Consider the following 115,343-nt stretch of genomic DNA (forward strand, 5'->3'; position numbering starts at 1 on the left):
CCAATGCTGGGTTTCTGATATTACCTATGTCAAAACAGGTGAGGGCTTCTTGTATTTAGCCGTGGTCATCGACCTGTTCGTGCGCAATGTAGTGGGCTGGTCGATGAGTGTGCGGATTAACGAAGAGCTGGTAATGAACGCGCTAAGCGCAGCCTATTGGCGCAGGAAACCCCAAAGTACAGTGATGTTTCACTCAGATCAAGGATCGCAATATACGAGTGCGAATTTTCGTAGCCTGTTAAAAGATTTAAATTTTGAGCCAAGTATGAGTAGGCGAGGTAATTGTTGGGATAATGCTGTCGCTGAAAGTTTTTTCAGTAACTTGAAAAAAGAATGCGTACCGAAAAAAGGATTTAAGACAAGAGACGAAGCTAGGCAGATAATATTCCATTATATTGAAATGTTTTATAATCCAATACGGCGTCACACACACAATGACAGGTGCTCACCAGCAAACGCTGAAGCAGCGTATTTTCAAAACCTAGAAACTGTCTAGAAAAGTCAGGCCGTACCATAGTATTACTGGTGGTAAACTCAGTATGAATTAGTCAGTTTTATTGTTTTTTTCTGACTGTTTTTTTAGCCGAGGATTTGGGAAGAATTTAATAGGTTGAGGAGGGACATCTTCTTTCTTTTTATCCTCAGGAGTGACTCGGGTGGGTATTTCTACTTGGTCAGGCTTGATGATAAGGATATCAGAATATCCACAGGCCACACATTCTCGTCGTTGTTGGCCTTCTTGCTCGAATACAACGATTCGATCCATTTCTGCACAGCGCGGACAAACCGCGCCAGCAATAAAACGTTTCTTGATATTATGCGACATCAGCAATAATCCCACTGTGTCTGAGTAATGGTGTTATGTCGGGCTCTCTGCCTCTGAAGCGTTTGAAGAGGTCCATGGGTTCTTCTGAACCACCACGTTCTAAAATAGATTCAAGGAAACATTTACCTGTTTCTTTATTGAAAATCCCTTCTTCTTCAAAACGCGAAAAAGCATCCGCAGATAAAACTTCTGCCCATTTGTAACTGTAGTAACCTGCCGCGTAGCCACCTGCAAAAATATGACTAAATCCATGTTGAAAGCGGTTAAATGTTGGGGCTGGTACAACCGCCACTTCTTCTCTTACTTGGTCTAACACCTGTTGTATATTGATATTGGGTGTGTAGTCTTTATGTAAGAGAAAATCAAAAAGTGAAAACTCTAATTGACGAACCATAAACATCGCTGACTGAAAGTTTTTCGCAGCCAACATACGCTCTAACATGTCTTGAGGTAAGGTTTCACCCGTTTGATAGTGACCTGATATTATTTGTAGTGCTTCTGGCTCCCAACACCAGTTCTCTAAAAACTGACTGGGAAGTTCCACTGCATCCCAGGCGACGCCATTGATTCCTGACACGTCAGAGTAATCAATTTTGGTCAGCATATGATGCAGCCCATGGCCAAACTCATGGAATAGTGTCGTTACTTCGTCATGAGTTAACAGTGATGGTTTGTCGCCAACAGGAGGGGTAAAGTTGCAGACCAGATAAGCCACAGGTAACTGAAGGTGTTCTGCCTGTTTAATGCGGACACGGCATTCATCCATCCAAGCGCCACCGCGCTTATTAGCACGGGCAAACAGGTCTAAATAAAATTGTCCTATTAAGGTTTGCCCACGTTTAATTTGATAAAAACGGACATCGGGATGCCAGGTATCAACGTCGGAGGTTATTTCAATGGAAATATCAAACAGTTGTTGTACAACACTGAACATACCATTGATGACTTTTTCTACAGGAAAGTAGGGGCGTAATAATTCTTGGTTTATTTCATAACGCTCATGTTTAAGTTGCTCAGCATAGTAAGCAACATCCCATGCTGCCAGCTGTTCAATTTTATCAAGTGAGTGCGCAAAGTGTTGTAACTCAGAGAATTCACGCTGTGCCTGAGGTCGACTCCGCTTGGCAAGATCATGAAGAAATGAAGTCACTTGCTCAGTTGATTCTGCCATCTTAGTGGCAAGTGAATACTCAGCGTAGTTTTTAAAGCCTAGTAACTCTGCTAATTCCTGACGAAGCGATAAAATTTCGTTCATCAGTGGACTGTTATCAAACTCGCCAGCATTAGGACCTTGATCAGATGCTCTAGTACTGTATGCAGTGTACATTTCCTGTCGTAATGTACGGTCTTTAGCGTAAGTCATTACTGGCAAATATGAGGGGAAGTCAAGCGTTAACAGGTACCCTGTTTCCCCTTTAGCTTCAGCCAATGCAGCAGCTTGTTCTAATGCGCTATCTGGCAGACCTGCCAGCGCTTCTTTATCTTTAAGTAATTTGCTCCATGCTTGTGTAGCATCCAAGACATTTTCGGCGTATTTGCTAGTAAGCTCTGACATTCGTTGACGAATTTCACCATACCGCTGCTTTTTTTCACCTTCTAAATCGACACCTGATAAATGAAAGTCACGCAAGGCATTTTTTATGACTTTTTTTTGGGCTTTATCCAGCGATGAGTATTCAGGAGAGTCAGCAATATCTTTATAGGCAGTATAAAGCTTCTTATGTTGTCCTAGCCAAGTGCCATATTCGGATAGTTTGGGCAGGCAGGCATTGTACGCTTGTCTTAGTTCATCACTGTTCAAAACGGAGTTTAAGTGACTAACGGGTGACCAGGCTTTGGATAATTTATTGCCCATGATTTCCAGCGGTTCAACCAGGTTTTCCCAGGTAAAGTGGCTGACTTCTGCAAGTGTTGTGTCGATATGGCTTTTACATTCCTCAATAAGCAGGCTGATAGCTGGCTCGACATGCTCAGGCTTAATTAAGGAAAAGGGCGGAAGTTCATAATCAGTTAAAAGGGGGTTGTTTGGTGATGTCATAAAAAAATCGATCCTTTGGAATTCCATACCCATCTTTGTGGATATAGTTAGGTAGCATCACAATATGCCAAGTTGGAGATTATTATAGACTGCTTGCGAAGCTTTCTGTTGTATTTAGAGATTGGGGTGAAACAGCCGTTTTTCAAGAATATCAGGTATTAAAGGGCATCGCTAAACGGGAAGCTGTTAACAGGCCTCAGTCATTGAGAGGTTGACAGAAGGTATTCTATTGCAAGTGTATTGATTGTTGAAAAGGTTGTAGGTTGCTAAAATATCGGTTTTGTTCACAGTTAAAAATATCATGAACTGTGGGCAAGAGTGCTCCCATCCTGATTTTAGTGGAACCTGCAATATGAGTTATTCACCATTACGTTCATTTCAAGATAAATCCCCTGTTGTTGCTGATAGTGCTTATGTTGATCCAGCTGCTGTAGTGATTGGGGATGTGGTCATTGGTGAAGATTGCTCTATATGGCCTGCGACTGTGATTCGGGGGGATATGAACTGGATTCGTATCGGAGATCGAACCAGTATTCAAGATGGTTCTGTGTTACATATAACCCATGCCAGTTCATACAACCCAGAGGGGTATCCTTTGCAGATTGGTAACGAGGTAACGGTTGGGCATAAAGCCATCTTGCATGGCTGTACCATTGATGATCAGGTATTGATTGGCATGGGTGCAACCATTATGGATGGCGCACATGTCTGTTCTCATGTAGTTGTTGGTGCTGGTAGTGTTGTTCCTCCTGGTAAAAGATTAAACAGTGGATACTTATATGTAGGCACACCTGCACGCCCTGTAAGAGAGCTGACTGACATGGAAATGGAATACTTTCGTTACAGTGCAGATAATTATGTAAAATTAAAAAATCAATATTTATCATCGTAAATTTATATTGCCAGAATGGCGTTAGCTTCAAGTGAATACAATATCAAGCGCGCAGGTATCAGCTAAGTTTAATTCATATCCTCCTGACATCCGGCAGAAGTTGCTTTATTTGCGTAGTTTGATCTTTGAGGCGGCCAATGAGTTAGATGTTAGTATCACTATTGAAGAAAGTCTTAAATGGGGTGAGCCAAGTTACTTGGTAAAAGGTGGTAGCACGATTCGAATTGATTGGAAGGAAAAAAATCCAGATTACTGTGTTGTATATTTTAATTGTAAAACAACATTGATAAGTACTTTTAAGGTTCTTTATCAGGATATATTTCATTTTGAAGGGAACCGAGCCATTATGTTTAACATCAAAGACTCGGTTCCCATTGCCCCATTAAAACACTGTATTTCAATGGCCTTAAGGTATCATCGTATAAAGCATTTACCAATGCTGGGTGGCTAAACACAGGTGGCTATACCCTTCACGAATGATTTCTAGGTTTTGTTATCTTCACTCCTCACCCCAATCAGCTATTAATATAAGCTCATGGGTAATATAGGCTCATGGGACTTCGTCACTCGATGGCAGCACCTAAAAACCATTCGTATTGGGTATATATTACACGGCATTCTCTTTTATAAGTGAATCAATTATTTTCAAAAGGTGTACTTTTAAAAGAGGCTTAGGTAAAAAACCTTGAGCGCCTACAGCATGAACATTGTTAGTGTAATCAAGTGTAACACGGTTGGAATGGATAATAATTTTTGCTGTTGAGCCTTCTGACCTTAGGTTTGTAACCGTATCAAAACCATCTAAACTCTCTTCACCGAGATCTATATCCATGATAATAATATGGAACTTGTTTTGTTTATCAAGTGCTACAGATTCTTGGCATGAGGAAGCAAAACATAGCTCAATTTTATTCGCCAGCAATGTGTTTTCAGAAAAGTGTTTACGAATTATATTTCTGTAAAGAGGTTCATCATCTGTTACTAGGATTTTTATTTTACGTTCTATTGGTGAGTTAATGATGCTTTGTTCAAGGGTATATTCTTCGCCACTATTGTCTAGGGGGTGTTTGTAAGTGCTGGAGTTATGTCGGGTTTGCCTTATTTTATTGGCAGATACGGGTAAGCAGTGCTTAATATCAAGCTCATGGTTTTCACCAATAGGAAGTGTGAAAATAAACTCTGTGCCAATATTGGGGGTTGAAAGGCAAAGAATATTACCACCATGATCTTCCACAATTTTTTTAGCGATGGCTAACCCCAAACCTGTTCCCCCTTTCTTGCCTTTAGTAAAAAAAGCATCAAATAGACGGTATCGGTCTTCTTCCGATATGTAACTGTTATTATTGCCAATCGTTATTTTTATAAATTTATGGGTTTGCTCAGAGTGAAACCAAAGCTTTCCTTCATTATTCATTGCTTGAATTGCATTACCAATGATATTTGAAAATAACCGGTGCACTTTTAACGTATCAATTTTTAACTTACTTGTATGATTGAGTTGATAATAAATTTGTATATTTGCGTGTTCGTTATACCTTAAGTTTTCAATAAGTGCATTTTCAATAAGTGCTCTTAAGCTAGACTCCTCAGTGGTTAAACTTGAGTCTGCACCAACTTCCATTACATCTTGAATCATGCCATTAACCGAAGCTATAGCTCTCCTGATATCAGGTATAGCTTTGTTTGCTATTGTTTTTGCCTGCCAGGGATCTTCAAGAGTATCAATTATATCCAGTGTGCCTTGCAGCATTGAAAATGGTTTACGAATATCATGAGCTAATATTTGGCTGGTTCTTGCGACAGCCTTGTATTGTGCTGCTTTAACAACTTCTTTTTGATACTCAAGCATTCGGCGTATTAATATTTCACTTCCTTCGTAAAGTATACTGACTTCTTTGATAATTTTCCTAAACCAGCTGTTTGGTAAGTTGGGTATTATCGATTGATCTGAAAGCGTAGATAGATCAGAGTGGGTAAATACGGCAGAAAGTTTATTAATAGGATTAAAAGATAAACAGGAAACAACGATTAGGAAAAAAGTACTAATGGTAATGCTGAAAAATAAAGAATTTCGAATAGTGCTGGTATACTCGTCATAAATGTCTTTAACAATATCGCTTGAAAAAGCTACTGAAATAGTTGCAGCTATAGTTTCAGAGGATGGTGTACTTTCATTGAAGAAAATTCTGCTGGTGATTGTCATGCTGTTCGATTGAAGGCTTTTGCTTAGGTTGCAGAGCTGCCTTCCATCTGTTGATAATATATTGATTTTGGTAATAGATTCGTCATAAAGTAAAAAGGAGTGACATTTTTGATTTACCCCTTCTTCATTCCCAGATAGCACATCATTTCTAATATTGTTGGCGAAAAAATCTAATGCATTTTTATTTCTGGTTTTAAGAGTTGACTCTACTGCCGTCTCTAAACGGGGTTGCCCCCAGTTTAGAAATAGTAAAAAAGAAGTAATATTGACAAGCGATACCATTATAGAGATAAAAATATAAAATGGTATCTTCTTACTTTTGTTCTTCGGTTTATTTGTCATGTGATATTTTCCAGATTTCAGCAACAAATCTGAATTCACTATTGGGTAGTTTTATATCCTTGGCATGAATAATAGGTACGTAAAATCTAAATAGAGGAATTGAACCCCAGCTTTCTTCATATTTTGAAATAACAGAGTCATAGGCTTCTGTTCGCTCTTGGCTTGAGTTGAAGGGTCTTTTACTATCGATTTCATCAGATATCCATTTAGTGCTATAAACACCATAACGTAAGGGGGACTCTTCAGAGATTGAGTTTAAGAAGCCCTCTGGATCAGAGAAGCCTGCCATAAATCGACCACCGATAATATCGTAATCTGGGTTTTTAAGGTAATGCATGAGCTCTTGGTCGTTACATAACACCAAATCAATACTTAAACCTATGCTTTCAAGCTCATTTTTTAGAGAGGATACAAACTCACTGGAAAAAGCTCTTTTCATTAATACAATTTTGATACGTTTTCCTGTAATCTGGCTACCCCATTTTTTTAACAGTTGAGTTTTATCGATGGAAGTATATTGGTGAGAATTGTAATAGTTATAGGAAAGAACACCCTTTGGAAGAAAATAGGGGCTAAACTTGGTGAGCATATTACTGTGTTTTTTAGCTTCACCTTGAATAAAACGCCCAAAATCTTCACGAAATGCTTTGTTTGTAAAGAGAGTTTGCGTCGTATTGTAATACATGTGTGACGTAGCTAAACTATTAATTTTACTGATTCTTAGCCCATTACTTAAGTTTTCATCCAAAACATCACTCACTGAAAAACCTAGCATAAGTTGAATTTTGTTACTTTTTAGTAAAGAGTAAGTTTGCTGAAAACTGCTACTGTGTAATACTAAAATTTTATTTTTTTCCTTGCTGTCTCTGTGGGTTAGCTCCCAGCCACTCAAATTTGTTTCTTTATCTGTGTAGGGGGCTGGAATCATTGGACCTGAAAACACTAATTTGTCATTTACAGTTTTGTACACTGAAAAATTACCCATCGCCAGAACCTTTAAAAATGGCGGGAATGGGTTTTCCAGGTTAACTTGTAATGTATTTTTATCGATTATTTTTAAGTTGCTTAAGATGTTATTATTAAATAGTGGCGCATCGCCAAATGCTTCTTTTAGATAGCGTTTTACAATTGACTTTGTGTTTGGGTAAAAATGTTGAGATATACTCAGGGCGACATCTTTGGCAGTTAGAGGTGTTCCATCATGAAAGGTTGCGTTTTTATCCAGGTAAAAGGTATATTTTTTACCATCTTCTATATGCCATCTTGTTGCAAGGTCACCTTGAAAACGACCTTTCTCATCGATACGAATGAGCGATTGGCTAATCGCTTGAACAATAAGTAAATGTTCGACCAACCAGCAGTGAGTTGGGTTAAGAGACTGGGGAAGCTGATAAAAAACCATTTTCATGGGGGAGTACATACCTTGTGTATTTGTAGAGCCTTCAGGGTAATAGTTTGTGGAGGCATAGCTTTTTACGGCAAGCAAACATATTATTATGAATCGTCCAATATTCATTTTTATAAAGAAATATAATGGTCATCAAGGTTGTGTGCTTTAGCTATTACTGTACTTTAGCTGAGGGGCACAAATTATGGGTAATGGTTTATTTATGTGTATTTCGTTTACCTGGGGATGCAGGTATCCTTACAGATTGATTTTCAAGGAAGGGCTGTTGAAAGTTACCTGTTAACTTGCTGCTAGGGATATAGCCTAAGCATATGATCTGATAATGTCCCTGAAAACCAGTCATCTTGGATTGATATAAATACTATTGTAAGTAGCCATACGCCAATAGTAATGTACTAGCTAAAAACAATTTGCTAATAGACGTAGACATGCATATCAGGTAATAAAAGTGAAGCTAAAAACTTTACACGACTATATTTTGTTTTTTATACTGTGTCAATTAAAGTCAGTTGTCGTAGAAAATCTTTTGCTATGTCTATCTGTAAATTGGCAAGAATGCTGATAATAGGGTTGTGTGTTATGAGTCAAGGATGTATTAAGCATGGTAGTGAAAGCAGTCATGAAACGAGTCAAAGCAGCAAACCCTTGTTTAACCATCCTGAGCTGTTTACCCACTCCAGATCAGTTGCTCAAAATAAGACTTTACGTAATGTAAATCAGCCAATTCATCCAGAGTCTATCCCCACTGACCTTGTGGGTAAAATGAAGCGTATCTTGGAAGAGTCTGGTGGTATAGGTATAGCGGCACCCCAAATAGGTATCAATCAACAGGCCATCATTATCGTTAGAACAGATAAGCCTGATAACCCAGTACAGGCGTATTTTAATCCCAGGTTGACTTGGGTAAGTGAAACATTAAGTAAAGACTATGAGGGCTGCTTATCTGTTCCCGATGGTGTAGGGCTGGTTGAAAGGCCATCAGAAATTACAGTTCGCTATCTTGATGAGACAGGCGAAGCACAAGAAGAGACGCTTTCAGGCATCATAGCCAGGGTTTTTCAGCATGAGATTGATCACCTGAATGGTATATTATTTATTGATAAGAAATTAGACCAACCTTTATTATCAGTAGAGGAATATATGAAAATGAAGGCAGAGAAAAAGTAATACGATTATTGATGTACAATAATTGTTAGGTAGTTTTTACGTAGTTGGCTTGGTATTTTTTACAAGGATATGAGTAGGGAAGTCCTTGCCAACAGTTTCTTTTATCCAAGGTGTTTCTTGAATCTCCGAAGCAAGGCTGCCTGTGGATAAATACAGTGCTGTGTACCCTTGACAGTGCAAGGCACTTGCAATCTCAAACCCGTCCTTTGTGCTGTTTGGTAGCTGTATGTCGATAAAAATAGGAGTTGATTTATCAACATTTGGCAGCATCTCTTCTAACGCCTGGTATGTGTTGAGAAACAAGCCGTGTAAACCATACTTTTCAGCCTTTACTTCCCATAACGTCCTTATAATGAACTCATCTTCAATCTGAATAAAGTCTGGATTTGTCTTTTGATCATTATGCTTAGAAGACACATGTTGGCTTTCTGCCTTAGACTGACTCTGTGCTATTTCATCCTGTGTAGGGCTTGTAGTTTTGCCCGAAGCTTCACTCAAGTCATATTTACCATCTTTTGACTTTAGATTGCTCTGCATACGACGAGCTGTTGGAAGCTTAAAAAGTTGCCGCATGCTTGCTAAAAACTTTTGTATATTATCTGAACTAAACATAACATGGGTTGTTTAAACATGGGTGGTATTTTAAATTTGATTTTGCCTTATTTGGAGAAGTATTACTATCTATTCGTGCCAAACAGTATTTGTGAAAAAACAACTGACAGGTTCATCACAAGCATTGCTTATGTTTGTATCTATATGTAACTCTTATGACGTTATTAGGCCATTTGTTCAAAACTTATCACGAGTCCCTTAAAAAAGAGCTTCCTATGGATCAACAGCTGAAAAAGATATCAAAATATTTGAGTTTTTTATTACGCCATAAGCCTGACTCAATCGGTCTTAAGCTAGATAACCAAGGTTGGGCTTCAATTGATGAGTTAATTGAACTTACAACAGATATTAAATTGAGTCGAGAGATTATAGAAATTGTAGTCGAGACAAATGATAAGCAGCGTTTTAGTATTAGTGATACAGGCACTAAAATCAAAGCGAATCAAGGCCACTCAATAACTATAGACTTAAACTTAGCGCCAACTGAACCGCCTGCTCATTTGTACCATGGTACCGCTTCTCGTTTTTTAGAAAGTATTTTGGAAAAAGGGATTACGAAGCAACAGCGACATCATGTGCATTTAACTGAATCGCTAGCGGTCGCTAAGGCTGTAGGTAGCCGGTATGGTAAGCCTGTTATTTTGTGCATTGATAGTCAGGCTATGGTTAAAGATGGATTTGACTTTTTTAAAACGACAAATAATGTATGGTTAGTTGATGAAGTGCTTCCTGCTTATTTAAAAATTAGTGAATAGGTCTAGACTGTAAATTATAAAGCTATGGGTTTGCTCCGAACTGTCTAGTGAAGGACAAAATACTCATCATTTTTCGCATCTTTTATTTAAAATACTGACATAACCTAAATACCAACTGAGTGACAGCAAGTAAATTAGTAATTATAAATGCTTAGCCTGGTGACCCTTAATATACAAATTTGCTATATACCCTTGTTTTATCCTGCTTACTGACCTTGTGTTGAAACTTTTCCTGCTTGAGTGTGATATTAGTGATTATTAATATACTGTTTTATTGAGTGCCAATTTGCGCTTTTGGGAATCAAGGTTTAACTTTTATAAAAAAAGCAGTCTCTAAAGAGTAAGGTGGCTTAAAATATTATCAGCTCATTGCTGGACACGAATGTTGCTTTTAAGAATCATTTGTTGGCTTTGACTTGTATTGAAAGACGTGATTCTTAACAGGCTTTAATTAATCCTTCAGTCAAATAAGTAAGCTAAGGGGGAAGTCCATGACACCTTCTTTTGATTTCTTTATTAAGGGAGCAGGAAAGGAAGCGATCAACCAGCTGATTGATGAACATTACTTGAAGTTATCACAAGATAAGAGGGAGCTTATTTCATTTGCAGTAGAACATAAGAGTGAAGATGAATTCATGGGTGAGGAAGACTCATGGGCCAGTATGATTAAGGACGATTATGGTTTTTTACCTGATATCCAGATTATTTTTTATCCAAAAGTGGACAAGCTAGATGAAGCTGCCATTATCGCCGTATATCTCATCAAGCAAATACTTAACCATTTTGAGGGAGATGCAGTCCTAATTCATGACTTTGATGCTGATATGCTAATTAGACGCAATGGCGAAATTAACCTTACATCAAAAGATGAGTGCTGGTCTGAGTCACTGTTAAATGCGCTTACGCAAGATACAAGAGCTGCCTGATAAATACCCTCACTCGTTTAAAATACAAGTACATTAGCAATAGGCTGATGCCAGTTGATTAAAACTAATAAGGTGCCCAGTAAAGATAGGGGGATAAAGATTATCCCTCGTTTAATGGGTAGTATGCATATCAATGAGCCAACGGTTGCACACTTGATCATGTAGGTTACAAGGTTTGTCATAATATCTGGAGTGAGCTCAATCCAGATCCCTTGGCTTTGTGCTGCTTTGGCTAATAACAAGAACGTACCCAGTACCATTACAAACAGGCAGCAACTGATAGCAAGTATCAAGCGTTGAAGTGCCCCAGAAATATAAGCGGACAGCCCTACCTTTAGTTTGTTAACTGTTCCAGCGTTTATTCTGCCAAGTTTAACTGCACTTTCATTACTTTCTTGGGTGAGATCTGCTTTGGTGAGACCTGGCTTGGTGATGTCTAGTTTTACGTCACAGGGCTTCACTAAATTTATTTTCATGATGCTTGTTGTCCATTAACTGGTTGAGTCCCTGCTTAAAAATACCAGCTAATTTCTGCTCTTAAATAGTCCTCCTGTTGTAAAAATGAAAGTTTGTGACTAGGATCCTGATTTAATGTGTTAAGCCAGTCCCAGCCACTTTGTGGCATATGTTGTTGGTGAGAAAACCAACGGCTTTCTATGGTAAGTAGCATGTTTGGGGCAAGCCTGTGCTCAACTTCCAGGCTCCAGTTTTTGCTGTTTTCATCAATAATCACCCCGAGTAAAGCCTGTGTGCTGGCAAAGTTATTCATGGTCCAGCGGGTACCCAAGAACCAGCCATCATGCACCCGATCAATGGGAGCATCATCACCTCTATCGTCAAATAGCCATTCTACTAACAGCCCCATATCAATACCGGTATTAAAGGCATTCACAGCAGTGTACTCAAAGCCAGTAGTGACAGCAGTATTGCGATCCCACGGGCCAATGCCAGAGTCACTCAGTAGCTCCAGTTTGAATGCCCAGTTTTGCCAGAGATATTGAACCTCCAGCCCCGTTAAGTCGGTAATATCGTAGACGGGTTGAAGCTCAGGCGAATAGTAAGCATGTTTGTCATTGTGAGAGAGCGAAGATAGTGTGGGTTGTGGTGTTTCCAAAGCAAACCAGGGATCACGGCTGGTGCCATGAAAATGAAAGAGGGCAAGATCAAGCTGGTCAACGGTATGTTGCCAACGCAAAGCCCAGTCAATGTGTTTTTGACCCGCGCCGGATTGATATCGTGCATCACCTATTTTAACTGGCATACGTAAACGGCCTTTTCGGCCAGGATAGGTTCTTTCCCGAAAGCCTGGCAGCATATAACCATTGATAGCCCCAGTAGTATAAAAGTAAGCCAGATTCAGCATAGGCTGGCCCAGCTTGTCTTCACCATCAATGTTTTCAATTAAATCCGTTTGATTTAACACCGCTAACAGGTGTCTGCTTTCAGTCACCCCCCAAAACTGTTGAAGCACCCCAGCTCGGAGCAGCCACTGGTCTGCGGACTGCGACTGATTCGAAGGTTGCCAAAGGTTTGAGGGTTGCCAAATATTTGAAGGTTGATAATCCCAGCTTAGTTCTCGGATATCCCAATGTGTACGCTTCTTATCCACAGCATCATAACGTGCGAAAAGATCAAGGCGGAGAGGGCTGGTGCTCTCAGTAAAGGTATGTTGTGCTTTCAACTGCCAGCGGAGTGAGATATTTGAGTTTTTCTGTTCGGGATAACCTGTATCGGGAAAATAGCTTAGCTCAACACCTAACTCTGGATCCCACAGTGTATTTTGCTCATAAGCAGATACTTCTGAGGTTAGGCAAGCTACAGAGCAAAGTATTATTAAAAATACACGTAATAGCTGGGTGCTGACGATACTGCGACTCAACATCTTATAATGCTCAATGGGGTTGATTACGCAGTTGGTACTGGCTGAATTGGGCAGTGGTTAGACCATTTTTAAAGTGATAGCCACTGTACTCTAGAATCGTTTTTTTTCCTGTTTGGTGATTTTCCATGATGCTGCGCAGAGGGCGCCAGTAAGCATTGGCATACTGCTGGTAGTCTTCAAAAAAAAGGGTTTTCAGCAGCGAGTGTTTTCGATCATAAAAATCAATACGCCAAATGCGGTAGGCTTGTTTATCCAGCCAGACATGCTGTTTACTGTAGCCGGAATGAGCATCTTTTGGCGTACGTTCCAAAAGCCAGGCTGGCTTGCCTTCAATTTGAGCGCTCTTTAGTAGTCGATAGCTATAGTCATCCACCTCCTGACGAATCATATCTTCATAGGCAAACTCGCTCCCCACAAAAGGCCCTGAACGGTCGTGAGCAGTAATGCGTTTTACCCGGCGTAATGCAGGCAAGTAGAGCCATTGGTCATCACTGGCTTGAGGATGAGCATGAGTGAGTAGCGCTGTTCCCTTTTGGTCACGAGGAGAAAGAAACAGCGTTAAGCTACGATCACCATCTTTAGTCATTTCCAGTGTGCTGACGGCTAATGATCGCTCTGCCCTCCGGCCCATGGCATCCAGCAGTATCATTTTCACATTCACTTGCATATCGCTATAACCAAGGTCCTGCATATCTGCAAGTCTGGCAATTTCGTAACCACGTTGTTTAGCTTCAGTCAAAGCTTGTGTTGCTTGTTCTGAGGTGGCCGTTGCTGCTAGTGCACTAATGGAGACCGTTAAACTACTGGCTAACACCGTGAGGCTTAATGTAAGCCAATAAATAGCTTGTTGATAAGAGGCTTTACGAATGAGATGCATGCTCTACTTCCTTGATAACTGAAGGTTGCGTTATTCGTTGATCCAGCAGGAACAGCAGTGGAGGTAGCAATAACAGATCAATGATCAGGGCAAAGATAATTGTGATGGCGGTTAATAAACCCAGTTGCGCATTGGGGGTGTAATGGCTGGCAGCCAGTACAGCAAAGCTGGCTGCCAGTACGATGCTGGTCGTCACAATTGCCACTCCACTGCTTGCCAGTGTGGTGCTGAGTGCAGCTGCAGGACTGAGACCTTGCTGTCGTCTAGCATGAAGATAGCGGTGTAATAAGTGAACCGTATCATCAACGACTAGCCCTAATGTGAGGCTGGCGACTACCGAGATGCTTAGCCCAACCTGCCCAGATAACCAGCCCCATAAACCAAATGCCATAGTAATTGGCAGCAGGTTAGTGAGCATACCCAAGCTGCCAACCTTCAGAGAGCGAAGTGCAGCGATAATGATGAAAGATATCAAGAAGAGAGCCACTAAGGTGCCGTAATACATGGCTGGGATATTATTGAGGGCAATGTGGGCAAACATCATGTCGATACCAATGCCTTGGGTATCTGAAGGTAAGTTTTGTTGTGCTTTTACGATGCTAGGGGCTTGTTCTGCAAGCCAGCGCTGTACTCGTTGATCAAAAGCCAGAATAGCAGCGGAGTCTGTTAGCCAAAGCCGAACGGTCATCCGGGTTGCATCATGATTGAAACTGATTCGGTTATTCAGATCATGCCCATAAGGTAAGGACAGCTCGTAAAGCAGCTGATATTGAGCAATTAGCTCAGCTTTTTCGGGAATGTGGTACATAGCAGGATTATCGCCATGCAGAGCTTGGTTCAGACGCTTAATGATGTCGCTATAGGTCTCAACGTGTGCCACTTCGGGCTGCTGTCTAAGCCAGTGACTGAAACTGGCTAGAGATTGTAGATAACTGGGCTGAAAGATGCCCTCTGCTTTCGCTGCGGGCAAAATGTAGTCGATACGATGGAGACCTGTTAGGTGCTGGTCGATAGCTTCAGCGTTTTGCCGAAACTCAAAACTGTTATCGAAGAAAGCAATGAAGGTCTCATTAATCTTATTTTGGCTTATACCCACGATGAGCAAGAGTGAGAATAAAAGGCTTGCCGCTAAAAAAAAGTAGGGGTGCTGGGTCAGCTTTTCTGCCAGATAAGGCATAAAGCGACTAACAACCGATTGCTTTGGCGAAACGGGAATAGGTTTGATCAGCAACCAGGCAGGCAGCATCACTAGGGCTAATAAAAGAGCAGCACCAACCCCTATCGCGACGACATTACCTAAGTCATGAAAGGCAGGAGAAGAGCTGAAATTCATCCCTAAAAAGCCAATTATCGTGGTGACACTGGTTAAGATGACTGGTCGGCTGGTGAGGCGTAATGTTTCGATGATAGCAGCTGAATGACTGAGTGATTGCCGGCGGTGATACATAAAGCCGTTTAGTAAGTGAATACAGTCGGCAACAGCAATAATCATAATCATGCTGGGGGCAAATGCTGTTACAGGAGAAATAACAGGGTTAAACCAGCCCTTGATACCAAACGCTATGGTTACAGAGAGTGTGACTATACTGAGCACCAGCAGCATTGCCCGTGTACTACGCAGCAATATCACAAGAATAATAATGAGTACCCCATAGCTTAGCGGGATAAGCGTCAATAGATCCTGCTCAGTGGCAACAGCAAAAACCTCATCCGCAAAAACTGAACCACTGGCAAAGAAGTGCAGCTGAGGGTAGCGCTGCTCGAAATCTGCTAATAACTTACGAATGAACGAAGTAACCTGGCGGGTCTCAGCAATGGGGTTATCGGGTAAGTGCAAGCCAACACTGACGGCAGCCATGGTTTTGTCATTACTGAGTAGGAGCTGATTAACTGCAGGTTCTTGCTGGAGACGCTGCAGGGCAGTTTCTATTTCTGTGGCAGAAAGTGAGGATGGGTTGTCCAGTAATGGTGCAACCCTAATATCATCCCCTTGCGCTTGAATAAACTTGTAGTTGGTGACAGAAGTGACACGTTGTGAAAAGGGAATTTGCCAGGCAGACTCGGTTAACTGATGGAGTGCTTGTAAGGCTTCAGCGGTGACTGCATTGGCTTTGGGGTCTTTATGCTGAATAACCAGATAGGCATTTTGGGTTTTACCATACTGACTTTCTAAGTTTTTTAGAGCCAAACGGTATGGGTCATCGTCAGCGTAGTAAACTTGATAGTCAATTGAGATCCATAGTTTGGATAATCCACTGCAGGTGATTGCAACTAAAAGTAGGCAGAGACAGAACGCTGTTTTGGGGTAGCCTACAAGCCAGCGAATAAGCATATTCTGTAGCATGTCACTTTCCCCTTAAAACTGGCTGCTTTTGAGCTGTTTGTGATACAGCCAACGCTTAATGGCCAGTGCTGTAAGAGGTCCTGCAACAAGAATTATGACGCAGGTGCTAAGGGGATAGCCAAGCATTAAGCCACAGAACAAGCTGATACCAATGGTTGAGTCCAGTTGATCAAGGGCAATAAATAATCCACGATACGCACTGTTTTGGTCGGCAGCACCACCAGGCGGAATGTTACAGCGCCGCTTTAGCCAGGAGTTAGGAAGTTCTGCCAGGGTATAAGCCAGGCCAAGGCCACAGCCAACCAAAGCAAAAGTAAGGCTATTCCAAGGTGGGTTAAGGCCAAGCAACGCCCAGAGTAGGTAGCTTAGCCAGGCTGCTAGTCCGGTATAGGCAGACATAAGTAGCACACCCCGCCAGGTTTTATTAGCCCCAAACCATTTAGCATGAATAGGCTGGGTAAGACTTGGCAGGTGTTGCTGTTTTACACTCCACATATGGCCAACACCCCCTACTATCACTGGTAGTATGAGCTGCAGCGGCCATAACAGCAGAGCTGAAAGCGTCAGCTGTTGTTGATAAGTGGTTAGGGTTTGGTGCTGGTAAATATCCAGCAGCAGCAGAATCAGTGCACTTCCCCCTAATACCGCCAGCATCAGCTTTGGACTGCTGAACTTATGAAAGGTAAAGCGGCTGACCATCGCCAGTGACATGGCCAGGAGTAATAGGGTGAGTAAGTCGAATAAAAGACCCTGGCCACACCAGAGGTACAGAGGGTAAACCACTAACAGTAACAGTACGCTCCAAAAAACCGGTAAACCCAGATAAGCCAGTGACTGTTCGGTATTTTTCACATTGCCTATTTCATTGAAAACGGCGAGGCGAACAATACCCGCAGCAATGAAAGTGATGAGCGCTATGACTTGAAGTGGTTCAGTAAACCCCAGCAGATAGAGGAACAGCATTGGGGCAACTAGGTAGTCTAATGTATCAACAAAGCCATCAAGGTAGCGGCCAAATGGTCGTTCTGTTTTAAAGTGGCGAGCAAGCAGACCATCAAAGGCATCACACAACATAGCCAAACACATACAGCTTAGTGCAAGGGCGAAGTGTCCGGATAGCATGAAACCAATACTCAAACTGATCCAGACCACACCGGATAAGGTTAGCCAGTCAACGATATTGAGACGAACCAGGAAAAAAGAATGAGGGCTATCCATGTGTATAACTCCCTTAGCTACACTAGCTCAGTTGTTGGCGTAAGAGTTGGCGGTCTACTTTGCTATGATGCCGACGATCAAATGGCAGTTGGTTCATCCAGCTGAGTCTGGGTAGTGGCACCTCAAGCTGGTGGCAGATGCGTTGAACTTCGTCAGCAATGTGTTGCCGATTGGCTTTGGCCGAGGCAACTAAAGCTAGGGTAGCTTTGCCTCGGCAAGCAACCAGTATGCCGTTAATAACCCCTGGCAGCATTTCCACGCGACACTCAAGTGGGTAGGGGTAAATTGTCATGTCGGCCAGCTCGATGATGTCTTTGATACGGCCGGTTAGCCACAGCCGGCCACGGCCATCGAAATAACCTGTATCACCGGTACGATGCCAAACTTGACCATCAGCTGTCGGAACTTTGAGTGATTGAGTTAGTTCTTCGTTATCCACATATTGCTTAATGACATGAGGCCCTTTAACCAGTACTTCACCAATAACTCCAGGTGGTAGTTTTCGCGCTAATAGCGTTCCCTCATCCAGCCCTTTTGCAGAATCCATGGTGGGGACAATAAGCACTTCAGCAACGGAAGCAGGTTTACCCACCAGATAACCATTGGGGGAGCTTTCATTAATCACTTCATCGATAGAGACACTGGTGATAGGCTCAGCTTCAGTTGCCCCATAAATCACTTCAATGCGCGCGTTAGGAAAGGCCAACTTCATTTGTCGACAGAGCCTGACAGAAACACTACAGCCGCCAATCGCAATGTAATTAATCTCAGTCCAGGTTTGCTCTTTGGCGAGTAAGTGTCGTGTCAGTATCTCGACCAGCCTAGGAAAGCCAATGATCCGTGTGACATTTTGCTGCTTTGCCTTTTGCATTAGTTGCTGCAGTTGATTTGGTGTGAGCCGGTTACCGTTGAGGTTCACAAATAACGTGCTGACACCACTACTGAGAAAGTGCAAAGCCATTACTGGCAGCTGAGTCATAACAGTGGTACCAGGCTGGTCACGCCACAATCGTTGTAAGGCTTGATGTTGGGTTATCAGGCTTTGATGGGTACGGGCAGCACCTTTAGGTAAGCCTGTACTGCCAGAGGTGTAGGTGATAAGTGCATTATCATTATCTGAACAGTCGAGGAATGGGTTGGTATGGGCTTGCTGGGCAGTTTGTTGAGGGCTTGTTTGTAGCAGCTCTTCAATACTCACTGCAGGGATTTGCCAAAGTGTAGGCATTAGCCAACGCCAGCGAAGTAAACGGCGTTCTCCTACTATGGCTCGACAGTGGCTTTTTCGCAGGGTTTGTCCAATACGTTTACTGCCCATTTTAGGGTCAACAAATACGGCAATGAGACCCAGGCTGAGCAATGCGATTAATAGTGCATAAAGGTTGATGCTGGGTCTGAGTAAAACAACCACTCGGTCTTTTGGTTTAAACCCATACTGGGTAAGGGCTTGCTGGAGCTGTTGAACGTGTTGATTAAGCTGTCCATAGCTGATGGCTTTATTACTTTTCTTGGTTTCGTCCAGCTTATTCAACAACAGTAAAGCAGTTTGCTCTGGGTACATCGCCATCACTTGCAATGGTAGCTGTGCAGCATTTGTTATCTTGTTGTGAGCGATAGTGGGTACTGCTGACATAGCCTTACTCCTTGGTCGTCATGCAGGGGATATCTGATAGGGGTTAAGTGGCTTACAGAACAAACCATATTGATGGGTTTCGCAGTCTGGTCCATCACACAGCAAGCTGGCAAGTTTTGCTGAGTCATTGTCATCTCTGATAAGCGCTGCTCCCATACCCTGGTAGCGCTGTCGGATGGCATGAGCAGCGGTCAGGCATAGCCAGGCAGCAATACCTCGGTGCTGATGACTTGGTAAAACGCCTGTGGTTTTAATCAAACATGTAGGTTTTTTCAGCAGTGGGGTGTGCTGATAGTAATTCAGTTGTTGTTGAGTGAGTGGCTGTCTGTCTGGGTGCTGGTGTTGATAGCCCTGACTCAGAATGGGACCATAATCGGGAGTGCATACTACAAAACCAACTACGTCTCCTCTTTTTTTATCTGTCGCTAACCAAGATGAATAGGGACATAGCCGATTGGCCAAGGGTTGTAAAATATGGGATTTAAACAGCTGTGGGTTTATTGAGGTATAGGCTAGGTTATGGGAGAAAGTATGCTCAACTAATGGGTATAGCTTATCCTGTAGCAGGTGTAAGCACTCACTATCAAGTGGACTAAGCTGAAAACCTGGTGTTAAGCGCTGATCGAGTTTGCTTCGTAGCTGCTCATTTCGCTGAGCATTAAACTCAAGCTGATGGGTAAACTTACTGTGGTAAGTGGTGTGAGGTCTAAAACCAAGCTGTGTGAGCAAGGATGGGTAATAATCAGGGTTCCAAGGTTCACTCGGAAAATAAGTAGTATCGAAATGAGACAAGCGCAGTCGATACCGGCCAAAGGTAGAGAAGTTGATAGGACCTAAAAGCTGCGTAGCACCTTGCGCTTTAGCCCAGGTTTCTAGCTGCTCAAATAGTGCCTGATTAGCATTAAGCTGCTCTGTAGTTTCCCAAAAACCAAAGTAAGCTGTTGGCTTTCCATCGATAACTTGTTGTGGGTGATAGAAGCCTGCCAAACGGCTTGCATTGGGTAGGACGCCAAGCCAAGCCTGTCCCGCCTGAAAAAAAGGGTTCTGAGTAGAAAATAGCTGTTGTATATAGTCTTGTTGCTCAGGAATCCAGTTCGAATCCTTTTGGTAGATATGGCAAGGCAGACTAAGGAAGGCCTCTGGAAGAGGTTGATCTGCTGACCAAGGTTCCGCGTGGAGTGTCTGCCCTGGCATCACAAAAGTAGGGCTATCCGTTAAGCTGAAAGGTGGTACCTGGCTATTAGAGGTGGAAGTTAACGCTTCTGTTGTAGTGTTGATCATGCTGACATCTCCTCTAGCACGTCCTTGGTTTTACTGTCCCGCTGTTTTGTATCCTGAGAGGTTGGGCTGAGTTCAGCATCTGTTTGCTTGGTAGCTTGAGGGTTTTCCTGAAGTTGGATGCTACCCGTTGTGCCATTCATCGTGACCCACTGACCTGTTTCAAGCTGCTGGGTAAGGCCTGGAATATTAACAATGGCAGGTATCCCCAGCTCTCGGGCAACAACCGCAGAGTGAGATAATGTCGAGCCACGTTCGACTAATATGCCTGCTGCAGTCGGGAACAGTGGTGCCCAGCCTGGGTCAGTGCGAACAGTACAGAGGATATGACCTTGCAAATCCAAGTCATCATCTGGGCTGAATATTTTTTTGATTGGAGCAGTAACCTCTCCAGGGTAGCAACCAATACCGTTTAATTCCTGGGCTTCTGAAGTTGTTTTGTTGTTATGAGTCGATAAACAGTCAGAAGTGGCTGCTGGCTTAAATGCGTTATGCAGGTAAACCGGTCCAATCGTTTGAAAATGGTGAGGCAGGTCCTGCTGCTGGTATTGGCTATATTCGGCTTTTCGTGTCGAAACAAGGGACTGCCACTCAGTTTGTACAGCCGTTCCTTGCATGTATTGTTCTAACTCAGTGACGGTCAGATAAAAAATATCTTCAGGCTCTGCAAGCACACCATAAAAGGCAAGCTGCTGGCCAACTTCCCGGTAAATATCGCGTATTAAACCTATGGCTCGGGTTCTTGCAAGACGCATACTTTCTCGATTTTTTACGGCTTTTCGCCATAACTTTAATAGTTTCCAAATGCGGTGATAATGACAGCGGTATTTTCCTAAAGGCAGTAACATGAGCTGTTGACGGACTGTAGCTTCCGCCTGGGTGCGCAGATCGCGTTCAGTTTTACCTAAGGTGGATAAACTAAGGTTAGGGTGAGCGATGTAGTTTTTTAGCAGTGCCACCAGGAAGCGAGGGTCTTGGCGAAGAGTGGTTGACTCTAGTTTAAGCTCTCCCATGCACCGGTCACCAAATGCTTCAATATAGTTTTGGCAGCGTTGATAAAACTCAGGGTAACGGTACTGAATCGCAGGCATCACCTCATCATTTGCTAATCCGCTAAGCAGTCGAGCTAGTCCTGGTTTGTTACGGATATAATCACATAACTTCATGAGGTGCTTGGTGGGCTCCGTGCTGGCCAGTGTTTCACCAGCAAGCAAATTATTTTGCAGAGCCTCAGCATTGTCGATTCCCAGCGCTTGTAGCTGACGATGCAAGCGGCCGTTAGTCATCATTACCATAAAGTCATTGATAATAGGTGTTTGCCAGTTATCTAGCAGTTGACGTTGTAACCACTCTGCTTGTGCCATCAGCTCAGCAATAGACTGGGTGTGCAGTTGAGCACGATTAACTTGCTGATAAATACTTTCAAAATGAGACTCAAAATTCCTGACCCGTCGATCCATGGTCATAAAGCCCCAGCATAACCGGCTTAAGGCATGAAGACTGTCTGGTAAGCGGACGAGGCGTTGTCGCCAGTTGTCTGGCTGGCCTTCAATAAAATCCACAGGGTCTTGCAGGCCCATCATCCGCTCCATGTCGGATTTATTGGTTTTAAAGCCTGGCAGAATCTGTAGGGCGGCATACCAATGGTTAATATTGTAATAAACCCGGCCTTGTATCAGTCCCAGCATATGACTTAGTGCAGGCTGTAGGGCTTGCAGTTTGCGTTTTGATACGCCTAATAACTGAAAGGTTTGCTGATAAACAGTGTGATAGGCTCTTAATGCGAAGGTAAAAGTGAGTGGTAGCGTGATACCACAATAGCTTTCCTGAATATTGGAGTTATCCCAAACTTGCCGCTGACCAATGGGGTTTTCTGGTGCAGGCAGGGATGTGACTGGTCTTGTTTGCAGCCAATAAAGCTGATCGTTGACAAAGGTCCACTCTAAGTCTTGCGGACGACCCAGTTGACGAGCAATCTGAAACCCCTGCTGCTTAATGCGCTGAATTTGTTGAGAAGACAGGCAAGGCTTTGTTTGTAAGGTTTCAGCAACAGGCAGGCGCTCGGTACCCTGGCCTGAATTTTCAGCATAGACAATTTGAAACTGTTTTTGATGAATCTGAGGCTTAACCTCTTCACTGAATAAATCGACGGTAAATTCATCACAGTCCGCAGTACCTGCAACTACGCCTTCAGCTAAGCCATAACAAGCAGATATCAGTCCGTGCTTACGACTACCGTTTATTGGGTGAGCTGTAAAGAAAACACCAGAACACTCACCCTCTACCATGGTTTGTACGATGACAGCCAGTGTGGTTTGCGAAAGTGCTCGTTGGTGTTGCTGGCGATAGCGGACGGCTCTCTCCCCAAAGCCACTGGCCATGACCTTAATAACGGCTTGTGCAATATCAGGGTAGCTTTCCAGACAAATATAAGAGTCCAGCTGCCCTGCGAAAGATAAGGTGGTCGAATCTTCATCCGCAGCAGAAGAGCGAACCGCTAATCGGCCTTTGGGTAACTCAGCTAAAGCATGCTTGAGTTTTGCCGCAAGATGAGGTGCTAGATTGGATGCTGATAGCTGCTGGCATAGATAGGCGCATTGTTTACGTTGCTCTGCAGGAGAGAGTTGATCAAGCGTGCGAACCTTATCAGTGAGCTGGCAATAGGCTAGCTGTTGTTCAAAGGATGCGGTGGTTAATACTATCCAGGGTGGTACTTGATATTGATGGCGAGTCATCCAGGCCAGGTTATAAGCTTTACCCCCCAGAAAGCATTTATTAGCACTACATGCTGTTTGAGCATCCATCACCAGTTGATCATAGGCTGTGTCAGTCAACATGATGCTGCCCCCCAAGTTGAGTGGTAGTGGACTCCAGGGCATTGATCATGGCTAAGGTTGTTGCTGTCAGGCGGGCCATGAATGGGTAATCTTGCAGGGTATTTGCCAGCCAGTAATGAGCAAGGCGGTTAACAGTAAAGTCCAATAGGCTGTAGTGAAAGCCCATATGCCACTGAGTTTTGTCCAAAGAAGTGTTTGCTGCTTTTGCTAATTGCTGTCGGTGGTACTCGCTGAATTTGGATAAATAAGCGGGGGTTACTTGCTCAGGTTTTAAAGTAAATGCTAATAGCTCAACGCAGTCACGTTGCGGTAAATGCCAGGTGGCTAACTCCCAGTCCCAGGCGCATAGCTTTAGCTGGTTACTGGTTTGGCGAAACGCCAAATTACGCGGGTTAAAGTCGCCATGGATAAGCGTTTTTGGTTGTCGGTCCAGAATACCCCACCACATAGGCAGGTTTTCCAGAATAAGCTGCAGTTGTTGCTGGTCTTGTTCAGAAAACCATTCAGGAAACTCGCTAAGACCATGGTTTTGCAGCAAACGCCATAGGGGCTGAAGCTGTACCATTGTTGTCTGGTTCATTGAGCAGATATTGAACTGATCAAAAACCTGTCGCTCTTGCCCCAAAAACAAGCTATGAAACTCAGCTATGCCTGTGATTGCTGCCATAATATGCGACTCATGCCAGCCTGCCAGATCATCAACCGTATTCATCAGTGTTAATGAATCCAGCCACTCCAGTGCTAATAAGAAAATTTCTCGTGACTGGTTTTGGTACTGGCCAAAGCACTGGGGAGCAATACTTGTAAAACGAGAGTCGTTCAGCTGATAAAGCTGCATCTCCCGTTGATGGCAGCCTTTGAAAAAAGTTGTGCCGCCAGCACGTTTGATTTCTTCTGCTAAGCGTGGGTCACAGAACTGAGCGAGGGTGCGCAGTGTATGAATCGCCTCTTCATCAGTAGGCTTAATTTTTAACATAACCTGGAGTGGTTGATGCTGGTGCTGGAAGTACAGCTTGGCAGGTAATAAGCCCAGAAACTTGGTGGTATGTTCTGCCGTTAACCGGCAAACGATACTTTCTGCATGACAGGGAGCTTCGCTAATTTCTATATGCTCCAGAGTGTTAAAGCGTTCTCCCATGTGTTCTTGAAAAAATGCAGGCGTTAGCTCTTCTTTACGTAAAAATTTTATTGGGCGGTTTCTACCTAAACGGTCGTGGGCTGCAGCAAATTGACCGCTGGCAATGGCTGATAGGGTGGATAAATCCAGTGATAAACAAAAGCCTGCGATAATTTCTGCAAAGCGGGCTGAACGATGGCTTCCAGCACAGTTCAGTAATGCAAGACACTCTTGCTGCTGAGGAAGACCTGTACCACCTCCGACAGTACCTACCACTAAACCGGGTAGTAATAGACAGGCATAGATTCCTTGTTCCGTTTGTTCAATATGAAAATGAGCCAGACTAGACTCATGAACGCACGCTATATCTTGCCCTGTTGCAGTAAAAATAGCGGCAATGATATTGGCTACGTTGGCATTAACGCCTGGAATACCTGCTTGAATACTGCCTGTGATACCTGCTTGATAAGCTGAAACTAATTCTTTGGCAGAAACTTTTAATATTTGCTGTAAGATATTTTCTGGAATATGGGCTTCAGCAATAACACGGGTACCGCGTCCAGATAAAAAGCTTTGATAAGATGTTTTTTTATCACTGGCCAAATTGGCTTCAATAAAAAACTGTTCGATTGTATGGCGTTGTTGATATTCTTGCAAAATCCATTGACATGCATGCCAAGTACAACTGGTTGTCATATTTTGCCCAGAGGCGTCACCAGTTTGGTAAATAAAATTTAAATGAATCATACGCCCGAGAATTAAAGGTTTTAGTTCTATTAATTCAGCATGTCGAGAGCGTTGTCGTGTTTTTTCCTTAATGGTAATAAAGTGTTTTCTTAGCCATTCTGAAAAATGTAAGGCACTTGCCAGACAGTCAAACTTAAAAAAAGGTGTACGGATCATTCGTTGTGACAATACTGCAGTATTCACACCGCCACTTTTAGATAGTGCGGTAGCACCGCGAGTTGCGGAGGCAACAAGAGCGCCTTCTGTGGTTGCTAGTGGAGTGTAAATAGTGCCGGTTACATGCTGTCCATTAAATAAAAGTGGGCCTGCAAGCCCTATGGGAACTTCTACAGAGCCAACAAAATTTTCAATATTAAATCGTAATTGATCAGCTCTTAAGGAGGTTTTGTCTACACCACTAAGTAACTGCCCCGATTTTTCTCTCAGGAAATCTAAACGAGTTTGTCTTGCTTCTTCACTGTAACGACCACGAGCAGGAATTCGTTCTAATGAATCAGTACCTGATAGCGATAAAGCTTCGTCTGTCGTTTTTGGTATTACAATTTTGGGGGCAGTCATACATCCTTTCCTGCTATTTATACCCTGTTTCAAGAAATTATTTTTTTGACAAAAAGCTATATGGTTTTGGTGTAACTTAATGCGCTTGTAATTGTAGATTATGCATGATTATACCCTTCACGAATGATTTCTAGGTTTTGTTATCTTCAATCCTCACCCCAATCACCTATTAATATAGGCTCATGGGGTTTCATCACTCGATGGACGCCCCTAAAAACCCTTCGTTTTGGGTATATGTCAGCATCTCATGGTTTCGCATAGTACTATTACAAAGCTTATTTAATGTATATAGCTTGTTGTATAGTTAATTGCTGAGGTTACCTGTTAATATATTATTAAGTTAACCAATCAGGCTTGAAATTATAATCATCCATAAAGTACAGAGGATATGAATACCTACGGTAGCTTCATTGTATCGACGTGCTTGAATACTAGGTGAGTTTAAAAAGCGAGTAAGAAACCATAAGCTTAGTAACAAGGTGCTAGTAATAATAGTATAAAGCCACCAACTGCTTGTTAAGAAATAATAAATTAACAGCATAGCAAAGAGGCTGACTGAAAATACGCAACAGACAACCAGGGTGAGCGCGCGTGGTATACCGAGCACTGATGAATAAGTCGGAATATTTTCACTCTCTTCTTCATCAGGTTTTATTTTGCGAACAAATTCGAATGCAAAACCTGCGAAGAAAAAGAAGAGCATAATAAGTAAAATTAAATTTATGTTGATGCTGTTATGGCCTGCTAGAAAGTAAAACCACAAGCCAATAAGTGGCATAATTAACATATGAGAAAAACTATAGCTAAGGAGATGCTGATTTAGCCACTTTGAACTAAAAAATTCAAACGTCATGAGGGTTAGCCAACCAAGCATTAATAACCATGACTGTAAAGTGTATACAGTATTATTTTCAACAGATAAGCTTGATAAACCTGTAATAGCGAAAGCAATAATACCAATCACTTTTAGGTGAGATAGGCGAATATACCCTTGTTGAAGAACTCGCTCGGCGTGAAATGCGTTATCTATTTTATAATCTTTATGTTCATCTAAAATACGCAATAATAAAAAAATACTTACAGCGGCAAAACAGTTGGCTATATCATGCCATATTGGTATTGCGTCAGATGAGCTGTGTTTGACAATGGCTGAGACTGCCAGGTAGAGTGAAATTGCTAATAAGGCGTTGGCTAATGGAAAGCGCTCTTTTGCCCAGGCATGTATTCGATAAACCAAAGGAGAGTCATGAGAAAGTGTGCTTGCCTGTGCCATGTAAAGATCTCCTGTTTCCCTACGATAAATGAATGGAGATTACTCCTGTTGTTTCAGCATGTGTCCCCCTCCTCGAGTGCCTTTTATTTTATAAAGCTATTTGAGTACGTTGCCCAAAGCTTATTTTTATCATATACCCTTCACGAACCATTTTTAGGGTTTGTTGTCAGCGCTCTTCACCCCTAATATTTTTTATATGACAATAAACCATATTCACGTTTACTGATATTATTGTCTTATATATTTTCGGCTTACCCTAAGCTAGTTTAAGTTGTGTTATACACAATAATGGTCTTGAAGAGTGATGAGCGAAAATACTTATCACACTGGCGATGCATCAATACGGCTAAATGATGATACTAAAGTACAACCCTGATCAACATATTATGACTTAAGATCCAATTCTCATTATATGAATATTTAAAATGTATACAACATGTTTGTTATTGTTTTTTTTGTGTTAATTATTTTGTTAGACAAAGCTCTTGTATGTAATTATCTGAAATTTTTTTGGATCCTGAATTTTATGGAGAGTATAAGCATTGTACAGAATTTAATAGGTCAGGTTGGACCCATCAAAAATACTTCGTTGTGGGTATTTTTCATAAAGCAGTGATGATTTGACTAAATGATTGTCTAACAAGTAAGGGAAGTGAGTTTGAGTGCAGATAAGAGATAATTATGCTGCATTTTCCATCAAGAGCTGAGGGGTAAAATGACAGGTAAATGTACTACCTTTACCTAATTCACTGATGATTTCAAGATGACCATAATGTCGCAATAGAACATGTTTAACGATAGCGAGTCCCAGTCCAGTTCCTCCCGTCATCTTAGAGCGACTGGCATCGGCTCGATAAAAGCGTTCAGTCAAACGAGGAATATGCTTAGGGTCGATACCAACACCATCATCCATCACTGACAAGTGAGCACCTTTTTCGTCTTCCCACCAGTGAACATCAATAGCACCTTTGGCTGGTGTGTATTTAACGGCATTGAAAATTAAATTTGAAAACGCACTGTGTAGCTCACGTTCGTATCCCATTAAAATTGCATTTGGGCTACAGACAAAACTAATTCTATGTTGCTTTTCCCCACTAAGTGCTTTGGCATCATTAATGATGTTAGTGAGCAGTGTTGCTATATTAACTTCTTGTGGATCACTGATTTTATCGCTGGTTTCCAAGCGTGATAACAGCAGTAAATCACTTACCAGGTTTTCCATTCGATCAGACTGCTGTTGCATTTGCTGAATTGCACGAAGCCAGCGCTCGGGAAGACTGTCAGCATTATCGGCAAAAGTTTCCAAATAACCGCGGATAACGGTTAGTGGTGTACGTAATTCATGGGATACATTAGCGACAAAGTCTTTGCGCATTTGCTCAAGGTTATGCAGGCGTGTGATATCACGAGCTAACAGTAAACGATCATTTCGACCAAACAGTGTAATGGTAAAGAGCAAATGGATTTGCTCAGTGATGGGCGAGGGTATTTCTAACGGATCTGCATAGCGCTTTTCTTCAAAGTATTTACCAAAGGCAGGATCACGTATTAGGTTCGTGATGAGCTGACCTCGATCTACAGGTGAGCGAAATCCTAATAGCTTTTCCGCAGCATGGTTCCACCACTCTAAGTTGCCATGGCTGTCAATCATCACTACAGCATCTGATAGTGCTGCTGTTGAGTCTTGGACTCTGTCAATCACTGCTTGTAAGCGCGCACGGGACTTTTGATGACTTCGTTGTAGCCGGTAAATAGCATCAAAAATATCGCCCCAGATACCACGACTTTCTGGAGGTTCATTATTGGTGAGCTCACTTTCCTGAAGCCAGTGGTTTAATTTATAAACCTGTAACAAGGTCCAGAAGAGGTAACTACTTAAGGCTACAACTAGGGTCCAAGCAAGCTCATCAATGGCAAGCCCAAAGATGACTACAATGACTGCCCCAAAAAACAATCGTTGTGGCATGGTTTTCCAATCTTTGCTGACTAACCTTTGGTGGAAAAACGATAACCTGTGCCACGCACCGTTTGAATCAAGCGGTCATGGCCATTGCCTAGAGCTTTACGCAGGCGGCGGATATGGACATCAACAGTACGTTCCTCAACATACACATTGCCACCCCAGACTTGGTCAAGCAGTTGACTGCGGGTATAGGCACGTTCTTGATGAGTCATAAAAAATTGGAGCAGGCGGTATTCAGTGGGACCCATATCAGTAGGCTTGCCATTGATGGTCACTCGATGACTGACAGGATCAAGTTCAAGTCCTTCAACGCGTATGGGCTCTTGTGGTTCTTGAGCGCCTGAACGACGTAAAACTGCTTTTAGGCGAGCGACGAGTTCACGTGGTGAGAAAGGCTTAGTGATGTAATCATCTGCCCCAACCTCTAGACCTTGTATTTTGTTATCTTCTTCTCCTTTCGCGGTTAGCATAATGATAGGAATGCCAGCCGTCATTTCGTCCCTTCGTAAGCGCCGAGCCAATTCTATTCCGCTAGTACCTGGTAACATCCAGTCCAGCAGAATGAGGTCTGGCTTTTTGTCAATGATAATACCGTGCGCATCTTGTGTATTGTCTGCTTCCAGACATTCATAGCCAGCCATTTCGAGGGCGACTGCAATCATTTCCCTGATTGGGGCTTCATCATCAACAATAAGTATTTTTTTGCCAACCATGTTCAAGCCTTCTCTTCGCTCTACGGGTCAGCAACTCATTACACAGACTGTTTGTTACAATTAAATGACAAATAAAAGGCTATTGATTGAAACCTTTTAGGCATTTAGCAGATATGCCAAATGGTCCTAACTGTTACCAAAAAGCAGTCATAGTGCCCAGGAAAATGAGTAATCCGACCCAGTGATTATTCAAGAACGCAAGAAAACAACGCTCTCTGTTACGTCCATGTGTCAAATAGTGCTGGTAAATAAATAGCAAACTTGCAGCAATTAGACCAGTATAGAATGGCCAGTCAAGCTGTTGGATAATGCCTACAATCACCATCAACAGTAATGCAAGTAGCTGTAAAATAGCAATTATCAGGTTATCCGCCTGGCCAAATAAAATTGCAGTGGACTTGATGCCAATTTGCAAATCATCATCACGATCAACCATAGCGTACTGGGTATCATAGGCTACTGTCCATGACAAATTCGCGGCATAAAGTAACCAGGTAGTCACTGATAGCTCTCCGGTCTGTGCGGAAAATGTCATTGGAATACTCCAAGAGAACGCTGCTCCCAACACAACTTGTGGGAAGTGTGTATAACGCTTCATGAAGGGGTAGCAGGTTGCAAGTGCAAGTGCACCAAAAGATAGCAGTACAGTATAAGTGTTCGTTTGCAGAACCAGCAGAAAAGAAAATAGTACTAAAACAAAAAATAGCCAAATTGCTTCTTTCGCTGAGGCTTTACCTGTAATTAATGGGCGTAGTTGTGTTCGTTTAACATGCCCATCAAAGTGACGGTCAGCGAAGTCATTAATAACACAGCCTGCACTGCGCATTAAAAAAACACCTAATGAAAATATAATGATCAGGCTTGTATTGGGTAATCCCTGTGCAGCAATCCAGAGGCTCCAAAGGGTCGGCCAAAGTAAAAGGTAGGTACCAATCGGGCGGTTGAGCCGCATGAGCTGACTGTAAGCCCATAGGCGGGGCCATTGTTGCTGGATTACACGCATATTGACGTTGTTTTAATGGTCGTTTGAAGGCGATGAGGTGGTAAGTATATCACTTGCAGCTGGCTTGCCAATTTGTTCGTTTTCGATGCTGTGAAGCAAAAAGGGTAAAAAATATTCAGTGATCATGAGTGGCTTTTGACTCAATAAAAATCTGGATCGTCGTCCCCACACTTGTTCTGAAGGTAACGGTAAGTCGTGCTGAATAGGTAAATCAGCGGTTTTTAATGTTGTCAGCTCAAATTGTGGTAAGCGTATAATGTTGGCATTACCAAATAAAAAATGGCCAAGGGGCTGCTCTTTGATAGTAAGCAAGTCCTGGTAATTACCACTCAGTGTTTCTTTGGGAATGACAGTCCTTGCCAGTATGCAAGGTTGCTGTCTGACAAACAGTGTAATTTCACGGATGTTGGTTAACGTATCTGGGGTAATACCCAAATACTGTTGCTCTTCTTTAGTTGCTGTGAGCCATTGTTGTCTATGCAGGTGAACAGATACCTTGCTATTGAAGTGTTTTGCTAATTGTTCTGTTAATGAGCCTGGGTGAGTCAGCCAGTGTTTAAGGTGAGGGCATAACGGATCGTGAGCAGGCCACTTATGGGTAGGCTGCCAGCAGTGTTCACTGAAAAGCTGCATGTTGGAATAGCGGTTAAGGTTCATAATTCACAGCAGGATGCTTGAAACGGTTTGATGTTGCAAGGTGCAAACAACAGAAAAATAACTTTCATGTTAGTGATGGTCAATAGCATGACAACAGAGTCATGTGTTGCGTATGGAACCACTATACACCATACGTTATGCTGGCATTAGCCATCAATAATGGTTTAGTGAGGAAATCGAGTGAGCATGGAAGCATTTCGTAAGTGGCAGTGTACAGTCTGTGGCTTTATCTATGATGAAGCTGATGGCTGGCCTGATGATGACATTCCCCCTGGAACCCGCTGGGAAGATGTACCTGAAGAATGGATTTGTCCTGATTGTGGTGTATGCAAACAAGACTTTGAAATGATTCTTCTTGAATAATGTTGGACTGAGTTTGACTTTAAAAATTTATAAAGCAACAGGTCATGTGTGTCATGGAACCCCTCATTATAATTGGTACTGGGTTAGCGGGTTATACCCTTGCAAAAGAATATAGAAAGCATGATTCATATTCACCGCTTACATTGATCACGACTGATGATGGTCGTTATTACTCTAAGCCAATGCTGTCTATTGGTATGAGCCGAAAACAAATTGATACGGCAGATGCTCAGGAAATGGCCGAGCAGTTAAATGCCACTATCCTGACAAATACCCGTGTGACTGCAATTGATCCTCAGCATCACCTGATCAAGATAGGCAATGACGAACTTCGTTATCGCCAGCTTGTTTTAGCGTGGGGTGCCGATGTACTCCAGCTTGATGTTCAAGGTGACGGTACGGAGGAGATATACTCTGTTAACAACTTGCAGTCTTATGAGATTTTTCGCAAGGCAGTATCAGGTAAAAAACGTGTTGCTATCATTGGTAGTGGTTTAGTGGGCTGCGAGTTTGCCAATGATTTGATAGCGGCTGAACATCATGTGGAGTTGATCTCTCAAAGCCATAGCTTAATGCCTAAGTTGTTACCAGCTGATGTGGCTGCACCGTTGCAAAGTTGTTTGCAAACACTTGGTGTACGCTTTCATTTTGGCGTTGGTTTAGAAGAAGTAAACCGTATAGAGAACGGACTGGAACTGACCCTGACCAATGGCAAGCTTATTCATACGGATGTGGTGTTATCAGCAATAGGTATCAAACCTCACATCACAATGGCGCTTGAAGCCGGGCTTGAGGTTAATGAGGGTATTCAAGTTAATCATTTATTGGAAACTTCTGCACCTGATGTATTTGCTTTGGGAGACTGTGCAGAAGTAGAAGGACATGTCCTGTTGTATGTCATGCCGCTTATGGCATGTGCCAAAACATTAGCACGTACTTTAGCAGGGCATCCTACGCCATTACGTTATGGACCTATGCCCGTGGGTGTTAAAACGCCTATTTGCCCTGTTGTGGTTTGTCCACCACCTCGAGGATGTACTGGGCAATGGCAGATTCATGCCGAAGGTTTAGATGTTAGGGCGTGTTTTGTTAAGGATGAAAAACTATTCGGGTATGCGTTAACAGGACGCTATGTGAAAGAAAAATATGCGTTAAATAAACAGTTAACAATAAACTAATGGGTGCTATCAAAAGGGCATTAGCAAAAGGCCGGTATCAAAAAATAAATAATACTTATAAAAAAATTATGAGGGACAGAGTGTGCATAAGCCAGAATTAATTTCTGCAATTGCTGATCATGCATCAATGACGAAGGAACAAGCTTCTCATGTATTAACTGCAATACTGGATGAAATACAATTGGCACTCAGTCGTGAGGGTGATGTTGTGCTCATTGGCTTTGGTACTTTTTCCAGGCAACATCGAAAGGCACGGATAGGCAAAAACCCGCAAACAGGACAGCCAAAAGAAATTCCAGCAACCAATACTGTGAGTTTTAAAGCAGGTAAAAAACTAAAAGAAATAGTGAATGGGTGAAGTAAGATGATAAAGCTGAAATTGTTGTTATGGGTTATGGGATTATTGATGGGACGAGCCAGTAAACGCAATGAAAAATTACGAAAAAAATTAGATGATAAACAATTAACGGTGCAATTTCAGACAGATGATCGGCGTGTTGCTCGTCACTTTATTATAGAAAATCAGAAAATTTTGAGCCGGTCAGGCGTAGCCGATCAGCATGACTTCGCCATTTCTTTCAAAGATGCAGGAACGGGGCTTGCGGTATTAACTGCAAAAAACGCTCAGCTTGCTTTTATGCAAGCCATTCAAGAAAAGCAATTAATTGTGACGGGTGATCTAAGCCAAGTAATGTGGTTTCAAGGGATTGCTAAATACTGGTTACCTCGATAATTACGCTGATTTAAAAAATTGACTGAGTTGTTCGATTTCGCTTTCGCACTCAACAATTGATGCAACAGCATTAGCTGCATTTGCAGGGTTTAACTCTAAATACTCATATAATTGAGGAATAATGCCTTCGTCAGGCGCATCACCAATGCCGTGCTGACGCAATAGTCGGCCAGTAATATTTAATAAGTGTGGATATTCTTGATGAGTACCAGAATACTCAGCCTCATTCTGGTAGCGAATGGCTGTGCAAACCTCTTCAGGCATATCCCATATTTGCATTAACCAACCGCCAATCTGGTCACGAGATACACCAATAATATGCCGTTCAATATCAACATGGTTAATATGTGGATTCGCTTCTATATGGCGGCAAATAAGCGAAAAATAAGGTGGAAAAACATAAGCTAACACTAAATAACCAAAATTATGGAGTAATCCACATAGATAAGAGAGTCCGAGTTCAGGACGTTTTTTTAACGGAATTTGGCGTACTAAGGATTCGACCGATGTGGCAGTAAAAGCAGCCTGGTGCCAATACGGCGTGAAGCCATGGGGGTGATCTTTAGGGGGTTGTAAAGCTTTACCCAACGATAGGCCAATTGCCAGGTTAATCACCAAGTCAAAACCCAGTACTCTGACAATAGCATCTTCGATGGAGCGTACTCGACCAGGGGCCGCATAGTAAGGAGAAGAGGCCCAGCTTACGACTTGGGCTGCCAGGCTGGGATCACGTTCCACAATGTCAACAAGATCTTTCACAGCTGCATTTGGATCAACACGAAGTTGAATAATACGTTGTGCTGTTTCTGGTAGAGGTGGAATTTCAATGGTTTGCTCTAGTCTTTGCTTTATTCGAAGAGAGGTAAAGTTTTCTACAGCTAAGGTTAATTCTTTAACATCAGTATTTGTATCTGTAGTAAGTGGCCGGTTTGGAATTTTTTCTGTTACCTGCATTGGCGTGGCGTTTTGCAAAATTTGCTTGAAATCCGCCATTCTTATCTTGATAAAGTGGCCTAACTGACCTGACTCTAAGTAAAGCTCATTATGGTCAAATAAACGATCATCAACAATGGTTGGAAATCCAGTGAGCTGTGGAATACCGGGCAGCGCATCAACCCCTTGGCTTTGCAAAATATGCTGTAGATTTTCCGGAGCAATAGCTGTGAGGTTTCGACCTAAGCGCTCATTTAAAGTGTTTAAGTCAATGAGGTGATCATGAGGAAAGATAAGTTGTAATTTCCCCTCATTATCCTCTAACACAACTGACACAGCGACGTTTGGTGGTAGGGTGTTAGCTGGCCTCATAATTTGCTCATGTCCTGTAATACCATATGAAATATGCTCGCTTTCCAGCAATTTTTGTACTTGCTCAGGAATAGGCATTGGACTAGTACCTTTCCGACTAAACGATTAAATCTTTCAATTAGTGTAGTCAAAGAGCTACTGGTCGTAGTAAAGAATGGCAAAAAACTATGAAACCATTTTGCATTCAACAATAAATAAGCGGAAAAAAATAATTGAATGCTCTGTTACTTAAAAAGTAGAAAAAAATTAAAAACAGAAACCCCAGAGTAAAACTCTGGGGATAAGTTTAAAAGTAGGATGGAGGGGGAGGTGGTGGTGGCAAGTCATCATCTGAATCTGGCCAGTCTGGATCATCACCGTCACCGGGTGGTTGTGGTGGCACTGGGATGCCTGGGTCATCATCATCGCCATCACCGGGTGGTTGTGGTGGCACTGGGATGCTTGGGTCATCATCATCGCCATCACCGGGTGGTTGTGGTGGCACTGGGATACCTGGGTCATCATCATCGCCATCACCGGGTGGTTGCGGTGGTACAGGGATATCTGGGTCATCACCATCGCCATCACCAGGTGGTTGCGGTGGCACTGGGATGTCTGGATCATTAGGGTCATCTGGCCAACCTGGCCCATCAGGATCGTTGGGGTCACTTGGATCATTAGGATCTGGCCAGTCAGGCCCATCAGGATCGTTGGGGTCACTTGGATCATTTGGGTCCGGCGAATCAGGATCGTTTGGATCGGGCCAGCCAGGACCATCAGGGTCATTAGGGTCACTTGGATCGTTAGGATCTGGCTTGTTAGGGTCGTCAGGATCACTCGGATCAGGTGTACCTGGATCTGGGTTAGGGTTAGTATCCAGATCAACGTATTTTTTAATCCAGTCATTATAATTCGCGACTTTGGTATAAACGCCAGGGTAGCCTGGACGAGCACAGCCAGAACCAAAGCTAACAACGCCAACTTGGTATAAGGTGTTATACCATTTCACAAAAAGTGGTCCGCCGCTATCACCTTGACATGAGTCTTTTCCACCCTGGCGATAGCCCGCACAAACCATGTTATCTGTCAGTCCATAATAAGCCTGCTGACATTCTTGTTGAGAGACAATCGGTACATCAACCTCGCGTAACTTGTTCGGAAGTGCTCTTCTGAAGTTTGCTTGTGTGCTACCCCAGCCAGCAACAGTAGAAGTTGCACCTGGTTGTGCTGCTGAATGATGGATATTAGTATCAGCAAGCTTTATTGTGCTGACATCAGCTTTGATAGGGCGACTTAATTTTACTAATGCAATGTCATTATCTGATGAGCGACTGTTATATCTAGGATGTGAAATAAACCGCTCAATAGGAATAACTTCACCTTGCCGACTATTGGTTCGGTCAAAGCGTCCCACTGTTACGTTTCTGACTCCCTTACAGTGGGCTGCAGTTAGAACCCATTCCTTGTTAAGAATGCTGCCACCACAACCACCAAGCCATGCCATAAATTTTCGTTCTGCAAAATTTGACTCTCGTCCACCGACTATTTCCTGTGTCGGTTTTGAATTTTTTGCCTGTTGGTAGTTGGGATTGATAACAAGCTGTTCGGGTGCGGCATGAACGACACTTGCTACTGCAATAAATAATGTGGATAAGGACAGTTGAATTGTCTTTATAGGGGGTGACTTATCTTTCATTGGCTAAGCCCTGTTAATGGGTGTAAATCTCGCTTTTCAAATTGGGTGTTTACTCTTTGTAATGTGGATTCCTTTATAAATGTGCTTTTTTAAAGGTGTCCATATATTTACCGGTAACACTATTACCGGAATAAAGTCACAATAATTTGGTGAAAATACAAAGAGTATTGTTGGTACTTATAATTAATTTGTTTTTTTAGATTAATTTTATTTAAAGTGAGAAAATAGTAACTGTTACACCAAAGAAGAATATTTTTAATAAAGGCGAGGTTAATTTTGTTTTTTTAGTTTGCTCTCATAGTAGATATGTATAAGAGTAGAATTTTATTATGTGGTTTTTATCCCGGTATACTCTTCGCGACATTTTATTTATATGCAACTTATATGTAACCTGATTTATACCCTTGCGTAGTTTATTACTTCTTGATCTAACCAGCGCTCAATAATGGTATCGACGCGCTCAGGATAATGAGTTAATAATAATTGGGCGATGTGTTGCACTGTGGGTAATAGTGCTTGGTCACGCAGAATATCAGCAATTTTTAAGTTGGCGACACCTGTTTGACGTGTACCCAATACTTCTCCGGGACCTCTTAACTGTAAGTCTTTTTCGGAAATTAAAAAGCCATCATTGGTTTCGCGCATAATACTTAAACGTTCACGACTTTGATGTGATAGAGGGTGGTGGTACAACAACACACAATGACTGGCAACTGAGCCACGGCCAACGCGGCCACGTAATTGATGTAGTTGGGCAAGCCCTAAACGTTCTGGGTTTTCAATAATCATTAAGCTGGCGTTGGGAACATTAACACCGACTTCTATAACAGTTGTGGCGACTAATAAATCAAGGTTACCCTCTTTAAATGCTGCCATTACCGCGGCCTTTTCATTGGCTTTCATTCGGCCATGAATTAATCCAACCCGAATTCCTGGTAATTGTTCTTTAAGAAGCTCAGCCGTTTCTTCTGCCGCTTGACTTTCTATTGCCTCAGACGTTTCGATCAACGTGCAAACCCAGTAAACCTGTCGTCCTTCTTGGATTGCATGCTGCACTCGTTGTATAACCATGGGTCTACGAGTATCAGGTATCGCGACAGTATTGACGGGCGTTCTACCTGGGGGCAATTCATCAATGACAGAGCAATTTAAATCAGCATAAGCACTCATAGCGAGGGTTCTGGGAATGGGGGTTGCAGTCATAATAAGCTGGTGAGGAGTATACTGATTACTTTCGCCTTTTTGCGTCAAGGCTAAACGTTGATGAACACCAAAGCGATGTTGTTCATCAATAATAACCAGTGCCAGCTGATGAAATAAAACATGCTCTTGAAAAAGTGCATGTGTGCCTACCACCAGTTGTGCTTGACCAGATTGAATGGCTTCAAGTGCAGTGTTTCGCTCTTTAGTAGACATTTTTCCAGTAAGCCAACAGACGCTGATACCAAGTGGCGTGAACCAGTTCGAGAAGTTTTCCAGATGCTGCTCAGCCAGTATTTCTGTAGGAGCCATAATGGCAGCTTGTTGACCATTGGCGATGGCATGTAACGCTGCAAGTGCTGCGACTACTGTTTTGCCTGATCCAACATCACCTTGCACTAAACGCAACATAGGGTGATGGTGAGCCAAATCAGTGGCTATTTCATCATATACTTTCTGTTGAGCTTGGGTCAGTGCAAAGGGCAGGCAGCTTAAAAAGCCTGGAATATACTGGGTATCGGCGGGCAATGGTGAACTTTTAAATTGTCGTTTAGTAAAACGTAATTTCAATAAATTCAAATGGTGAGCCAACAGCTCTTCTAGGCATAAGCGCTGTTGAGCTGGATGACTACCTTGTTCAAGTTGACTGATATTGGTGGACGGTGGTGGGTTGTGCAGCACTGTTATTGCTTGGCTCAAAGGCATTAGCTGAGGAGGGAGAACCGCTTCATCAGGTAATAACTCTTTAAGTTGTGGTAGGTATTTGAGTGCTTGCTGACAATACTGACGTATTTTTTTTTGCGTTAACCCCTCTGTTGCCGGGTAAACGGGTGTTAATGCTGCCATGTTCGCAGAGGGAGAGAGTGAGGCGGTAGATGTATTAATAAATTCATATTCAGGATGGATTAATTCTAACCCGTGTTGTCCACGTCGAACTTCTCCAAAACACTGCATAAGCCGGCCTGATTGAAACTGCTGTTTTTGAGCAGCAGCAAAATGAAAGAAGCGAAGCTGTAGACTGCAGCCAGAATCATCCTTTATTTTTACAATTAAACTTCGACGCTTACCGGGTGTTAAATGCGCACTTTGGATGGTGCCCTGTATAACGACTTCAGCGCTGTGCTGAAGTTGGTTAATAGGGGTTATCTGTGTTCTATCTTGATAACGCAAGGGTAAATGGAGGAGCAAATCCTGAATAGTGCTTATTCCTAACCGTTGTAGTTTAGCCGCTGTGCTGCTACCTATACCGGAAAGTGCACTGATGGGTACTTGATGTAGTGGTGGTTGTGAGGAGGTGCTTTCCATTATTGATTACGTTAACTAAATGGATGCTTTTCCTTTATTCCTTTCTTTATCTGAAGGTGATGCACCACTCGTGGTGACAGCGTCATCTGTTGCTTTACATTCACCTTTGACAGCACACTGACGAATAGCTTGCGACAGTACATCAATGGCTTTAGGACGCGGAAAGCTAACACGCCAGGCTAGAGCAATAGTCCGAAAAGGTGCTGGCGAGGTGAAAGATCGGGTGGTCAAAATACCGTCAGCGTAGTGACTGTTGTCAGCAGCGGATAAGGGCAGAACAGTAATGCCCATCCCAGAAGCCACCATATGCCGTATGGTCTCAAGTGAACTAGCCTCAATATCAGTTTGTAAGCCTTCAGTGTGACTAACACGTTTTTGTGTCAAGGCGGGACAGGCTTCGAGGATTTGGTCACGGAAGCAATGGCCTTCACCAAGTAGCAATAGCTTATTTTCGGCTAACTGATCTCGTGAGATTTCCTGTTGCTTGGTTAAAGCATGCTCGGCAGGCAATAACACTGTGAATGGTTCATCAAATAAGGATAGTGTAACGACATCTGGTTCAGTAAACGGTAGGGCAATGATAATGACATCAAGCTCACCTTTACGTAATTTTTGGCGCAGTACTGCTGTAAAGTTTTCCTCAATATAAAGCGGCATAGAGGGCGTTAGTTCATGGAGCTGCGGTATTAAATGTGGAAATAAATAAGGGCCTACCGTGTAAATCGCACCAATGCGAAGAGGCGTGGTGAGCTGGTCTTTACCGGCAGTGGATATCTCTTTAATTGTGGCGGCTTCTTCAAGTACTTTTTGGGCTTGCTCTACTATACGTTCACCTATAGGTGTTACACGTACGGCATTTTTTGTACGTTCAAAAATCGCAATGCCTAGTTCGTCTTCTAGTTTTTTAACGCCCACACTTAATGTGGGTTGACTAACAAAACAGCGTTCAGCTGCACGTCCAAAGTGCTGCTCTTGAGCAAGGGTCACAATGTAGCGGAGTTCTGTTAGTGTCATAGCGCTTACTGTACTTGATCTAATTTATATTCACATTACTGACAACTTAGTGTAGTCATAACGTTTTTTTATCCACAGAAACAGAAAAAAAGAAAAGTACTTTTCTTTTGTCATCGAGCTGTGGAAAGTCATACACTACAAATATTTGATTGATAAAATTAATTAGCTACTTATCTATAGTAGGTAATTTTAAGCTATTTGGACCTGATATGCATCGTAAATCTATCATAATTGTGGGCTGTGGCGACCTTGGCACTCGTTTAGGTATCCAGCTAAGTGAACAAGGGCATGAGGTTTATGGGCTTCGACGTACAAAAAATGCATTACCTTCGTTGCTGAAGACTGTTTCGTGTGATGTCAGTTGTATGACATCACTTGCATCATGCTGGCCAGCAAGAACCTTTGATTATGTCGTCTATTGCTTGGCTGCTTGTGCTTACACTGAGGAAGGCTATGAATCAGCCTATGTGACTGGTTTACACAATGTATTAAAACAGTTGCAGGGTAACCCTCCTAAGCGAGTTTTCTTTATTTCTAGTACCAGTGTGTATGAGCAACGTGTTGGCGAAGTTGTAACTGAAGTAACGCCTATCAGCCCTAAACATTTTGCTGGGGTGGTTATGCAGAAAGCTGAACAGTTGCTTGAGAAGGTTTCTTATCCTACAACAGTTGTGCGTTTTGCAGGTATTTATGGCCCTGGTCGTGAGCGGTTGATAAAAAAAGTACAGTCAGGTGAAGTATGTTCTGAAGACACGAATCCCATCAGCAACCGGATTCATATTGAAGACTGTGTTGGTTTGTTAATGCATTTAATTAAACTCGACTGTATGGACCAGCCTTTACAGGATTGTTATATAGGTGTGGATAATCAGCCTGTGCCGCTACGTGAGGTAACGCTTTGGCTGGCTAAGCAGCTCGGCGTTACACCAAGCAAGGACGTTGCTATGGGACGAGGTGGAAGTAAGCGATGTAGTAACCAGAGAGTGCTTGATAGTGGTTATCAGTTCAAGTATCCAAGCTATAAAGAAGGTTACCAAGCGTTGCTATAACTAGGAATGCCAACAAACTATCATTTGGAGGCCCTATTTGGTAGATGTTTCCCCATCAAAATAAGACTGCCAGATAGCGTCGTATGTACCATTGTTGCGAATAGCAATTAAGCCAGCATTAAACCGGTCACGAAGCTCTTCTGTTCGAAACGCTGCTTGGTAAACAGATGTTCTAGGGAAAATTTGATGAATATTGTATTCAAACTTATCGGTGTCTGGCAGTTTTAGCCAGTACCAGCGAAAAATGTTTCTATCAATAATAAGAGCATCAGCTCTATTTGTGAGTAGCATACTGATTTGTTGAGTTTGAGCATTTACTTCATGGTAGGTTGTGGGTATTTGGTGGTTTTGATGAATGAGGTTTTGTAGCTCAGGACCGAGTAAGTGAGATGCACCTTGCCAGCTACTAATACGTAATCCTGCTAAGTCAGCAACATTGTTGGCAATAATATGGTTTTCTGTTTTAGTCACCAGTACATTAAAAAAAACTAAGTAAGGTGTTGAGTAAAATAAACCATCATTTGCTTTTGTGGTAAGTGATGAAGCCCCATCAAGCCGCTTTTTGACTTGTTGATAAAGTGTTTTCCTCGGAAATAACCGTATCACAACTTCTGTGTTTTGGGTGGCAAATGCCGCTTTTACCAGATCAATTTCCAAGCCACTTTCTTCATTGATGACATAAGGGGGTTTATCTTGACCAAACCCGATATGCACCATCTCAAAGGCTTGAAGGTTAGTATTAAATAACGCACAGCCAAAAGTATTAATGATAAAACCTATGAGTAGCTTGCTGGATAAACTCCTCAGTTTTCTCAAGTAACGGCTTTGCATGTGGAGACTAACAAAGGTAACAAATGATTTTAAATAGAGTAGTCTGCACTTGCAGAATAAGCTAAATGGCAAATATTGAAGGGAGTGAGAGGCTTATATTGGAAGGATACTGCTGCTGTTGCGAGCAGCAGTAAAAAAAGATTACTCAACCAGTTCCATAATACCGTCCATTTCTACCATCACTCCTTTAGGTAGTTCAGCAACGCCAATAGCCGCACGGGCTGGATAAGGTGCTTGGAAGTACTTAGCCATAATTTCATTTACGGTGGCAAAGTTGCTCAGGTCTGTCATGAAGATATTGAGTTTGACAATATCATTGAGTGAGCCACCTGCGGCTTCAGTAACGGCTTGCAAATTTTCAAAAACCTGTGTTGCTTGAGCTGCAAAGTCATCGTTACTTACGACTTCCATTGTGGTTGGATCGAGTGGAATCTGACCAGACAAATACACGGTGGTGCCCACTTTAATTGCTTGCGAGTATGTACCAATGGCCGCTGGAGCTTTTTCTGTAGTGATGACTTGCTTGTTGCTCATGGAAAATCCTTCTGTTTAAACCTAAAGGTAATAATGGAAAACAAGAGGTCAATTACCCTTTTATTCGAATGATAGAAGAGACCCCTTTAATAGTTCGAAGACGCTTGATCGTTCTGGCTAGGTGCACTCGATCACGTACGCTAATAAGTAAGTGAATTACGCTAAAGCGCGCATCGCGCTCTTCCATGCTGATTTTTTCGATACTGGCATCTGTCGCATTTACCGTTGTGGCAAGTGTAGCGACAATACCTCGTTGGTGTTCCAATTCTACTCTCAACTCAACAGAAAACTCACCGGAAACATTTTTATCCCAGGCTACTTCAAGGCACTTCTCTGGGTTGTGCCTGATATCGCTGATATTGCGACAGGATTCTGTATGAATCACCATGCCACGACCAGCACTGACATGGCCTACAACGGGGTCTCCAGGAATAGGGTGGCAGCACTTGGCGAACGAGACAACCATTCCTTCGGTACCGCGTATTGTCAGTGGCTGACTACTCGTATGCGTTACTGTTTCTTCTTCGGGAGGCGCAACTTCACTCACCAGGTGTCGTGCCACCAAATAGCTCATGCGATTACCTAAGCCAATTTCTTCCAATAATTGACTAAATGATGGCAGCTTTAACTGGGAAAGTGCATTTTGCTTTTGGTCGTCTGATAGCTTTTCAACAGTATGGTTGTATCCTGATAGTGCTTTATTCAGTAAACGCTTACCAAGCTCAACAGACTCTGAGTGACGTTGATTTTTCAAAAAGTGACGGATATTAGACCGTGCTTTACCAGTTACGACAAAATTCAGCCAGGCAGGGTTTGGCCGTGCACCTGGAGCGGTGATGATTTCTATGGTCTGCCCACTTTGTAAAGGTTGGCTGAGGGAAGCTAGCTGACGATCAATACGACAGGCTACGCATGTACTGCCAACATCGGTATGAACAGCATAGGCAAAGTCAACAGGAGTACAACCTTTGGGTAGCTCCATGATGTTGCCTTTAGGCGTAAACACATAAATTTCATCGGGGAATAAGTCAATTTTAACGTTTTCAATAAACTCTAAAGAGTCCCCAGCATTTTTTTGTAGCTCAAGGACTCCTTTTAACCACTGCCGGGTACGGGCATGGCTGCCAAGCAGGGCCTCTTCACCGGATTTATACAACCAGTGAGCGGCAATACCCTTATTGGCCATATCATCCATTTCTTGAGTTCGGATTTGAATCTCAATAGGTACGCCATGCATACCAAACAAAGTAGTATGTAATGACTGGTAGCCGTTAGCCTTAGGAATGGCTATGTAGTCCTTAAAGCGACCAGGAAATGGCTTATAAAGATTATGTACGACACCTAGTGCGCGATAGCAGCTATCCACGGTATCAACAATAATACGGAAGGCGTATACATCCATTATTTCAGAGAACGACTTCCGCTGGTTACGCATTTTTTTATAAATGCTGTAGAGGTGTTTTTCTCGTCCGAGTACTCGGCCACGCAGCCCATGATCCTCTAAGTGTTTAGCGATAGCCTGTTGAATTTTATGAACAATTTCCTTGCGATTGCCTCGGGCTTTGACGACAGCCTCTCTAATTAATCCTGCCCGCATTGGGTACATGGCAGAAAAGCCCAACTCTTCAAATTCTACTCGGATATTATTCATACCCAGGCGATTGGAGATAGGTGCGTAAATTTCCAGGGTTTCTTTGGCAATACGTCGTCGTTTATCTGGGCGTAACACTCCCAGAGTGCGCATATTATGTAAGCGGTCAGCGAGTTTAACCAATATGACGCGAATATCCTTAGCCATGGCTAAAGCCATTTTCTGGAAATTTTCTGCCTGTTGTTCTGCTTTGGACTCAAATGGAATCTGGGTAAGTTTGCTGACGCCATCCACCAGCTGTGCGACGGTATCACCAAACTGTTCTGAAATAGCGTCTTTATCAACACTCGTATCTTCTAAGACATCATGCAACATGGCAGCCATCAGGCTGTGATGATCCATATGCATTTCAGCTAATATAGTTGCAACCGCCAGGGGATGGGTGATGTAAGGTTCTCCACTGCGGCGCCGTTGACCATCATGTGCTTGTTCTGCATAAAAATAGGCGCGACGAACCTGATTAACCTGCTGTGGTGAAAGGTAAGACTGAAGCTTTTGCGCTAAGTTTAAAATGTTCGACAAGGCCCGCCTCCTGTGATCAAACTGCATCCATAATGGAATGTGTTTCTGGGTGTTGGAAGCGGGGTAAGTTCCTTCAGCAATTTTTGGGGAAAGTTGATTTCAGCGATAGAAATCAACTGTTTGATATATGCTCGCGCCCTGAGCTGAAATGCACAGGCAAAACACCCTAAAAATAATCCGTGAAGGGTATACATCTGGGTTATCCCAATTAAGCACCTCCTGAAAGTGAAAAGGCTACATCCTGATCATCTTCTTTCGGTTCATCTAAAATACTAGGACTCACATAGCCAGCAGCAATTTCCCGTAGTGCCATAACTGTGGGTTTATCGTCTTCCCAATCCAGCTTGGGATCTTTTCCACCTGTAGCTAACTGGCGTGCACGTTTAGTGGCAACCATCACCAGTTGAAAGCGGTTATCAACATTATCTAAGCAGTCTTCTACAGTCACTCGAGCCATTAAGAATCTCCATAAGCGAGGTAATTCAGTATTTCAGGCGGTCTGAAGGACCCGACAGTTTACTGAATCACCATTGTCTATGACAAGAGTTTTTGCAATAGCTGTTCATGTTTGAGCTGTTGTTTGTCTACTTTTAATCTTTGACTTTTTACAATGGTCTCAAGTTCGCTAAGTGCTTGCGAAAACTCATCGTTAATAATCAGATAGTCATATTCTACAAAGTGAGCCATTTCACTCTCAGCTTCAGCCATACGTCTGGCAATCACTTCATCATTATCCTGTCCACGTGTATTTAAGCGTTCCAACAGCGCTTCACGACTGGGCGGCATAATAAAAATACACAACGCATCAGGTCGTAAACGGCGAACTTGTTGGGCTCCCTGCCAGTCTATTTCCAGAATAATGTCAGTACCGCTTGCTAATTGCTCATTGACCCACTGTTCAGAGGTGCCATAGTAATTGCCGAATACCTCCGCATGCTCTAGAAAAGCACCATCAGCGAGCATTTGCTGAAACTCTGCTTGAGTGATGAAGTTGTAATTAACGCCATCCTCTTCACCTGGCCGTTTAGCACGCGTGGTATAGGAAACGGATACACGAATCTGGGGGACGCTCTTAACCAAGGCTGCAACCAAGCTGCTTTTACCAGCACCAGACGGCGCAGAGATGATATACAGGGAACCTTGAGTGTTCATGATACTCCTAAAGTCGTGTCACTTTTTAATGCCTCGAATACCCAAAACAAGTTAGGCGTTACGTTTGCTATCGGTATAAAGCTAGCAAATAACCGCGTCAGGTTGGTTGCATTTGCCTGAAATTTTAACCTTACTCTCGATAGGCTACTTTATAAGTCTAGTGTCTAATTATGCAAGATTTTAATTATTAATGGTATATATGGTCATAACGTTGGTTTGATTGTACTAAAATACATACAACAGTTGGTAATCTAAGTGGTATTCAACAAAATTTGTTGTATTTCCCTTCTATTTTTTTAAGCTCGCTTCAAGCACATCAATATATGTATTTTTACCTATAATTGAGAAAGGTATACCTAAAACGAAGGGTATCGCCAAGCATCTCAGTATTACCATAGGTAGATTTGATGTCACTAGCGGCAAACGAAACGATTTTCTATCTTAAGATTCCTTCATTAACAGACACTTTGAATGTTACCTCATTTATTGGGCATGAAGGAGTTTCTCAACTATTTCATTACTCAATAAATGCCGTAAGCATTAATGATAATATTGATCCAGTTAGCATGTTGCTTCAGCCTGTCACTTTAACAATAGTAGGAGAAGATTTTGAGCGACAGGTAAATGGCATTATTAATCAGTTTGCTCAGGGAAAAACAGCGGATAAATATACAGAATACTCATTCGATTTTATTCCAAAGCTATGGTATCTGACGAAAAGAACTGATTGCCGAATATTTCAGGCATTAACTATTCCAGAAATTATAAAGCAAGTACTGGAGGTGGCTGAATTTATTGAGAAAGATGACTTTATTCAAAAGCTGACCGGTAACTATCAGCCACATGATTATATTGTCCAGTACAATGAAACAGACTTTAATTTTATATCCCGCCTGTTAGAACAAGAGGGAATTTTTTATTTTTTTGAACACCAAGTTGATAGTCACTGTTTAGTATTATCCGATCATAATGCTGCTTTTGGGCCTATTGAAGGTGAGTCTGTAGAATTTCATGGAAAAACAGGTTTAGTGCCAGATTATGAAGTTGTTGATGAATTACACTACACCTGCCAACGTACTATCGGTAAAGTTGAGCTGGATGACTATAACTTTACCAAACCAAATCTGGATTTATACGTCACAGCCAGTCAAGGTGATGAGTCACTTGTTGATTATCAATTTCCTGGTGGTTACCAGTTGCCTGAGCAAGGACAGCGTTATGCTCAACTCCGCTTAGAGGCATTTAATACTTTTGCTGAAAAGATCAATGCACAGAGTACCTGCCGTCGTTTGCTCCCCGGCTATGTGGTCGATTTGGAGCGTCACCCCAGAACCTCACTTAATCAATCGTACATTATCTGTCAGGTAATGCATGAGGGAGAGCAGCCTCAGGGGCAAGATGAGTATGCGACATCTGAAGAGGGTAGCTGGTATCGAAACCATGGTCTGTGGATTCCAAAAACAGTACCTTTTCGCCCTCCGCTAAAAGCAAAAGCACCCAAAATGCCAGGTAAACAGTCTGCTGTAGTGACAGGGCCGAAAGGTGAAGAAATCTACACTGAGCGTTTTGGTCGTATAAAGGCTCAATTTCATTGGGATCGACTGGGCCAGCATAATGAGCATTCATCTCGTTGGATGAGGGTGATGCAAACCTGGGCTGGAAAGCAGTGGGGGGCTTTGTTAATACCTCGTATTGGGCAGGAAGTCACCATTGATTATTTACATGGAGATGTTAACCAGCCTGTAGTGACAGGTGTCGTCTACAATGGACGCAAAAATCCTCCATACCCATTGCCTAAGCATAAAACTCGTTCAGGATTTCGTACAGACTCCACTATCGGTAGTGGTGGGTACAATGAGTTAAGTTTTGAAGATAAACAAGGCGCTGAGCAAATACGCATTCATGGAGAGAAAGACAGTGATCTTCGTGTCAAGAATGACAGTCGTGAAGAAGTAGTGGAAATGCGACATCATGAAATTGTTGATAATCATTATTTAAAAATAAAACAAGACAATCACCTGAAAGTCGATCAGCAGCATGAAAGAGTGGTGAAAGGAGACATTCACCACCGAGTAGGTGATACTCAACACAGTCAAATAGATGGTGATCATCTACTGGATGCGGGACAGGAGTGGCAAGTAACAAGCGGCCATAAAATTGTTATTGAATCAGATCGAGAGGTAGTTTTTTACGCTGGTGGAAGTTTTATAAAAATTGATCACAGTGGTGTATATATTAATGGCCCAAGTTATAATTTGGGGGGTGGCTCTGCAAGTGGTGCACAGCAAGCCATGGCAACTACTCCTGCAGCTCCTATGGAAGCAGATAAAGATTTCTCCGGTAATTATTCACTTAATCGTGCCAAGCTCTCTGGGCAAAAAGCAAAACACTTTCAAGGTGAAGGTCTAAAGAAGATAGAGCCAGAGATTTATGATGAAGAATCTAAGCAACGTTGGATAAAAATACGAGTTGTTGATGAAAAAAATGAACCATATAAAGGTGTTTATTATCAACTGCTTAGTTCAAATCAAAAGCAATTATTCGAAGACTTTATTCCTGCCGATGGCGTTATTTATAAAACTAAACTGGTTGATACACGTTATAAGTTAATACTAAAGGTCTGGGATTTAATTTGTGCCCGCCGCTTGAAAAAAGAGGCAGGTACAGAACCAGTACGTAAATGGTTAGAGAATAGACCTGCTTCATGGCAATACCAGTTTCATGCCTATCCTGAAAATATAAAAAATGCATTATTAGCAGATATCGATGATGGTGGGAGATTAGTTGACGAAGAACCGTTTATTAGTAAAACAGCTGAAGAATACTTTGGTCATTTGTATTTGGATATTAACGAGCTAAAAGTATGTCAAAGGCACTGTATTGAAATAGAGTCATTGGTGTCTTATGTGCCAATATTGGTGGATAGTCGAGACTATCATTATGTGAATGCCTATAACATGGGTATGGGATGTTTATGGGTATATTCTGACTGGGCAATTAACGAAGAGGAAAGTAAAGTAGGCTCATTGCAGGATGTAATAACAAAATGTGCACGACACGAAACAATAGAGTTAGTCAATACGCAGCAATATAATTTTTTATTGGAAACCGTTCCATTTGCTGATCGCATGATCTTTCCTCGTTTATTTATAAATAAATATGTTGGCTCTGAAGCATTAATCCTTTGCCAAGGAAAGAGGGTGTTAATCCTAGTTAGAGGAACAGAAGGTGGGGAGTGGAATGTTGATGATCTTGAGGAGTTATGGCAGCAGCCAATAAATGAAGAATTAGCGCTAAAAATAGCACCTGGTATTGCTGCACGTTATTTATTAAATATTAATCAAGAAGAGTTAGTCGTTGAGTCAATAAATATAATTGCTAAGTCTCAAGGTTTTAAGGATGTAATAACAGATGGAGATGCAGAGCAAGTACCATTTGCTCCTGCTCAGTCTCAAAAAGATAAATTTTTAGATGACTGGGTTCCTCTTATTGATAGTGGTGCACCAAGAGTTCATCGTGGATTTAATAATTTTGTCAATGCTATTTGGAAATATATTAAGCAGTATTTATTAATCCATAAAGAGCAAATTCATTTTTATTTTATTGGTGGACACAGTCTAGGTGGAGCAGCAGCAACACTTATAGCGGCGATTATACAGGAGACAAAATTATTTAATCAGCCTGTATTATATACTTATGGCAGTCCTAGAGTGGGTACTAAACGGTTTGTAGAGCGTTATCAATCTATCCCTCATTTTCGCCATGTGAATAATAGAGATATAGTACCAATGGTTCCTTTTCAACGTATTAGTGGAGGGCTATCTGATATAATCAATTTTGCTGGAAGGCAAAAATTAATTTTACAGCACTTTGTAATTAATAGTATAAGTAGTCCTTTTTCAATTTCGACTGTGGCCTTATCCAGTATGGCGTTAACTACAGCATCAACAGGGAAAACAATACTTGATGTGAGAGACTTAGATGAAGACCATTATTTGCATCATGGACAGTTACAGCAAATATTAACTATTGGTAATAGCCACTTTATTATTGGGCTGCAAAGTTTAGGTTTAACCCATCAAGGTTTAGCAACATTAATGTATTACCTGGCACATCAGCAATATGGACAGGATTTGCGTATTGATGGTGATAATTTGGCTGAGGAGAGCATAAATGCTGCAAATAAGTTTTTTGGTCAGGGAGCTGGTTCTCACTTTTTAGTTATGAGTGAGGATACTTTAAAAAAACTAAATTTAGATCCATTGGATGAACTTTTTGAGTCAGGTAAAAATCATAGTATGGCTGGTGGTTATATACCTAATATGAAGTATGCCTTACAAAAACTTCTCAAACAAGATGAGAGTTACAAGCAAGATCTAGTATTAGCAATAGATAGTTTGGAGCAAAGTAAAAAAGTTCTAGCTAATTTTATCAATAAAATAAAAAATGTAGCAGAAGAAAGTATTAGTTCATTGCGTGCATCAATGCGAAGTCCGCATACGCTTGATTCTCGTAAAGAGATACGCAATGATCTGAAGGAGAAAAAGCAGTTATTAGCTTCAGAAATGAGTTACTACAGAACTCAAATCTATAGAATTGACTCTGATATTGCATTGTTTAATAAACTGTTAAATGGAAGTATCCCCCAAAATATGCTTGAAGTGCCGAATGTTAATAAGGATAAGCTTTATGATCAGCTCAGGTAATCTTAATAAACTGAAAATATTTTGGTGGGGGTTTGTGATAATTAGTATTTTAATGTCTTGTATAGTAGGTTGGTTTGGGGAATCGATAAAGTTTAGGTGGACTAAAGGTATACCGGATGATTATTATCGAAATGGAAATATTTATATTGGTAAATTAGATGAAAAAATATGGGGTATTGACTTAAAAAATAATTTATTAACAGTTAAAGGCAAAAAAACAAAAGGTTGGTATGTAAAAGCATATGTAAAGTGGTCATCTTCTGGGAGAAAGTGTTTGGCTCGTAAAGATTTGAGTGAAAATCCAAAAATGATCCCTAGGCGATATGAGGTTGAATATTATGGAATAGATTTAGGAAAGGAGTATATTATTAGTGTTCCTCAACAAGTTGATCATAATATCAATCGTTGTAGTGACACTATTTATAGCTTAAGTATTAGATTTTATGATAGGGATATTAGCGCAGGAGGCTTTACAATCAACTATTTCGATCGAGAATTTGAGAGTGGTCAAAAGTTTGGTTACCCAAATCCAAATCGGGTAAGCTACTGTTGGAAAGAGCCTGTGTATGACAATAGTAGTGATGTGTATGTTGGATTTTGTAAAACTGAAGAAAATGCTTCTTCCCCACATTATGTATATCATGACCAAATAAGGCCCTACACTATAAATTTAGATTTTTACTTTCTGGATGAAGAGCCTTCTGATAAATAAGTATAAACTTTTAACTGTATCTTTATATAAACCACTTTTTAAAGACTTTTCTTCCCAGAACCACATTCGAACACGCTGTGAATACCATTCTTAGAGGCCTGATTGCCGCGTCCTACGGCAAACAGTTCGATGAAAATTATCCTGTCTTTGTTGAGTGTTCCGCTCATCATAAAAAATAAGTTGATATGGTATAACGTTTTATAAATGATCTGTTAAAATTATAGCTGTGTTTAGTTTTAACTGTTAGATAGGAATCTGTTTATTGCTAAACCTACTAGTTCGGGATATTCTTTATGCGCCTCGTGTTGGGTGAATGGAATATTCATAAAGCTGGCATTGGCTAACCTATCAATGAGTGTATGTGCTTCAGATAGGGAAAATAAAAAGTCATTATCACCGCGCATTACAAATGTTGGGCACTTAATTTGAGTAACTTGATCATTTGGATAGCCTGTACACGATATATCTAACCACAAGTTTTTTACTGAGTCTAGTAATCGACTTAAGTCAGGTTTAGGGTTAGATTTATTGTATCGAGCCACCTCTTCAGGGAAATGAGTTATCCAAAACTCGGCAGTTAGTCCTCTTAAAAGTTCAGTGGATGGATCGTTCGGTTCTAAGCGCCACTGCGAGCCTAATGTAACCAGTTGCAAGACTTTACTATTATGTTCAGCTGCTAACCTGTAACCCACTATGCCTCCGTCGCTAAAACCAAATATCGAAAACTTATTTATTCCCAAATATGTCAGCAAAGACTCTATATCCTTTTGATAGCGACCGTAGCTTAGATTCTCTGATCCAAGGAACGACTTACCATGACCACGAAAGTCTACTGCAATAATCATGTAGTCTGATGGGATGTAACTCAGAATGCAGTCAAAATCGTATATGCAACCAAGTCCTCCGTGTAATAAAACAAGTGGTTTGCCCTTTAAATTTCCAGTTACTTCATAGTAAATACTAGAACCATCTACATCTAAATAACAGCCATTTTTGCTCATTTGTTACTCCTACATAATTAATGTTAAGGGTGCAAAGGAGTTTCAGCTTATTAACATTACATCAATCTCTATCAAATCAGATAAGTCTTTCGAATAATTCAGTGTACTGGTTGCAAACTGTGGTTGGAAAGCTCATGTTGAACTGTTTGCCGCATGGATGCGGCAATCAAGCCTCCAAGGATGGATTTACGGCATGTTCAACAAGAGTTATCCAGCCATTGTTTGCCTCTGGCTTTTCGAAGAATATTACCATTATCAAGTCAGGTATGTATAAGAGAAGATCAAAGGTTATCGTTAGACCTAACTTGTAGCGCCTGATTTTTCTGTGTAGTGACATTTTTAGGTGTCATATACGACCAAAGTATTATATACAAACTAAAATAGCCATGATAAATATGTAGCTAGCAGTGTATAGCAGTTTAATTACGTCGTAGAGTGTGAATATGCAGAAGCAACTAATGGTTTTCACCATTATCCGGTGCTTATATTAGAATCAAATAAACTAAAGGATTTCCGTTGTCAGTAGTGTTATTCTGGCTTTCGGTTAATCAGCCCAGTCAATGGTTGTATACAACGTTTTATTGCTATTTCATTTTTTAAATGAGTTAGGGCCTGTTAACACTATTTGAATATCACTGTTATGACGGTAAAAGCACTCATCTAGGCGCGAAGTTTAGTTGTTCTAAATGAACAATGAGCAACAACGAGTAGTGCTTTTACCGTCATAACCCTTCGGGCCGTGATTATTTTTCCGCCTAGCGGTGTTACAAGTCATTTATGTAGAATGACTACACGGCATTCCTTGTGCCTAGCTAGGCGAAAAAATAGTCTACGGCAGTGGTGATTCAAATAGTGTTAACAGGCCCAAATAAGCCGCGAAAAATGGAAGTGAAAATAAAAGCATCTAAAACGTTGCTAGCATGTGCAACTTGATAGTGAACAAGGTTTAATTTATGGATTCTATGAAAGACAAATATGATATATTACCCGTAATACTCTTGCTGTCGTTATTTGCGGGGTGTATTGAAGTTGATATGTCGATACCAAGCTTTCCTGACATTGCTGCTGAACTAAATACAAACTTTAGCTTGGTACAAATGACTATAGCTCTCAACTTTTTGGGTTTTGTGTTAGGCGCATTATTTTACGGACCACTGTCTGACAGTTTCGGGCGTAGAAACGTTATTCTGTCGGGTTCTGTTGTGATGCTTATTGGTGCTTTGGGCTGTGTCTTCTCTACAAGTATTGAGTTTTTGCTATTATCCCGATTGATACAGGGAATAGGTGCGTGTGCGCCAGTTGTTGTTGTTTTTGCAATCATTTCAGATAAATATGAAGGCGTGAAAATGTATAGTCTTTTTGGACTAGTAAATGCATTCATGTCGATTGCTATGGCTATTGCGCCACTTGTAGGTGGATGGGTGAACTATTATTTGGGATGGAGAGGCAATTACGCAATTGTCGCACTGATTACTTTTGTATCTCTTATAGCACTCTTTATATTTTTACCTGAGACAAAAAAAGAAAAGGCTCCAATCAATTTACGTTTTCTTACTGAAAGCTATTCCAAGCTAGTATTTAGTAGTAAATTTGTAATATCTTCGCTTGTACCCTCGTTGCTGTTTGCGGCATATATGGTTTTTGTAGCGTCAAGTGCCTTTTTGTATAGAGAAACATTTGATCTATCTGTTGCTCAGTTTGTTGCTCACTTCTTTTGTGTTGTCGTCTCATTCTCTATCACTAGCTTACTATCAGGAAGGTTAATTACTATTTTAGGTGGAGAATCTCAAACTGAGAAAATTGGTATTTTTGTGGCTATATTCAGTATGCTTATGCTCGCTGTTCTGGGTAATAATCCTTTAATGCTAACACTATTTATGAGTACGTTCTGTATTGGTTTTGCCTTGTTGTATCCAATCGTCTTTGGCCGCTCAATGAGCATTTTTCCGCAGATATCTGGGGTCGCCTCTTCATTTAATATGAGTACTCGTTCGTTACTGGTTGTGGCTGCTACCAGCTTAAGTAGTTATTTGTATAATGGAGAGCCTCAGCAGATGGCTTATATTATGTTAGGTATTGCAGTGGTTGCATTTGTGTTATCAATGATGTTTTATCTTCAAAAGGATAAGGTTTCACTCGCAGACTCTATTTAATTAACAAATAAAAAGTAGTCTATGCTCTTCATGATTTTTAACGTGGAAGCTGTTGTGCATAAATTTTATTCGTGAAGGGCATCTATATTTAAGATAAAGAGTATATTACAGTGTATTGAATAGTAAAGTACCACCTTTATTATTCAATACGTCTGTGTAACGCGCATTATTCCTCTGCTTGATGTCCTACAGTATTAAAAATGAAAGTGAAAAAATTATGGCATTAGAAACCAGTGTTGGGAATACACAAAGCTTTGGCTTGTCATCAAAATATGTTGAGAAGTGGGAAAAGCGATCATCTATACGAACTCGCCCAGAAAAGAAAATTGATTTTGAGCTTGATGGTTTCTTTTTTCCTGAGGATAAACAGCCTGTTTTATTAGATGGAAGACTTAAGGATATCAGTATAGAAAATAAGTCAGAGTTACTGATTAGATCTTTATTTAAATATCTGAATGATATTGTTACGTTAGAAATAAAGCTAATAAACTCTGCTTGCAATAAAATTATCTATAATGATCTACCTGTTGCTTATCCTGAGCAGATAAAAATGAATGCTTATACGGTTATTATAGATGAGTACTACCATGTTTATGTTGCCAGAGACTTAATTAATCAGTTAAAGGCCAGATATCCCTATCTGACAGAAGATGCTCTACCTGATTCTGACTCGTTTTGTGCTGTTAATGAAATTATGAAGCGACTGGATGCGGAGCATCATGATTTATTTGAAATAATTGCTGTATGTATATTTGAGACTACTTTAGTTAAAGAATTGGTTGAATTTTTTAAGTCAGAATCGGTTCACCCATCGATTAAGAACTATGTAAATGATCACATGAATGACGAATCACGTCATTATATTTACTTCCTGGAGCTTCTGCAGTATACGTGGGATAGATTACCTGATAAGGCAAGAAGAGATATTGGTAGTAATATCGCTGATTTCGTGAAAATGTATTTGAATATTGAGTCCGAAAAAGAATTTAATCTGAGTTATCTTGACAGTATTATTGCTGATCATGAAGAGAATAAGCAGACAGTAAATGCTATTTATAAAGGCTTTGAGGTAACACCTGATGTTCCCATTGTGAAAAATGTAATAAGTGCATTAAAAAGAACCGGGTTGCTAGATGACGAAAATGTTAAGTCTGGATTTACTAACATTGGGTGGATTATTTAGGTAGTATGGTTGACTTATGGAAAAGATAATTTCACATAAAACTCATTCGGAAGTTTCTATATCCCCTGATACACAATCAATAATTGATGCAATAAAGAATAGGGTAAGAAATAACTCGCTCAATTTAATTTTGCCTCTTGAGGATACGCTTGCGCTTGTTGATGAGTTGGCTGAGTTTGATCTAGGGCGGTTTCTGCTTCATAACCGAGGTTTAAATGGTTATTGGACGTCTTATATTTTTACTCAACAGTGTGACTCAGAAAAAGAACATCCATTAAAAAAATGGTTGATGGAAGACTCTCTATTAAGCCAGGCACGTGAACGATTCCATCGATTTAAGTGTTTGCTTAAAAGTGAAATTTCAACGGCTAAAACTTTTGCTTCTATACCATGTGGCGTGATGGATGACTTGCTGGATCAAGATTATAGCCATCAGTCTGGAATCAAAATAAAAGGTATCGATCTTGATCCTGAATCTATTTCTCATGCTAAGGAAAAAGCAAAAAGAGTAGGGTTATCGAACTTATGTGATTTTGAAATTAGGGATGCTTGGGATCTTGATTATGAAAGTGTGTTTGATGTTATTACCAGTAATGGTCTTAACATGTATGAATCAGTGCCAGAAAGGTTGATAGCATTATACAGTAACTTTGCAAAAGCGCTTAAGCCGGGCGGGCGTTTATATATTAGTTTTCTTACCCCTCCTCCGCAAATTGGGGATGCTGAATGGGAAAAATACGGAATTCCTGAAGAAGACTTAAAGCGTGAGTTTTCTATTTTTGGTGATATTTTACAAGCGACTTATCTGAACTTTGTAAGCGAGGAAGAAATTAGGCATCAAATGCAGGAGGCTGGACTGCAGGTTACCGATGTATTTTATAACGAACGTGGTGTGTTACCTGTTTTGAAAGCAGTCAAGCCAAGTTGAAGGGTAGTTTAGATGAATATATTAAATGTTGTCACTAAAGCCTGTGTAGATGAAGTAAGTAAGAACGTAATTGGTTATCTCGCAGATGCTGGTCATCAAGTTTTTCTGATAGCTTCACATGATGAAGAGCAAAGCTTTTGGTTGGCTCAAGAGCATCATAATATTCATCTTATTAATGAGAATGATATAAGCCATTATAAAATAGATTACGAGTTTTGCTATGCTGTTGAAACCTCTTTTTCTGATGCAAACCAAGTAAAGCTGGCACTATGTGATAAAGAGGGTAATGACGTTCAGTTTTTCTCAATAGTGAACCAAAAAAATAATGATAAGTGCATATTGGCTAATTGTAGTTTAGCTAAATCATGCTCAGACTTTCAGTTTATTCAAGCACAAATCGCTGAGGTTTTTATTGATGGCTTTATTCACTTAAGTAGAAATGACTCTTTGTCAGAGCTTGAAGCTTACAGTTTTTCAAACGATGTTGACCTTTGGTTTAATGCAGTGACAGCAAATTTAGCGGGTAAACGCTATTTTGATGAATTACAAAAAAAGCATGAAACTTTTGTTATCAGCCCAGAGGTACATAGCACTGAGATCTGTGACGTCGATAATGAAACCCTTGTTTTTACCTATAAATGGAGTCATGCGGATCAATCATTGTTTTTGCTTTTTATGCAATATATTTTTAATGCTGAAAAAGCAGCTCTATATGGCTTCTATACTAAAAATGAACAAGGCTTTTCAAGACAGTATACCTTGTTACAAGGTTCAGAATATTATGCTGATTTAGAAAAGATAGTCACTCATGAACAATCTCCAGCTACTTTTATAGATAAGGACTATATTTATTCAGAGCTACTATTTCCAAGTGTTGGGATATGTGAAGTTAATGACGAGCTAATAGATGATAGTTTATTGTTAATTCAAACGGTGGATGACTCTCATCAAGTTAAGCTTATCTACAAAAAGAATATTCCTTTGTTTTCTGTGATGTCTCATTATGTTGAGGCATTTTTAGCACGTATTGATGATTTTAAATCAGGCACAATTGATTGGAATAACTTCTGTCAACTACCAGAGGCATTGATTCAGCATTACTATCTGGACTGTAACTCCGAGCAAATACTCTATCCCCAAAATACAATTACTGCTCTATTCGAAGAGCAGGTAACTCTTAATCCTGATAAATTAGCTTTAATTGTGGGTGATACTGAGCTGACATATGATCAGCTTAATATGAAAGCAAATGGGTTAGCACATTACCTGAAGGAACACTTTTCAGTAGCTGAAGGTGAGAGGGTTGCTGTACTGCTCCCAAGAGATGAGTCATTACTGATTAGTCTGCTCGCTATCCTTAAGTTAGGTTGTGCATATGTTCCTTTAGATTCAACTTCTCCACTATTGAGAACCCAGGCAATACTGAATGATGCCAAGCCTAGTCTGGTATTAACCAGAAATGATATGCCAGAGGCTTCATTACCTAATGGCATCACAGCGTTATCAATAACAAATGATTTATTGGCAACAATAGAAAAATATTGTAATCCGCCAGAGTTATTAAATTCTGGCGATGTTAATGCGCTCGCTTATGTTATTTACACCTCGGGTACCACAGGTGTACCTAAAGGTGTTGCTGTCAGACATCGTAATTTTGTTAATGTTGCCTATGACTTTTGTCATCGCACGCATTTGTCTCCTGAGTCTCGCATGCTGGCACTTACCACATTGGCATTTGACATCTCCACGTTGGAGTTGTTTATGCCCTTAATGTTTGGTGCATCTGTTGTGCTTGCAGAACAACGAGCGTTATTAGATGCACGTATATTGAAGCAATATTTAACCGAGTTTGATATTACACATATGCAAGCCACCCCATCTTTTTGGCGGCAGGCTGTTGCTGAACTGGGACAAGAAAAGTTTAATATTATTGCATTGTGTGGTGGTGAGGCTGTTCCTTTAGACGTCGCTAAAGGTTTGGTCAAAATGACGCAAAAAGCATGGAATGTCTATGGCCCTACCGAAACAACAGTATGGTCAACCGCATACTGCTTGAATGAAATCACTAATAAAGTATTGATTGGAAAACCTTTAGCAAATACGCAATGTTATGTACTTAATGATGAGCAAAAGCCTGTAGCACCAGGTGTAGTGGGTGAACTCTACATAGCCGGTGATGGTGTTGCACAAGGGTACTTCAATAACCCTGAACTGACAGCAAAAGCATTTATTGCTAACCCATTTGTTCATTTGGGCAATAATCATAGCGCTACTATGTATCGGACAGGTGACAAAGTTCGTTATTTATCATGTGGTAATATTGAATATTTAAGCCGAGCAGACTTTCAAGTTAAGTTACGTGGGCATCGTATCGAGCTGGGTGATATTGAGTCGGCTATTAAACACTATCCAGGAATAGAGCAGGCTGTTGTTCAGTTACAAAAAGACCAGGAAAGTGACGTTGAGCCTTTTCTGGTTGCTTATTATACCGCTAAGGAACCCATTGGGGTCGATCATTTAAAGGATTGGTTAAAAAATTATTTGCCTGAATATATGATCCCTGTCGATTTTATGTTCCTTGCTTCTATACCATTAAATATTAATGGAAAGGTAGATTGCAAGGCTTTACCTGCGATAAACCTAGTGCATAACAATCGATTTATTGCACCCGAAACACAGACTCAGCGTATATTGTGTCAGCTGTTTGGTTCAGCGCTAGGAGTAAATAAGAATAATATTGGTTTAACAGATGATTTTTTTGCTTTAGGTGGAAATAGCTTATCGGCAATTAAGTTGGTTAACTTAATCAATACTGAATTTCGCTGTGACATAAAAATTAAAGATATTTTTGAACAAAAAAATGTATCCAGCCTAACACCTTTGGTTAATGCTGGTAAGGGTGATTTTCTGTATCGTGATTTTATTATTAAATCGTCAGATATTACGCATCAATATCATCCATTTACCCTTAATAATGTTCAGCAAACTTACTATTTTGGCCGTTTCAAAAACTTTGAGTTAAGCAATGTATCGACTCATATTTATCATGAGTATGCATTTGGTTATATAGATCATGCCCGGTTAGAAAGTGCATTCAACCTGTTAATCAAACGCCATTTATCACTCAGAACTGTTTTTGAAAATGGAGAACAACGTTATTTAAACCAAGTTCCTCATTACCAAATTCGTTATCAGGAGTTTACTAATCACTCTGAGCTAGAAGTGATTCGCCAGGCGTTTTCCCATAAAGTTTATGCAGCAGACGTTTATCCACTATTTGACATATTGCTGTCTAAAGTAGGGGATAGCTACATTCTTCATGTGAGTTTTGATGCGATTATCATTGATATGAAGAGTTTTGAGATTCTATTTTCAGAGTGGATCACTTTATATCAAAATCCGCAGGCAGTGTTGCCCAAGCTATTAATCAACTACCGAGATTATCATACTCAATATGAGCGGATACGCCAGAGTGAGCTGTTCCATCAGGCTGAGCAGTACTGGCATGAAAAAACACAGCAAATGTCGTTAAAAATGGATTTGCCTTTAGCTGCAAACCCATCAAGTATTGAGAAGCCATACTTCAAACGAGTAACCCGGACTGTACCGCAAGCAACATGGCAATTAATTTTAGATAAGTGCCGCTGTAATGATATTAGTCCAACGGCATTGATTGCCGAGCTATTTTGTCGTGTGCTCTGTTTTTGGTCTGATCAAGAGAAAGTCACGCTTAACTTAACGCTGTTTAACCGACTGCCACTACATGCTCAAGTAGATGACATCATTGGTGATTTTACTGTTTTAAGTTTGTTTGATTATCAATTGCGTAATGATATCTCTGCCCGACAGCAGCTGGAGTTAGTGCATTCCCGGTTGTTGGAAGACGTTGATAACAACTTGTGTGATGGTATTGATGTGCAACGTATGCTCAAGCAAGCACGAAGTTTACCCTCTCACCAAGTAGTGGCACCGGTTGTATTAACCAGTGTTATTGGTATGAATGGTAAAGCCAGCATGTTTGACTTGCCATTGGATGAGAGTTACCAGGGTACTCAATACGCTATTTCTCAAACTTCTCAGGTTTGGTTAGACCACAAAGCGTATGAGACAGATGCAGGGTTTGTTGCAGAGTGGGACTATGTAGATCAGCTCTTTTCGCCACAAACAATTCAGGCAATGCACGACAGCTATTGTGCTTTAATCGAGCAAGTTGCACATCGCGACTGGGACTTAATGGCTTTGCCTTTTGTTAAATTACCGGACTGGCAAAAAGCACAAATTACCCACTGGAATAACACTCAGGCAAGCTACCCATCGAGGACATTGGTTGAACTGTTTGAAACATCACCCAGCTTAATAAATACCTCCAAAGCTACAGCCGTTGTTGACTCACAATTACAAACTAGTTTTACCTATGCTGAGATTCATGAGGCCTATTTGAACGTGGCCTCAGCCTTAATGGCTAGTGGAGAAACTCAAGGCCAATTAATTGCCATTTTAGCTGAAAAGGGCTATTGGCATGTCACTGCTACTTTGGGAATTATGAAAGCAGGGGCCGCGTATGTACCCCTGCATCCTGACTGGCCAATTGAGCGCTTGAATGACATTTTGGAACAATCTGGCTGCCATACCGTTATTGTGTCTAAATCACAGCATGCAAAGCTCAAACGTGAATCTTCACTTTTAAATGCAACGGTCTTGGAACTGGAAACACTTGTTCAAGAGAAAGGGCAATATGAGGATATTGTATGGCCAAGCGTTAAACCGACAGATTTGGCCTACGTTATCTTTACTTCAGGCTCAACGGGACGGCCAAAAGGTGTCGCTATAAGCCACCATGGTGCTTTTAATACGATTGAAGCGGTTAACCGACGTTTTAATATTAACGCCAGTGATACGGTTCTTGCTTTATCAGAACTGAGCTTCGATTTGTCTGTATACGACATATTCGGTGTACTCGGAGCTGGAGGAAAAATTGTTTTTCCATGCCAGGCAGATTGTAAAAAACCTGAGGTTTGGCTAGAGCTTGTTCATAGGCATCATGTCACGCTTTGGAATACTGTCCCGCAGCTGGCCGGTTTAGTCATTGATGAGTTTGAGTCTCGCACGGATATTTCAATGAATATTCGGCTTTTCCTGATGAGTGGAGACTGGATACAGCTTAATTTACCTAGCCGTATTAAAACACTTAATAATAAGACAGATGTCATTAGTTTGGGGGGCGCGACAGAAGGAAGTATCTGGTCAATCTGGTATCCAGTTGAACAAGTAGACCCAGAATGGACAAGTATTCCCTATGGAATAGCGATGCCAAACCAGACGATGTATGTGCTGGATAATCGGGGCGAACACTGTGCGTTTGGGGTTACTGGTGAAATTCATATTGGTGGGGATGGTGTTGCCCTTGAATACTGGAATGCACCTGAGTTAACCAAAGAGAGGTTTATTAACCATCCAGAGTTAGGCCGACTTTATAAAACAGGTGATCTAGGTCGCTGGTCAGAGCAAGGCTTCATTGAATTTTTAGGGCGCACTGACAATCAGGTTAAACTGAATGGTTATCGTGTTGAGCTAGAAGAAATTGCAGCACATATCAATAAGCTAGAAGGAATCTCGCAAGCACTGGTTCACTTACAGCAACAAGAGACCAGCCCTGCGTTAGTGGCTTACCTGATTCCAGAAAAAGAACAGCCTGTTCCTGTCTATACGGAAGATAAAGAGCTATTCATTCTTCAGCAAAGAGGCATTGTCCCCGTTGAAAATGCTGGTTTGGCATTATCACACTCACTGCAAAAAGATGATTATCTGCGTCGTAAAAGCTATCGGAAGTTCGATGACTGTGGCATTGATAGCCACAGGGTTAATACCCTGATTACATTACGCCAGAATCGCTCTTGGTCTTCAGCTACTGGCAATGCAGCGACTTGGCATGACTTACAGCGCATTCTCTCCGTATGTGCTGGGTTGGAACTTCCCAATCGAGTGCTTCCTAAATATCGCTACCCATCAGCAGGGAGTACCTACAGTGTCCAGGCTTACGTGGGTCTCAATGATAAGGTTGATGCGACTCGTGACGGGTATTATTACTATCATCCCACACGTCACTCACTTTATGAGTTACCTGATGTGGAGCGGCCCAATGGTGTCGCTTCAGTCAACTTCATTGATCTAGTCATTAACTGGGAGGCAATCCGGCCTCTTTATCATGACCGTGCAAAAGCGCTCGCACTTCTGGAAGCCGGACATATGCTGGCTTTACTTGCGGATCAGTGTGAGCAACTGGAAGTAGGTTATCACGTAGCATTTTTTGAGCCGGATGTATCAGCGACTAAGTCATTAGTATGCCGGTTAGTACTATGTGCTCCTCTGAATCAGCCAACACAACAAGCAGATACTAAGCTATCACTCTATAACCGGGAGGGTGCTTATTTCCGTAGCACGACAGGCAGTAATCTGTTCGACATCGAGCAACAGCCTGTACTGGTCAAGGCTTCTGATGTTCATGCCATTGTAAGTGGTGCCCAAGGGTTAATTCATCTTGAAGGTCCTCAGAGCACATCTAACTATGTTTATGCTGGCTGGTTGTTTCAGCACCTAAGTGATGACTTAGTCAGTCATGATATTGGCTGCTGTATGCTCGGGTTAACACTGAGTGAAAATAACCTGTACACCATGGCGATAGGTGCTGTGCGGGAAGAAGATAAAGCTGTAAGTGATGTTCATGCGGAAGTCCAGCCTCTGAATGCTTTGGTACGCCAACACTTAGCACAATCATTACCCGATTACATGATTCCTCAGCACTTTGTGCTGCTCAATGAGTTACCTCTATCTGCAAATGGCAAAGTCGATGCCTCCCGCTTACCACAAGTCACCGTTGATACAAGCTTTCAGGGACCCGTCACTAAGTTGGAGCAGCAGTTCTGTGAAGTCTGGGCCAAGATACTGAAGTGTCAGCCCACCGATATTGATTGTGCAGAAAGTTTTTTCAATTGCGGAGGAAATTCACTTTTGGCGATGCGCTTGGTTCGTCGCCTTGATCAGCAGTTGGGCGTCCAGCTCAAACTGGAAGATATCTATAACAACAGCACCGTGATTGCAATGGCCGAACAAGCTGAATCACAAATGGAAAATCACGAGCGAGTAGTTGGAGTTCTGTAGTGACAATTATAAGCTTATTAAACGACCTAAAATGCCAGCATATTTTTCTTTGGGTGAATGAGGCTGGAGAGCTTAACTATTCATTCGATAAAAATCGGGGTTTTCCTGATGCGATTAAGCAGCAGGTTATTGCGCACAAAGCAGTACTGATTGAGCTGCTTAATGCTAATAAAATTAATAACGAAGAGCAGGCGAAAGCTTCGCCATTTCTGTCACTGCCTCGGGAAAGTTGGCCAGCCAAACTAGACTCGATACAGCAAGGCATGTATTTGCAGGGTCAGATCGACAGCTTACCTTACACCTATACTATTCCACTGTTTATTGCCTTCAATGAACTGGATGCACAAAGAATGCAGCAGGCTATACAGCTGTTCTTAAAAAAGCATCCACTATTTTGCCAAAGTGTTGCTGATGACTTGCAGCGAGCGTTTCTTCCAGCTTCGTTGTTTCACTGCCCAGTGAGGGAAATATCTTCCTCTGAACTACAGCAGCATAAAGATAGCCTGGCCAAAACGGTGTTCCCTCTTGAAGAAGGACAGTTTACGTGTTTTGAGTTGCTCTATCTCGCGGACAAGAATACCTGGGTACTAGCCTGTATCCATCACCATATGCTGTCAGATGCCTACTCAGTCCCTGTGATAGCAGATGAACTGGCTGCGGCTTATGAAAACCCACAACGTTTTGCAGCAACCTTAAAACAGCCAACCTATCTCGATTACTCTGCTTATCAACAGGCTCAAGCGCTTGGGGAGGCTGAAACTCAATTCAAAGACAGGCTAATTGCCGAGCTTAATGAAGCAGAGGTGCCTCAGTTAAGGCAATGTTACTCAGCTACTGGCTCAAATGCTGCTACCCACCTAACAGCGACGCTAACTGAAGAGGAGTATCAGTACCTTACTGATTTATGTGGTAAGCATGAATTAACACTTTATCCACTCCTGTTTACCCACTTCATCCATTCAATCGCGGTATACACCGGTCAAAACGAGTCATTTCCTGTGGGAATGACACTTGCTAACCGGCCAGAGGCATTTCAGGCTGCCATTGGACCATTTATTAATACGTTGCCTGTTGTTCCTGCTCTCAACAGAAAAGAGAGTGTTTTAGCCAATGCGAAGACTTTGCATCATACCGTTATCCAATACCAGCAAATGAATAATCTCAACATTGAGCAACTGGTGGAGGGTATTCAGGGGGGCGCGCCAAGGCTGGCTGAACTGGTTCAGGTGCTGTTTACCCTGCATAACTTTGATGAGTATTCAGCACAAACTCAAAACACTGAATATCAAATTCAACCTTATGCAGACCTGGCGGAAAAGTTCGGCATCTCACTGATTGCAGGTGTGCAATCCTCCTGTATGTCATTCACATTGACCTATGCTGCAGAAAAGTACGAGCAGGCACAAATCGAAGCCATATTTAATAGCTTTGTGGATTCGCTAAAACAGCACGATGAAGGTGTGTGGTTGTCTCCACTGAGCCAGTTGTTACCTATTTCAAATCGAGTAGAACATCAGCTACTCCAGCATTGGAACGATACACGTTGTGACTTTTCTGATCAGACCCATGTCGCGGCTATTTTGGAGCATCAGGTTGAACAAACACCTCACAACTTAGCGGTAGCAGATGCCAAGCAGCGGCTGACTTATCAGCAATTGAATGAGCGCGCTAATCAGCTTGCTCACTACCTTATAGCGCAAGGGGTTGTCCAAAGTAGCCTGGTTGCATTAAGCCTGGAGCGAAGTGTAGATACTGTCATCAGTATCTGGGCAGTACTGAAAACTGGTGCCGCGTATATTCCGCTTGAGCCAGACTTTCCGCAGGATCGAGTGGAATATATCCTCAGTGACAGTCAGGCTGCCGTGATCTTGGCTCACAGTAAGCACGCAGACAGCCTCGTTGATTATAAAGAGCGTTTGCTGCTACTCGACACTCCCGAAACTCACCGCCTGCTTGCTGATCAGCAAACTCAAAACCTGTCTGTTGCGGTGAATCCTACCGACTTAGCTTATGTCATTTATACCTCAGGCACGACAGGCAAGCCTAAAGGTGTTATGTGTGAGCACCGTGGGTTGGTTAATCGTATAGAGTGGATGCAAAAGAACTATCCACTGGCTGCGGATGATCGTGTTCTGCAAAAGACACCCTATGTATTTGATGTGTCTGTTTGGGAGTTGCTCTGGGCTAACTGGTATGGCGCTGCGATCATTATGGCGGAGCCTGATGGCCACAAAGATGCGGATTATTTGATTGAGTTGATCGAGCGAGAAAAAATTTCAACACTGCACTTTGTACCCTCAATGTTAAGTGCCTTCACCCAGACCCTGGGCGCTCGACCTAACGCACTCGCACGTTTGGTCTCATTGAAATATATGTTCTGTAGTGGTGAGGCGTTGCACTTATCTCAGGTGAAGGACATAAAAGCCTTATTGCCTGATGTCCAGCTTCATAATCTTTATGGGCCAACCGAAGCTTCAATTGATGTGCTGTTTTTCGATTGTAATGATCCGGCATTATCAAAAGTGCTGATTGGTAAGCCAATCGATAATATCCAGGCTCTCGTTTTAGATGAAAATTTACGATTGCTCCCACCTGGGGCGGTAGGTGAGTTACATCTGGCTGGTGTTGGACTGGCTAGAGGTTATCTTAATAATCCTGCACTTACTGCAGAAAAGTTTGTAGAAAACCCTTACCAGAGCACGGAAGATAAACAACACGGAATCAATGGACGACTTTATAAAACGGGTGACCTGGTATACCAGCAACCAGATGGCTCTGTGGTTTATTTGGGGCGGAATGATTTCCAGGTCAAAATTCGTGGCTTTCGAATTGAGCTGGGTGACATCACAACGAACCTAGAGTTGCATCCTCTCGTCTCTCAAGCAGCGGTAACTGTGGTGAAGGACACGCAGCCCTGGCTGGTTGGTTATATCGTTGCAGCAGATGAATGTAGCGATGAAATGCTCAAGTCGCACCTATTGGCAGCCTTGCCTGAGTACATGGTTCCAGAGTCCTTTGTCCGTTTAGATGCGCTACCCGTAACAGTCAATGGCAAGCTGAATGTAAAAGCATTACCAATCCCGGAACGCACACTCACAGATAATGTGGTTGCCCCGAAAAACCAGCTGGAAGCCTCTGTGCGAGACATTGTTGCAGCACTGTTAGGGCTGGAACCTCAGCAGTTGGGATGTAGCTCCAACTTATACCAGCTCGGGTTAGATAGCATTATGGCCATTCGGCTGGTCAGCCAGCTTCGCCAAGCGTCACTGTTGGACTTGTCAGTAAAGGATGTGTTTGCGCTAAAAACGATAAGTGCACTCTGTCAGTTAGCAGGCAAAGAACGATCAAGCATTACCTATCAAGTAGAAGAAGGGGTGTTAAGTGGCGAGGTGCCCTTACTGCCTATTCAGTGCTGGTTCTTTACGCGTCAATTTAATCAACCTGAGCACTGGAACCAAGCGTTTTGCATAGATGTGCCGTTGTTAGAGCAGAATGCTTTGCAACATGCTGTGTCTGAGCTAGTAAAGCACCATGACGCCTTGCGACTGCATTACACCGATACCCCTGAAGGTCAATATCCACGCCAGTTCTATGGTGAGCAGCAGCCAGTTAACGTCATAAAAGTGAATCTGGATGAGCATACTGATGCGCAAGCGTTGAGTGAGTTAATGACCAGTTGGCAAAGCAGTTTTGATCTCACCTCAGGCTCTTTATTTCAGTTTGTCTATATGGAGGGACTCAAACCAGATCGAGGACTGCTGTTCTGTGCTTTCCACCACTTGATCATGGATAGCGTCAGCTGGGGCATTATTGTTCATGACCTGCAGGTGTTATATCAAGGCAAGAAGCTTCCGCAGAAAGGCAGTAGCTATCGACAGTGGAGCCAGTGTATTGAACAGTATCCACATCAACACCCTGAAGAATTAAGGTATTGGCAAGCATTAATGGAAGATTACCGTGTCCCGCAAGGTTTTCTTTCCAATAAACAGCCATTTACTTCAAGCCAGATTAAACTGCCTCAATCATTGACCCAGTCGCTGCTTGGAGAGTGCCATAAAGCATTTAATACGCAGATTAATGATGTACTGATTGCAGCGGCAGACACCGCATTAACCGAAGTGTTAGCGGGCGAAGTCACCCATATCTCTCTAGAAGGCCATGGCCGAGAAGTCATTGCAGAGGTCATTGATAGTCCACTGGATATTGAGCGGACAGTGGGCTGGTTTACCAGTTTATCTCCCTACAAACTGCAATCCTGCCAGAATCTGCAAACAACCTTGATAGGTTGTAAAGAGCAACTGCGGGCGATGCCTGGTAAGGGGGTGGGCTATGGTGCCTGGGCACAAAGCAGCGATCTGCCCATACCATCAGTGTGTTTTAACTACTTGGGGCAGCTAGATACCTTGGTACAGCCTACGTCAGAGCATACTGAGCAGTGGCATCTGGTAGTGACAGAAACAGGACAAACGATAGGACATCCTGAAGACTGGCCTTTTAGCATCACCATTTTTGGCTTTGTTGTTGATGGGCAGTTGCATATTGAAGTTAAATCCTGCCTGACTGAAGCGGTTAATCAGAAGCTCCTGAACTGTTACCAGACAGCATTGGTTGCGCTGGTTGACTTGTGTGCCAACCAAAAGACGACAGAATACTCGGCGAGTGATTTTAAGTTTATCTCGGGAGAGGCTGATTTAGCACAGTTGCCTTTATCAGCTAAAGGGGAAAGCACGCAAGACTTTGCCATGACGGAAATCCAAAAAGCTTATTTGCTTGGACGTATGGGGCAGTATGAAATTGGCAATGTGGCAAATCATATATACAACGAGTATGTTTACAGCTCACTGGATATTAACCGGCTGGAAAATGCAATCAACGAGCTGATTAGCCTGTGTCCAGTGTTACGCACAGTGTTTGATGAAAACATCATGCGCCAGCGCTACTTACCAACAAGTGAGGTTGGGCATTACTGTGTGCATACCAACTACTTTGATGTTAATAAGAGCGATGCCACTCTGGCAGATGTTCGCCATAGGCTGTCTCACACGGTCTATGATGTTTCCTGCTTTCCGCTGTTTACCTTTGAAGTCAGTCAGTTTAAAGACTGTTATGTGCTGCATGTCAGCATTGATTTAATTCTGTTGGATGTGCAAAGCCGGCTGATGATGTATTCCTTACTCGACAGGCTATATCGTGGTGAGGATATTACGGCCAGTTTGCCAAAGGTTAACTTCAAAGATTATCAGGACTATGTCGTGCACCTGCCAAACTCTGTTTGGTATGAAAAGGATAAAGCATATTGGGCTGAAAAGTTACAAACCCTGCCTTTGCGCCCCAATTTACCGCTTAAGCAAGAGCCTATGAACGTCACTCAGCCGACGTTTTCCGAGCATACGCTTTATCTGGAGCCTGAAATTTGGCAGCAGTTTAAGAAAAAGACTCAAGACTATCAGGTGTCTTACTCTTCTGTACTGCTTGCACTATACGGTTACCTGATTGCGCGTTTTTCAGGTAATGACGAGTTCTTAATTACCCTGACACTGTTTAACCGTTATCCAGTTTGTGAGCGTGTTGATGAGATCTTGGGTGACTTTACATCAACTAACCTATTTCACTTCAAGGATGCTGGCAGTCAGCTACTTGAAACCATCACCTGTACTCATGACCGCATGTGGGATGATGTCAATCATGCACTTTATAACGGTATTCAAGTACAGCGAGAGCTGGTGAAACGACACCAGCTTGATGCGAATGCTGCTACATCACCTATTGTCTTTACTGGTGTTATTGGACAGCAGACTGATCGCTGGGAGAAACGGTCATTTCTTGTCGAGAGTGAGCTAAGGGAACAGCGTTACTGGTGTGCGCAGACATCCCAAGCATGGATTGATTTGCAGGCGGTCGAGTCTGGTGATCGATTCATGAGTAAGTGGCTGTATGTCGATCAGCTTTTTGAGCCGGATTTTATCCCCCATTTAAATCACTGCTATTGCGAGCTGATCACCCACTTGGCTACACAAGAATGGGCTAGGAGTGTGCCCCGTGGCTATTTACCGCCAGAGGATGAGCGCTGTATTGCACTGATCAACAGTGCCAACCAGCCGGTGAGTGAAGAAACTCTGGTCAGCTTGTTTGAAAAGCAGGCCAGGGAGGCACACCGTATTGCAGTTTATGATGAGCGTTTAGGACAAAGTTATACCTACGCCCAGTTACAGCAGGATAGTGAGCGTTTAGCCAGTCACTGTGTAGCAATGGAGGGAGAGTTAATAGCCGTTTTGGCAGATAAGGGATACGCCCAGCTGTGTGCTTGTTTGGCGATAATGAAGGCCGGTAAAGGTTATTTGCCACTGCATGTTGACTGGCCTGAAGAGAGAATGAATGGTGTGTTGGCACAGGCTGAGGCAGATCATCTTTTAATCACAGAGCTTCAAGCTCAGCGTGATTTTAAGCTGATGCAAAGCATCTCAAGCCTTTGCATTGAGACGGCTTTGGCCGATGAGTTCTGTAGCGCCAAAGTGAGCTTACCCGAGGTTAAGCCAGATGATGTTGCTTATGTCATTTTTACTTCGGGCTCTACTGGCAAGCCTAAAGGCGTGACGATCAGTCATCGGGGTGCAGTGAATACCATTGTTGCGGTGAATGAGCAGTATAACGTCACTGCCGATGATGCTTTATTTGCGCTGTCTGAGCTCAGTTTTGACTTGTCAGTTTATGACTTGTTCGGTGCACTCGCTGTAGGTGCCAAAGTTGTTTTTCCTGATCAGCAACATGTGAAGACCCCTGACTGCTGGTTACCGTTGATACAGCAGGAAAAGGTCAGCATTTGGAATACTGTTCCCCAGCTTGCGGGTCTGTTGGAAGAAGCTGCCTCTGCAACCAATACTCCGCTGCCATCGCTGCGACTGTTCATGATGAGTGGCGATTGGATTCCACTCAACCTCCTCGATAGGCTCGCTTTTACATTCCCGGCAGCCAAGCAACTCAGCTTAGGGGGTGCTACAGAAGGGAGTATTTGGTCAATTTGGTACCCGATTGAATCTCGTCAGTCTGATTGGGCTTCAGTGCCTTATGGCAAGGCAATGCCGAACCAAACCATGAGTGTTCTGGATAATCAGTTGCAGCCCTGCCCGGTGGGGGTGACTGGTGAAATCTATATTGGTGGGTTAGGCGTGGCGCTAAGTTACTGGAAAAATGAGGCGTTGACCGGTGAGCGCTTCATAGAGCATCCAGACTTAGGGCGGATTTATAAAACCGGTGACTTGGGTCGTGTTGAGTCTGATGGCAATATTATTTTCCAGGGACGCAATGATTTTCAGGTCAAGGTGCGCGGCCATCGTATTGAGCTTGGTGAGATCGAAGCAGTGATTACTCAGTTTGAGGGGGTTGAGCAGTCGCTTGTCCTCACTCAGCCTGTAGATGGAGAAAACTCAGCGGTAAATCTCGTGGGTTATTATGTGACGAAAGCTCAGGTGGATGAGCTGGCACTCCGCCAGGCGCTTGCGTCGCGCCTACCAGAGTATATGGTGCCGCCTTTCCTCATTGCTCTGGACTCACTTCCGCTAACGGCCAATGGCAAGCTAGACCGGGCCGCATTGCCTATGCCAAATACCCATACGTCAAATCAACACTGTCAGCCAAGTAACTCGATAGAAGCTAAGCTTTGTCAGCTTTGGGCGGGTGTGCTGAACATTTCCCAAGAGCGGCTGGGGATTCATGATGATATCTTTTCTCTGGGTTGTGACAGTGTCATGGCGATTCAGATGGTGGGTCGTCTGCGCCGTGAAATGCAGGTTGAGCTTGGGCTAAGGGAGCTGTTTACTTATCGTTCAGTAGCTACCTTGGCTGAGTTTGTCTCGGACAAACTGCAAAACTCAAACGCTGATGTTGCTGAGCCTCAAACCGAACAGCCCCCACTAACCGGGGAGGTGCCTTTACTTCCTATTCAACAGTGGTTTTTTTCAAACGAATGGACGGTAGCGAGCCATTGGAATCAAACGGCCATGTTAGTGACGCCACCACTGTCCTTTTCTCGTCTTGAGCAAGCTGTCAGTCAAGTGGTAGCGCACCATGATGCCTTTGCACTGCGTTTTACGGTAAATGACTGCGGTGAGTGGGTTCAGCATTATCAACCCGACTCTGCAAAACCGGCCTGTCATCGAGTGGATATTAGAGAGCTGTCGGTCAAAGAACATGAGCCTGGGTTTGATGCCTGCTTGAAAGAGGCACTCGCTAACCTTCATAGCCAGTTTGACTTGGCAAACGGTCCATTGAGTGTGTTTGCTTATCTTGATGGTTTCAGTGATGGACAAGGTCGGCTCTTTATGGCCTGGCATCACTTAATTATTGATACCGTTAGTCAGTCGGTTTTGATTGAGGATTTATATCAGGCCTATCTGAGGCAGCCACTCGGGTCCAAGAGTAGCAGTTATCGACAGTGGAGTGAGCTGGTCAATAGCCTGTCCCTTACTGATGAGGAGATGTTATTTTGGCAAAGTCAGTTGCCTGGGCCAGAAGCAGCGTTACTGGCCTCGTCCAAAGGTAGTGAATCAACAGAATATCGTTTACAGCTAAGCAGTGACACCACAGATTCTTTGCTTGAGCGGACTCGTCCCTTGGGTATGCAACCCCAAGACTGCCTGGCTTGGACGCTCAGCCGTTTTCTTCAACAGTACACGGGGCAGCAATCCCACTCGTTATGGTTAGAGGGGCATGGACGACAGCATGAGCATGAAACGCTTGATGTTTCCCGCACTATGGGCTGGTTTACCAGTCGCTACCCTGTTCGTTTAACCGCGAAAACCAATGGCCGTGAACAGTTAATAGACACAAAAAATCAGTTAAGACGTTGTGCTGAAAAAGGGTTGAGTTATGGTGCTGCTTTTTCGATGCCCTGTACCTCTTTAGATGGGGTGAGCCTTAACTATTTAGGCAGGATTGAGTCTACTGAGTCTTCTCCATGGCAATTGGCCTTAGCGTATAGCGAGCTATCTAGCCACACAGAAAACCCATCACTTCATCTACTGGAAGTCGTCAGTTGGCTGGCAAATGGTCAGTTACAGCTGTTAGTAAAATCCAGCCTCAGAGATATAACAGCACAGAACGTGGCGGAAGCACTTTCTGCGCAACTGGATATGCTGCTAGCTGAATTGGGAGATGAGCAACGCACTTGGTTGACAGAATCTGATGTTAACTTTGTGGTGTCTCAAAATTATCTCGATCAACTGCAGAAGCACCAAGAAGTTGAGCAGGTATTTAGGGCAAATAGCCTGCAGCAGGGGATGATACATCACAGCCTGGCCTATGGTGACCAGGATGCCTCATATCGTATTGCTGTACGTTGGGATTACCACGCTCAGGTTGAGCCTCAGCTCTTTCACCAAGCCTGGCAGTTGTTGCAAAAGCAGCTTGCCTGTTTGCGCTCCCGGTTTGACTGGCGGGGAGAGATTGTTCAGGTGGTTGACCGAGAAATGGGTTTTCCCTGGGCTTATCATGACTTCAGTGACATGAATGCTAGCGACCGTGAGCAGGCGTTAGCGCAGCTTCAGCAACAGGATCGACAGTGCAATTATGACCTTAGTGCTGGCGGGCTTTTCAGAGTTTGTTTGGTGAAGCTGGATCAGCATCACTATTGCTGCTTGTTTAATGTACATCATGCCATTCTTGATGGGTGGAGCAGCCCTATTTTAATGGCTCATTTACATGACATTTATGATGCCTTGCAGAAAGACGCCCCCTTACCTTTAGTTTCTGATGCTTTCAGTGCCGTACAAAACTACATACAGCAACAACAAAATGCCGATAAAGACTATTGGAGTGAGTATTTAAGTGATGTTGAAGAGGCTATGCCATTATCTTCGCTGCTGCATCCAGAGGTTTCACCGGCAGAGTATCGACAACAGCGTCAGGTTAAATCATTACAGCGACTTAGTCTCAAACTGAGCAATGCAGAACTGTCCTCTTTGAGTGGGCTGGCACAAAAGTACGGTATTACGGTGAACTCCGTGTTCCTGTTTGCCTGGCACAAGCTTTTATCATTGTATTCTGGGGCGGCACAAACGGTTGTCGGTACTGTCATTGCGGGCAGAATGTTACCTGTAGCGGGCATTGAGCATGCTGTTGGCATGTTTCTCAATACCCTGCCCATTAAGCACCAGCATGATACGGGCACCAGCATCCTCGCGCAGATAAGTGCACTACAGGATGCCGTGGGAGAAGCCAATAGCCGCAGTTTAGTCAGTTTGGCAGACTTACAGCAGGGTGGAAGCAGGCTGTTTGACTCACTGTATGTTTTTGAAAACTATCCTGACCCAAGTTTGCAGGACGACCTTGACCGCCTACATCATCAATTCGTCTCCCGAGAGGAACATCGGGACTACCCATTGGCACTGCAGGTTGAAGAGCAGGCAGACGCAATCAATATCTATCTGGACTTTGCGACTGAGTGGTTCAGCCCAACGAAGATGCAACAGGCTTTAAATGTGTTGCAGCAGATAGTAACGCAGGTGCTGGCTGATCCTGATGAACAGCAATTGCAGTTTGCGCCATCCATAATGGCAGGCGAAAAACTGCAAAACATGGTTCCAGCAATCCCAACGCGTAATCTGGCGGCAGCGATTGGGCATTATGCTTGCCATCAGCCAGATGCGCCTGCCCTATGTCACTCTGGTGAAGTACTCAGCTACATACAACTGCATCAGCAAGTATTGGCAGTGGCATACTGTCTTCATACGGAATACGCCATAAGCTCAGGACAGAGAGTTGCGCTATTAATGCCAAGAGATGCGTTAGCATTAACGGTCATTCTCGCTATAGGGAGGCTTGGCGCAACCTATGTGCCCCTGTCTTATGACTATCCTGCAGAGCGAATTGAGTATATTTTGCAGGATTGCCAGGCTGACTGTTTGGTTACTGATGGTTTGCATGACCAGCTATTACCAAATGTATCTATTCCGACACTTGTCCTGGACAGCGCCAAACAGGCATTACTCAATGTTCCAGCGAATTTAGCTGAGCCGGAGATCAAGCCACAAGATACCGCCTATATCCTGTATACATCTGGCACCACAGGCCAGCCTAAAGGTGTTGCGTTATCCAATAGTGCGTTTATGGCAACGTTACATGGGCTATGGCAGGCTCACTTCCCGAATAAGACTAGGCTGAATACCTTCAGCATGACCAACATGGTGTTTGATATTTTCGGGGCAGAGTTTGGTTTGCCATTCCTATCGGGAGGTACGTTGACACTGGGTGATTACAGGGAAAGTCCTATTAACTGTCAGTCACTCGACTTTATTCAAACCACGCCAAGTATGCTTGAGTTTACGTTGCCATCATTCGAGCAAACCACAAAGTGTACGCTGCTGGTGGGGGGGGAAGCCTTATCTCATCACTTGGCCCAACGTGCATTGGCTAAGTTTTCGCGGGTGATTAATGTTTATGGGCCAACAGAAACCTGCATCTGGTCTACCAGTAAAACCTATTTAGCGGGACAAGACACAGGCGTTATCAGTATTGGTCGGCCTTTGCCCGGAGAGCGTTGCACTGTGTTAGGACTGCAGGGTGAGCCTGTACCGTCAGGCGCATGTGGTGAACTTTATATCGGCGGTACAGGTGTCGCGCAGGGGTATGTGAATAAGCCTGAGTTAAACGAAAGCAGGTTTATACGTTTGCCCTTTGCAGACGGGACTTGGTATCGAACAGGGGATACGGTCAGGCAGCTGGATGATGGCAGCTTGCTGTTTATGGGGCGCCAGGATGGGCAAATTAAAGTCATGGGGCACCGTATTGAAAAAGCGGATATTGAGCAGGCGATGCTGGCTCATCCGCAGATACAGCAAGTCACTGTTCAGCTGGTAAATAGTTCAGCAGGGTCCAGCAATGCTCAGGTGTTGGTAGGTTATTATGTGTCGTCGGCTGCTGATATGAATTCGCTTACCCTGGCACAGTGGCTGAAGCAAAAGCTGCCTGATTATATGGTTCCTGAGCAGTTTATTGCACTGGAAGCTTTACCTATGTCGGTAAATGGTAAGCTGAATTCCAAGGCGCTGCCTGCACCAACCTTTGATAGCCCGGCAACCGATGATGAAGCATTCAAGGCTGAAAGTGAGCCACTAGTACAGGTGTTGCAGTCTATCTGGTGTCAGCTGCTGCAACGACAGTCAGTGGGGCTTCAGGATAAGTTTTTTGAGTTAGGCGGAAACTCAATACTCCTTACCCGTATGCATGGGTTATTACCTGCAAATGTGCAGTCTACAGTGTCATTGATTGATCTGTTTAAGCTGCCGACCATTGCCAGCATTGTGCACTATGTTGAACAGCAGGCTAGCACAGAGAAGCCAGCAGAGGTTGTGCCAAAAGCACAATCTATTGCACATACCGATATTGCAATAATCGGTATGTCGGGCCGCTTTCCGCAATCTGAAACCCTGGCTGAATTTTGGGAGCATCTGAAAGCAGGCAAAGAGCTTGTGTCGCGTTACTCCGTTGAAGAACTGCAGGGACTAGTACCTGAGTCGCAGCTTAGTAACCCCAACTATGTATTGGCACAAAGTAAACTAGAAGGCATTGAGTGCTTTGATGCGGGCTTCTTTGGGCTAACAGCCAAAGAAGCCATGATGATGGACCCGCAACATCGCGTATTCCTTGAGTGTGTTTGGCATGCTTTTGAAAATGCTAATTATGACCCGTTAACCATCACGGATGATGTGGGTGTGTATGCCAGTGTTGGGAATAATCATTACGAGTCAGACTATGTGCTGCCATCGATGAAGCATGCTGACCTGGTTGATCACTATCAGGTGATGATTAGTAATCAGTCGCACTTTTTGGCAACCAGAGTCGCTTACACCCTAAACCTTACAGGGCCTGCAATGACCGTGCAGACGGCTTGCTCCTCCTCGCTGGTGGCCGTGCACCAGGCCTGCCGCGCAATACAAGCTGGTGATTGCCAGATGGCTATTGCAGGAGGTATTTCGTTGGGCCAGCTTGAGAAGCAAGGCTACCTTTATCAGCCAGGAATGATTTTCTCAGCGGATGGTCATTGTCGTCCTTTTGATAGTGAGTCCACGGGTACGATTGAGGGGCAAGGTGTTGGCGTTGTATTACTCAAGCCGCTTGCTCAAGCACTGGAACACGGTGACAGTGTAATTGCTGTTATTAAGGGCAGCGCAATCAATAACGATGGTAATCATAAAGCGGGGTTCACCGCGCCGAGTGAAGACCGTCAGGCTGCCGTTATTCAGCAAGCAATGGCCAATGCGCAGGTTTCTGCTGATGACCTGTCTTACATAGAAGCGCATGGTACGGGTACCAAGTTAGGAGACCCTATTGAAATTGCAGGCTTATCTCAGGCACTTTCTGGCAGAACATCTAAACAGCCCTGCGCAATTGGCGCGTTGAAGAGTAATCTTGGGCACCTTGATGTTGCGGCTGGAATTGCAGGACTCATAAAAGTCGCTTTATGTTTACAGCATAAAACCCTGGTGCCAACAGTCCACTTCCAGCAGGAAAATGCTGAACTGAAGCTGGCTACACGAGGCTTTAAAGTGCAGCAAACGACAGAGGAATGGACGCAAGATCAAGGCAGTGGGCTAAGAACAGCGGGGGTCAGTGCTTTTGGTATTGGTGGAACCAATGCCCATGTGATTTTACAAGAGGCTCCTGAAATGAGCCCTTCTCTACAGGAAAACGTTACAGGTAGACCCCTACTACTTTGCTTGTCAGCACCCGATGAGGAAGGTTTGCGCCGTCAATCTAAAGCAATGGCCACGTTTGTGCGTGGTGCACAAACAGAGCAATTGGTGCGTGCGGGCTATACGCTAATGCACTCCCGGAGCCGATTTGATTGCCAGAGGGTGGTGACGGGCAACAATAGTAAGGAGTTGGCAGAGGCTTTAGTCGCACAGCCCCAGATCATCCATAAACCTGGTCGAGCACCGTCAGTGGTCTTTATGTTCCCAGGGCAGGGAGCGCAATATAAAGGCATGACTCAGTGGTTATTTGATAATGAGCCAGCTTTCCGTTTTTGGGTAGAGCAGTGCTTGGATATTGTTGCTCCAATGCTAGGGAGCGAGGTCTCACGTGAGGATCTGCTGGCTGCCAGCGAGCGCATCAATGACACAGCGATTACTCACCCAGCGCTGTTTATCTGTGAGTTTGCATTGGCAAAATGGCTGATGGATAAAGGCGTTTCCCCTGCAGCAATGATAGGCCATAGTCTTGGTGAGTATGTCGCAGCTTGCTGTGCAGGCGTTCTATCGCTGACAGATGCGCTATCTCTGGTGATTAAGCGTGGGCAGTTGTTAGCATCGCTGCCCCAAGGTCGAATGGTATCGGTGCGTTGTACCTATGAGGAGATTCGACCCTTTGTTGAGACTCACCAGTTGGATTTTGCAGCTATTAATGAGGCGCAGTCATGTGTGATATCTGGTGCGCCTGACAAGGTAGCGGCTTTGGAAGCCGAATTAAACCAACAGGGAATTACCTACCGTAGCGTGAAAGTCTCCAGAGCTTTCCACTCTGCTATGCTTGATCCCATTTTGGATGATTTTGCACAGTTGGTTGGCTCAGTGCAGCTGAACCCTCCAGTGTTGCCTTATATTTCGAATTTGAGTGGTGACTGGATTAAGCCAGAGCAAACATGTTCTGTGGCGTATTGGGTAGAACATCTTCGCCAAACCGTGATGTTTGAAGCGGGTCTTTCGACACTGTTCAGCAGCAAGCAGTTTTCTGACATGGTGCTGGTTGAAGTAGGACCTGGTACGATTTTGAGTGGGCTGGCAAAACGTCACCAAGGTCTCAAGCCTATGCATCATGTCATTCAGGGTTTGGCTGAGCGCTCCCCCTATCAACATTTGATGTCGATGGTTGGGCAACTGTTCTGCCTTTCTGCCCCAGTTGATCTGCAAAAGTTCTGGCAGTTATCCCCAGAAAACAGAATTAAACTACCAGGCTATGCTTTTGCGCGTGATCATTACTGGATAGGTGAAAATAAGGCTAAAACCGTTGTTCCTGAGGCTATAACGCAGGAAAACACCATCAGTTCTGATAAAGCGCTTAATGAGCAAGTCAGCGATATTTGCTGCCATGTGCTTGGGCTTGAGACAGTAAATCCTGATGCAGATTTCTTTGAGCTTGGAGGCGATTCACTCACGGCTGTTCAATACAGTTCCAGAGTGACAAATCAGTTTGGTGTCGCCATTGAGTTTATGCAGTTACCAAGATTGACTGTTAATGCCATTGTTACTGCGCTTAATGCTGCTATGCAAAAAGATCAGTCAGAAGAACAGGATACAATTGTCTTATTGCAAAAAGGGAAGCCGTCCCATCCCCCGATCATACTCATTCACCCTATTGGTGGAGATATTTATTTTTATTGGGATCTCGCAAAAGCTTTACCTGAAGACTATCCCGTATACGCCATTCGTTCTCCAATGCTCACCAGTGATGTTCACTTTAGTCGTTTGGAAGATATGGCAGAAAGTTATCTGCAAGGGGTTATCTCTTGCGTTAGTAAAAAACAAACACCGATATTTGCAGGGTCTTCTTTTGGTGGCATTGTCGCTTACGAAATGACTCAGCAGTATAAACATAGGTATGGCGTCAATGCACCTGTCATAATGGTAGATAGCCCATGTTACGGGAATTTACCTGATGGCATGTCTGGCGCTGAAATTCTTGATTATTTGTTGACCTTTGGTATGGCAGAAATCAATGTGGATAATGCCGTATATGCAGCACTTGAGACCTTGGAAGATAAGGTTGAGTACCTGGGGAAAATAAGCCAAGGTACAGCCTATGAATCCATTCTCTCCGCAGCGTTTTTACCGCGTTATTTGCGTGTTTGGGAATGTAATAATGGATTAATGCAAAAATACCAACCATCAAAATCGGTAAGTGATATTTTATTTTTCGCGCATACTGACGTTATTCCGAGTTTTCCTGCGCATCAAGATCGCTTTTGGAAAAAACTTGGTCACACGTCCTTTAAGGTGATACCTGTTGCTGGAAATCATTTGACGATGAATGGACCGAAAAACTCTGCTTTTCTCGCTGAGAGTATCGCGGATTGGTATGAAAGTGAGATATGCCATGTGGTTTGAAAAAAAACGTAGTCATTGTACTGGGGAAAAAAATCATACGCTCTTGTTTTTTCCGTACTCAGGAGGAAGCTCAGATGTATTTGATGAGCTTTTGAGTCATATACAAGAAGATATAGACTGTTATGTTTTTCAGCTCCCTGGGATGGGAAAAAGGCTGTTGGAACCGCTGAGAAATGATGTCGAAAATATTGTGAGTGAAGCAGTAAGTGAAATATGTGATATTGTAAAACAAAATAGTTTTTCATTATATGGACATAGCACGGGAGGCTTATTTGCTTTCCTCTTTGCGCAGTCTTTACTAAGCATGGGCTTACGTTCCAATAAAGTGTTTATTGCTGCAGAAGCTGCACCTCATATACCTGAGTTTTTGGAAGATCCTGCTTCATACAATGATGAAGAGATTTATCGACAGTTAAAGGGGTACGGAAAACTAGACGATGAGTGTCTTCAAGACGATGATTTTAAAGCGTTCTATTATCCTATTATGAGAAATGAATTCTCGATTAATTATAGGTTAAAGCACATGATAACCCGTGAAAAATCTGAGCATGAGCTAGTGCTTGTTCATGGTAAGCAAGATAATCATGTCAGTTATGAGAACTTGCAAGCCTGGCAGGAATATACCCATGTTTTAGTGGATAGCCATCAGGTAGACGGAGGGCATTTTTTTGAGGGTGATATCAATAAGTTGGTCGCAAAAATTGTTTCATCCAGTTTATGATTTTTTTGCTTTTTAAATTTTTATATGAGACTGCCTTAGAGGATATCAAGCACAAGGTTAAAAGTTGATTATACGTCTAAGGTCTTATATATTGACCATACAGCATTATATGGTTTACGAAATGAAATTAATAAGAAGGCAAAGCTCTGTGCAGATACACGATGAAGTGTTGCTCAGAGCCTAAATAACGAAATCTTCATCAGACATACTCTCAGCGAAGCGTAATATGCCCATAACAAAGGGTATACAATGGTGCGTAATTTCTCGTAGGGAGTTTATTGTCTGTGAAAAATTGTAAAAGGCCGGTGATGACACCTCATCACCGGCCTTTTTTATATCCGATAGTTAGATATAAATTAAATTGCAAAATCCTTGGGCCGGTACTTAGTTACCGGCTTTTTTTATGGTTTAAAAAATATGAGCTTACTAATAGTAAAAGACCTGACATACCAAATTGCAGAAAAACGTCTTTATCAACAGGCTAATTTTTCGCTGCACCATGGTGAACATCTTGGCGTAACGGGAGAGAATGGGGTAGGGAAAAGTACTTTGCTTAAACTACTGCGTTCTGAGCTTTTACCTGATCAAGGTGAAATCCTTTGGCAACCAGACATTATGATTGGCTATCTGGATCAGCACACGACCTTTGATCCTGAACTAACCATATTTCAATTTCTATCAAGCGCCTTTGAGGCATTATTTGAAGCAGAAAAAGTTTTGAATAACCTTTATGCACAGATGGCTACAGATACATCTTCTGCAGTGCTTAACCGTGCTGCGGAGTTGCAGTCTCTGCTAGAAAAAGAGCAGTTTTATAGTTTGAATTATCGTATTGAGCAAATTGCTGCAGGATTAGGAATTGATGTTTTGGGGATGGCCAGCAAGATGGGTAGTTTGAGTGGAGGACAGCGCCATAAAGTAATGCTAGCTAAATTATTACTTCAGCAACCTGAGGTTTTGCTGTTAGATGAACCCACAAACTTTTTGGATACTGCGCATGTAGAGTGGTTAGCTAACTTCTTGGCTAATTATGCTGGCGCTTTTTTAGTGGTTTCTCATGATATTAGCTTTTTGGACTCTATTGCGAATGGAATCTGCGATATAGATTATCAACAAATTAAAAAATATAAAGGTCATTATTCCAAAGCAATGTCTCAGAAAGAGCAGGAGCGTCTTCAGTTGCAAAGCCAATATGATGCTCAGCAGCGCCAAATACAAAAACTGGAAAATTACATTGCAAAAAATGGTGCTGGTGTGAATGCAAAGATTGCAAATGGTCGAAAAAAACAGTTAGCTAAAATCGATAGAATTGAAATAAACCAGCAAAAACAAATTTATTCTTTTACTTTTAAACACTCCCCACTCAATGCGCAGACTGTCATTGTGAGTCGAAAATTAGGTATTGGTTATACCTACTCATTATTGCCAGATCTGAACTTATATATTCAGCGCGGCGAGAAGATTGCGGTGGCAGGTTTTAATGGGGTGGGCAAATCTACGTTACTTAAGTCGTTAATTGGCGAGATTCCACTGCTTTCCGGACAGCTTGATATAGCTAAATCAATTAAATGGGGATACTTTGCTCAAGAGTTATATTGGCCTTACCCTGAATCTACGCCAGTACAGGTGGTATGCTCTGCAAATACTACGCTTACCAATAAAACAGCTCGAAAATATCTGGCTGAGTTTGGAGTGGCTGGTAGTAAAGCGGTACAACCTATACATACTCTAAGCGGTGGAGAACAAACCAAGGTGAAGCTGTGTTGCTTGGCGGTTGAAGAAAGCAATGTGCTGGTATTGGACGAACCGACAACACACCTGGATATAGAAATGAAACAAGCCTTGAAAGAAGCTCTGATTTGCTATCCGGGAACCGTTATTTTGGTGTCTCATGAACGGGAGTTTATTCAAGGCTGGCCGGACCGCGTAATTGATATTTCTTGTAAAGCGTTGGTTTAGCTGACGGTGAGGAGTAAACAACACGTTAAGTGCTTTGGACTGCTAGTATAAGAAAAAGCCGCTAGACAGGTCTTGTCTAGGGCCTGTTAACACTACTTGAATATCACTGTTATGACGGTAAAAGCACTAATCTAGGCGCGAAGAGTGAAGTTTAGTGGTTCTAAATGAACAATGAGCAACAACGAGTAGTGCTTTTACCGTCATAACCCTTCGGGCCGTGATTATTTTTCCACCTAGCAGTGTTACAAGTCATTTATGTAGAATGACTACACAGCATTCCTTGTGCCTTGCTAGGCGAAAAAATAGTCTACGGCAGTGGTGATTCAAATAGTGTTAACAGGCCCTAGCAGGCTAGAAGTTAATTAAGCAACGCTTGTATCTTTCGGCCTCTACCCATTGGCATTAAGCGTTGAAGCCACTACAATAGCGCGTTTTGCGGATAAGTCTCTTAGTCATGAAGTTTCCAGGCAAGCGCAAAGTTAAACACTACTTTCCCGTGGGCACGCCACGTCCCTTTTCCCCTGAGCGTGATCTTATTGCTGAAGCGGTCTATCCCTTGGTTGGTGTTGAGCAGACCTTGGTCGATATTGAAGCCCATGTCACCTACGAGTTTATGGAAAAGTATGGCATTCAGCCTGGCACCTCCGTTTTGCCGGCCCCTGACGTTGGTGAAGCAATCCTGGCTGACTTAACCAATCAAGGACTTATCCGTAATCAGCAAGCGGGTAGTACCATTGGTAATACATTACATAACTTTTCTATCTTGGCAGATGCGCCCGCTATTCAGCTAGGTGTCATGGCTGATCCCATTCATGTGGGTTCACCTGCTTATCACTTCCTTAGAACGACCAGTACCCGCGTTAACTTAGACTATATGCAACCAGTACGGAGTATTGGTCGTGCTTTGACCTTAATCACCCCAGACAGTGAGCGTAGCTTTGTTATTTTGCCTGGGGATATGGACTTGCTTAAAGCTGAGTCTATACCTGAAGAAGCCTTTGAGCGTGCTTCAGCGGTTGTGTTTAATGCTTATCTATTTCGTACGCGTGAGCATGGCACTATCTATGAGGCCATGGAAAAAAGTATTGAGCTTGCCAAAGCCAGAAACCTGCCTGTAGGCCTAACGCTCGGTACTCATTTTATGGTTTCTGAGTACCGTGATGAAATCGAAGACTTTATCCGTGCTCATGTTAATCTGGTTGCTTGTAATGAAGATGAAGCTGAAGCACTAACAGGTGAGTCAGATCCATTAGGGGCTATAGATAAATTATTAGATATGGCTGATATGGTATTGTTGACTGCAGGACCAGCCGGTTTATATTTTGGTGGGTACACTGATAAACAATGTGCGCGAATTACAAAATATCCTTTAAAATCAGGCGTTATCCCTGAATACAACCGCTATGAATTCTCTCGGCCATTACTCAAAGAAAATTGCGAAGAACCCATTAAAGTAATTTCCCACATAAGTCCGTTTATGGGGGGCCCAGAACGTATTGTAAATACCAATGGTGCAGGTGATGGAGCGTTAGCGGCTTTATTACATGATATGGCAGCAAATCGTTTCCACAATAAAGTTATGCCCAGCTCAAGCAAGCACGACCGCAATTATATGACATATTCTTCTTTTGCGCAGGTTTGTAAATACGCAAACCGGGTAAGCTATGAAATCCTTGTACAAAGCTCACCACGTTTAGCGCATGGCTTACCAGAGCGGGAAGACAGCTTGGAAGAAGCATATTGGGATATGTAATTATTTATAAGTAGCTTTGTTTCAATTGATTTAAAAAAGCCAGGATATTTGTTCCTGGCTTTTTATTTCAGGTGCTCTTAAAAGGCTATTCTTATATACAATTACTTTGATGTATAAGTAATGTTAGAAACAGCCAGCTCACACCATATGTCGATGTCACTTGTTAATTTCAAGCGTGGTAGTGAATTTGTATAAAACTCACCCAACCACTTTTTCGCTAACAAGTGCGTTAAGTTCTTGTTGCAAGCGCTTTTTGGGTTTGTGTTCAGAACGAATTCTAGCAATATGCTTTTCCCATTCCTTTAGGCGATTATTATTTTTATACACGACATACATTTTACGTAAATAATCGATGGCACTTATATAAGACCTAGCGTTTACTTCTGCAATTAATGACTCAACAATTTGCTCCCAAATTGTTAATGCAATGTTGGGGTGGCTGTTGGCAACGGCTTCTGCAATATCTTTTTGAAAGCGGCTATAACGGCTGATATGACTGTTATAACCTTCTTTTTGGCTTTTTAAATAGAGGGCTACCACATCATCATTACGCTTTTCGTGAATGACTATTGAAATGAGTAAGTCGTAATCAGGAAAAATCTTTTTAAACTTTTGTTCTTGAGGGTAGAGCACCTCAGGTTTAGGTAATGGCCAGTCTCGTTTACGATTATTTTTGGCTGTCAAATCAGGTCGCTGACCCGTTTCTAAATAATTAATAATTTTATTGCGAATCTCATCCCAGCAGTCTATTTTTTCACAAGCTTTTTGTAAAACCTGATAGGTATCTAGAGAAGGCATATTAAAAAAACTTTGCGCATGGTAAGCAGCGATTAAATCATACTGACAATTTTTTTTGGCCATTTCACATAATTGCTTTTGCAGTTGGCTTGCTATTCCTGGCGAATCCTCCAATGTTTTATAAAAACCATCAATACACCACTGTCGGGCTTTTTCGGCTTCACCGATGCTTAGTAATTCATCGACAAGGTCTTGGTAATTTTCGCACTGCTCCACTTCTGTTTCCAGTAGAGATACTATTTTTGCTGACTGACCACTGGCTTTTAGGGCGTCAATAATTTTTTCTACTAATTGCTTACGATAATAACGTTTAGAAAAACTTCTGTTTGCGGATAACGTAGGCATTACGTCTAATTTTTTTATAAGACTATCAGCAACGTGTTGCCAGTCAGTCGGCGTATATCTTGAAAAATCGAATTGATTAGAGGCAATATCTAATACGCCAATATCGTCATTTAACTGCCGATCAATAAGCCACAGTAGCTGATCTACAGGGGATAGGCTCGTATCAGGCAGTGCTTGTACAATAATTTCCATGCATTCGCCAAGCTCACTTGCTGTTTCACCTTCGTCATTGGCATTTTGTGCCTGGTCATAACTCAGCTGCCACAGATACTCCCCTAGTTGCAGAACATCATCTGCATGACCTTGCTTTAATAGTGCTTTTAATTGAATGCGAACAGGGGCATAATCTGGAATATTACTGTCATTGTCCCAGTGGTTAGACCAGGCATCGATTCGACTTAGTTCTTTTATTTTTTTGCGTAGTAATGCAACCTGTTGCTTAACACCACTATGATTAAAGCGATGACTTTCTAAAATTGTTTTTCTTATTTCAGGATATCTATTCGTTATTTCTATTAAGAAATCACATAGCTCTTCATGGCTTTTTTTAATCAGTACTTGATGTATTTTTAATTCATAATTGGAGAGTGTTGTTTCGCTATTAATTTCAGAAAAAGATTCGTCATCTTCATTGTCGTCATCATAAATCTCATAATAGAGATCATCATCTTCGGTGAGTAATGGAAATTTTTTTGCACTTTTTAAATACTGTCCAGCTTTCAAAATCAATGCAATAGCATGTTTACAATTTGCATAGTAAGGACAGCTACAATCAGCACTTAAATGGTTTTCTTTATCTAGAAGTATACGGGTTACATAAAACTCAGTGCCTTCAACTTCAGCAACCAACTCATCTTGTTCGGTGATAAAAATATCACCCACATAACCAATATAGCTTTTACCACGCTTAACAATAGAAACACTTGCCCAGTCGTACAAATCATTAATGGTTAGCTTTGGGATAAACTGATGAATACTTGTCATTGCAACACTCTTAACTCGTCCATTTGCCATTACTGGAGACAATTTTAGGTAGTCGTAGGTCCACAACTATACTCTGAACATTAGGTAATGAACATCTGTAGTATTAAGCATTAATGGTTATTGGTAGCTTGAAGGGCGTTAGTAGCAACAAGGCTACAGGGTTGATTGCTTCTTGTGCTGTACTGATGCACACGATATTTTAAACAATAGTTATTTTAAAGGTGCTAGCTGGCCCATTAGGCTGAGTGCTATGAAGAAATGATTATTGAAAGATATTGAGTGATTCGCGAAGGGTATGAGGGAAAACACGACGGATAAGATTATTTACTTCGCCCGTATCAGAAGGCCGTCCATGGCCTCTGCCCCTCACACTGCTCCCGGCAGTTGCTCCGTAAACAATCTCACCCGTCGTTTTGCCAACATTGTGCTTTAGGATTGTAAGCTTTGCTTAAGAGAGAACTTTGGTTTAGAAATGTCCTTTAGCTTACAGGAAGGCTGTTTTTTTGAGTTTTGCATTAACAAAGTGGTGCAAATGTTTTTCTCGCAGTTTTTAGAAATAAGAGGCAGAGAGTGTCGTAGAAACGTTTGGGGCCTTTTGTCGAGTGATGTATCATTGGCCTTATGTAAACAGCATATACACTTGGTAATAGGCTTATAGGCATGACATCCATCAATCAAGAATCTATCAACAAGGCCTTATGGGCAGCCTGTGATACCTTCAGAGGTACCATCAGTGCCGATACCTATAAAGACTTTATTCTAACTATGCTGTTCTTGAAGTACATCAGTGATGTCTGGCAAGACCATTATGAAGCATACCAAAAAGAACATGGTGATGAGCCGGCGTTGATTGAAGAGCTAATGAAGCAGGAGCGCTTTGTGCTCCCCAAATCCGCCAGCTTTTACACACTCTGGGAACACCGCCACGAGCCTGGTAATGGTGAGCGCATTGACCAGGCACTGCATGCCATTGAAGAAGCGAATGGCAACAAATTAAAAGACGCCGGTAAGAGTGTATTCCAGGATATATCTTTTAACACTGACCGGCTCGGTGAAGAAAAACAAAAGAACACTATCTTACGCCACCTGCTGGAAGACTTTGCCAAACCTGAACTCAACCTGAAGCCCAGCCGGGTCGGTTCACTGGATGTCATTGGTAATGCCTACGAATACTTAATCAAAAACTTTGCTGCCAGCGGCGGACAAAAAGCTGGTGAGTTTTATACCCCACCTGAAGTATCTGAGCTGATTGCTGAGTTGCTTGACCCAAGACCCGGCGATACCATTTGCGACCCAGCCTGTGGTTCCGGCTCGTTATTAATGAAATGTGGCCGAAAAGTAAAAGAGCACCACAACAGCAAAAACTATGAACTCTACGGCCAGGAAGCGATTGGCTCAACCTGGTCATTAGCCAAAATGAACATGTTTTTGCACGGTGAAGACAACCACAAAGTTGAATGGGGCGATACCATCCGCAACCCTAAATTGCTGGATAAAAACGGTAATTTAATGCTGTTTGATATTGTTACTGCCAACCCGCCCTTCTCGCTAGATAAGTGGGGGCATGACGAAGCAGAGCACGATAAATTCAGCCGGTTCCGCCGAGGCATTCCACCTAAAACCAAAGGGGACTATGCCTTTATCCTGCATATGATCGAAACCCTCAACCCCACCAGTGGCCGAATGGGTGTAGTAGTCCCCCATGGCGTATTATTCCGCGGCAGCAGTGAAGGGAAAATCCGCAAGCAATTAATTGACGAAAATTTATTAGATGCCGTAATTGGCCTGCCAGAAAAATTATTTTACGGCACGGGTATACCCGCCGCTATTTTATTATTTGCTCGTGATAAACAAGATGATTCCGTCATGTTTATCGATGCCAGCCGAGAATTTAAAGCCGGCAAAAACCAAAACCTACTTACTCAAGACAATATCGATAAAATCGTTAATACCTATCGTGGTGGTGAAAATGTCGATAAATACGCCTACGTCGCCAGTTTAAAAGAAATTCAAGAAAACGATTACAACCTGAATATCCCTCGTTATGTAGATACCTTTGAAGAAGAGGAAGAAATTGATTTGATAGCTGTGCGACAACAGCGGGAACAATTAAAGGCTCAGTTGGCAGAGCTAGAAGTGGAAATGGCTGGGTATTTGGAGGAGCTTGGTTATGGTGCCTGATAGAATTACTAGTTCAGATGAAAGCACGCTCTTGAATTTGGGAGGTGCACAATGAAACTTCCTACCGGATGGGAGCTCAAGCGTATAGAAGAAATAGCTGACGTGAAAGGCGGTAAACGTCTTCCAAAAGGTTATTCTTTAGTAAAAGAAAATACTGGATTTCCTTACATACGAGTCACAGATATGAAAAATGGAACTGTGGACGAAAGTGGGATCTTGTATGTTCCAGTAAATATTGCCCCTAAAATTTCTCGCTACATCATAAACAAAGATGACGTCTTTATATCTGTGGCCGGTAATGGATTGGGTATTACAGGGATTATTCCTGAGTCGTTGGATGGGGCAAACTTAACTGAGAATGCGGATAAGTTGACGAATTTAAAAATCAACCAGAAGTTCTTATTCGAGGTTTTACGCTCCCCCATTATTCAAAACAAGGTGGAAGCTGAGAAGACACAAAATGCTCAACCAAAGTTAGCATTAACAAGAATCAAGGGCTTTGAAATCCCAGTTCCTCCACTTTCCGAACAAAAAAAAATAGCCAAAATCCTATCCACCTGGGACAAAGCCATTACCACCACAGAACAACTACTAACTAATAGCACACAACAGAAAAAAGCATTAATGCAGCAGTTGTTAACAGGTAAAAAGCGTTTGCCGGGGTTTAGTGGAGAGTGGGAAAAGCTACATTTTTCAGATATTGCAGATCTTAACAAAAAAAAATTCAACCCTCAAAATGAAAGTGAAGAGAAAGAATGCATAGAGCTTGAACATATATCTCAGGGCACATCTGCTTTACTTGGATCAACTACAACACATAAGGCTGTTAGTACAAAATCTGTATTTACAAAAGGCTGCATTCTTTTTGGAAAACTAAGACCCTATTTGAGAAAGTATTGGTTAGCAGATCGAGAAGGTGTTTGTTCTACAGAAATATGGGTTCTCAGCGTAAATAGGAACAAGTCAATTCCAGAATATTTACACCAACTAGTGCAAATGGACTTTTTTATAGACTCTACCAATGTAGCATCTGGTACTCATATGCCTCGAGCAGACTGGAATGTTGTAAAAGACCTCATAGTTTTTGCCCCTGAACTAGAAGAACAACAAAAAATCGCCACTATACTCTCAACCGCTGACAAAGAAATCGAAATCCTCCAACAAAAACTCGATTGCTTAAAACAAGAGAAAAAAGCCTTAATGCAGCAATTATTAACCGGTAAACGCCGAGTTAACGTTGACGAGTTGGAGGTTGCTTAAATGGATTGGTCGGTGGAGGAGGTTTATCAGGAATTAATAGCGCTGGATGAACACCCTCGCATCGAGGCAAAACGCGCCACGCATATTGGCGACTCTATTATGCAAACGGTTTGTGCATTTGCTAATGAGCCTGGTCTAGGTGGTGGGTTTTTATTACTGGGTATTTCTGAGCCAGATGAAACACACGACAATTATTGGGTAACAGGTGTTACTGATACCGATAAACTACTGAACGAATTACAGGGCAATTGTCGTACCCAATTTGACTGTGCGATACCAGTCCAAAGCCAACATACCGCTATTGAAGGACAGCTGGTGATTGGTGTATTTGTGCCTGAGTTAGACCCAGCCGCCAAACCTTGTGGTTTTATTGGCAAACATGGCAGTAAAAATAAACGTAAAACGGGGGTATGGCGCCGCGGCTTAAATGGTGATTATGAATGTTCTCAACTAGAATTAGCACCATTATTACTGGCTAAATCGGGGATAAGTTTTGAGCAGGTTATTTTAGCTGATGCAGAATGGAATGATTTAGACCCTTCTGCCATTGAGCTTTACCGGCAACTACGCTCCCGAGTGCGCCCTCAAGCCGAAGAGCTGCAAGCCGGTGATGAGGAAATGCTACGTGCATTAAGGCTGGTAGAAAAACGTAATGGCAATTATCTACCCAATGTAGCTGGGCTATTGTTATTGGCTAAACCGCTCTCTCTACGTCGTTTACTGCCTGTCGTTAGGGTGGATTATGTACGTATTCAAGGCACCCAATGGGTAGAAGACCCAGACCAGCGCTTTGCAACGACCCAAGACTTTCGCGAACCGATTATTCGGCTAATTACCCGGTTAGAAGCCACTATTTTGGATGATATGCCTCGTCACTTCATTTTAAAAGAAGGCGAAACGCAACGGGCAGACCAACCATTACTGCCTCACAAAGTGGTTCGAGAGGCCGTAGTCAATGCACTTATGCATCGTGACTACCAAGTAAATCAACCAACCTTGGTGGTGCGTTACAGTAACCGGCTGGAAATTCGCAATGCGGGTTACTCCTTAAAGCCAGAAACCATGCTGGGTGAAATGGGCTCGCAGCTCCGCAACCCGATTTTAGCCTCCGTATTATATGACCTAGACTTTGCCGAAACCAAAGGCACTGGCATTCGCACCATGCGCCGCTTATTAACCGAAGCAGGGCTTACTGTGCCCGTTTTTACCAATCACCAACTGGAAAACCAATTTACTGCCACCTACTTATTACACCAGTTAATGGATGCAGAACAGCTGGAGTGGTTAAAGCAATTTTCATCCTTGCAACTAACCGATGTAGAAGCAAAAGCACTGGTGCTGGCGAAGGAAACGGGAACGATTGATAATGCCACCCTCCGTTCAATAAGTGGTTTGGATACTTTAGGTGCAAGCCAAGTACTCCGTCGTTTAAGCCACCAACTAGCACTTCTTGATAAAGCAGGCGCAGGACCTTCAACCTATTACCAGCTGTCTAGCAAAGTATCGGCTGATACAAATACAAGTGAGCTCGAAGCAAATACAAGTGAGCTCGAAGCAAATACAAGTGAGCTTGAAGCAAATACAAGTGAGCTATCTGAATCACTACAAAATGCCATCAGCCATCTAGGCCCTAAAGCACGGAAAAATAAACTGTGGCCAGTCATTTTAGAATTATGTTCTTTAGGCCCACAGAGTGCCGAGCAACTGGCTACTTATTTAGGCAAGCAGGTTAATTGGCTTAAAACCAGTCATTTAACCCCATTACGAAAAGAAGGGCTGATTAACTACCTTTATCCGGATGTAATCAAACACCCTGAGCAAGCTTATCAAATTACTCCTAAAGGGAAAGAGTGGCTCAAGGATCACCCCATTTAAATTTGTAACTCATTATTGAGTTGATGACTTAATTGAATTAAATATAAAGCAGTAGCCGTATAAAACAAGGACTTACCATGCAAGTCGGCCCAAAATTTCAAGAAGAATACAGTGCCAAAATCCCTGCGTTAACATTGCTGAGCAAACTTGGCTGGACACTTTTATCCCCAGAACAAGCATTAAAAGTCCGTAACAATAATGCTAACGATGTCGTATTAAAAAGTATCCTCAAGCATGAACTGCAAAAACGTAGCTTTGTATTTAATGGTAAAAGCCACAGGTTAAGTGATAAAGCAATCGACAATATGATTGGCATCATTGCCAGTCCAGCGCTTAACGAAGGTTTAATAGCGGCGAATGAAAAGCTCTACAACCATTTGCTCTATGGTATTTCAGTCACAGAGTTTATTGATGGTAAAAAAGTAAACCCAACCATCCCCCTGATTGATTGGCATAATGTTGAAAACAACAGTTTTCTCTTTACTGAAGAATTCACTGTGTTACGCAGTAATGGCATAGAAAGTCGCCGACCTGATATTGTTTGTTTTGTGAATGGTATTCCTTTTGTTGTTATTGAAGCAAAACGCCCAGATAGCCAGGCCAAAAAAGGCCCAACTGTTGAAGAAGGGATTTCTCAATGCTTGCGTAATCAGCGCAATGATGAAGTGCCACATCTATTTGCCTACAGCCAAATATTGCTATCAATTAATGGAACTGATGGGCGTTACGGCACCTGTGGTACACCGGCAAAATTTTGGGCAACCTGGCGTGAAGAAGATATCAGTGAAACTGAAATGACAGGTTTGAAAAACCAAAAACTTACCACTGAACAAAAAATAGCTATTTTTAGTCATCGACCAGCGAAAGACACAGATTGGTATGAAACACTCATTGCTAGCGGCGAACTGATCGTAACAGGACAAGATAAATTACTTATTAGTTTATTAACGCCTAAGCGATTACTAGAAATGACCCGCTTCTTTACCTTGTTTGATAAAAAAAAAGGGAAAATAGTCGCCCGTTATCAACAGGTATTTGGCATTAAGCGCTTAATTGAGCGCATCAGTACTCATAATAATAAAGGCGGTCGTGAAGGTGGCGTGATTTGGCATACGACAGGCTCAGGCAAGTCGTTCACTATGGTGTTTTTAAGTAAAGCATTAATATTACATGACGCACTTAAGCAATGTCGTATTGTAGTCATAACCGACCGGAGAGATCTTGAGAGTCAACTCAGTAGTACTTTTATGTCCAGCGGAGAACTTGCGGCAAAAAAAGATAAAGCTGTTGCTATGGCAACATCAGGGCAACGCCTGGCGGAACAGATTGGTCAAGGTAATGAGCGTATTATTTTTTCATTAATTCAGAAGTTTAATAGCGCCACTCAGCTACCGGTTTGTAAAAATAATAGTGCTGATATTATTGTGTTGATCGATGAAGGTCATCGCAGTCAAGGCGGTGAAAACCATATTAAAATGAAGCAGGCATTACCTAATGCCGCATTTGTTGCATTTACAGGCACGCCACTATTAAAAGAAGACAAAACGACCAATAAATTTGGCCCCATCATTCACGCTTACACCATGCAACGTGCAGTGGAAGATCAGGCAGTTACACCTCTGCTTTATGAAGAACGTATCCCTGATCTCGATGTGAATGAGCGAGCAATTGACAGCTGGTTTGACCGTATCACTGAAGGTTTGACGAGCGAACAAAAGACAGACTTAAAGCAAAAATTTGCTAAAAAAGGACAAGTCTATCAATCTAAAGACAGACTGCGCTTAATCGCATTAGATATTGCCAATCATTTTGTGAGAAATATTGATGAGGGTTTAAAAGGCCAACTGGCCTGTGATAGTAAAGAATCAGCTATTAAGTATAAACAATATTTAGATGAGGCAGGGTTATTTGAAAGTGCAGTGGTGATGAGCCCACCGGATACTCGTGAAGGTAACACAACTGTTGATGAAGCTTCAATGCCAGAAATAACACAATGGTGGAAAGAGAATGTAGGTAATCAGGAAGAGCAAGCCTACACCAGACAAGTGATTGAGCGCTTTAATAAAGACGATGAGCTTAAAATATTGATTGTTGTGGATAAGCTGCTGACGGGTTTTGATGAGCCAAAAAACACAGTACTTTATATCGATAAACCACTTAAAGAACACAACCTCATCCAGGCTATAGCGCGAGTGAATCGTTTGCATCCACAAAAGAAGTTTGGCCTGTTAATTGATTATCGTGGTATTTTAGCGGAGCTTGATACCACTATCCAAAAATATCAGGACTTAGCATCTCGAACCCAAGGAGGCTATGATATTAATGACATTGCTGGCCTCTATAATCAAATGAATACTGAGTATAAGCGTTTGCCCCAGCTCTACAAAAAGCTTTGGAGTATTTTTAGTGGCGTTAAAAATAAAAGTCAAATTGAACAATTACGTCAGGTATTAATCCCAAAAATTGTTGAAAGGGATGGTGAGCTAGTTGATGCTAATTTAAAAGTACGTGATGACTTTTATGAGGCGCTTACCGAGTTTTCCAGTTGCCTGAAAGTGGCATTACAATCCGCCACCTTTTATGAAGATAAGAGTTTTACCGATGAAGATCGTCGCCACTATAAAGAAACAGTCAAGCAACTGTCTAATTTACGCCAAGTAGTCAAACGAGATACTGGTGAAACCGTTGACTATGATGAATATGACAGCCAGGTGAAAAAACTGTTAGATAAGCACGTAGTTGGAGTAGAGATAAAAGAGCCTGAGGGTGTTTATGTGGTTAATAAAATGGGTCAACAACAAAAACCAGAACAATGGAGCGAAGAAAAAACGCGTAATGAGACGGATATTATAAAAACACGAGTTACTAAAATGATTGAGCAGGATTTACGTGATGATCCTTATGCTCAGGAAGCATTCTCAAAGTTACTGCGTAGAGCGATTGAAGAAGCTGAACAGCAATTTCACCACCCACTCAAGCAGTATTTAATTTTTCATGAACTTGAAGAAAAAGCCAAAGCGCGTCAATTAGATGATATACCCAAGACACTGGCAGGAAATATCCATGCGCAAAAATATTTCGGCGTGTTTAAGAAAGTATTACCAGCAGCTTTTTCAGTACTAAGTGAAAATGAGCAACAGACTTGGGTTAATTTGGCCTTTAAAATAGAAACACTGGTCGAAAAGGCTGTTGAGGAAAATTCCATTAACCCACAAAATATAGAAGCGGCTATTCGTAAGCAATTATTACCTATATTATTTCAAGAATGCAAAACTATCGGTAGCGGTATAGACCAAGCAAAGGCTATAGTAGAGTGGGTGGTACAAATCACTCGTATTGGTATATCTGAAGCTTAACAACCTAAAGTGTCTTTAACACGAATGAGTGTAACGATTGAGTCCAGTCAAAAAACACCAGTGCTAGCGTTTCACTATGGCGACGAGCACATTGCTTTTGAGCGTACCTATCGCATGAGCAATGCCCAACGGGTATTAATTAAAGTACACCCTGATTGTAGTGTATTAGTTCATGCCCCCGCAGCAGCCAGTGATGAAGATGTATTAAACGCGGTTAAAAAGCGTGCTCGCTGGATTTACCAGCAATTGCGTGATTTTCGTGCTCAGCTCACTCATGTTGTTCCACGCCAGTATATTAGTGGTGAAAGTTATTACTATCTTGGTAAACAATACATGTTGAAAGTCACTGCAGATCCTGGTGCCAAACAACAAGTAAAGTTGTTACGTGGCAAGCTTGAAGTGACTGTTCGCCAAAAAAATCCAGAAAAAGTACGAGAGCTATTGGATATGTGGTACAAATCTCGTGCTCAAGAAGTATTTGCTAAACGTTTATGTGCCATTTTAGAGCAAGCCCTGTGGGTAACTGAGCAGCCTCCATTACGCCTTCGCATCATGAAAACCCAATGGGGCAGTTGCTCCCCCAACGGCCGCTTAACTCTTAACCCGCACTTGGTTAAAGCGCCTAGGGAGTGTATCGACTATGTTATTCTTCATGAGCTTTGCCATATAGCAGAGCATAACCATAGCCAACGATTTTACCGTTTAATGAGACAGGTGATGCCTAACTGGGAAAAGGTAAAATCAAGATTGGATGACATGGCAACTATGCTTCTCAATGGAGTTTGTTAGTAATTCCTATACCTTTTTGATGTTCTTTTCGTCACAATCTTTATAACATTTTGTTGCTTAATACTGAGCTTATTAAAATAGCAGTAGCATTTCACCAGCCTATGGAAGGAATAAACATGGCAGTTTGGTTAATTCGAGCCGGTTCAAGTGGCGAATTTGAGCAAAAATTCATTCAAGAGAATCGCGTGTACCTCACTTGGGATGAACTTAAGCAGAATTTAGCTGATTTACAGCAACGTTCAGAGTTACTGGCGGTGCTTGAAGGGTTATATAAAGATTCAAAACCTAAGCGCTTAATTAACTATGTGAGTCAACTTTGGCCGTTTGCACATAAGATGAATGTTGGCGACTATGTGATCTTGCCTTCAAAATCTCAACCGGTGATTTATGTTGGAAAAATAAACTCTGACTATCAGTTTAACCCTGCAGGTCCTGATCCATTTTTTCATTGGCGACAAGTGAATTGGATGGATGAACCTATCCCACGCTCGCACTTTTCCCAGGACTTATTAAATAGCTTTGGTGCCTTTATGACGATTTGTCGTATTCAGCGCAATAATGCAGAGCAACGGATTCTAGCAATGGAAGCTAATGGTTGGCAGGCTGAATCTACCCAACAAATTATTGCTCCAGGCAATACCGAAAAAGAACAAGATGCTGATGATGAAAGTGCTAATGTTGATTTGGAAGAACTTGCCCATAATCAAATTGTGCAGATGATTGAAGCAAAGTTTAAAGGCCATCATTTAACTCGCTTGGTTCGTGCTCTTTTAGAAGCACAAGGTTATACGACGTGGCAAAGCCCTGAAGGTTCGGATGGGGGCGTGGATATTTTAGCAAGTGATGGCCCCATGGGATTTGGGCATCAAAATATCTGTATTGAAGTAAAGTCCGGTAGTGAGCTGGTTGATCGACCTACTGTGGATAAGTTGCTTGGTGCTATGTCGAAATTTGGTGCGAATCAATGCATCTTTATTGCCTGGGGAGGCTTTCGACGAAATGTACAAAAAGAACTCGCGGGTAGTTTTTTCCGTATAAAGTTATGGAGCCAACAAGAGTTACTTGATCAATTATTTACTCATTACGAAAAATTGGATGAATCGATTAAAGCTGAGCTACCACTGAAGCGTGTTTGGATGGTTGCAACGGTTGAGTAGTGACATAGGTAAAAATTAGATTTTTTATACATGCGTTGGGTGCTTTTAGGCAATAAATGCAAATAAATTACACTTATTTCATTTAATCAGCAGGGCTTGTTTATAAGTAGCGCAGTTGTAACATTTAATAGCCAGCTTGTTTCATATAGAAAATATTGGCGCTAATAAGAGAACGATAAAATGAAAGTTGGACGTAATGATCCTTGCCCTTGCGGGAGTGGCAAAAAATATAAGCGCTGTTGTATGGATGCAGTTTCAAAACAGTATTCAGAAATTGCTGATGATATTTCACAAGCCATTGCTATGAATCCGACGCTGACAGAGGACGAGTTAAACCGCTTAGCTCAGCAAAAAATGGTAGAGCGTAATAATCGCCCCATTGATGATTTTTGTGGTTTGTCGCCGACACAAATGTCGAATTGGCTATATGCTCCCTTTAATGAACTAACTGACGTTAAGATAAGTGTACCTAGTGATTTGTCGGCTAGCCCTGTTATGCGTTATTTATCTGTGATGCTTGATGCTATGGTGGAGCAGGGAGGTTCAATTAAAGCAACAGCGAAAGGCAATCTACCAGCTAAGTTAGTGCAGCAAGCGAGCGCCTTACTGCCTGAATTTGCCGTGGCTGAATTTGAGACCATGCCCAGCATCAGTGATTATACTGGAAGTAACGAAGATAAATTTAATGCTTTGCATTATACCCGTGTCTTGGCCGAGTTAGCGGGCATTATTAACTTTGAGCGTGGGCGGTTTCACCTGAGTGATGGCATACTAAAACAATATCAGCAGCAAGGGATAGCAGGCTTCTTTCTGCCCCTTCTAGAAACAGTAGTTGAACAGTATAACTGGGGATATTTGGATGGTTGGTCTGATGATGTAAGCCTAAAATCATTTTGGTTGTTTATGCTCTGGCGATTGCAATCACATGGTTCATTGGAACGGTTAATTAAAGACGTTGAAACTGCGTTTCCCGATTTGGTTAAACAGGTGCCAAAGAGCAATTATAGTTCTCAACAAGATCTGTTAGGTGTTTTGATCGAGACTCGTTTCATTGAACGTTTTTTGCAGTATTGGGGCTTTGTGACCATGGACCCGAAAAGGTTTAATAACGGTGAGCCAGTGTCACCTAAGATTGCCATTTTGCCGTTGTTAACACAGAGCTTTAAATTTTTGGTTTAGATATTAATTGCTAGATTTGGATTGATCCTTACCTGGTTGAAAATATGAGCTTAAACACAATGGTTAGCGTACTCAATATCAAAAATATTTAATTAAAGTTAATTATTGGCAACTTACTTTTAGAAAAAGCCATTTTTGAATGACTATCTGGCCGGTTAGGGCAAAGGCTAAGGCACACAACATTTATTTTGGGATACAATAGTATCTATTATTGGGCTTTTACGACTATAATGGATACTATTATATCCATGTTTCTTGTGCTATGACTCGACTCTTATTGATAGATGATACTGATGTTCAGAAGGCTTTTGCTGCTCACCTGCGTGGTTTACGTGAACGTGCAAAGCTAACCCGCGATGCGTTGGCTGCACGTAGTAGTGTTCCTACCCCGACAATCAAAAAATTTGAATTAACTGGACAAATCTCATTTAGGCAGTTATTGCTTCTTTGGCAGAGTTTGGATGATCTTCAACGTTTGTATGCGCTAACACAAAGCACAGCAACTGACTCTGTCATGCCAACCACAATTGATGAGGTGCTCAAAGATGAGCTTTAAGCCAATTTCAAAGCTCACTGTATTGCGCACTTTAGCTACTGGAGAGGTTATAACCGTTGGTGTGTTAGCACAAAATCGACAAGGTGTTTTTTTTCAATATGACTCAGGTTACCTGAGTAGTTTTGGCTAACTTTTCTGCTATTGCCAAAGACTTTGGTGTACATCCTAGAACCATTAAGTTGATAGCTAAGCAGTTAGCAACCATTAGGGAGGAAAATAAAGGATTGTTGAAGCGTAGTTTTTTGTAAAGCTAAAAGATGTGGCTGCAATTCTTATCCGAAACTGAGGCTAAAAAGCCCTGCATTTATTTTATTTAATCAGCAGGGCTTTTTTGTAGACAATTATTAAACTAAAAAAAATTATTCAATATTCTGTACTTGCTCGCGAATTTGTTCGATCAGTACTTTTAAATTTACAGCACTTTGTGTGGCTGAGGTGCTGATAGATTTTGAGGCAAGGGTGTTGGCTTCGCGATTCATTTCCTGCATAAGGAAGTCCAGTCTACGACCAATAGCGCCTTTTTGTTTTTTGAAGGTGTGTTGCACCTCAGTCACGTGAGTTTGTAGTCGATCCATTTCTTCATCAACATCCGCCCGCTGGGTAATCATGACCATTTCTTGCTCAAGACGCGTTGGGTCTAATTCAAGCTTGATTTCCTCAAAGCGTTGAAGGATTTTTTGCCGCTGTTGATCCAGAATTTCAGGCATCGCTTGTCGTACATTGGCGACTTCTTCGCTAATAGAGGCAAGTCGTTGTTCAATATGTTGTTGTAACTCTTTGCCTTCACGCTGGCGGTGTTCAACCAACTGCTTGAGTGCTGCTTCAAAGTGGGTGAGTAGCGTTTGTTTCATGGTGTCGCGATCTACTTCATTTGCTTGAAGCACTCCAGGCCATTGTAAAACGCCTAACATATCGATGGGTTGCACGCTGTTGAACATGGGAGTAAGGCGGCTACAGGTATTGGCGAGCTTTTCAGCTAAGGCTTCATTAACGGTAAATTCTTCAAGTAAGCCTGGGGCGATTTCATAACGTAACTGACATTCCAGTTTGCCACGAGAGACAAATTTACGGATTCGCTCTCGCAGGGCAAACTCTAGATCACGAAAGCCTTCTGGCAGCCTGAAGTGTGGTTCTAGAAAACGATGGTTAACTGAGCGAATTTCCCAGCTCAAGGTGCCCCATGATTCTTGTGCTTCCAAGCGGGCAAAGGCTGTCATGCTGCATGTCATGTATGATTTCCCAAATTTGCTGTTGTGTGAACGAGGATTACCTCATTTTTGGCACTGACGCATTTCTGCTTAAAAGTAGATGCCAATAGGGTTTTGTAAACTGGTTGTGGATTGTACCTTAGCATAGTCTCTTCGCGAATTACGCTTAGATCAATCTTTTAGGCATCAGTTGCGTTGTGCTCGGCTCATTTATAGTTATGAAGTGGTAGCGATAATGCGAAGCCGCAACGGTAAGGTATATAATGACTAGTCATTGTATCTTCCCGTTTAAACAAGGAAACACTATGCGTCCAAGTGGTAGAACTCCCGATCAGCTTCGCGAAGTGACCATTACCCGAAACTATACCAAGCATGCTGAAGGCTCTGTTTTAGTGGCCTTTGGTGATACAAAGGTTATTTGTAATGCGACAGTTGAAGAAAATGTGCCTCGCTTTTTGAAAGGTGCGGGTAAAGGTTGGGTTACTGCTGAGTACGGTATGTTACCTCGCTCTACTGGCGAGCGTATGGCGCGAGAAGCATCACGTGGTAAGCAGGGTGGGCGAACCTTAGAAATTCAGCGGTTAATTGGGCGCTCATTAAGAGCTGCAGTGGACCTTACCAAACTAGGTGAGCGCACTATCTATGTTGATTGCGATGTCATTCAGGCTGATGGCGGCACTCGTACTGCTTCGATTACGGGGGCTATGGTGGCGGTGATCGATGCATTGCAAACTTTACAGCAAAAGAAACTATTAGCGACTGACCCACTATTACACTTTGTAGCCGCTGTTTCTGTTGGTGTTTATCAAGGTGTGCCTGTACTTGATTTAGACTATGCCGAAGACTCGAATGCGCAGACTGATATGAATGTGGTCATGAATGAAGAGGGTGGGCTGATTGAAGTGCAAGGTACAGCAGAAGATGCCGCATTTACACGCCAAGAAATGAACCAAATGTTAGATTTGGCCGAAGCAGGTATACAACAGTTGATTGCTTGTCAGCGAGATGCGTTGGCAGGCGTGTTTATGCCTTAGTATTGGCTAGCCAATAAATAAGTTAGGCGGGTCTGCCAGTGTGGCAGACAGTCGCCTTACTTAAAAGGATATTTTTAAATCAACAAAGCTCGCTGGGTAACTCCCAGTCATAATAGGTAATGACTGGTGCATGGTTGGAAAAACGCTGTCCACGGTAAATACCTGCATTAAGCACACGTGATTTTAATGTGTGGGTAATTAAAGGATAATCAAAGCGCCAACCTGTATTTTGTTCAAATGCTTCCTCATTATGCCAATAGGTGTATTGTTCAGTACTACGATCTACAACACGATAGGCATCCACAAACCCCAGCTGTCGTTGTACATCTTCCATCCAGTTTCGCTCTTCTGGCAAGTGACCCGACAGGGTATGTTTGTTATCAATATTGGCTACATCATGGTGGTCTAAGGCAATCTCCCATGAGCCACATAAAATAAAATCTCGGCGTTTGCGCTGTATTTTTTCCAGCTGTAGGAAATAAGCATCAAGAAAATTAAATTTAGCGGATTTTAATGCGGTTGTCTGATGGCACTCAGGTACCCAGATGCTGGCTATACTTAAGCGATCAAAGTCAGCTTGAATGTAAGCACCAAAGGTATTGGCTTCGGGAAAATTCAGGCCGGTCATGATAGCTTTGGGTGGCGTTCGACTATAAATGGCAACGCCACCAGGCTGACCAGGCTCGGCAGAAAAAAAATAGTGCAGGTAATCGCTTGGGAAAATCCGCTGGTCAGTCAATTCGGCGTCATTTTCCTGAATATTTTGCAGGCAAATAACATCAGCATCCTGTCGGTTTAGCCACTCAAAAAAGCCTTTCTCACACGCACGACTGATACCGTCCAAATTGAAACTAATAATCTTCATACATAGCCCCTTGCTGAAGGAGAGTGTATGATACCTGAGCTAAACATCTGTGGAACCCTAATAGTTAATAATTAGGTTTTAACATGCAAAATTACCAACGCGATTTTATTAAATTTGCAATTGAGCACAAGGTTTTAACCTTTGGTGAGTTTACTTTAAAGTCTGGCCGAAAAAGCCCTTATTTTTTTAATGCGGGTTTGTTTAAAACAGGTGAGGCAATGCTGCATTTAGGGCGTTTTTATGCAGCAGCATTAATGGATGCTCAACTTAACTACGACGTTTTGTTTGGACCTGCCTACAAGGGTATTCCTTTAGTGACCAGTGTAGCCATTTCTCTGGCCTGCCAAGGTCATGGCGAAGCACCTTTCGCATTTAACCGCAAAGAAGCCAAACAGCATGGCGAGGGTGGTCAGCTTGTGGGGGCTGAATTACAAGGCAATATTGTTATTGTTGATGATGTGATTACGGCAGGTACGGCAATTCGAGAGTCAATGGCGATTATTCAGGATCAAGGGGCAAAGCCTGCGGGTGTGTTAGTGGCTCTGGACCGTCAAGAGCGCGGTAAAGGTGAGCTTTCTGCTATTCAGGAAGTTGAACAAACATTTGGAATACCTGTTATTAGTATTGTTAATCTTCAACAAGTACTAGACTTTATTAAAAGTGATGAAAACCTCAAGCAGTATGCTGAAGCCGTTGCGCAGTATCGGCAGCAATATGGTGTTGCTTAACTGCGTTGAGGTAACAGGTAGTAAAGGCTTAACACTCTTTTAAACACTCTCACAATGTTGTGCGTTTAGGTTATGTGATGATGCAAAACCATATAAAGCGGAGTTTGATAATTGCCATTACGTGTTCCTTGCTATCGGGCGTGGTGTGGGGAGCGGAGCCACTTCGTTTTTATCGCTTTGTGGATGAAAGTGGGAACATGGTTATTTCAAGCAGTATACCTCCGCATCTGGCGGCAAAGGGAGGATATACGGTCATTGATGATAAAGGTCGCGTCTTAGAAAAAGTACCCAAAGCACTTACGCCTGAGCAGCTTATTGAGAAAAAACAGCAGGACTTGATTCGTGAGGCGCTAGAGCAGCAGCGAGCTCAGCAGGAAGCAAGAGATAAAACGCTATTGACCTTGTACAGCTCAACAGATGATATCGAACGAGCTATGCAGCGTCAGTTGGCTGAAATTGAAGAGAAAATAAGAACCACTGAAGGTGATATTAGGCGTACTCAGCAAAACAAAGGGCAAAAAGAAGAACAGGCGGCTAATGTTGAGCGGAGTGGGCGGCAAGTACCAAAGCGGATCTTAGAAGAAATCAAGCATCTTAATAGCGAAACCAAGCGGTTAGAAAAAGAAATTGAACGGCGCCGTAGTGAGCAGGAAGAAGTTAAAGCAAAGTTTGCGAAAGATATAGAGCGTTTTCGAGTGTTAACCGGCGAGGATACGCCAGAGGTTCCTGAGGTAGTCGATATTTCCAAGGAAGACTTGCATGGTATTTGGGTTAGTGGTGCTGTTAGTGATACCAAGCATGAAATGATATTAACCAAAAAAGGCAGCTTAACCTGGGTATCTAATGCGCCTTCTGGCATCCGTACACTGAGGATAGGTAACTGGAAGTCGGAAAAGCAGGCACTGTTAGTGACGGTGAACTCTCGGCAAACCACGGATAAGCAGGGCAAAGTAGCGCTAGAACAGACTTCAGAGCAAAAGCGTTATCCCGTCAAAGGCTATCAAAGCAATATAATCGTGTTAGAGATTGAAGGGAAAGCTATTCCCTTCTCTCGCTCAGATTAAACTTTAACTCTTACTGCCAGAGATGCTGTTCAAGCTAGGTGTTTTTACGAAACACGGCGACCACCAATAAAGGCCACTGCTCTGACCATAACTCGGTGGGACTCCGTTTAAACTCACTGCGTACAAACTGTGAAATACGGCCTTCTGCTGCCGCCATGAGTAAGTTTGCTGCTCCGCTGAGTGTTAGGTTGGTGCGCAATCCTTCCCTAAATTCTGCTTCTCGAATTATTTGCTTGATTTGCGTCTCCAGCCGGTCGAAAAACTGAATAACGCGAGAGCGAAGCCGTTCTGTTTCTCCCATTAAGGCATCACCTGTCAGTATGCGAGTAATACCTGGATTTTTTTCAGTAAATGTTAACAAGAGTGTAAGCACTTGTTCACAGCGGCGAATGGCTGATTTTTCTTCCGCGAGAATCAGTTTCACCCGTGAAAAAATCGTATCTTCTATAAAGATAATTAACCCTTCGAACATTTTCGCTTTGCTGGGAAAGTGACGGTAAAGTGCAGCTTCAGAGACCCCAACCTCTTTGGCTAAACGAGATGTTGTAATGCGAGAGCCGGGGTTGTGCTCTAACATATGCGCAAGTGCCTGCAATATTTGCTCTTTGCGCGATAGCTTGTGGGTGTTTTCCATTATTACCTGTAATTGTTCTGATGTCGTAGACATAGCGGCAAGTCTTCCCCCCGGAATGGCCGATCCTTGCCAAGCTCAACTTAATTAAAAGTGGCTTAGCGTTGCAATGTCGTGCTTATTGTTGTGTGTCGTCGTATTCAGTAACAAAGAAACAGCTTACCTGGTGGTTAGGCTAAGCCTTGATCAGTGTACCCACATTGGCTTTCGCGAATAACTCAAGTAATACAGCACTTGTTACCCGACCATCGACAATATGGGCGCTTTTTACCCCATGGTTTACAGCACTTATAGCACACTTTATTTTCGGTATCATGCCACCACTGATCGTCCCATCTGCAATTAGTTGGTCTGTTTCAGTCGTATTCAGCTCTGAAATAAGTTGACCCTCTTTATTAAGCAGGCCTGGCGTGTTAGTGAGCAGTAGTAACTGGTTGGCCTGTAGCACTTCCGCCACTTTTCCTGCAACAAGGTCTGCGTTGATATTGTAAGTGTTGCCTTGAGGGTCTACCCCAATAGGTGCAATGACCGGTATAAAATCTGTCGCTAGCAGCAAGTCAATTAAATCGGTACGAATTTCAGCAACTTCACCGACAAAGCCTAAGTCGACAGTTTCAGTACTTCCATCAGACACAAGGTGTCTAGTGAGTTTTTGAGCAATAATAGTATGGGCGTCTTTTCCGGAAAGGCCTACAGCATTACCGTTGTAGCAGTTTATTAAATTAACAATTTCACCATTAACTTGGCCAGTTAAGACCATTTCTACCACATCCATGGTGGGCTGGTCGGTAACGCGCATGCCATGAATAAACTGAGTGTCAATGTTTAGCTGTTGAAGGCGGGCACCAATTTGTGGTCCTCCGCCATGGACGATGACGGGGTTAATCCCTAATGTTTTCATCAGCACAATATCACGCGCAAAGCTGCGCTTTAGCGCGTCATTCTCCATCGCATTCCCACCATACTTGATTACAATAGTCTGGCCGGATAGCTGCTGAATATAGGGTAAGGCGTCAGTTAAGATTGAAGCAGATTGCAAAGCCGCTTCGTGTGAAAGTGTCATGCTGGATACCATCAAAAAAATCAATTACCAAGGTTAGTGTGCTTGGTAGTATACCCTTCAATAGGGGTATTGTTGGGCATAAACATTTAATTTGAAGTCAATGACAATAACACCCTTTAACTCCATAAGCTATTTGCTCCTGGCGCATAGTGCCATTGCTACCCTCACGAATCATTTTTATGTGCGCTATCCATAGCGCTCACCCTAACGGGCCAGCGAAGCTGTTCTAATGTGTTCCCGACACATTAGTAGGGTTCGTTATCAGCGTTCTTGACCACCAAGGATGGTGGGAATGCAGTTTATGCATAATGACATGGATGTCATATAGTAGAGCAATGCAGGCGCTATTGCCGAGGAGCATTTAACTGCCACCCCAGTCACTTATTAATATTAAGCTTCTGGGGCTTGATCACTTGATGGCCTCCCCTAAAAAACTTCGTTATGGGTATATCTGGCTAGGGGCAGTATTAATGGCGTCGTTACTCAGGGGTTAAAATGGAATATCTAAACTAGAGTCAACGGCTAACAATTGTTTTTTAAATAATGCCTTTATTTTCTTTAGGTTTTCTTCGGTATCGGCTTCAAAGCGCAAGACTAAAACAGGTGTCGTGTTGGATGCCCTAACCAGACCCCAGCCAACTGGAAAGTCAACGCGAACGCCATCGATATCAGTGATAGTGCCTTTACCAAAGTTACCTTGTTTCGCAAGCTGCTCAACCAAATCAAATTTATTTTCATCAGTCACTTGGATATTGATTTCTGGCGTACTGATTGTTTCAGGAAAAGAGGCAAAAATTTGGTCAGCATTCCGGGTTTCGGTAGACAGAATTTCAAGTAAGCGAGCTGCGCTGTAAATACCGTCATCAAAGCCGTACCAGCGTTCTTTAAAGAAAATATGCCCACTCATTTCACCGGCGAGTAGCGCGCCCGTTTCCTTCATTTTAGCTTTAATGAGGGAGTGTCCGGTTTTCCACATGATAGGACGGCCGCCGTAACCACTGATCAAGCCAGTGAGCTTACGCGTACACTTCACATCAAAGATGATGTCTGCACCAGGGTTACGTGAGACCACGTCTTTTGCAAATAGCATTAACAGACGATCAGGATAAATTAGTTTACCCTCATTGGTAATGACACCTACCCGGTCTGCATCGCCATCAAAACCTAGTCCTAAATCGGCCTTGGTTTCTTTTACTTTGGCAATAAGGTCTTTAAGGTTTTCTGGTTTGCCCGGATCAGGGTGGTGGTTAGGGAAGTTTCCATCCACATCACAATAAAGTGGAATGACATTACAGCCTAAGTCTTCCAGAAGTCGTGGTGCGATAACGCCACCCACGCCATTACCACAGTCAACAACCACTTTAAGGGGTTTAGCCAGGGCAATATCATTGCGAATACGTTCAACATAACTTTCTAACACATCAACTTCGATGAGTGAGCCTTGGCCTTGCTGTAAATTATTTTCTTTGATGCGTTGGTATAACTGTTGTATATCCTCGTTGGCTAGGGTTTTTCCAGCGAGAACAGTTTTAAAGCCATTGTAGTCAGGTGGGTTATGGCTACCTGTAACCATGACCCCAGAGTTAGACTCATCAATAATGTGGGTAGCAAAATATAAGACAGGTGTAGGCACCATACCAATACTGATAACATCACAGCCCGTCGAAATAATACCCTGCATAAGGTTTTGACTGACTTCAGGGCTGGACAGTCGTCCATCTGCACCTACTATAACGCATTTTTCACCACGTGCTTGTGCTTCTGAGCCAATGGCTTTTCCTATGAGCGTTGCTGTTTCAAAAGTGAGTGTATCGCCTACAACACCTCGAATGTCGTATGCACGAAAAATGCTTGCTGGCACTTCCACTTGAGTTTCCTCTGGTTGGTTGTCAGATCCATCTTCATCCAGTTCTTCAATATCAAGCATATCTGTTGACTGGAAAAGTGGATCTGCAAAGTTAAAGTTATTTATTTCATCCGCTACAGATGATGTTGATGGAGCGATATTATCACTTGTAGGTGGCGTAGATTTTACGGAATCGTCAATTTCTGGCTGAGATTTGGAATTTGTCGCCGCTGGTCTAAATTGATCTTTAAATAACTGCTCTAAACTCAATGCAATGTTATGGAATAAGTCAAGCTGGAAGTTTACTGTCTTACGTTTTCGAGCTATACGTGCCTCTAAAAAAGCAACCAATGAGGCTGCATCTGTCCTGCTTGCTTTGGTTAGCATATTCATGGCCAACCAAGTAGTGACTGCAATACAGATAAGGGCAATGATTGCTGCAATAATAATCCACAGGATGGAGAGTGGCAGTTTATTACTTAAGTCAGATGACGTGTAACTCAACTGCCAATAGGCATTATTGCTTTGCAGAATAACTGGGGATTCTCCGCTAGTAGCTTGCCCATAAGTAAGTTGGTTTTGTGGTTGTTGATTGGCATTAAATTGCTGCTGTAATGCTACTTGCCCCTGATTGGCTGGAATTGACTGAAAGGCATTGGTTAAAACAGATAAGTCAAAGACAGTAATGACTGCTCCTAACACAGGGCCTTGTTCAGGCTTAATGCGAGCTGTGGCAATTACATAAGGTGTGCCCTCTATTTTATGTATTTCTGCGGGAACTTGTTGGCCGCGTTCAGACTTTCTTGCCATATCACGAGCAGCATAGTTCATGGGCACGGTCCCATCGCTCGCCAGTGAATCATCATCACGCTTGCGGAGTCGCACCTGGACCGCATGAGGTGTTGAAGCTGTAAGTGCTTTTTCAAGCTGGCGTAATTTATCTTGGTTTTTTTCTTCAAGGGCAGAGATGACGTCGAGATTTTTGCCAAGACCATTTACTGTCTGCTCAATAACAGCAATTTGTAGGTTAAGTTGATATTGGTATTGCGCACCACGTGCTGCAATAACCTCGTCTTTGAACTGGCTGTTGCCACTGGCATAGTAGAAAAGAAAAATAATGATTAAAGTGAGTAAAACACCTAATACTGAGCCTGCACTGCTGACGAGAAAAAAATGACTAATAGGCTTGTGATTGCTAGGTGAGGAGGGGGCTCCTTTACTGGGGGCTGCTTGCTTATTGTTATCTGATTCTTTTTTGGGGCGCTTTTTAATCATAACTATCCCGTTAAGCTAAGCCTATAAAATGGCATGACTATACCTATAGCGAAGGGTATGCAAATAATTATAGAGATAAAGTACAACTAGTCGTGTAATAAGCTAAGACTAGTGTTGCCTTGTTAGGCATTTTGGCTATGAACAGGATAAGCTCAAAGCCTGTTAATGCAATGCGTTGACTCAATTTAAACGATATACAGCCTAGGGTAATCGTTTAAACGGCATTAACAGGTTTAAGAGTTGATACATCCTTCGCTGCGGCTATCTAGGAAAAACTTTTTTGAGGAAGAGGTTTACCCTCGCCCTGAGTGACCAAACCCTCCAGCCCCACGGTCAGTGGAGTCGAAGTCTTCAACAATCTGACATTGAGCTTGTACAACAGGCACTAGTACAAGTTGAGCTATACGATCACCTGGTTGAATAGTGAAGTTATCTTGTCCGCGGTTCCAGCAAGAGATCATCAGCTGACCTTGATAGTCAGAGTCAATTAAGCCAACCAGGTTACCAAGCACAATCCCATGCTTATGTCCTAACCCTGAGCGAGGCAAAATCATTGCTGCGAGTCCTGGATCTGCAATGTGGATGGCTATGCCAGTGGGGATAAGTTCTGTTTGCCCTGGCACTAGCGTAAGTGGTGCATCAAGGCAGGCGCGTAAATCCATCCCCGCAGAGCCTTCAGTCGCATAGTGGGGTAAGGGGAATTCATTACCAATGCGCGCATCGAGTATTTTAGTTTGTAACGTTGGTTTCATAGCAATTTAACTTTAACAATTACGATGTGAGTTGTTCGTGGATTAGGGAAATTAACTGCTTTGCCAAGGCCTGCTTGGTATTTTGATCGAGTGCAATGCGTTGTGTTGGGGTATAAACAGTCACAGTATTGTGATCACTGTTAAATCCAATATCTGTTTGGCTGACATCATTGGCAATAATCATGTCCAGTTTTTTGCGGGTTAGCTTATCTTTAGCATGTTGCTCAAGGGCTTGAGTTTCTGCGGCAAAGCCAACGACAAAGGGTTTTGGCTGCATGCTGGCAACACTGGCAATAATGTCTGGGTTACGAACCAATGTTAATGTCATTGTTTGTTCTGCATTGTTCGGATCTTTTTTTAGCTTTTGGCTGGCTGCTTGCTCAGGGCGATAATCAGCAACAGCAGCACAACCAATAAAAATTGAAGCAGTGCTGGTGTGCTCTTGAACGGCATTATGCATAGCTTCTGCACTATCTACATTAATCCGTTTAACTCCCGTTGGGGTTACTAACTGAACAGGCCCACTGATGAGTGTGACTTCTGCCCCAGCGTCAACAGCAGCTTGCGCTAACGCGAAGCCCATTTTTCCAGAGCTATGATTGGATATGTAGCGCACAGGATCGATAGCTTCGCGAGTAGGTCCCGCAGTAATAACCACATGATGGCCTGTCAGGATTTTTGGGCTGAACTGCTCGGCACATAATTGAGCAATTTCAGCGGCTTCTAGCATCCGCCCTGGACCGACCTCACCACAGGCCTGGAAGCCTTGCGCAGGGCCAAAGCAACGCACGCCACGATCAATCAAACAATGCAGGTTATCTTGTGTGGCAGCATGCTGCCACATTTGCTGGTTCATGGCTGGAGCAATGCACAGTGGTGCTTCTGTAGCTAAACACAGAGTACTGAGTAAGTCATCTGCACGGCCTTGTGCCAAGCTAGATAAACAATTCGCTGTTGCCGGTGCAATGATTACCAGGTCTGCCCAGCGCGCTAACTCGATATGATTCATTCCAGCTTCAGCTTCTGGCGATAACAGCTCAGTGTGGACAGGGTGGCCAGATAGGGCTTGAAAAGTAAGGGGGGTAATAAAGGCCTGTGCACCTTTGCTCATAACAACACGGACTTCAGCGCCAGCATCTCGCAGGCGACGCACAAGCTCGGCCGATTTATACGCTGCAATGCCCCCGGTTATGCCCAGGACAATCTTTTTACTCTGTAGTTGGTGCATGGTAACTCTGGATTGGTTTAACGGTAGAAGCTGGTATTTGTTCGCATTAATTTCGAGATTAGCCCATTAAGATACTAATCCCTGCGTGGTCGTGGAAGCCATCAGTCTATAGTGGCCTTTGTCAAAAAACCATAGCAGGACTTAATGGATTCGTATTAGTTAAAAAGAGTGAATGATACATCATGGCAATAACGGACTGGCCGTGCAGTGAAAGGCCACGAGAACGCTTGCTGGCGATGGGAGCAAGTGCTCTCTCAGATGCAGAACTATTGGCAATTTTTCTACGAACAGGGGTTAAAGGTAAAACTGCGGTGGACTTAGCCCGTGAGCTGTTGACAACGTTTGGTGGGTTACGACCACTGCTGGAAGCTACGCAGCAGGAATTTTGTCAGGCTCATGGCTTGGGAACGGCCAAGTATGTGCTGTTACAAGCAGTGTTGGAAATGGCAACACGCCATTTGGAGGCACAGCTGGCCGAGGGAGCCAGTTTACAGAGTTCAACTCAGACCAAGCGCTACGTCCAGGGTAAATTGAGGCATTATACTTATGAAGTATTTGCTGTCCTCTACCTGAATAGCCAGCACCAAATCATTCGCTTTGAGGAGTTGTTTCGTGGCACGTTAAATGCAGCTGCTGTCTATCCTCGGGAAGTGGTTAAGCAGGCCTTGATGTTGAATGCTGCTGCAGTGATCCTGGTGCATAACCATCCAAGTGGTGATACTGAACCCAGTCAGTCAGACTGTTATATCACCGAGCAGCTGCAAGCAGCACTTGAATTAATCGATGTACGGGTGCTAGACCACCTAATCGTTGGTAACGCTGATGTGTTGTCCTTTGCAGAAAAGGGCTTGCTGATAGCTGGTGTTTAATTGATCAAAATGTTGCCAATTTTATCGTGGATTTCTTGCGAATAGGCTTGTCTTCTGGTATAAAGCTGTGCTCTTTGCGGGGGTGGCACACGATTGGGCCAACTCAACACGCCTCATCAAACTGCGTGAATCAATGGCCCCCAGATGTGCGTCTCGATTGACTGAATTTCAGCTAAATTGAAAGGCACACCCGGTTGATTTAGGTAATAGGTTTACCAACCGATGAGGTTGGCAAGCGGTTGGAGAGGCGAAAAATGTCAAAGGTTTGTCAGGTAACTGGTAAGCGACCAGTCACTGGAAACAATGTATCTCACGCTAACAACAAAACCAAGCGCCGTTTCGCGCCTAATCTGCACTACCATCGTTTTTGGGTAGAGTCAGAAAAGCGTTTTGTAAGACTGCGGATTTCTGCTAAAGGTATGCGCATTATTGACAAAAAAGGCATTGACACTGTTCTTGCCGATTTGCGCGCTCGTGGCGAAAAGATTTAATTAGGAGGACTGTATCATGCGTGAGAAAATTAGAATGGTATCCTCTGCAGGTACTGGCCATTTCTACACAACTGACAAAAACAAGCGCAGCACGCCAGACAAACTGGAAATGAAAAAGTTTGATCCAGTTGTTCGCAAGCACGTGATGTACAAAGAAGCAAAAATCAAATAAGGTTTTTGTCTTTTTGTCAGGTTGCTAAAACCCGCCAAAGCGGGTTTTTTTATATTTAAAGCTAAAATTTGTATATTTTTTGACCGTTGGCGATTAAGCAGAGCGAGTAGGTTATGAAGCCGGAATTGTTATCACCTGCGGGTACCCTGAAAAATATGAAGTATGCCTTTGCCTATGGTGCAGATGCCGTTTATGCAGGGCAGCCTCGTTACAGCCTTCGGGTACGCAACAATGATTTTAAGATGGAAAACCTGGAAAAGGGGATTCAGCTAGCGCATCAGCAAGGAAAGCAATTCTATCTCGCCAGCAATATTGCGCCCCATAACAGTAAAATCAAAACCTATATGCAGGACATGGAGCCGGTGATTGCAATGCAGCCTGATGCGCTGATCATGTCTGATCCTGGCTTGATTATGCTGGTGCGAGATAAATGGCCAGATATGCCCGTTCATCTCTCTGTGCAAGCCAATGTGGTTAACTACGCTTCAGTAAAGTTTTGGTATCGACAAGGCATTACACGAGTTATTTTATCCCGTGAACTCTCACTGGATGAGGTTGAAGAGATTCGTATGCAGTGCCCTGAGATGGAACTTGAGGTATTTGTACATGGTGCACTGTGTATAGCTTATTCTGGCCGCTGTTTGTTGTCAGGCTATATGAACCGTCGTGACCCAAACCAGGGTACGTGTACCAATGCCTGTCGCTGGAAATATGATGCACACGATGCCAAACAAACGGAAACTGGTGATATTGTTGCTGTTCAAGTTGTAGACCCTCAGCAAGAAGCGCAGGTTGCTCCACAACTGGGTGCTGGACAAACCACAGATCAAATCTTCTTATTGGAAGAGCAGGGCCGTCCTGGTGAGCTGATGCCTGCATTTGAAGATGAGCATGGCACTTACATCATGAACTCCAAAGATCTGCGCGCAGTTCAGCATGTAAAACGGTTAACTGATATGGGCGTGGCTTCATTAAAAATCGAAGGCCGGACCAAGTCCCATTATTATGTCGCGCGAACTGCACAAGTTTATCGCCAAGCTATTGAAGATGCTGTGCAAGGTAAAGCATTCAATATGGACCTGATGGATGACCTTGAGAAGTTAGCCAGTCGTGGTTACACCGAGGGCTTTTATCGCCGTCATGTACATGATGAGTATCAGAATTATGAGCGTGGCAATTCGATCAGTGACAAGCAGCAGTTTGTAGGTGAAATTGTTGAGGCGGATGAGCAGTTTATTGTTGTCGATGTAAAAAATCGTTTTGCGATAGGTGATGAGCTGGAGTTGCTGACACCAGAGGGTAATCAAACATTTGTGCTATCGCATATGGAAAACAAGCGTGGTGAAACGATGGAAGTTGCTCCAGGCTCTGGTCACCGAGTGAAAATTCCTTTAGCCGGCTATCAAGGAGGAGAGTTTGGTTTGCTGGCGCGTAATATTCGTCAGGCCAGTTAGTTGTGGGGGGGAATAAAAGAGAAAGACTGGCTTATTGATCACCAACCCATTGCACTTTATTCGTTAAGCTGTCTGGTAGCGTTAGTGAAAAGCGTTGCCAGGCTGATCGGTTGATGAGTAGTTGACCTTGGCCTGGTCTTACAACGTTTAGCTTACTTATAGCCACACCTTGCTGATGCTGATGGACTCGCTGGGCAAGTTGCTCTCCCAGTTCATAATAAATTGCGGTTGTCCCCAGTAATGCCCCGTCTTTTACAAAAATATCAACAGCTGCAACTGACAGCATTTTAAACGCATTGATAGCTTCTATTAACGCTGCTCGCTGCGAAATTAAAAAGCTATCTGAGGGAAGGTATACGGTATTAATCTTATCTTTAGTAATCTGTGACATGACTTTAAATAAATGCTGCTTAAAGTTGCTGCTTTCAGGATTAATACGATAGCTAAACACCTCTAAGTTAAACTTAGACTGAATGTGTCGTAAACGTTCTAATAAGTGTTCGGAATTGTTTTCACGTGGGTTATATAAAAACGCTATTTTATTAAAGCTTAGAATCTGCTTTGCTTGAGAAATTTGTAGTTGAGTGGATACTTGATTTGTACTCCCAATAATATTGAGAGTTTGTGGTTGGTCTAAATTGGCTACAAGTTGAGCTTGCACAGGGTCAGTCACTACCGCAAACAATTGTGGTTGGGGTAGATTGCCAAACTCTTTGATTAGTGTTGAAACAGTTGTGCCATAGGTATAGACATAATCGAGTTGATGACTCCATTGACTGAGTTCTGAGCGGATAAAAAATGATATGGCTTGACGATTCTGTTTCGCATTAAATTTTTTTAGTGAAAGTCGATAGCCATATTCTTGCAGTTTGTCCTTAAACCCCTGCTCAGCAGGTGTTTCTCCGCGCCATAAAACCATGCCAATCTGCAACTCGTTAGCCACAGTCCTTGTGGAAAAACAGCTAATAATCCATAGTAAAATGAGTGTTTGCCACATATGTCATTATGTGCCAGTTAAAAGTTTAACTTTGGTGACAGTATAGATGAGAATGAAGTGAATTTTTTGGAATTATTTTTAGGGCCGCAGTTATTTGTGAAGGAAAAATCGCCATTATTTTTTTTGTAGAATGCTTTCACCTATTAGCTGGCAGTTAAATGACTGCAAGAATGCTTTCGGATTATTGGTTGTTGCCATAATACTTTGCAATTCGTGGTTATCCATAATTAAATAACCACCAGTGTTGAGTGATTTAAGCAGTTTGGACAGAATGTGTAATTTGTTTTGCTGATCAAAAAAAACAAGTTGTTGGCGGCAGATTATAATGTCTAAATTACAACAGAAAGGCCCGTGAGCCATTAAATTAAAAGTATCAAAAAATATGCGTTGCTTGATGAATGATTTTACGCGATACATCATTTCTTGTTGGCCAATACCTTTATAAAAATAAAGACACTTTTGCTTTTGTGATAGGGATACCAAAGTCTCCTCATTAAAAATGGCGCGTTTGGCGGCAGTGATCGAAAAAGAATTAACATCTGTAGCGATAATTTTGCAGCGCTGGTAAATGGCTTCGGGCAACTGTTCAAACAGGCTGATACTCATACTGTATGGCTCGGTACCATAGCCGCAACCAACAGACCAGATGTTTAAGTTGTGCGATGGGTTATTAAAAAGTAAAGATGGTAATAAACTATTATTGATAGTGTCATAGAGTTGTGGGTTGTCAAAAAATACCGAACTGGTGCTGGTCAGTGCATTGACTAGACGACTAATTTCTTCTTTATTTTTTTCAATATATTTATAGTATGCATTAAACGATTTTAGTTTGAGTTGCTGAATGCGCTGAGCTAATCGTTGATAAACAAGATTAAAGGTATCATCAGTGAGGGTAATGCTTAACGTGTTTTTGGTCTTCTGTTTTAACCGATAAAAGTCATGCATGGTAAAACGAAGTTGTTGTTGCAGGACAGCTGGCTGTTGAGGGCGTAATTGATATTCCATAGTTACCTGCAATCAGTTTGGTTATTTGAGTT

76 protein-coding genes are annotated in these 115,343 nt (G+C 42.5%); 37 read left to right on the top strand and 39 right to left on the bottom strand.

Annotated features, from left to right (window positions below):
• Positions 1-496 (top strand): IS3 family transposase (locus KHS79_RS07805; RefSeq protein WP_212718128.1); only part of this gene is annotated, 496 nt, incomplete at its 5' end.
• A 48-nt stretch (positions 497-544) separates the two neighbouring features.
• Here the strand turns inward: KHS79_RS07805 and KHS79_RS07810 are convergent.
• Both KHS79_RS07810 and prlC read right to left on the bottom strand, forming a co-directional pair.
• A complete protein-coding gene (locus KHS79_RS07810; RefSeq protein WP_027707311.1) occupies positions 545-826 on the bottom strand; it encodes a YheV family putative zinc ribbon protein in 282 nt (93 codons plus the stop codon).
• Entirely contained in the window at positions 816-2,864 is a 2,049-nt protein-coding gene (gene prlC, locus KHS79_RS07815) for an oligopeptidase A (RefSeq protein ID WP_212718130.1), read from the bottom strand. The genes KHS79_RS07810 and prlC overlap by 11 nt, the downstream gene beginning before the upstream one ends.
• Before the next feature lie 352 nt (positions 2,865-3,216).
• On the opposite strand from prlC, the gene KHS79_RS07820 reads away from it, so the two are divergent.
• Together KHS79_RS07820 and KHS79_RS07825 are read left to right on the top strand one after the other, a co-directional pair.
• The gene (locus KHS79_RS07820; RefSeq protein WP_027707309.1) at positions 3,217-3,756 is read left to right on the top strand and encodes a gamma carbonic anhydrase family protein; all 540 of its coding nucleotides are present in this window, start codon (positions 3,217-3,219) and stop codon (positions 3,754-3,756) included.
• Between the two features lie 31 nt (positions 3,757-3,787).
• Positions 3,788-4,207 carry a DUF1801 domain-containing protein gene (locus tag KHS79_RS07825; protein WP_212718132.1) on the top strand — a complete coding sequence of 140 codons (420 nt, stop codon included), beginning with the start codon at positions 3,788-3,790 and terminating at the stop codon, positions 4,205-4,207.
• A gap of 156 nt (positions 4,208-4,363) precedes the next feature.
• Here the strand turns inward: KHS79_RS07825 and KHS79_RS26255 are convergent, their stop codons facing one another.
• Both KHS79_RS26255 and KHS79_RS07835 read right to left on the bottom strand, forming a co-directional pair.
• Positions 4,364-6,340, bottom strand: a complete 1,977-nt coding sequence (locus KHS79_RS26255) for an ATP-binding response regulator (protein WP_212718133.1) — start codon at positions 6,338-6,340, stop codon at positions 4,364-4,366.
• Positions 6,291-7,709 (bottom strand): ABC transporter substrate-binding protein, encoded by a 1,419-nt coding sequence (locus tag KHS79_RS07835; RefSeq protein WP_212718134.1) that lies wholly within the window; start codon positions 7,707-7,709, stop codon positions 6,291-6,293. Before KHS79_RS07835 ends, KHS79_RS26255 begins: the two co-directional genes overlap by 50 nt.
• Positions 7,710-8,288: 579 nt before the next feature.
• On the opposite strand from KHS79_RS07835, the gene def reads away from it, so the two are divergent.
• Positions 8,289-8,876, top strand: coding sequence for a peptide deformylase (def, locus tag KHS79_RS07840; protein WP_212718135.1), 588 nt, complete (start codon positions 8,289-8,291; stop codon positions 8,874-8,876).
• A gap of 36 nt (positions 8,877-8,912) precedes the next feature.
• Here the strand turns inward: def and KHS79_RS07845 are convergent, their stop codons facing one another.
• Entirely contained in the window at positions 8,913-9,449 is a 537-nt protein-coding gene (locus KHS79_RS07845) for a hypothetical protein (protein WP_212718136.1), read from the bottom strand.
• 254 nt (positions 9,450-9,703) lie between these two features.
• On the opposite strand from KHS79_RS07845, the gene KHS79_RS07850 reads away from it, so the two are divergent.
• Positions 9,704-10,243 (top strand): RNA 2'-phosphotransferase, encoded by a 540-nt coding sequence (locus tag KHS79_RS07850; RefSeq protein ID WP_212718137.1) that lies wholly within the window; start codon positions 9,704-9,706, stop codon positions 10,241-10,243.
• Between the two features lie 491 nt (positions 10,244-10,734).
• Positions 10,735-11,169 (top strand): SitI3 family protein, encoded by a 435-nt coding sequence (locus KHS79_RS07855; protein WP_027707302.1) that lies wholly within the window; start codon positions 10,735-10,737, stop codon positions 11,167-11,169.
• Positions 11,170-11,186: 17 nt separating this feature from the next.
• On the opposite strand, the gene KHS79_RS07860 is transcribed toward KHS79_RS07855, so the two are convergent.
• From KHS79_RS07860 to KHS79_RS07925, 14 genes are all read right to left on the bottom strand, one after another.
• Positions 11,187-11,645, bottom strand: coding sequence for a hypothetical protein (locus KHS79_RS07860; protein ID WP_212718138.1), 459 nt, complete (start codon positions 11,643-11,645; stop codon positions 11,187-11,189).
• Between the two features lie 35 nt (positions 11,646-11,680).
• Positions 11,681-13,051 carry a hypothetical protein gene (locus KHS79_RS07865; protein WP_212718139.1) on the bottom strand — a complete coding sequence of 457 codons (1,371 nt, stop codon included), beginning with the start codon at positions 13,049-13,051 and terminating at the stop codon, positions 11,681-11,683.
• Positions 13,052-13,061: 10 nt separating this feature from the next.
• The gene (locus KHS79_RS07870; RefSeq protein ID WP_212718140.1) at positions 13,062-13,928 is read right to left on the bottom strand and encodes an outer membrane lipoprotein-sorting protein; all 867 of its coding nucleotides are present in this window, start codon (positions 13,926-13,928) and stop codon (positions 13,062-13,064) included.
• On the bottom strand, positions 13,912-16,272 hold the full coding sequence (locus KHS79_RS07875; RefSeq protein WP_212718141.1) for an efflux RND transporter permease subunit: 2,361 nt from the start codon (positions 16,270-16,272) through the stop codon (positions 13,912-13,914). Before KHS79_RS07875 ends, KHS79_RS07870 begins: the two co-directional genes overlap by 17 nt.
• Positions 16,273-16,284: 12 nt before the next feature.
• Positions 16,285-17,490, bottom strand: a complete 1,206-nt coding sequence (locus KHS79_RS07880) for a CDP-alcohol phosphatidyltransferase family protein (RefSeq protein WP_212718142.1) — start codon at positions 17,488-17,490, stop codon at positions 16,285-16,287.
• A 22-nt stretch (positions 17,491-17,512) separates the two neighbouring features.
• Complete coding sequence (locus KHS79_RS07885) at positions 17,513-19,120, bottom strand: AMP-binding protein (RefSeq protein ID WP_212718143.1); 1,608 nt, start codon at positions 19,118-19,120, stop codon at positions 17,513-17,515.
• Between the two features lie 18 nt (positions 19,121-19,138).
• Positions 19,139-20,401 carry a GNAT family N-acetyltransferase gene (locus KHS79_RS07890; protein WP_212718144.1) on the bottom strand — a complete coding sequence of 421 codons (1,263 nt, stop codon included), beginning with the start codon at positions 20,399-20,401 and terminating at the stop codon, positions 19,139-19,141.
• Positions 20,398-23,235, bottom strand: a complete 2,838-nt coding sequence (locus KHS79_RS07895) for a PEP/pyruvate-binding domain-containing protein (RefSeq protein WP_212718146.1) — start codon at positions 23,233-23,235, stop codon at positions 20,398-20,400. The genes KHS79_RS07890 and KHS79_RS07895 overlap by 4 nt, the downstream gene beginning before the upstream one ends.
• Complete coding sequence (locus tag KHS79_RS07900) at positions 23,225-25,657, bottom strand: hydroxymethylglutaryl-CoA reductase (RefSeq protein WP_212718148.1); 2,433 nt, start codon at positions 25,655-25,657, stop codon at positions 23,225-23,227. Before KHS79_RS07900 ends, KHS79_RS07895 begins: the two co-directional genes overlap by 11 nt.
• A 340-nt stretch (positions 25,658-25,997) precedes the next feature.
• A complete protein-coding gene (locus tag KHS79_RS07905; protein WP_212718150.1) occupies positions 25,998-26,930 on the bottom strand; it encodes a UbiA family prenyltransferase in 933 nt (310 codons plus the stop codon).
• 679 nt (positions 26,931-27,609) lie between these two features.
• Entirely contained in the window at positions 27,610-28,896 is a 1,287-nt protein-coding gene (phoR, locus tag KHS79_RS07910) for a phosphate regulon sensor histidine kinase PhoR (protein WP_212718152.1), read from the bottom strand.
• A 20-nt stretch (positions 28,897-28,916) separates the two neighbouring features.
• Positions 28,917-29,606 (bottom strand): phosphate regulon transcriptional regulator PhoB, encoded by a 690-nt coding sequence (gene phoB, locus KHS79_RS07915; protein ID WP_027707294.1) that lies wholly within the window; start codon positions 29,604-29,606, stop codon positions 28,917-28,919.
• A 133-nt stretch (positions 29,607-29,739) separates the two neighbouring features.
• Positions 29,740-30,609: a 4-hydroxybenzoate octaprenyltransferase gene (gene ubiA, locus KHS79_RS07920; RefSeq protein ID WP_027707293.1), complete on the bottom strand. Its 870-nt coding sequence runs from the start codon at positions 30,607-30,609 to the stop codon at positions 29,740-29,742.
• A gap of 12 nt (positions 30,610-30,621) precedes the next feature.
• A complete protein-coding gene (locus tag KHS79_RS07925; RefSeq protein ID WP_212718154.1) occupies positions 30,622-31,266 on the bottom strand; it encodes a chorismate--pyruvate lyase family protein in 645 nt (214 codons plus the stop codon).
• Between the two features lie 186 nt (positions 31,267-31,452).
• On the opposite strand from KHS79_RS07925, the gene KHS79_RS07930 reads away from it, so the two are divergent.
• The 4 genes from KHS79_RS07930 (at position 31,453) to KHS79_RS07945 (ending at position 33,540) form a co-directional block, all read left to right on the top strand.
• Complete coding sequence (locus KHS79_RS07930; RefSeq protein ID WP_038290231.1) at positions 31,453-31,629, top strand: rubredoxin; 177 nt, start codon at positions 31,453-31,455, stop codon at positions 31,627-31,629.
• 53 nt (positions 31,630-31,682) lie between these two features.
• Positions 31,683-32,807, top strand: coding sequence for an FAD-dependent oxidoreductase (locus KHS79_RS07935; RefSeq protein WP_212718156.1), 1,125 nt, complete (start codon positions 31,683-31,685; stop codon positions 32,805-32,807).
• 82 nt (positions 32,808-32,889) lie between these two features.
• Complete coding sequence (locus KHS79_RS07940) at positions 32,890-33,165, top strand: HU family DNA-binding protein (RefSeq protein WP_212718158.1); 276 nt, start codon at positions 32,890-32,892, stop codon at positions 33,163-33,165.
• A gap of 6 nt (positions 33,166-33,171) precedes the next feature.
• On the top strand, positions 33,172-33,540 hold the full coding sequence (locus tag KHS79_RS07945) for a helicase (protein ID WP_212718160.1): 369 nt from the start codon (positions 33,172-33,174) through the stop codon (positions 33,538-33,540).
• Here KHS79_RS07945 and KHS79_RS07950 read toward each other — a convergent pair whose 3' ends face one another.
• From KHS79_RS07950 to KHS79_RS07965, 4 genes are all read right to left on the bottom strand, one after another.
• On the bottom strand, positions 33,541-34,923 hold the full coding sequence (locus KHS79_RS07950) for an HDOD domain-containing protein (RefSeq protein WP_027707287.1): 1,383 nt from the start codon (positions 34,921-34,923) through the stop codon (positions 33,541-33,543).
• 208 nt (positions 34,924-35,131) lie between these two features.
• Positions 35,132-36,520, bottom strand: a complete 1,389-nt coding sequence (locus KHS79_RS07955) for a serine protease (RefSeq protein ID WP_212718162.1) — start codon at positions 36,518-36,520, stop codon at positions 35,132-35,134.
• Between the two features lie 396 nt (positions 36,521-36,916).
• Positions 36,917-39,025 carry an ATP-dependent DNA helicase RecG gene (recG, locus tag KHS79_RS07960; protein WP_212718164.1) on the bottom strand — a complete coding sequence of 703 codons (2,109 nt, stop codon included), beginning with the start codon at positions 39,023-39,025 and terminating at the stop codon, positions 36,917-36,919.
• Between the two features lie 15 nt (positions 39,026-39,040).
• Positions 39,041-40,039 (bottom strand): hydrogen peroxide-inducible genes activator, encoded by a 999-nt coding sequence (locus KHS79_RS07965; protein WP_212718166.1) that lies wholly within the window; start codon positions 40,037-40,039, stop codon positions 39,041-39,043.
• A 209-nt stretch (positions 40,040-40,248) separates the two neighbouring features.
• Here KHS79_RS07965 and KHS79_RS07970 point away from each other — a divergent pair, with 209 nt between their 5' ends.
• Positions 40,249-41,088, top strand: coding sequence for an SDR family oxidoreductase (locus KHS79_RS07970; protein ID WP_212718168.1), 840 nt, complete (start codon positions 40,249-40,251; stop codon positions 41,086-41,088).
• 33 nt (positions 41,089-41,121) lie between these two features.
• Here the strand turns inward: KHS79_RS07970 and KHS79_RS07975 are convergent, their stop codons facing one another.
• From KHS79_RS07975 to gmk, 5 genes are all read right to left on the bottom strand, one after another.
• Positions 41,122-41,919 carry a substrate-binding periplasmic protein gene (locus KHS79_RS07975; protein ID WP_212718170.1) on the bottom strand — a complete coding sequence of 266 codons (798 nt, stop codon included), beginning with the start codon at positions 41,917-41,919 and terminating at the stop codon, positions 41,122-41,124.
• A gap of 141 nt (positions 41,920-42,060) precedes the next feature.
• On the bottom strand, positions 42,061-42,453 hold the full coding sequence (locus tag KHS79_RS07980) for a RidA family protein (protein WP_212718172.1): 393 nt from the start codon (positions 42,451-42,453) through the stop codon (positions 42,061-42,063).
• 52 nt (positions 42,454-42,505) lie between these two features.
• Positions 42,506-44,626 (bottom strand): bifunctional GTP diphosphokinase/guanosine-3',5'-bis pyrophosphate 3'-pyrophosphohydrolase, encoded by a 2,121-nt coding sequence (spoT, locus tag KHS79_RS07985; protein ID WP_212718174.1) that lies wholly within the window; start codon positions 44,624-44,626, stop codon positions 42,506-42,508.
• Positions 44,627-44,834: 208 nt separating this feature from the next.
• On the bottom strand, positions 44,835-45,083 hold the full coding sequence (gene rpoZ, locus KHS79_RS07990) for a DNA-directed RNA polymerase subunit omega (protein WP_027707281.1): 249 nt from the start codon (positions 45,081-45,083) through the stop codon (positions 44,835-44,837).
• 77 nt (positions 45,084-45,160) lie between these two features.
• Positions 45,161-45,778: a guanylate kinase gene (gmk, locus tag KHS79_RS07995; protein ID WP_027707280.1), complete on the bottom strand. Its 618-nt coding sequence runs from the start codon at positions 45,776-45,778 to the stop codon at positions 45,161-45,163.
• Between the two features lie 407 nt (positions 45,779-46,185).
• Here gmk and tssI point away from each other — a divergent pair, with 407 nt between their 5' ends.
• Positions 46,186-50,484: a type VI secretion system tip protein TssI/VgrG gene (gene tssI / locus KHS79_RS08000; protein ID WP_212718175.1), complete on the top strand. Its 4,299-nt coding sequence runs from the start codon at positions 46,186-46,188 to the stop codon at positions 50,482-50,484.
• The gene (locus KHS79_RS08005; protein ID WP_212718176.1) at positions 50,468-51,196 is read left to right on the top strand and encodes a hypothetical protein; all 729 of its coding nucleotides are present in this window, start codon (positions 50,468-50,470) and stop codon (positions 51,194-51,196) included. The genes tssI and KHS79_RS08005 overlap by 17 nt, the downstream gene beginning before the upstream one ends.
• 236 nt (positions 51,197-51,432) lie before the next feature.
• Here KHS79_RS08005 and KHS79_RS08010 read toward each other — a convergent pair whose 3' ends face one another.
• Positions 51,433-52,197 (bottom strand): alpha/beta fold hydrolase, encoded by a 765-nt coding sequence (locus KHS79_RS08010; RefSeq protein ID WP_212718177.1) that lies wholly within the window; start codon positions 52,195-52,197, stop codon positions 51,433-51,435.
• 953 nt (positions 52,198-53,150) lie between these two features.
• Between KHS79_RS08010 and KHS79_RS08015 the strand changes: the two genes are divergently transcribed.
• The 8 genes from KHS79_RS08015 to KHS79_RS08050 all read left to right on the top strand — a co-directional run bounded on the left by KHS79_RS08015 (position 53,151) and on the right by KHS79_RS08050 (position 84,149).
• Positions 53,151-54,350, top strand: a complete 1,200-nt coding sequence (locus tag KHS79_RS08015) for a multidrug effflux MFS transporter (RefSeq protein WP_212718178.1) — start codon at positions 53,151-53,153, stop codon at positions 54,348-54,350.
• A gap of 217 nt (positions 54,351-54,567) precedes the next feature.
• The gene (locus tag KHS79_RS08020; protein ID WP_212718179.1) at positions 54,568-55,533 is read left to right on the top strand and encodes a diiron oxygenase; all 966 of its coding nucleotides are present in this window, start codon (positions 54,568-54,570) and stop codon (positions 55,531-55,533) included.
• A gap of 16 nt (positions 55,534-55,549) precedes the next feature.
• Entirely contained in the window at positions 55,550-56,461 is a 912-nt protein-coding gene (locus KHS79_RS08025; protein WP_212718180.1) for an SAM-dependent methyltransferase, read from the top strand.
• A 12-nt stretch (positions 56,462-56,473) separates the two neighbouring features.
• Positions 56,474-63,619, top strand: a complete 7,146-nt coding sequence (locus KHS79_RS08030; RefSeq protein ID WP_212718181.1) for a non-ribosomal peptide synthetase — start codon at positions 56,474-56,476, stop codon at positions 63,617-63,619.
• Positions 63,619-79,716: a non-ribosomal peptide synthetase/type I polyketide synthase gene (locus KHS79_RS08035; RefSeq protein ID WP_212718182.1), complete on the top strand. Its 16,098-nt coding sequence runs from the start codon at positions 63,619-63,621 to the stop codon at positions 79,714-79,716. Before KHS79_RS08030 ends, KHS79_RS08035 begins: the two co-directional genes overlap by 1 nt.
• Positions 79,706-80,437, top strand: a complete 732-nt coding sequence (locus tag KHS79_RS08040) for a thioesterase II family protein (RefSeq protein ID WP_212718184.1) — start codon at positions 79,706-79,708, stop codon at positions 80,435-80,437. The genes KHS79_RS08035 and KHS79_RS08040 overlap by 11 nt, the downstream gene beginning before the upstream one ends.
• A gap of 417 nt (positions 80,438-80,854) precedes the next feature.
• Positions 80,855-82,396, top strand: a complete 1,542-nt coding sequence (locus KHS79_RS08045) for an ABC-F family ATP-binding cassette domain-containing protein (RefSeq protein ID WP_212718186.1) — start codon at positions 80,855-80,857, stop codon at positions 82,394-82,396.
• 454 nt (positions 82,397-82,850) lie between these two features.
• Positions 82,851-84,149, top strand: a complete 1,299-nt coding sequence (locus tag KHS79_RS08050) for an inosine/guanosine kinase (RefSeq protein WP_212718188.1) — start codon at positions 82,851-82,853, stop codon at positions 84,147-84,149.
• 198 nt (positions 84,150-84,347) lie between these two features.
• Here KHS79_RS08050 and KHS79_RS08055 read toward each other — a convergent pair whose 3' ends face one another.
• A complete protein-coding gene (locus tag KHS79_RS08055; RefSeq protein ID WP_212718190.1) occupies positions 84,348-86,276 on the bottom strand; it encodes an SWIM zinc finger family protein in 1,929 nt (642 codons plus the stop codon).
• A 660-nt stretch (positions 86,277-86,936) separates the two neighbouring features.
• On the opposite strand from KHS79_RS08055, the gene KHS79_RS08060 reads away from it, so the two are divergent.
• From KHS79_RS08060 to KHS79_RS08100, 9 genes are all read left to right on the top strand, one after another.
• On the top strand, positions 86,937-88,457 hold the full coding sequence (locus tag KHS79_RS08060) for a type I restriction-modification system subunit M (RefSeq protein ID WP_212718192.1): 1,521 nt from the start codon (positions 86,937-86,939) through the stop codon (positions 88,455-88,457).
• Positions 88,458-88,508: 51 nt separating this feature from the next.
• Positions 88,509-89,717 (top strand): restriction endonuclease subunit S, encoded by a 1,209-nt coding sequence (locus KHS79_RS08065; protein ID WP_212718194.1) that lies wholly within the window; start codon positions 88,509-88,511, stop codon positions 89,715-89,717.
• Positions 89,718-91,592, top strand: a complete 1,875-nt coding sequence (locus tag KHS79_RS08070; RefSeq protein WP_212718196.1) for an ATP-binding protein — start codon at positions 89,718-89,720, stop codon at positions 91,590-91,592.
• Positions 91,593-91,669: 77 nt separating this feature from the next.
• Positions 91,670-94,948 carry a type I restriction endonuclease subunit R gene (locus KHS79_RS08075; RefSeq protein WP_212718197.1) on the top strand — a complete coding sequence of 1,093 codons (3,279 nt, stop codon included), beginning with the start codon at positions 91,670-91,672 and terminating at the stop codon, positions 94,946-94,948.
• A 24-nt stretch (positions 94,949-94,972) separates the two neighbouring features.
• Positions 94,973-95,737, top strand: coding sequence for a M48 family metallopeptidase (locus tag KHS79_RS08080; protein ID WP_212718198.1), 765 nt, complete (start codon positions 94,973-94,975; stop codon positions 95,735-95,737).
• A 116-nt stretch (positions 95,738-95,853) separates the two neighbouring features.
• Entirely contained in the window at positions 95,854-96,894 is a 1,041-nt protein-coding gene (locus tag KHS79_RS08085) for a restriction endonuclease (RefSeq protein WP_212718199.1), read from the top strand.
• A 180-nt stretch (positions 96,895-97,074) separates the two neighbouring features.
• A complete protein-coding gene (locus KHS79_RS08090) occupies positions 97,075-98,073 on the top strand; it encodes a YecA family protein (protein WP_212718200.1) in 999 nt (332 codons plus the stop codon).
• A 262-nt stretch (positions 98,074-98,335) separates the two neighbouring features.
• Positions 98,336-98,629: a helix-turn-helix domain-containing protein gene (locus tag KHS79_RS08095; RefSeq protein WP_212718201.1), complete on the top strand. Its 294-nt coding sequence runs from the start codon at positions 98,336-98,338 to the stop codon at positions 98,627-98,629.
• A complete protein-coding gene (locus KHS79_RS08100; protein WP_212718465.1) occupies positions 98,619-98,759 on the top strand; it encodes a hypothetical protein in 141 nt (46 codons plus the stop codon). The genes KHS79_RS08095 and KHS79_RS08100 overlap by 11 nt, the downstream gene beginning before the upstream one ends.
• Positions 98,760-98,988: 229 nt before the next feature.
• On the opposite strand, the gene KHS79_RS08105 is transcribed toward KHS79_RS08100, so the two are convergent.
• Positions 98,989-99,858, bottom strand: a complete 870-nt coding sequence (locus KHS79_RS08105) for a YicC/YloC family endoribonuclease (protein WP_212718202.1) — start codon at positions 99,856-99,858, stop codon at positions 98,989-98,991.
• Positions 99,859-100,142: 284 nt separating this feature from the next.
• Here KHS79_RS08105 and rph point away from each other — a divergent pair, with 284 nt between their 5' ends.
• Positions 100,143-100,871: a ribonuclease PH gene (gene rph / locus KHS79_RS08110; RefSeq protein WP_212718203.1), complete on the top strand. Its 729-nt coding sequence runs from the start codon at positions 100,143-100,145 to the stop codon at positions 100,869-100,871.
• A 79-nt stretch (positions 100,872-100,950) separates the two neighbouring features.
• Here rph and KHS79_RS08115 read toward each other — a convergent pair whose 3' ends face one another.
• A complete protein-coding gene (locus tag KHS79_RS08115; protein WP_212718205.1) occupies positions 100,951-101,736 on the bottom strand; it encodes an exodeoxyribonuclease III in 786 nt (261 codons plus the stop codon).
• Positions 101,737-101,819: 83 nt separating this feature from the next.
• Between KHS79_RS08115 and pyrE the strand changes: the two genes are divergently transcribed.
• Positions 101,820-102,464: an orotate phosphoribosyltransferase gene (gene pyrE / locus KHS79_RS08120; protein WP_212718206.1), complete on the top strand. Its 645-nt coding sequence runs from the start codon at positions 101,820-101,822 to the stop codon at positions 102,462-102,464.
• A 77-nt stretch (positions 102,465-102,541) separates the two neighbouring features.
• A complete protein-coding gene (locus tag KHS79_RS08125; RefSeq protein WP_212718207.1) occupies positions 102,542-103,528 on the top strand; it encodes a hypothetical protein in 987 nt (328 codons plus the stop codon).
• A gap of 34 nt (positions 103,529-103,562) precedes the next feature.
• Here KHS79_RS08125 and slmA read toward each other — a convergent pair whose 3' ends face one another.
• The 5 genes from slmA to coaBC form a co-directional block, all read right to left on the bottom strand.
• Positions 103,563-104,162, bottom strand: coding sequence for a nucleoid occlusion factor SlmA (gene slmA / locus KHS79_RS08130; RefSeq protein WP_027707335.1), 600 nt, complete (start codon positions 104,160-104,162; stop codon positions 103,563-103,565).
• 172 nt (positions 104,163-104,334) lie between these two features.
• Entirely contained in the window at positions 104,335-105,222 is an 888-nt protein-coding gene (gene argB, locus KHS79_RS08135; protein WP_212718208.1) for an acetylglutamate kinase, read from the bottom strand.
• Positions 105,223-105,712: 490 nt separating this feature from the next.
• On the bottom strand, positions 105,713-107,149 hold the full coding sequence (locus KHS79_RS08140; RefSeq protein WP_212718458.1) for a phosphomannomutase/phosphoglucomutase: 1,437 nt from the start codon (positions 107,147-107,149) through the stop codon (positions 105,713-105,715).
• 1,487 nt (positions 107,150-108,636) lie between these two features.
• On the bottom strand, positions 108,637-109,095 hold the full coding sequence (gene dut / locus KHS79_RS08145) for a dUTP diphosphatase (protein ID WP_212718209.1): 459 nt from the start codon (positions 109,093-109,095) through the stop codon (positions 108,637-108,639).
• A gap of 19 nt (positions 109,096-109,114) precedes the next feature.
• On the bottom strand, positions 109,115-110,323 hold the full coding sequence (coaBC, locus tag KHS79_RS08150; RefSeq protein WP_212718210.1) for a bifunctional phosphopantothenoylcysteine decarboxylase/phosphopantothenate--cysteine ligase CoaBC: 1,209 nt from the start codon (positions 110,321-110,323) through the stop codon (positions 109,115-109,117).
• 182 nt (positions 110,324-110,505) lie between these two features.
• Between coaBC and radC the strand changes: the two genes are divergently transcribed.
• The 4 genes from radC (at position 110,506) to trhP (ending at position 113,309) form a co-directional block, all read left to right on the top strand.
• Positions 110,506-111,192: a RadC family protein gene (gene radC / locus KHS79_RS08155; protein ID WP_027707331.1), complete on the top strand. Its 687-nt coding sequence runs from the start codon at positions 110,506-110,508 to the stop codon at positions 111,190-111,192.
• Positions 111,193-111,446: 254 nt separating this feature from the next.
• Complete coding sequence (gene rpmB / locus KHS79_RS08160; protein ID WP_027707330.1) at positions 111,447-111,683, top strand: 50S ribosomal protein L28; 237 nt, start codon at positions 111,447-111,449, stop codon at positions 111,681-111,683.
• Positions 111,684-111,699: 16 nt separating this feature from the next.
• A complete protein-coding gene (gene rpmG, locus KHS79_RS08165; RefSeq protein WP_027707329.1) occupies positions 111,700-111,855 on the top strand; it encodes a 50S ribosomal protein L33 in 156 nt (51 codons plus the stop codon).
• Between the two features lie 113 nt (positions 111,856-111,968).
• Positions 111,969-113,309, top strand: coding sequence for a prephenate-dependent tRNA uridine(34) hydroxylase TrhP (gene trhP / locus KHS79_RS08170; protein WP_212718211.1), 1,341 nt, complete (start codon positions 111,969-111,971; stop codon positions 113,307-113,309).
• Positions 113,310-113,340: 31 nt separating this feature from the next.
• Here the strand turns inward: trhP and KHS79_RS08175 are convergent, their stop codons facing one another.
• Entirely contained in the window at positions 113,341-114,252 is a 912-nt protein-coding gene (locus tag KHS79_RS08175; protein WP_212718212.1) for an ABC transporter substrate-binding protein, read from the bottom strand.
• A gap of 168 nt (positions 114,253-114,420) precedes the next feature.
• Positions 114,421-115,311: a CheR family methyltransferase gene (locus KHS79_RS08180; protein ID WP_212718214.1), complete on the bottom strand. Its 891-nt coding sequence runs from the start codon at positions 115,309-115,311 to the stop codon at positions 114,421-114,423.
• Positions 115,312-115,343 lie beyond the last annotated feature (32 nt).

This window comes from Zooshikella ganghwensis (genome assembly GCF_018263875.1).
In the GTDB taxonomy this organism is placed as follows: Bacteria; Pseudomonadota; Gammaproteobacteria; order Pseudomonadales; family Zooshikellaceae; genus Zooshikella; species Zooshikella ganghwensis.

Excerpts from the sequence above, each read along its gene's own strand:
- KHS79_RS07810 (WP_027707311.1), bottom strand. The coding sequence starts at position 826 with ATGTCGCATAATATCAAGAAACGTTTTATTGCTGGCGCGGTTTGTCCG.
- prlC (WP_212718130.1), bottom strand. The coding sequence starts at position 2,864 with ATGACATCACCAAACAACCCCCTTTTAACTGATTATGAACTTCCGCCC.
- KHS79_RS07820 (WP_027707309.1), top strand. The coding sequence starts at position 3,217 with ATGAGTTATTCACCATTACGTTCATTTCAAGATAAATCCCCTGTTGTT.
- KHS79_RS07835 (WP_212718134.1), bottom strand. The coding sequence starts at position 7,709 with ATGAAAATGGTTTTTTATCAGCTTCCCCAGTCTCTTAACCCAACTCAC.
- def (WP_212718135.1), top strand. The coding sequence starts at position 8,289 with ATGAGTCAAGGATGTATTAAGCATGGTAGTGAAAGCAGTCATGAAACG.
- KHS79_RS07845 (WP_212718136.1), bottom strand. The coding sequence starts at position 9,449 with ATGCGGCAACTTTTTAAGCTTCCAACAGCTCGTCGTATGCAGAGCAAT.
- KHS79_RS07850 (WP_212718137.1), top strand. The coding sequence starts at position 9,704 with ATGGATCAACAGCTGAAAAAGATATCAAAATATTTGAGTTTTTTATTA.
- KHS79_RS07855 (WP_027707302.1), top strand. The coding sequence starts at position 10,735 with ATGACACCTTCTTTTGATTTCTTTATTAAGGGAGCAGGAAAGGAAGCG.
- KHS79_RS07860 (WP_212718138.1), bottom strand. The coding sequence starts at position 11,645 with ATGAAAATAAATTTAGTGAAGCCCTGTGACGTAAAACTAGACATCACC.
- KHS79_RS07865 (WP_212718139.1), bottom strand. The coding sequence starts at position 13,051 with ATGTTGAGTCGCAGTATCGTCAGCACCCAGCTATTACGTGTATTTTTA.
- KHS79_RS07870 (WP_212718140.1), bottom strand. The coding sequence starts at position 13,928 with ATGCATCTCATTCGTAAAGCCTCTTATCAACAAGCTATTTATTGGCTT.
- KHS79_RS07875 (WP_212718141.1), bottom strand. The coding sequence starts at position 16,272 with ATGCTACAGAATATGCTTATTCGCTGGCTTGTAGGCTACCCCAAAACA.
- KHS79_RS07880 (WP_212718142.1), bottom strand. The coding sequence starts at position 17,490 with ATGGATAGCCCTCATTCTTTTTTCCTGGTTCGTCTCAATATCGTTGAC.
- KHS79_RS07885 (WP_212718143.1), bottom strand. The coding sequence starts at position 19,120 with ATGTCAGCAGTACCCACTATCGCTCACAACAAGATAACAAATGCTGCA.
- KHS79_RS07890 (WP_212718144.1), bottom strand. The coding sequence starts at position 20,401 with ATGATCAACACTACAACAGAAGCGTTAACTTCCACCTCTAATAGCCAG.
- KHS79_RS07895 (WP_212718146.1), bottom strand. The coding sequence starts at position 23,235 with ATGTTGACTGACACAGCCTATGATCAACTGGTGATGGATGCTCAAACA.
- KHS79_RS07900 (WP_212718148.1), bottom strand. The coding sequence starts at position 25,657 with ATGACTGCCCCCAAAATTGTAATACCAAAAACGACAGACGAAGCTTTA.
- KHS79_RS07905 (WP_212718150.1), bottom strand. The coding sequence starts at position 26,930 with ATGGCACAGGCAAGCACACTTTCTCATGACTCTCCTTTGGTTTATCGA.
- phoR (WP_212718152.1), bottom strand. The coding sequence starts at position 28,896 with ATGCCACAACGATTGTTTTTTGGGGCAGTCATTGTAGTCATCTTTGGG.
- phoB (WP_027707294.1), bottom strand. The coding sequence starts at position 29,606 with ATGGTTGGCAAAAAAATACTTATTGTTGATGATGAAGCCCCAATCAGG.
- ubiA (WP_027707293.1), bottom strand. The coding sequence starts at position 30,609 with ATGCGTGTAATCCAGCAACAATGGCCCCGCCTATGGGCTTACAGTCAG.
- KHS79_RS07925 (WP_212718154.1), bottom strand. The coding sequence starts at position 31,266 with ATGAACCTTAACCGCTATTCCAACATGCAGCTTTTCAGTGAACACTGC.
- KHS79_RS07930 (WP_038290231.1), top strand. The coding sequence starts at position 31,453 with ATGGAAGCATTTCGTAAGTGGCAGTGTACAGTCTGTGGCTTTATCTAT.
- KHS79_RS07935 (WP_212718156.1), top strand. The coding sequence starts at position 31,683 with ATGGAACCCCTCATTATAATTGGTACTGGGTTAGCGGGTTATACCCTT.
- KHS79_RS07945 (WP_212718160.1), top strand. The coding sequence starts at position 33,172 with ATGATAAAGCTGAAATTGTTGTTATGGGTTATGGGATTATTGATGGGA.
- KHS79_RS07950 (WP_027707287.1), bottom strand. The coding sequence starts at position 34,923 with ATGCCTATTCCTGAGCAAGTACAAAAATTGCTGGAAAGCGAGCATATT.
- KHS79_RS07955 (WP_212718162.1), bottom strand. The coding sequence starts at position 36,520 with ATGAAAGATAAGTCACCCCCTATAAAGACAATTCAACTGTCCTTATCC.
- recG (WP_212718164.1), bottom strand. The coding sequence starts at position 39,025 with ATGGAAAGCACCTCCTCACAACCACCACTACATCAAGTACCCATCAGT.
- KHS79_RS07965 (WP_212718166.1), bottom strand. The coding sequence starts at position 40,039 with ATGACACTAACAGAACTCCGCTACATTGTGACCCTTGCTCAAGAGCAG.
- KHS79_RS07970 (WP_212718168.1), top strand. The coding sequence starts at position 40,249 with ATGCATCGTAAATCTATCATAATTGTGGGCTGTGGCGACCTTGGCACT.
- KHS79_RS07975 (WP_212718170.1), bottom strand. The coding sequence starts at position 41,919 with ATGCAAAGCCGTTACTTGAGAAAACTGAGGAGTTTATCCAGCAAGCTA.
- KHS79_RS07980 (WP_212718172.1), bottom strand. The coding sequence starts at position 42,453 with ATGAGCAACAAGCAAGTCATCACTACAGAAAAAGCTCCAGCGGCCATT.
- rpoZ (WP_027707281.1), bottom strand. The coding sequence starts at position 45,083 with ATGGCTCGAGTGACTGTAGAAGACTGCTTAGATAATGTTGATAACCGC.
- gmk (WP_027707280.1), bottom strand. The coding sequence starts at position 45,778 with ATGAACACTCAAGGTTCCCTGTATATCATCTCTGCGCCGTCTGGTGCT.
- tssI (WP_212718175.1), top strand. The coding sequence starts at position 46,186 with ATGTCACTAGCGGCAAACGAAACGATTTTCTATCTTAAGATTCCTTCA.
- KHS79_RS08005 (WP_212718176.1), top strand. The coding sequence starts at position 50,468 with ATGATCAGCTCAGGTAATCTTAATAAACTGAAAATATTTTGGTGGGGG.
- KHS79_RS08010 (WP_212718177.1), bottom strand. The coding sequence starts at position 52,197 with ATGAGCAAAAATGGCTGTTATTTAGATGTAGATGGTTCTAGTATTTAC.
- KHS79_RS08015 (WP_212718178.1), top strand. The coding sequence starts at position 53,151 with ATGGATTCTATGAAAGACAAATATGATATATTACCCGTAATACTCTTG.
- KHS79_RS08020 (WP_212718179.1), top strand. The coding sequence starts at position 54,568 with ATGGCATTAGAAACCAGTGTTGGGAATACACAAAGCTTTGGCTTGTCA.
- KHS79_RS08025 (WP_212718180.1), top strand. The coding sequence starts at position 55,550 with ATGGAAAAGATAATTTCACATAAAACTCATTCGGAAGTTTCTATATCC.
- KHS79_RS08030 (WP_212718181.1), top strand. The coding sequence starts at position 56,474 with ATGAATATATTAAATGTTGTCACTAAAGCCTGTGTAGATGAAGTAAGT.
- KHS79_RS08040 (WP_212718184.1), top strand. The coding sequence starts at position 79,706 with ATGTGGTTTGAAAAAAAACGTAGTCATTGTACTGGGGAAAAAAATCAT.
- KHS79_RS08045 (WP_212718186.1), top strand. The coding sequence starts at position 80,855 with ATGAGCTTACTAATAGTAAAAGACCTGACATACCAAATTGCAGAAAAA.
- KHS79_RS08050 (WP_212718188.1), top strand. The coding sequence starts at position 82,851 with ATGAAGTTTCCAGGCAAGCGCAAAGTTAAACACTACTTTCCCGTGGGC.
- KHS79_RS08055 (WP_212718190.1), bottom strand. The coding sequence starts at position 86,276 with ATGACAAGTATTCATCAGTTTATCCCAAAGCTAACCATTAATGATTTG.
- KHS79_RS08060 (WP_212718192.1), top strand. The coding sequence starts at position 86,937 with ATGACATCCATCAATCAAGAATCTATCAACAAGGCCTTATGGGCAGCC.
- KHS79_RS08065 (WP_212718194.1), top strand. The coding sequence starts at position 88,509 with ATGAAACTTCCTACCGGATGGGAGCTCAAGCGTATAGAAGAAATAGCT.
- KHS79_RS08070 (WP_212718196.1), top strand. The coding sequence starts at position 89,718 with ATGGATTGGTCGGTGGAGGAGGTTTATCAGGAATTAATAGCGCTGGAT.
- KHS79_RS08075 (WP_212718197.1), top strand. The coding sequence starts at position 91,670 with ATGCAAGTCGGCCCAAAATTTCAAGAAGAATACAGTGCCAAAATCCCT.
- KHS79_RS08080 (WP_212718198.1), top strand. The coding sequence starts at position 94,973 with ATGAGTGTAACGATTGAGTCCAGTCAAAAAACACCAGTGCTAGCGTTT.
- KHS79_RS08085 (WP_212718199.1), top strand. The coding sequence starts at position 95,854 with ATGGCAGTTTGGTTAATTCGAGCCGGTTCAAGTGGCGAATTTGAGCAA.
- KHS79_RS08090 (WP_212718200.1), top strand. The coding sequence starts at position 97,075 with ATGAAAGTTGGACGTAATGATCCTTGCCCTTGCGGGAGTGGCAAAAAA.
- KHS79_RS08095 (WP_212718201.1), top strand. The coding sequence starts at position 98,336 with ATGACTCGACTCTTATTGATAGATGATACTGATGTTCAGAAGGCTTTT.
- KHS79_RS08100 (WP_212718465.1), top strand. The coding sequence starts at position 98,619 with ATGAGCTTTAAGCCAATTTCAAAGCTCACTGTATTGCGCACTTTAGCT.
- KHS79_RS08105 (WP_212718202.1), bottom strand. The coding sequence starts at position 99,858 with ATGACATGCAGCATGACAGCCTTTGCCCGCTTGGAAGCACAAGAATCA.
- rph (WP_212718203.1), top strand. The coding sequence starts at position 100,143 with ATGCGTCCAAGTGGTAGAACTCCCGATCAGCTTCGCGAAGTGACCATT.
- KHS79_RS08115 (WP_212718205.1), bottom strand. The coding sequence starts at position 101,736 with ATGAAGATTATTAGTTTCAATTTGGACGGTATCAGTCGTGCGTGTGAG.
- pyrE (WP_212718206.1), top strand. The coding sequence starts at position 101,820 with ATGCAAAATTACCAACGCGATTTTATTAAATTTGCAATTGAGCACAAG.
- KHS79_RS08125 (WP_212718207.1), top strand. The coding sequence starts at position 102,542 with ATGATGCAAAACCATATAAAGCGGAGTTTGATAATTGCCATTACGTGT.
- slmA (WP_027707335.1), bottom strand. The coding sequence starts at position 104,162 with ATGGAAAACACCCACAAGCTATCGCGCAAAGAGCAAATATTGCAGGCA.
- argB (WP_212718208.1), bottom strand. The coding sequence starts at position 105,222 with ATGACACTTTCACACGAAGCGGCTTTGCAATCTGCTTCAATCTTAACT.
- KHS79_RS08140 (WP_212718458.1), bottom strand. The coding sequence starts at position 107,149 with ATGCTTGATATTGAAGAACTGGATGAAGATGGATCTGACAACCAACCA.
- dut (WP_212718209.1), bottom strand. The coding sequence starts at position 109,095 with ATGAAACCAACGTTACAAACTAAAATACTCGATGCGCGCATTGGTAAT.
- coaBC (WP_212718210.1), bottom strand. The coding sequence starts at position 110,323 with ATGCACCAACTACAGAGTAAAAAGATTGTCCTGGGCATAACCGGGGGC.
- radC (WP_027707331.1), top strand. The coding sequence starts at position 110,506 with ATGGCAATAACGGACTGGCCGTGCAGTGAAAGGCCACGAGAACGCTTG.
- rpmB (WP_027707330.1), top strand. The coding sequence starts at position 111,447 with ATGTCAAAGGTTTGTCAGGTAACTGGTAAGCGACCAGTCACTGGAAAC.
- rpmG (WP_027707329.1), top strand. The coding sequence starts at position 111,700 with ATGCGTGAGAAAATTAGAATGGTATCCTCTGCAGGTACTGGCCATTTC.
- trhP (WP_212718211.1), top strand. The coding sequence starts at position 111,969 with ATGAAGCCGGAATTGTTATCACCTGCGGGTACCCTGAAAAATATGAAG.
- KHS79_RS08180 (WP_212718214.1), bottom strand. The coding sequence starts at position 115,311 with ATGGAATATCAATTACGCCCTCAACAGCCAGCTGTCCTGCAACAACAA.